The following is a 115,343-nucleotide window of genomic DNA, read 5'->3' as shown; positions in this document are numbered from 1 at the left end:
CGCACCCGGTCCGTTTCGCGCGGCGCCCGGCGAGTTACCGAGCGCCTTCGCGAATCTTGAGCTCATAGCCGGCGACGAAGGCGACGGGCACGCATGGCTGCTCGCGCGACGCTGATGAGGCAGGACTATCTGGCGCTGCCCTGTGGACGGGCCGACCGACGGCGGTGCTCGACGCGGCGCGCGGCGGTGGGGCCTCGGTGCTGGACGGTCGGCTCAACACGAGCGGATTCCGAAGACGCCGATCGTGCGCCACGACCACGACCACGCCGCGCACTCGCGCCACTGGACCGTCGATGCTGCGGGGGAACAGCCACCGCGATCGGCGGCGCCTGGTAAGGCGCAATCTCACCGACCAGCGTCTGCACCGCGGCTGAGGAAGCGGTCACTTGCGCGGGCTTGACCTTGATGCCGGCCTTGCGCAACAAAACCTGCGTCTCCGCCTGCTGCTCGGGCAGCACCACGGTCACCACGTCACCCGCGCTGCCGGCACGCGCCGTCCGGCCCGAACGGTGCAGATACGACTTGTGTTCGCTCGGCGGATCGATGTGCACCACCAGCTCGACGTTGTCGACGTGGACGCCGCGCGCAGCGATATCGGTCGCCACCAAGACCCGCGCGTCCCCGGACGCGAACCTGGCCAGGTTGCGGTCACGCGCCGGCTGGGAAAGGTTGCCGTGCAGATCCACCGCGGGAACGCCCGCGTCGGTGAGTTGCTTGGCCAGCTTGCGCGCCTGATGCTTGGTGCGCAGAAATAGAATCCGCCGACCACTGCCGGACGCCAGCCGGTGCACCAGCTCCTTCTTCGCCTCGGTGCTGGCGACGTGGAAGACGTGGTGGGTCATCGCGGAGACCGGCGAGTTGACCTCGTCGACCGAATGCAGCACCTCGTTGCGCAGGAACCGCTTGACGAGTTTGTCCACCCCGTTGTCCAGTGTCGCGGAGAACAGCAGACGCTGACCGTTAACGGGCGTAGCGGCCAAAATGCGCGTCACACCGGGCAGAAAACCAAGGTCCGCCATGTGATCCGCTTCGTCAATGACGGTGATCGCGACAGCGTCGAGACTGATCAGCCGCTGCTTCATCAGGTCCTCGAGCCGCCCAGGACACGCCACCACGACGTCGGCCCCGGACTGCAGCGCGGCCACCTGGCGGTTTTGCGATACGCCGCCGAAGATCGTCGTCACCTTCAATCCCCGTGCGGCAGCGAGCGGTTCCAGCGTGGCAGTGATCTGGGTCGCCAATTCGCGGGTCGGCGCAAGCACCAAGCCCGAGGGGCGCGACGGACGCCGGTTCTGGCGGGAAATCCTGCTGATCAACGGAATCGAGAAAGCGAGCGTCTTGCCGCTGCCGGTCTTGCCCCGCCCCAGGACGTCGCGCCCGGCCAGCGCGTCGGGCAGTGTCGCAACCTGAATCGGAAACGGCTGGGCAATGCCGACCCTGTTCAACGCACCGACAAGAGTGTCGGATACGCCGAGGTCGGCGAAAGTTGTGTCGGTAGTCACTATTTCGGTGCCTTTCAGGCATCGGCGTGCGCGCATCGCGATACCGCGAAGTCGAGCACGAGATGGCGAGATTGCCGGTGGGCAAAATCGATCGCCGCGAGAAAAGCTCGTGCTGCATGCACGAATCATCTGAACTGGTGGATGACGATGCGTTCCACGACGTTGTCGGCATGGGCGCCGACATTGCTGTTCAGCATACCGTATGCGCGCAGAAATCATGTCGGCGTTACGTCGCGGTCCGGTAATGTAACGCGGATGGAGCGGCGCGTCCTGGAAGCTGTCATCTACGAGCGCGAACCACCGATCGCGCGGATCATCCTCAACCGCGTCGACAAGGCCAATACCAAGGACGCTGTTCTGGTGACCGAGGTCGACGCGTGCCTACGCGAAGCCGACCACGACAAGGAAGTCAAAGTCGTCATTCTCAAGGCCAATGGCAAGGGTTTCTGTGGTGGACACGTCGCCCGTTGGGGGCCGGACGAAAATCCCTATCCCGACTTCGGCAACACGTTCGAAGATCTGTACAAAGGCACCGCGGATCTCTTTCTGTGGCCAACCCTGTACCTGTGGGAGTTTCCGAAGCCGACGATCTCGCAAATCCACGGCTACTGCATGGGCGGCGGGATCTACCTCGGTCTGCTCACCGACTTCTGCGTCGCGTCCCAGGACGCGTATTTCCAAATGCCGCTGGCGCAGAGCCTCGGCGAGCCGGGCGGCCACACGATGATCGAGCCGTGGTTGCTGATGAATTGGCACCGCACCATGGACTGGTTGCTGCTGGCGCCGACGCTGACCGCCGAGCAGGCCCTCGAGTGGGGCCTGCTCAACAAGGTGGTGCCGCGCGAAGACCTCGAAGACACCGTCGAGGAGATGGCCCGCAAGATTGCGCAGATCCCGCTGACGACGCTGATGGCGGTGAAGAACAACGTGAAGCGGGCCTGGGAGCTGATGGGGATGCGGGTGCACCTTCAGGTCAGTCACATCCTGACCAACATGGTGGGCGCCGCGTCCGATGTGCAGGCCCGCCGCGCCGAACTCATGCAGTCCGGCATGAAGCCCCGTGATTTCATCGGGCGCGACGAGCCCCGCGAGCAGACGTGAAAGTCCGCGACACGCCGGGCGTGCGCGGACTTTTACGTCTTTTCGCCAGGTAACCGGCGCCCCGCCGCGTGGCGGGCGGCCACGTAACCGAACACCATCGAACTCGCGATGCTCGCTCCGGCGCCCGGATAGGTTCGGCCCATGACCGTGGCGGTGGTATTGCCGGTCGCGTAGAGACCCTCGATCACCCGATCCTGCTCGCCGAGGACCTGCGCATATTCGTTGGTGATCACCCCACCGCAGGTCCCGACGTCGGCCGGCAGCACCCGCGTCGCGTAGTAGGGCGCCCGGTCCAGTGGGCCGAGCGCGGCGTTGGGCCGGTAACCGGGATCACCCAGGCAGTCGTTGTAGGCCGACTGCCCGCGCCCGAAGTCGGGGTCCAGACCCTTGGCCGCGAACCTGTTGAACCGCTGCACGGTTCGCATTAATTCATCTGCGGGCAGGTCGATCTGGGCGGCGAGTTCACCAACCGTCCCAGCGCGCTTGACGGCGCCACTTTCGATCAGCGCCGGCGGTAGGTGCTGGCGGTTGAGCGGGTTGGTGCCGGCGACATAGCGGCGCACGTACCCGTCGTCGAAGATCATCCAGCACGGCACCGCTTTGTTGGCATACATCGCCTTGCCGACCTCGACGTAGGAGTTCGACTCGTTGCAGAACCGCCGGCCGGTTGAGTCGACGTAGATGGCGCCGGGACGCTGTCGCCCCGAACCGAGCGAGGCGGCGGCCGCTCCGCCGTTGGCAATGAAAACCGAAGGCAACCACCAGGCTTCGTCAAGGAGATCGGTCTTGGCGCCGAGTCGCATCGCGGTCTGCAGCACCTCGCCGGTGTCGCCGGCGTTGGCGATCGACCACTGCCCCTCGTTGGGCTGGTCGCCACTGTACTGCCGACGCATCTCCGCGTTGTGGCCAAAACCGCCGGCGGCCAACAGGACTCCCTTGCGGGCCTCGACATTCACGCTCGTCCCGTCCCGGGTGATGCGCGCGCCGACGACGCGGCCGTCCTCGACGATCAGGTCCGCCATGGCGGCATTGATCCACAACGGAGGCCGGCCGTCACTGAGATCGATGAGCACCTTGAGCATCTGACCGATCAACGAGGCGCCGTTGGTCAGGAGGTGCCGGCGGGCGATCCGCGCTGCCCTGGTCCGGGCGAACACCTTGGCCGCGACCGCGAACGCCCGCGGCGAGCGGTTGTAGTACTGAACCGAACGCAGCTCGTTGGTGAGCACCACGTACCCGTAGTTCTTGGCCAGCGCCGGTTGCACCTTGTCGTGCCATGCCCCGAGCTCGGCGGCATCGAACGGGATTCCCTCGACGGCGCGACCGGATTCGTTGCCGCCCTTGTGGTTCGGATAGTAGTCGCTCCAGCCGGCGCAGCGGATCAGCCGAACCCCCCGCCGCATCAGGAAGTTGATCATCTCGTAGCCCGCGGTGAGAAACATTTCCCGGCGCGCGGGGGAGGACGGTGCACCGATTTCGCCGACCACGTCGGCCAGGTAGGCAAGACCGTCCTCATGTGAGTCGGCGATGCCGTCGGTCCGCATCAGCGGATTGTTCGGCAGCCAGACGATTCCGCCGGAAAGCCCGGTCGAACCGCCGACCAGCGGTTGCTTTTCCACTATCAGCGGTTCCAGCCCGGCGTCCAGCGCCGCCAGGCCGGCCACCATGCCGCCCCCGCCACTACCGGCGATAAGCAGATCGACCGAGTGGTCCCAGTCCGTGCTCATCGCGCTACCCCCGGCACGGTGAGACCGAGGTCGGCGATCGGGACGTCGATGGTGGTGTTGGTCTTCTGGATCGCCGGCACCAGAACGTCATACGGCAGGTCGGCGAGGAAACCGTCGATGACGCGCTCGAAGTTCGAGATCAGCCCCTCGATCTGGCTCGACAGGCGCATGTACTCAAAACCCTTTGAATGCAAGCCCTTCTGCTGCTTGGGCAGATTGGAGAAATCCTGGGCCGGGATCGGCGGCCAGCGCGGGTCGTCGGGGGCCATGGGTTCCGGTGGGGTGGGTCTGCCGGTTGCCTGATCCGGCGGGATGCGGGTGAGCGACCAGATCTCGAACAGGGTTTCCTCTGGGCCCAGCGGCCGGATCCGGTATGACGACGCGCTGCTGTACTGCGGCAACAGGAAATAATGCGGGAAGCAGAACCCGATAGCGTCGACGATGCCGCGGCGCTGCAATTCGTTGAGGTCGGGAATGTCGCAGCCCCTGGCCCGGTGCCAGCGCACCACCGCGTCGTTCAGGGTCGCTTTCCACACCGCCATCGCCTCGGCCGGGTCGGCGGGCAACTCCATGTTCTGCAGGCCTTCGGCGATGCGGAGGTCGTTTTCGTGGGTCATCCCGGCCATGCCCTCGCCGAGCGTCCGCATGAAGTACAGGCTGGTTTGGATCAGTCCCGGCGGCTGGCCGGTGGCCGGTTGTGACGACGGAAGCAACTGCGGGTGGGTCTGAGGAACGTGATAGCCCTCCATGAACGCCGCCGTCGCGAGCTTCCAGTTCACCGGAAGCCGGCACGACTGCCACCACTCGCTCCGCAGTGACTCGACCTTCCAGGCATCGTAGATCGTCGCGAACGGTTCGAAGCAGTCCCGCAAACCCGGTGCGCCGTCGTCGAAATTGATCCACGCGCAGCCGCCCCAGAGTTCGCAGCGCACCGGAACCAGGGCCAGGTCCTGCGGATTCAGATTCGACTCGTCGAACGCATCGGAACGCAGCACGAAAGTGTTGCGTCCGTCGATGCCCCAGCACCAGCCGTGGAACGGGCACACGAAGGTGCGGCGGGACCCGTTGCCCTCCACCAATTTCACGCCGCGGTGCCGGCAGGCGTTGTGATAGGCGCGCACATTCTCGGCGTCCAGTCGCACGACGATGACCGACTGGTCGAGGATCTCGTATTCGACGAAGTCGCCCGGCTTGGGAATCTCCTCGAGACGGCACGCCATCTGCCATACCCGGGGCCAGAACTTCTCGTTCTCCAGCGCGTAGAACTCGGGGTCGTAGTAGCGCTGCTTGGGGATGCGGTCGGCGGTCTGTACCGCCCACGGCACCGGGAGCGGTGTCCAGTTCACCTCGGTACGCATCGGGTTCACCTCGTTCGTTGGCTGTTCACAGGATCCGAGACATCCGTCCCTGCCAGTACTTTTCGCGGATCCGCCGCTTGTAGAGCTTGCCGTTCGGATCGCGGGGCAACTCAGGGTCGAAGTCGACGGTGCGCGGGCATTTATAGGTCGCCAGGTGTGCCCGGCAGTAATCGATGAGCTCGGCTTCCAGGTCGCTGTCACCCACCACGCCGGCCACCGGTTGCACGACGGCCTTGACCTCTTCGCCGAACTCGTCGTTCGGCACGCCGAAGACCGCCGCGTCAACCAGTTTGGGGTGCATGACCAAGAGGTTCTCCACCTCCTGCGGGTAGATGTTCACCCCGCCTGAGACGATCATGAAGGTGGAACGGTCCGTCAGATACAGGTAACCCTCCTGATCGACGCGGCCGACGTCACCGAGGGTGCGCCAACCGCGATCGTTGTACACCGCGGCGGTCTTGGCCGGATCCTTGAAGTACTCGAAGTCGGGACCGCCCTCGAAATAGAGCTCGCCGGATTCACCGACCGGCAGCTCGTTGCCGTCCTCGCCGACTACGTGCACGGCGGTCATCGGGATGCCCACCGAACCCGGGTGCGCCAGCCACTCCTGCGGCCCGATCGTGGTGCCGGCGAAACCCTCAGTGCCGCCGTAGTATTCGTGAATGATCGGCCCGAACCAGTTCATCATCTTGTGCTTGACTGCGACGGGGCAGGGGGCGGCCGCATGGATCACGCACTGCAGACTCGAGACGTCGTACATGTCGCGCACGTGCTCGGGCAGCTTGAGCATGCGCACGAACATGGTCGGCACGAACTGGGCGTGCGTCACCCGATGCGTCTCGATGAGCTGCAGCACCGTCTCGGCGTCGAACCTGGGCATCAGGATCGCTGCGGCGCCAACCCGATTGACCGCCATGGTGTAGTTCACGCCGGCCGCGTGATACATCGGCGCGGGGGACAGGTACACGCTGGACGGGCTCATGCCGTACTTATGGGTCAGGGCCATCTCCAGAACCGCCTGCGCCCACGACCCGTTGCCGTCGCCGGGCAAAGGCCGTCGCACCGCCTTGGGCCTGCCGGTGGTGCCCGAGGAGTACAACATCTCTGAGCCGTCCGAGGGCGGCGGCGGCTCGCCCGCGGCGCCCAGCGCATCCTCGTACGCCTGCCAGCCCGGCCGGTCAGCGCCGACCACGAGGTGAATGTCCACCCGCTGGTTGACATGTCGGACGTGGTCGGCCAGTTCCGGCATCGAACCGTCGACAAGGACAGCGCGAGCGTCCGAATCGTCGATGACGTAGGCGACCTCGTCCGGGGTGAAGTGGGTGTTGACGGCGGTGTAGTACAGACCGGAAAGCTGACAGCCCCAGGTGATTTCGAAGAACTCCGGCCGGTTCGGCAGGATCAGCGCCACACCGTCGCCGCGGCGCAGTCCCGCATCGTGCAACGCCGCGGCGACCTGCCGGCTTCGACCGTAGAGCCGTGCATATGAAATCGCGTCGCCGTCGACGATCAGGGCCGGGGACTCCGGCGCTGTTCTCGCGTGGTCGGCGATGTTCACGGACGAACTCCCGCAGGCCTAGGTGCTGGTCGCACCGTCGGTCGACGCGGCCGCCGCGGCTGCCTGGCGCCGGGCCTGTTCGGACGGTAATACCTTGTCTCGGAACACCGTCTGAATCAGCTCCTGAACGTCCTTGCTGATCGAGGCGAGGGCGACCAGGTCATTGGAGCTCTGCCAATGGACCCGCATGCCCATCAGTTCCCAGGCCCGCTTGAGGTTCGCCTTGGTGGCCAGCAGGGTCGTCATGGGCGCCTGTGCGATATGGCGGGCGATCGCCTCGACGCGGGCGTCAAGCTGGTCACGCGGCACGACTTCGTTGACCAAACCGACTTCCAAAGCCTTCTTGGCGTCGATGACCTCGGCCAAAAACAGGTAGTAGGCGGCGCGCCGCCAGTTCATGAAAACCCACGGCTCGATCGAGCATTCGCCGGACGGCATCCCGAATCCCTGCAGTGGTGGGTAAGAGAAGTAGGCATCCTCCGAGGCAATCACGATGTCGGTGGTCAGCCCGTAGTGCGTGCCGCCGCCCACGCAGTAACCGTGCACCTGCGCGATCGTCGGCTTGGAGAACTCCCACAGGTTCAGCACCGGCTTGACGAACAGATCCGTCTGCGGCTTCCAGGGGGTACCCATCACCTTGGCGCCTTCGACGAATGCCGGGTAGTCGACCGCGTTGTTTCCGATAGCGTGCCCGGAGCAGAAGCCCTTGCCGTTGGCCTTGAGCACCAGCACCTTGATGTCGTAATCGCGGTCCGCGTCCAGCAGTGCGGCGTCGACCTCTTCGGAGAGTTTCTGGTCCTGGGCGTTGGCCTTCTCCGGCCAGTTCAGCGTCACGCGCGCGATGGGGCCTTCCTTCTCGTAGATGATTCTTTCGCGGGTCTCGTTGAGATCCATGGCTCCGCCTTTCCGTTAAGAGGTGATGACGCCGATCTGAGTGCCGATGTCGTAGGTCGTGCCGGTCTGAGCCGTCCACTGCACGGTGCCGGATGCACCGGCTTCGATTTCCTGCTCCACCTTCTCGGTGGCGATGACGTAGATCGGTGTGCCCTCCTCGACGTATTCGCCGCCGTCCACGAGCAATTCGGTCAACTCCGCTTCGGCGACCGCCACCGACACCCGAGGTATCCGAATGATGAAGTCAGCCACCGGCACTCACCCGGTCCGCGGCATCCAGGGTGCGTCGCGCGGCGGCCACGACGCGCGCCGGCGAGGGGAACACCTGAGCCTCCAGCGCCGCCGCGGCCGGGTTGGGCACGAACCTGGCGCCCACCCGCTGCACTGGTGCGACCAACTCGCCGAACAGTTCGGACTGCAAGATCGCGGCGATCTCCGCGCCGGGGCCGGCGAACTGCACCGCGTCGTGCACGATCACCGCCCGGCGGGTGCGACGGACCGATTCGACGACGGTCTCGACGTCCAGGGGCACCAGGGTGCGCAGGTCGACGACCTCTGCACTGACGTCCTGCTCCTGCAAGGTGGCCGCCGCGGCCAGCGCGTCATGCACGGCACGGCCGTAGCTGATGAGTGTCACGTCGGTGCCGGGGCGTTTGATGTCAGCCTGGCCCAACGGAATTGAGAAGCCGGGGTCGACCGGGACGGGTCCCTTCCTGCTCTGCAGGCGAATCGTCTCGACGAACAGGCACGGGTCGGGGTCGAAAATCGCCGACGTCAGTAAGCCCTTGCCGTCGCGCGGGGTGGACGGGACGATCACCTTCATCCCGGGGATGTGCATGAACCACGCCTCGAGGGACTGCGAGTGGGTGGCACCCGTGGCCAGGCCCGCGTACACCTGGGTGCGCACGGTGATCGGCGCCGAGGTCCGCCCGGCGGTCATGAAGCGCAGTTTGGCGGCGTTGTTGATCAGTTGGTCGGCGGCGATGCCGATGAAGTCCATGATCATAATCTCGGCAACCGGCAACAGGCCGTCTATCGCGGCGCCGATGGCCGCGCCGAGAATGGCTGCCTCCGAAATCGGGGTATCCAGCACCCGGTCGTGCCCGTACTTGGTCGAAAGTCCTGCTGTGGGACCAGATGCGCCGGGATCGGCGATGTCCTCACCGAGCAGGAAAACCCGGTCGTCGGCCTCGAGGGCCTGATCCAGCGCGAGGTTCAGGGCCTCGCGCATGGTCATCTCTTTTTCCGTAGCCATCGCCCCCTACCCTGGGAACCCGATCGGAGTCGCGTACACATCCCGCTCGAGTTCGTCGACCGACGGCGAATCGGCGTCAAGCACCGCGCGCAGCGCCGACTCGACGGCCGCTGCCGCCTCAGCGTCGATGCGGTCGAGTTCTTCGAAGCTGCAGATGCCCGCATCGACCAGGTTGTCGCGGAAGCGCGGAACCGGGTCGGCCGCCAGCGCATCGGCGAGCTGATCCTTGGGGATGTAGGGCATCCGGTCACCGAAGTAATGGCCCCGGAAGCGGAACGTGACGCACTCGATGAAGGTCGGCCCGCCGCCGCCGCGCGCGTGGGCCAGCGCCTCCTCGAGTGCGGCGCGCACCGCCAGCGGGTCGTTCCCGTCGACGCGGACTCCGGGCATTCCGTACCCGGCGGCGCGGTCGGCTACCCGCTCGATCTTCATGGTGTCCGAGGTCGGCGTCATTTCGGCGTACTGATTGTTCTGGCACACGAACACCAACGGCAGATCCCACAACGCGGCCATGTTGGCGGCCTCGTGGAAGGAGCCGGTGTTGGTGGCGCCGTCGCCGAAGCTGACGACCGTAACCCGGTCCAGCCCTTTGCGTTTGCCTGCCATCGCCAGACCGACGGCCACCGGGGGACCGGCACCGACGATGCCCGTCGACAGCATCACGCCCTTGTCGGGGTTCGCTATGTGCATGGTGCCGCCCTTGCCGCGGCCGGCGCCGACGGTGCGGCCCATCATCTCGCCGTAGATCTCCTCGAGCGGCACACCCTTGCCGATCAGGTCGTGCAACCCGCGGTACGTCGTCACCAACTGGTCGTCGGGCCGCAGCATCACCCCCATGGCCGCGGCGATGGCCTCCTGGCCACGCGACGGCCAGTACACGCACATGAACTCCCCGGTGGCGATGCCTTTGGACAGCCGGTCGTCGGCGGTCTTCATCAGCACCATCAGTTCGTAGATCCGCCGCTGCCCGGATGAATCCCGCTGCGGCGCAGCCCCGTCGGTTGTCATGCTCCCGACCACGGTTTGACCTTGAGGAAGCCGCCGGCGTCGACCCGCAGCTGTTGGCCGGTGACGTAGCGGGCGGCATCGGAAGCCAGGAACAACACGGCCTCACTGATGTCTTCGGGTTCCACGTAGGGCACCGGCATCGCCTGCACCAACGGGAAGATCGGTTCGGCGTCCTCGCGGGTCGGATTCGGCAGGTCAGGCCGGAACGCGCGGTACATCGGCGCGCTGTGCAGCATGTCGGTGTTGACATTGGTGGGATGCACCGCGTTCATCCGGATGGAGAACGGTGCCAGTGCGCGGGCGAAGTCGTTGACATAGTGCGACGCAGCGATTTTGGCGAACGCGTACCCGGCGCCCCCGGGACCGCCGTCGATGCCGGTGGTGTTCATCGAGGACATGAACGCGGCGTTCGATCCGATGACGATCACCGACGCGCCCGCTTGCAGATGCTTGAGGCTGCTGTGCACGAGATTGAGCACGCCGACCAGATCCACGTCGACGGCATCGGCGAACGCCTGCGGCGGCAGACCGGCGGTCAACGGGCAGATACCGGCGTTGGCCACGACGACGTCGAGGTGGCCGAACTCGGCGACGCCGTCATCGAGCGCGGCGGACAGCGCGGCACGATCGCGGACGTCGACGATCGCGGAAAAGACCCGCTGACCTTCCTTCTCCACCAGGCGCACGGTCTCGTCCAGATCCTCCGGCCGCGCCAGCGGGTACTCGTTGGTCTCGATGTCCGCACACAGGTCCAGGGCGATGATGTCGGCGCCCTCGGCCGCCAGCAACCGGGCGTGCGATCGACCCTGCCCCCGCGCCGCCCCGCTGATCACCGCCACCTTGCCGGCTACCCGGCCCGCTGACCGAGTCACGCTGCGCCCCGCACCTTCAACGATCCGCGTTGTGCCATAAGGCTATTCGCGATTGGACCAATGGTCGGCTCCATAGCATCTCTTTCACGAGCAGCCGCGTCGGACGCCCCCGCGCATGGCTGCAGTCGCGCCATCAATATGGCCTACAGTAGCTAGAATATCTAAAATAGCAAGAAATGACGCGGGCGACCGGAAGGGCGGGCGATGACGGGGATGCTCAGCGGTGTTCGAGTAATCGAGTTGGCGTCCTGGACATACGTTCCGTCGGCCGGAGTGGCCCTCGCGGACTGGGGCGCCGACGTCATCAAGGTCGAAGGTGTCACCTCCGGAGATCCCGCTCGGGCGTTGGTGGTCGGCGGTTTCACCCGCGACGCGGCGCGTGCGGACGCCGACTTCATTCTGGAGCTCAGTAACCGGGGTAAACGCAGCATCGCCATCGACATCAAGACCGACACCGGACGGGAGTTGTTCGGCCGCCTGCTGGCATCGGCGGACGTGTTCTTGACCAATTGGCTGCCCGGCGCATTGCAGCGGGCCCGGCTGACCGTGGACGATCTGCGGTCGTTCAACCCGGACATCATCATCGCCCGGGGCACCGGCCTGGGCGTGCGCGGACCGGACCGCGACCGCGGCGGCTTCGACGCCGCCACCTATCTGGCCCGGGGTGGAGTCGCCTACACGCTGACGCCCTTCGGCACCGAGCACCCCGCGGTTCAGGGTCCCGCATTCGGCGACCTGCAGGGGGGCGCGACGTTGGCCGGCGGGGTGTGTGCCGCGCTGTTCCACCGGGAACGGACCGGCGAGCCCAGCATCGTCGACTCCTCACTGCTGGCTCAGGCGATGTGGGCCATTGCGCCGTCGATCTCGGTGGCCGATCTGTTCGACATCGACGGAATCCCCGGCGCCCCGCCCGGATTGACGATCAATCCCCTGGTGGCCAGGTACAAGACCAAGGACGACAGGTGGATTCAGCTCGTCTTCCTGCAACCCGACAAATTCTGGCCCGGCTTCTGCCGGCGCATGGGCATGGCCGAGCTGGCCGACGACGAGCGGTTCGTGCCGTCGGCCAATCTGATCGCCAACGCCGCCGAAGCAACAGCCATCTTCGCCAATGCCTTTGCGCGCCATGACCTCGCGCATTGGCGGGAGGTGCTGAAGGACGAGCCGGGAGTGTGGGGCGCCCTCGCGACCCCGAAAGAAACCCTGAACGATCCGCAGGTCGAACCCAACGGATACGTGATCACCAATGTCGATGACAAGGGCGAGCAATACCGAACCGTGGCCGCACCCGTGCAATTCGACGAAACCCCGCCCGGCCCAACGCGTGCGCCCGAGCACGGCCAGCACACCGAGGAGATCCTGCTCGAGCTCGGTGTCGACTGGGACGAGATCGCCCAGGCGAAAGACGTGCAAGCGATTCTGTGAACCAACCGGCGCAAATGCGCGGTTGGCCGCCCGGACCGGGATACCCTTTGCCCGAAATTGATGCCGCTGGGCGGTGACTGCGCCAGCGGGTGGCGGGAGGCAAAGTGTCGTATCTCATCGCGGCGCCAGAGTTTCTTTCTGCGGTGGCCTCAGATCTGGCCAGTCTCGGCTCGTCGCTCGGCGCGGCCAACGCGGCCGCCGCGGCCCCCACCACAGCGCTGATCGCCGCCGGCGCTGATGAGGTATCCGCCGCCATTGCAGCGCTGTTCGGTTCGCACGCGCAGACCTACCAGTCGCTGAGCGTTCAGGTGACTGCGTTTCATCGGCAATTCGTCCAAGCCCTCACCTCCGGCGCGGGCAGCTACGCGTTGGCTGAGGCCGCCAACGCAACTCCGTTGGCGGCGCAGTCTGTGGTAGAAGATCTCCTCGCGCTGATCAACGCGCCCACTCAAGTGCTGTTTGGGCGGCCACTGATCGGTGACGGCGCGAACGGCGGCGTCGGACAGAGCGGCGGTGACGGCGGGATCCTGTTCGGCAACGGCGGAAACGGCGGCCCCGGCGGTGCGAATCAGGGCGGTGGCAACGGCGGGAATGCCGGGCTGTTCGGCAACGGTGGAAACGGCGGGCAGGCGGGCAACGCGACGGTGCCCGGAGCCGGTCCCAACGGCGGCGCCGGGGGCAGCGGCGGGTTGCTGTGGGGCAACGGGGGTACCGGCGGCGGCGGCGGAAACGCCTTCGGCGTGCCCGTGGCCGGCCTCGTGGGCTTCTCCGGCGGCAACGGCGGAAACGGCGGCGGGGCCGGCCTGCTGTACGGGTTCGGTGGAGTGGGCGGCGCGGGTGGAACCGGCGGGACGGCGCCCGCGGTCGGCACCCCGATGATCCCGTCGGCTGGCGGCGTCGGGGGCTCCGGCGGCACCGGCGGCGGAGCCGCGGCGTTATTCGGCTACGGCGGCGCAGGAGGTGCCGGCGGGACCGGCGGACTCAGCGATGCGGGCACCTCCAGCGTGGGTGGCTACGGCGGCCAGGGCGCCAACGGCGGGCAGAGCGGCCTGCTGTACGGCGCACCGGGTGTCGGGGGCGCCGGCGGCGCGGGTGGCGCGGGTGTCGGCGGCGTGACGGACGGCAACCCGGGCGGCCACGGCGGCGCGGGTGGCAACGGCGGCCCGATCGGCCTGGTCGGCAACGGTGCCCGCGGCGGCGACGGCGGTATCGGCGGCAACGGCGCCGCGTTCGGTGCCATCGGTGGCAATGGCGGCGTCGGCGGTCTCGGCGGCGACGGCGGACCCGGTGGTCTGCTCTTCGGCAGCGGGGGCGCGGCCGGCAATGGCGCACTCGGCGGCGACGGCGGCGTCGGCAACGTCACCGGTTACGCGGGATCCGGCGGTTTCGGCGGCACCGGCGGGCAGGCTTCGCTGTTCGGCATGGGCGGTCAGGGCGGCAACGGCGGCGGCATCGGCGCCGGCACTACGGCGGCGGCACCGCCCAGCCTGCAACCGGTCGGCGGCATGGGCGGCGCGGGCGGCCGCGGCGGGGTGCTGATCGGGCTGGGCGGCAACGGCGGCAACGGCGGGGCAACCAGTGCCGGCGGTGTGCTGTATGCCAGCGGCGGCAATGGTGGCAACGGCGGCTGGGTGTTCGGGTTCGGCGGCAACGGCGGCAACGGCGGCACCGGGTTGGGCAGCGTCGCCAACGGGGGAGCGGGAGGTAACTCGGCGGTCCTGTTCGGTTTCGGTGGCGCGGGAGGCACCGCGGGTGCCGGGGGCATCGGCACGGGCGGTGCTGGCGGTTCGGGCGGGCTGCTGTTGGGCAACGGCGGAGCCGGCGGCAACGGCGGGCCCGGCGGCGCCGGGACCGGTGGCGCCGGCGGCAATGCGCAGCTGATCGGCAATGGCGGAAACGGCGGTGCCGGCACCGGCGGCGCACCCGGCGGCGCCGGTGGTTCGCGCGGATTGCTGCTCGGCCAGAACGGGGCCACCGGGCCCAGCTGAGCACGAGGGAACAGGGCAAATTGCACAGTGTTCGGTGATCCGGACGGCGAACTGCACAGACTGGTATGCATCCGCGTCGAATGCGCGGCAATCGCGGAATTGTTCAGTAAGGTGACGGCGTGAACGCCGGTCGCGAGTCGGGGCAGGTCAGGCTGGATCTGCCAGGCCGGCTGCAGCGTTACGAGCAGGCCTTCGCCGACCTCGATGCACCGTTCGCGTTCTTGGACCTCGACGCGCTGTGGAGCAACGCCACACAGCTACTTGACCGGGCGGGTGACAAGCCGATCCGGGTCGCGTCGAAATCGTTGCGGTGCAGAGCGATCCAGCGGGAGATCCTTGACTCGAATCGTCGCTTCGACGGACTGATGACCTTCACCCTGGCCGAGACACTGTGGCTGGCCGGACACGGCTTCGACAATCTGCTGTTGGCCTACCCGCCGACTGACCGGGTGGCGCTGCGCGAACTGGGCGAGTTGACTGCCGAGAATCCCGACGGGGCACCGATCGTGATGGTGGACAGCGTCGAACATCTGGACCTGATCGAGAGCGCCACCCACCAACCGGTCCGGCTGTGCCTCGACCTGGACGCCGGCTACTGGCCCGCCGGTGGCCGGCTGAAGATCGGGCCGAAGCGTTCGCCGCTGCACACGCCCGAACAGGCGCGCGCGCTCGCGGTCGAGATCGCCCGGCGCCCGGCTTTGAAGCTGGTCGCGCTCATGTCCTACGAGGGTCATATCGCCGGTTTCGGTGACCGGGTGGCCGGCAAACATGCGCAGAACCTCATCGTCGGGTGGATGCAGCGTCAGTCGATCGCCGAGTTGCGCGAACGTCGCGCCCGGGCGGTCGAACTCGTGCGCGAGGTGGCAGACCTGCAGATCGTCAACGCCGGCGGCACCGGCGACCTGCAACTGGTCGCCCAGGAACCGGCGATGACCGAGGCGACCGCCGGCTCGGGGTTCTACGCGCCGACGCTGTTCGACACCTATTCGTCGTTCACCTTGCAGCCCGCGGCGATTTTCGCGCTGCCGGTGTCGCGCCGGCCCGATGCGCTTACGGTGACCGCCCTCGGTGGTGGTTATCTGGCCAGCGGTGTAGGCGCCAAAGACCGGATGCCAACGCCCTATCTGCCGACCGGCCTGAAGCTCAACCCGATGGAGGGCACCGGCGAGGTGCAGACCCCGTTGACCGGCGCCGCCGCCCGGCGGCTGAAGATCGGTGACAAGGTCTACTTCCGTCATACCAAGGCCGGCGAGCTATGTGAGCGGTTCGACTGCCTGCATTTGGTGCGGGGCTCGGCGATCGTCGGCACCGTGCCCACGTATCGGGGTGAGGGGCGCACCTTCCTGTGATTGCCAACGAACGAAAGCTGATGCGATGAGCGATAACTGGAGCAACTGGGCCGGTGACCAAGTCTGCGCGCCGTCAGCGATCAAGCGGCCGACGTCGGAGGCCGAACTCGTCGAGATCGTTGCCGGCGCCGCGCAGCGGGGCGAACGGGTGCGCGCGGTCGGGACCGGGCACTCGTTCACCGACTGCGCCTGCACCGACGGCGTGATGATCGATATGACGGGCTTGCAGCGCGTCATCGATGTCGACCGGGCCAACGGACTGGCGACGGTCGAAGGTGGGGCCAAGCTGCACTCGCTGTTCGCGGAGCTGGCTCGGCACGGGTTCGGCATCGAGAACCAGGGCGATATCGACAAGCAGTCGATCACCGGGGCCACCGCGACCGCCACGCACGGCACCGGTGCGCGCTTCAAAAACGTCTCGGCGCAGATTGTTTCGGCGCGACTGGTCACCGCCGCCGGCGAGGTGGTGAACGTGTCCGAGGACTCGGACAAGGACGAATACCTGGCCGCCCGGGTCTCCCTCGGTGCGCTGGGGGTGGTCTCCCGGGTCACCTTCAAGGTGGTGCCGCTGTTCACCCTGCACCGCACCGACGAGCGACGTCCATTGATCACCACGCTCGAGCGTCTCGACGCCGACGTGGACGCGAACGACCATTTCGAGTTCTTCGTGTTCCCCTACGGCGACACGGCTTTGGCGCGCACGACCCGTCGCAGCAACGAGGAGCCCCGGCCGGCGCCCGCGTGGAAGAAGCGGCTGGGCGAGGAAGTCGAAAACGCCGGCCTGAACGTCATATGCCGCACCGGCCGGCGATTCCCCGGCGCGGCACCGCAACTGAACCGCCTGATGACCAGCCTGATGTCGCCGTCGACAGTGCAGGATCACGGGTGGAAGGTGTATGCCAGCGCCCGCAACGTCAAGTTCACCGAGATGGAGTACGCGATCCCGCGCCAGCATGCGCGCGAGGCGGTACAACGGATCATCGACCTGGTGCGGCGGCGCAAGCTGCCGATCATGTACCCGCTCGAGGTGCGCTTCAGCGCTCCCGATGACGCGTTCCTGTCAACCGCGCACGCCCGCGACACCTGTTACATCGCGGTACACCAGTTCATCGGTATGGAATACGAGAACTACTTCCGCGCAGTGGAAGAGATCATGAACGAATATGCGGGACGACCGCATTGGGGCAAACGCCACTATCAGACCGCGGCCACCCTGAAGGAGCGTTATCCGGAATGGGCGCGATTCACCGCGGTGCGCGACCGCCTCGACCCCAACCGGGTCTTCCTCAACGACTACACCCGGCGCGTGCTGGGAGACTGATCCGCACAGTCCGGCAGCACGATTCGTCCGGTCTCAACACACTTACAGGTCCATATCGATACGGGCCGCTCTCTGGCGCGGCGGGCCGAAGCCACAAATCATGGCACGGTGCGCACAATGCGGCGCACCCCCAGCGAGATGTCTTCACCCGCAAGATGTTTGTTCCGCTGCGGGCGTATCGGTAGGGGGTAAGAAAGGCATGACTGCAAGCTGGGTCCCTACCCAGATATCCGGCGACCCCAACTCGGGTCGCATTCTCGACACTGCCCGGGGCATCCTGATCGGCCTGCGCCGGTGCCATTCGGCCACCGCATTCGACGAATTGCACGGCGCTGCACAACGTCACCGGGTTCCGGTGTATGCGATGGCCTGGGCACTGGTTCATCTGGCCGGTTCGGGGGCGGAGACCCCCAGTTTCATCGAGGCACAGTCCGCGGCGCGTCACGAGTGGGGCGAACTGCTCGCGGACTCCGCCGTTTGAGTCGCTGAAACCATCGCCGGCCGCGGCAGAGGGAAGTGCCGCGGCCGGCGGTTCAGCGCGTTGCCCACGCCGGTGATTGGGCCGCGGCACGCAGCGCGGCGACGATCTGCTGCTCTTTCTCCAGAAAGCGGTCCGTGGGGGTGGGCACCGAGATCGCGATCACGTTGTCCGCGATGGACCGCCGGGCGATCGCGGCCGCGGAGATTCCCGGCGTGTGCTCGTCCCGGTCAAAAGCGACTCCGCTGGAACGGATCTCGTCGATTTCCCGGCGCAGCGCTCCGGCCTCCTGGCTGCCCAGCCGGGACAGCGCGGCGTCGACGTCTTCCTCGTCGAGCACGGCGAGCGCCGCCTTGCCGTTCGCGGTACCGATGAGGGGGAAGCGCACCCCAACGGCAGAAACCGCGCGCAGCCGGTGTGAGGACTCGATCTGGTCGATGAACCACATCCGCTGACCGCGTAGCACCGACAGGTCGACGGTCTCGTCGGTCTCCGCCGCGACGCGCTCGATGGTCGGCCGGAACACGGCGGCGATGTGCGCGCCGGTGCCGCTGCCGAAGCCCAGCAACCGCTCGCCGAGGGAGAAGCGGCCGTTGGAATCAGCGCTCACCAGGCCGACTTCGACCAGGCTGACCAGCAGTCGCCGCACGGTCGACTTGGCCAGCCCCAGGCGCTCACCGAGATCGACCAGACGCAGCTGTCCGGGCTCGGCGGCGATCTCGTCCAGCGCGGCCGCGGCGCGACGCAGCACCTGAATTCCCTCGTCACGATTCGTCGGTGTTTTCCGTTCCGTTGGGGCCACGTTTCCAATATAGTGTTCCGCATCGCGGTCCGAAAGGGACCGGATAACGAATCAGAGGAGGCGTAGATGACTGATCTGCCGGCGGGGCGGCATTTCTTTCGCAGCGACGACGGCTATGAGGAAGCGCGCCGCGGCACGGTCTGGAACCAGCGTGTTCCCGAGCGCTATCCGGAGGTGATCGTTCGAGCCGCCGATACCGACGACGTCGTCGCCGCCCTCCGCTACGCCAAAGCCAACAAGCTCAAAGTGAGCATCCGATCGGGCGGACACAGCTGGGCGGCAAACCATCTGCGCGACGGCGCCCTGTTGCTCGACATGCACCGCATCGATCACGCCAGGATCGACGCCGAGAAAGGCATCGCGGTGGTCGGCCCTGGGAAGGGCGGCAGCATCCTGATGGGCGAACTCGAAGCGCAGAACCTGTTTTTCCCGGCCGGTCACTGCAAAGGGGTCTGCGTCGGCGGCTACCTGCTGCAGGGCGGGTACGGCTGGAACAGCCGAGTCCAGGGCTTGGCGTGCGAGAACGTCGTCGGCCTCGACGTGGTCACCGCCGACGGCGAGCAGATTCACTGCGACGCCGACAATCACCCCGACTTGTATTGGGCGGCAAGAGGTGCCGGCCCCGGCTTCTTCGCGGTGGTCACCTCCTTCTACCTCAAGCTGTTTCCACGGCCGGGGGCCTGCGGCACCAGCGTGTACGTCTACCCGATCGACTATGCCGACGAGATCTACACCTGGGCCCGCAATGTCAGCGCAGAAGTGGACCGCCGCGTGGAGATGCAGATCGTGGCGGGCCGAAGCGTGCCCAGCATGGGCATCGAAACACCGTCGATCACGTTCGCATCACCGGCTTTCGCCGACTCCGAAAAGGAGGCCGAGGCGGCCCTGGCGATCTTCGGCACGGTCCCGGTACTGGACAAGGCACTGGTCGCGGTTCCCTACATGCCGACCGACATGCCCACCTGGTACACCGCCGTGATGAGCAATTACCTTTCGGACTACCGCTACACCGCCGACAACATGTGGACCTCGGCGTCGGCGGAGGACCTGCTGCCCGGCATCCGCAACATCATCGACACGATCCCGGATCACCCGTCGCACTTCCTGTGGCTGAACTGGGGGCCGTCACCGCAGCGCCCCGATATGGCGTACAGCATCGAAGACGAGGTCTATCTGGCGCTGTACGGGGCGTGGAAAGACCCCGCCGACGATGCCAAGTACGGCGATTGGGCCCGGTCGAACATGGCCGCCATGTCACACCTGGCCACCGGTATCCAACTGGCCGACGAGAACCTCGGCCAGCGCCCGGCGCGGTTCGCCAGCGATGCGGCCATGGCCAAGCTGGACCGGGTTCGCGCCGAATACGACCCCGATGGTCTCTTCAACAGCTGGATGGGAAGACTCTGATGACCACTGACCTCTACCTCGGTTACCGCGGCGACGATGCCGACACGCCATGGGGCAAGTACTTCAAACCCGAGATGGCCGCGCTGCCAAGACATGTCGTGGAGGCACTGGAACACGGCACCCAGGCCGAGCAGACCCTGCTGGCCTACGCCGACGCGGCCCGGGTGGCCGACGAGGGCTACCAGTGGACCGAGAACGGATTCGGGGTTCTTGCCGACGGCGGCTATCAGGTTTCGGTCCGTACGGACATGCCCGGCGTGACACCGCCGATGTGGTCATGGTGGTTCGGTTGGCACGGCAGCGACAGCCGTCGCTACAAGTTGTGGCATCCGCGCGCCCACCTGTCCGCGGCCTGGAAGGACGGGCATGACACCGGCCGGACCGGCGCGCAACGCTACATTGGCCGCTGGTCGATGATCAACGAGTACATCGGCTCGGCAATGCTCAGTGGCGCAATACAATTCGTTGAACCGGTCACCATGGGATTGCCCCCCGACTCCGACGACGCGATCGCCATCTGTGCCCGGCTGGGTTCCGGCGACGCGCCCGTCGACGTCGGATGGTTCATCCATCACGTCCGTTCGACGCCGAGCGGGTCGGAGATGCGGTCGCGGTTCTGGATGGGCGGATCGCACATTGCGGTTCGAAAGGCTCCCGGCGTGGCGTCGAAGGCGGTGCGTCCGATCGCAGCCCGGATGCTCGGCAACGCGGAGTCCAGCGCCCGGAATCTGTTGGTGCACTGCGCCCAGGAGATGAACCACCTGGCCGGGTTCCTGCCGGAGCTGTACGAGAAGTTCGGCAACGAGTAGTCAGCTCAACGGCGTTGCGCGAAGGCCGGAGCGACGAACCGTTGCACCAGCTGACGTTCCACGGCCTCGTTCTCGACCGGCCAGTAGATCAGCGAGAGCACGACCCGCACCACCCACTGGGCGGCCTGCTGGTCGTCGGCGGCCAGCCCGGCGAGTTCGCCGGCGAAGCGGCTCAGTAACGGCGACGCGGTCAGCGCCGTCATGGCGTCGGCGCCACGCACCGAACCGATCATCAATCGGCTAACCGGATCGGAACGAATCCGCCTGAGCGCCAGTGTTATCGCCGTGACAACCCGGTCCGGGCCCATCAGGTTGCCGACCGCAGATCGAACCGCCTCGATGATGTCGGCCGCCGCCCGGGCCAGAACTGCGTCCCGGATCTCGGCCTTGCCGCCCGCGTAGCGATAGATCGTGGCCCGCGAGCAGTGCACCTGGGCCGCCAACCGGTCGATGTCCAGCGCGTCCAGACCCTCGCGTGCCACCAGCTCGACGGCCACGTCGTAGATGCGTTCGGCGGCGCGCGCGCGGCGATCACCACCGACCAGCCAATCGCCCTTGCTCATCCGCACCCTCGAGATCTGTATGGCACTGATTCTCATATCTGAGACGAAAAAGTAGAAGTATCTCAGCATATGCGCACGTCTCGTCGATTGGGTGAGAAATCCGTCGGCTCGTGTTCCCGGTGCTGCGTATCTACTTTCGTTGACTTTTCCCTGACCCGTTGACCTGCGGATTTCCGACACGCAACCTTGAGCCATGACCGTCCTCCACGACCCCGTCGAGTTGTTCGACGACGCGTCCATCCAGGATCCGTATCCGCTCTACGAGCGCATGCGGGGCAGTGGCCCGGTGCACCGGATCGGCGAGTCCGGGTTCTACGTCGTATGCGGCTGGGACGCCGTCAATGAGGCGATCTCGCGAACGGACGACTTCTCGTCCAATTTGACGGCGACGATGCTCTACACCCCGCACGGCACCGTCGTGCCCTTCGAGATGGATGGGCTCGGCGGACCGACCCACGTGCTGGCCACCGCGGACGATCCCAGCCACGCCGTGCACCGCAAGCTGCTGGTGCGTTATCTGGCCGCCAAGCGGATCGCGGTTTTGGAACGCTTCGTCACCCAGACCGCCGAACGGTTGTGGCAAGACGCGCTGCGCGACGGGCGCATCGAGTGGATGGGCGCCGTCGCCGACCGGCTGCCGATGATGGTGGTGGCGGAGCTGATCGGACTGCCCGAGGCGGACGTGGAGCAGTTGGTGCGGTGGGGCTACGCGGCAACCCAACTGCTCGAGGGCCTCGCGGATCAGGAACAGCTTGCCGCCGCGGGGGTTTCGGTGATGGAGCTCAGTAAATACATCAGCGGCCAGTTCGCCCGGGCAGCCGACGACCCGCAGGACAACCTGCTCGGCGAGCTGGCGAGCGCTTGCGCCACCGGTGAACTGGACACCGTCACCGCACAGGTCATGATGATCACGCTGTTCGCCGCAGGGGGTGAATCGACCGCGTCGCTACTCGGCAGTGCCGCCGCGATCCTGGCCGAGCGGGACGACATCGCCGGCCGGCTGCGCGAGCAACCGGCGTTGCTCGGGGCATTCATCGAAGAGACGCTGCGCTTCGAACCACCGTTCCGCGGCCACTATCGACACGTCCTGCGCGACACCACCCTGGCGGGCATGGACCTCGCGGCCGGCTCGCGCCTGGTGCTGCTTTGGGGGGCGGCCAATCGGGATCCGGACCGCTTCGAGGCTCCGGGCGAGTTTCGGCTGGACCGCGCCGGAGGCAGGAACCACCTGAGTTTCGGTAGGGGAGCGCACTTTTGCGTGGGTGCGGCGCTGGCGCGGCTGGAGGCCCGCATCGTGTTGCGGCTGCTGCTGGACCACAGCTCGTCAATCCGGGCCGCCGAGGTGGGGCGCTGGGTGCCCAGCATCCTGGTGCGGCGCCTGGAACGCCTCGAGCTCACCGTCTCCTGAGCCGAAAGCCGTTGCGGCGCCGGTCCTCAGACCGGAGTGGGCGGCAACGCACCCATCGACACGATGAAGGCCTCGACGGCGGTGGCCTGTTCGAAACCTTCCACCTCGACTCGCCACTCGTAGATGCCGGGTTCCAGCGGAATGCCGCCGGGGATGTTGAGGGTCAGCGGCATCCGGACGGCGGTGCCGTGGATGGCTCCCGGGAGGCGGCCCGCCTCCGCGGCCGCTTCGAACAGGATGCGCTGCGGACCCTGCGGCCCCGGCACCGTCACCGATTGACCGTCGGTATCGAGCAACTGGCAGGTGAGCTTGTGCTGCTTGTTGGTCTCGTCCCAATCGATGTCCAGGAACATCACCAAAGCAAAAGGCGGCGTGGGTGTTTGACACTGCCGCCAGCCGAGGCCCAGGGTGTGCACCTTGCCGGACTGCGCATCGGCCTGGGCGGCGTCGGCGAGGAAAAGGCTGACCTTCATGCGGCGGTCAGCGTATCGGTCGACACTGCCGGTTCCACCGCGAGTTGGTGCCCTACGACTGCTGCCGTCACGAGATCCACGTCCTGTTCCGTATGCAATTGCGAGTCGCCGCCGACCTCGACTCTTGGACCGAGTCTGACTCCGTCGGCCCGATAATACTGCGCCGCGCTAGCTGCCAGGAGGCAGCTCACGCGGCCCCTCGGGCGCCCGCAGCTCGCGCGGTCCCTCCCGGCCCGCCAGCTCGCGCCGATCGTCGTGCTGGGACCCGACCGACAGGCCGGCCAGATCCTGCCGCGGCACGTGACCCAGCGACTGCTGATCGGGGTAGTCGCCGACCTGCCGGTAGTCGGCCGGGTGATGCGGTTGCGCGGCATGCCCCCGTGCCGAGTCGATGCGATGGGCGCCGACAGACGTGGCAGCCTCCTCGTGCACCGGTTGCGCAGCCTGTTGCCGGCTACCGCCTTCCGAGCTTTCCGAATCGACCGTCACCTTGCGGGTGCGCTTGAGCGAGAACGCAATCTCCTCGACCTCCTCGAACACCTGCCGCGCGCTGCGCAACGGCTGGGTCGTGTTGTCGATCACGCGCGCGACGAAGGGCGGGACCAGCGGACGGATCCACCGGGCCGCTGCTTTGGTGGCGTCCGGAATCGACGGGATCATCGGGGCGCGTTCCTCACTTTGCCGAGGTTCCTCATAGTGCTCGACGGCAGCGGCGGCCGGCTGGGCGGGAGCGGGCAGGTGCCGGGGCGCCTCGGTGGCCGAACTCCTATCCCGCTCTGCGGCAGGCAATTCGGCCACAGCGCGGCTGGCCGCCTCGGCCTCGGCTGCGATCGGCAAGTACATGTCTTCCTCCTCGGGCTGGGCGGCCGGCTCGAAGCTGCGCTCCGACACGGCGCGCACCGGCGCGTCGAGCGCCTCAACCACTCGACGGCGTTGCTGCTCGCGGTCGATCTCGGCCTGGGCTTCGATGGCAAGGCGGGTCTGGGTGAGTTGGTGCTCGGCCCACATGATTTCGGCGGTTCGGCGGACCTCGGCCCGCTTGATCGCGATTGCGGTGTCGGCTTCCAGTTCGGCACGCTCCCGGTCGGCGCGCGCCGTCTCATGCCGATCGTGGGTGGTCTCGCCCCGCCACCTGCGCAGGATCAGCGGCAGCAGATACAGCAGCGCGAAGAACGCGACCGTCATGACCCGCAACATCAGCGCACCCGGGCTGGCGAGCGTGATTTCGTTCATCGCGACCCACCGCGCGCCCAGGCCGTGTCCGGCATCGGCGACGGCGGCGTGCTGCGCGGCGGCCAGCGCCTGCTCGTCGCGTGACACCGCGGCGTCCAGCTCGGGCGCCTGCCGGTCGCGGGCGACCAGCGCGTTGCCCAGTTCCCGCTGTGCGTCGGCGAGCAGCTCGTTCGCCGTCCGGGTCTCGGGTCCGCGGCCGGGAACACCGGTGATGCGGGTCTGCGGGCAGGCGGGCGACGGGTTGTATTCGCAGCGCGCCACCACCAGGGCAGCGTCCAACTGCACCCGCGCCTGCTCCACCGAGTTGTCCAGCGCGGTGCGGGCCGCCTTTGCCTGCCGCAGCGTGCCCTCGGCCTGGGCGACCGCCGGCCCCGGTTCACCGACGGCGCGTTCGCCCAGCCGGTCCTGGATCGCCCCGGAGAAGATGACCAGGGCGGCGAGCTCGCCGACCAGGACACCGACAGCAACGCCGACTGCAGCACGCCCCGCGGTGCCGGCCGGTCCCGAATCCGGACCGGCCGCGATTCCACGGGTCACCGCACCCACCAGCAGACCAAAAACCAGTGTCAGCCCGATGACTGCCCAGATCGGCACCGAAGTCCCGACCGACGAGTCGACGGCCAGGGCGGCTACCAGCCAGGCCAGCACGGCCCCCAGCACCACCACCGCAGGCGAGATCATCGAGCGCCGCTCAAGCGTTTCGTGCGCGCGCATCAGACTCCAATCACCTCCAATTGCCTTCCAGCGTGGCAGGCCGCCGCCCGACACACCGAATCCAGGCGGCCGCTTGTGGCGTTGTTCACAAAGCCGTTGACGCCCGATCGAACCCTGTTCCAGCCACCATTTTGGGCCTCTATTGAAGCGACGCGAGCGGATCAGCGACCGTTAGCGCGGGCGGCATGAGACGGTATGACTCTATGGAAAATTACGACTTCCTCAGCTACGAAGAGTTCGGCCGCAGATTTTTCGAGGTTGCCGTCACGCCGGACCGGGTCGCCGCGGCGTTGGCCGACATCGCCGGCAGCGAATTCGCTATGGAACCGATTGCCCAGGGGCCCGGCGGGATCGCCAAGGTCAGCGCGAAGGTCAAGATTCAGGAACCCCGGGTGACCCGAAAGCTCGGTGACCTGATCACTTTCGTCATCCACATTCCGCTGTCCATCGACCTGCTGTTGGACCTGCGGCTCGACAAGCAGAGATTCCTGGTCTCCGGCGACATCGCGCTGCGGGCGACCGCCCGCGCGGCCGAGCCGCTGCTCCTGATCGTCGATGTCTCCAAGCCGCGGCCCTCCGACATCACCGTCAACGTGTCTTCGAAATCGATCCGCGGCGAAGTGCTGCGCATTCTGGCGGGCGTGGACGGGGAGATCCGGCGGTTCATCGCCCAGTACGTCAAGGAGGAGATCGACTCACCCCAGTCGCAGGCGGCTCAGGTCATCGACATCGCCACCCAGGTCGACAGCGCCTGGCCCGGGGGCTGAGCAGCCGGCGCTAGATCGTCTGATGCCGTCCGAAGAACTTGTGGTCTTCGCTGTACCCGCCGTAGCCGCTGCCGATTTCTTTGTAATGCGCGACGAACTCGATGCCCTTGATCCACTTCACCTGCTTGAAGCCGTGCTGTAATTCGTTGCGCAGCCGCAGCGGTTTGCCGTGCAGATAGGGCAGCGGCTCACCGTTCATGTCATAAGCGAGCATGCTCATGTGGTGCGTCATTTGCTCGATTGGGTGCGCGTTGTAATAGATGCCGCCGGTTGCGCCCAGCCCCATCGAATAGAAAACCACCCATTTCGCCTCGGGTAATGGTTTGACGATGTCCATGATCGTCTGCATCGACACACCACCCCATTTGGCCACGCCCGACCAGGCCTGAATGCAGAAGTGCTGGGTGATCTGGTCGTGATAGGGCAGTGCCCGCAGATCTTCCAGTGAGAACGCCGTCGGGTTCTCCACCAACCCATACACCCGCAGCCGCCAGTCCACGAAGTCGTTCTTTTCCAGCTCTTTGTATTCAACGGTCTCGGGGAGACGGCCATTGCGCCAGTGATAGGGGGAGATGTCCTTCTCGGTGAATGCGCCGGGCTTGGGGTTCAGCCGTTCGAGCGTCCGCTGGAACGGCCCGACCAGCGCGTAACCCACCCGCTGCACCACCCGCGGATGCTTGATCGTGAACGGGGTCGCGGCAACCCAGCCGATGGCCACGATCACCATCGCGACGCAGAAGACGCCGAAACCGACCCAACTGTTGTCGTCGCGCGCAGCGAACATGTGGTTGAGGTTGCGCAGGGCGTCGGTGGCGAAAACCATTGTGACGTGCGTCAGGATGAAGAACAGGAAGTACACCAGCACCAGGAAATGCAGCGACCGCGCGTGCTGGATGCTCAACCGCTTGCTCAGCCAGTGCACCCGCTGCGACAGCGCCGGTGACATGCCGAGCCCGGTGATGATGGCGGCCGGCGCGGCGATGAACACCGTGGTGAAGTACGCCAGCAACTGCATGTCGTTGTATGCGACCCAGCCGTTGTCAGTCGGCCAGTTCAGCGACAGGTACTGAATCGCCACCGAGGCGGCGTTGGGAAAGACGTCCCAGCTCATCGGGACCAGGTGCCGCCACTGGCCGGTGGCGAACAGCAAGACGTAGAACACCGCGCCATTGACCATCCACAGCACGTCGATGCCGAGATGCCACCAACGGGCCAACCCGATCGAATGACGGAATCCGGGCAGGCCGAACTGCGGCGGCAGGGCGACGGTGTCGGCATTGGCGGTCCACAGCGGATCGTCGGGGACCGGTGGCCCGACCCGCAGCCACTCATCCTTACCGGGAGTGGCGTTGCGGCTGAAGTACAGGCGCGGATGGTCGCACAGGATCTGAATTCCGGAACGGATGATGAACGTCATCATTAACAGGTTGAAAAAGTGCGTCCAGCCGATCCACGCGGGCCGCCCCGGGGGGCTGCTGGAGTGCGGATCGACGCCGGGATAGCGCTCGATGAACGACTGCACGGCGGGCATGTGGTGCAGGCCCTTGCCGATCGCCACGCCGGCGACCAACAGCGCGAAGCCGATCGGAATCAGCCAGAGCAGGTTGAACCACTTGTCGCGGCCCACCCGCAGTCGCGGTGCGGTGGCACGCCGGGTCAGATCGAATCCACCGCCATACGCCTCGACGTCGACGACGTCTTCGGCGGTGTGCACCTCACTGGCGTAGTCCACGCCCAGCTGCCGATCGAGGGTATCGACCTGGTCAGTATCGGTTGCCAGGCCTTTGTCACTGGTTCTGCTCACGCTGAGCAAATTTACACTATGGCGACTGTATAAATAAGAAACTGTGACAGACAGACCTGATCACCGTCGTCGAGGTGTTTACCGGACCGCTACGGCCGGGTATGTAACTGCGACTCTGGATCGACTCCGATCCCCGCGGGAGGAGCAGAACTTGGCACGGGTAGACGTCTCGACGACATCGGAAGTCTCGCCGGAAGCTGCCTGGAAACTCGCGTCCGACCTGAGCCGATTCGGCGAGTGGATGACGATCTTCGCCGGCTGGCGCGGTGAGGTCCCGTCGACCATCGAGAAGGGCACCTGTGTCTCGTCGTGCATCAGGGTCAAGGGTTTCCGCAACGTCGTGCACTGGGAAGTGACGAAGTACGACGAGCCGAACGCGATCGAGTTGAAGGGCCGCGGCCGCGGCGGCATCCGGCTAACCGTGGCCATGTCGGTCAAGGACAGGAGCCCGGGCTCCGACTTCCATCTCACCGCCGACCTGTCCGGCGGCGTGCTGAGCGGTCCGGTCGGCCGGCTGGTGGCCCGGGTGTTGCGCTCCGACGTCGAGAAATCGGTGAAGAACCTCGCCGAGCTGCGCTGACCCCGGTCGTCAGCGTCGGTCACGGTAGCGCAGGTCCCGCTCGACCTGGCGCACGCGCCTGCGTTCCTCCGCGAGCCAGGCCAGGCCACCGCCGAACACCAGCATCCCGATTGACGCCGCGGCTATCCCGGCCCCGGCATGACCCAGCGCGAATGTCACGGCGGACACCACCAACGCCAGGACGGCACCGGCGATGACGACCAGGCCGGGGGTGCGTTCGGCTTTGGTTTCGAACTCTGCGAGATCGTGCGTCGAATCGTTCGTCAAGAACGTCTCCTCTGCTGCATTCACGTGCAGTCGACCGTCCCGATCGGCCGGTTTGGAGCCCTCCTTTCAACTACCCGAATCACGTTCTGAAGAAACGAGTTCGGCGCGGGAGGCGGCTATTGGTGGGGTCGCAGCCGGCGTATCGGGCGGGTCTCGATGGCGTTGATCGTCAGCGCTCGTCCGCTGATTCGCCAACCCGCCTCGGTGTGTTCGTACTCGTCGTCGTACCGCAGGTGCCAGACCGCGTCGACCACCTCGTCGGCACGCTGACTCCAATGGTGCGCAACGCAAGTGATGCGGCCGCGGGCGAACCCGGGCCGCTCCGCCATGTCGTACACCTCGCCGACGACGGCATGCTCGGTGCGCGCGACCTGGCCGACCGCGGCCACGGCCGCGGCGATCGCCGCCCGGCCGTGGTGGGTGCGCACCGGGTGCAGCGCGTTCGGCGGGTCGGGTACGCAGAGCTCGGCTTCGTCGGTGAAAAGCATTGCCACCGAATCGAATTCGCGGTCATCGACGTCGGCCGCGTACCGGTGCACCAAGTCGCTGAGTGCCGCCCGGTGCGCGGGCGGAGCGGGCACGCGGCTCACGCCGGCTCGGGTGTGATCGCGGCGCGCACCGCATGCAGCAGAGTTGCGGCCCGCGGGTCGGTGAAGACGTCTTCGAGAAACATCGGCTCTCCGTCCGGGCCGGCCAGCGGTACCCGCCAGTTCGGGTACTCGTCGGTGGTGCCGGGCTGATTCTGGGTGCGCCGGTCGCCCACCGCGTCGGTCAGCGCCACGCCCAGCAGCCGCGACGGCGTGCGGCCCAGGTAGCGGTGCAGGGCCAGGATTACCCGCTCGGCCTCGTCTTCGGGGTCGGATAAGCCCTCGTCGAGCAAGCCCACCCGCCGCAACTCGGCCAGCCAGCCCTCGCGTTCGGCCGCCGCTGACTGCAGTTCGTCCTCAACCGGGCGGGCCAGCAACCCCAGGGATTCCCGCAGCCGCACATGATCGCCCGCGAGGTAACCCGCCGTCGGCGGCAGGTCGTGGGTGGTGACCGAGGACAGGCAGTACTCGCGCCACCGCTCCGCGGGAAGGGGCGCCGCCGAACCCGAGTCCCGGTCCTGCTCGAACCACAGGATCGAGGTGCCCAGCAGTCCGCGCAGAAGTATGTAGTCGCGCACCCAGGGTTCGACGGTGCCCAGGTCCTCACCGACCACCACCGCGCCGACGCGATGGGCTTCCAGCGCAACAATGCCGATCATCGCCTCGTGGTCGTAGCGAACGTAGGTGCCTTCGGTCGGCGGGGCGCCGCTGGGAATCCACCACAGCCGGAACAAACCGATGATGTGGTCGATGCGGACCCCGCCGGAGTGCCGCAGCACGGCACGGATCAACGCCCGGAACGGCCGGTACTCCAGTTCGTTCAGCCGGTCCGGCCGCCACGGCGGCTGGGACCAGTCCTGGCCGAGCTGGTTGAACTCGTCGGGCGGCGCCCCCGCGGTCACGCCGAGCGCGAGCACGTCCTGCAGCGCCCACGCGTCCGCGCCATTCGGATGCACGCCCACGGCCAGGTCGTGCATGATGCCCAGCGTCATACCGGCGCGGGTGGCCTGCGACTGTGCGGCGGCTAGCTGCTCATCCAGCTGCCACTGCATCCACCGGTGGAAGTCCACCGCGTTGGCGTTCTTGGCGACGAACTCCGCGACACCAGTGGCGTAGGGGTGCCGCAACGATTTCGGCCATCGTCGCCAATTGGCGCCGTGCTTCTCGGCCAATGCGCACCAGGTCGCGAAGTCATCCAGGGCGTGGCCCTCCCGTGCGCGGTAGGCCGCGTAGGCCAATTCCCGGCCCGCCGAGCGCGGTTGGCGGTGAATCATCTTGAGCGCGGCGCGTTTTGCGGCCCAGGCGTTGTCGCGGTCGATGCTGTCGCGTTGGGCGGCACGGTGTTGAACCTCGTCCCGCAGCTGCCGCACCCGGCCGCGCTTGGGCAGCTCGGCGAACTCGGGAATGGCTTCCACGCGCAGGTACATCGGATTCGCGAATCGCCTCGACGTGGGTAGATAAGGTGACGGCTCCATCGGCTTCAGCGGCTCTTGGCTGCCCGAGGGCGCGGCCGCATGCAGCGGGTTGACCAATACATAGTCGGCGCCGTGCGCGGTGGCCGACCAGAGCGCGAGATCCGCAAGGTCGACCAGGTCGCCCACCCCCCAGGAATGCCGCGACCGCACGCTGTACAGCTGGGTCGCCAGACCCCAGGCCCGCCGGGTGGCCAGCTTGTCGGGCAAGCCCAGCCAGTCCGGTGTCACGATGAGCGCGGTGCTGCTCTGGTAGTCGCCGGAGCGCAGGTGGACGCGGTGGTAGCCCAGCGGCAGGTCGGCCGGCAGCACGAAGCTGGCCTCGCCCACCCAACGTCCGTCCAGGTCGAATGGCGGGGTGAAGTTGTCCACCTGCTCCACACCGCCACGTTCGGTCCCGTCCTCGAGCTGCAACCACACCTCGGCCGGGTCACCGTGGGTGACGTGCACCCAGAAACGTGTCTGCCCACCGGAGCGCCCCACGATCGTGGGTGGCAGTGACCGTGCCCAATGGGCGCGGAGGTCGGCGATCAGTGCGGCGTTGCGATCCTGTTCGGAGCCTGCCCGGACACCGAGGGCGCCCAGCACGGCCACCAGAGTGGACTCGGCGACCACCACGTGCCGGCCGCTCCAGTCCTGGTAGCTGGTGGCAACACCGAACCGCCGGGCGAGCTCGACAAGCGATGGCGCAAGCTCAGTCATGCCGCTCATCTTCCGTGCCATGCCGCCCTGCAGCTCAGTGGGGTCTCAGCGGGTGTCTGCGTGAGGTTGATTTAACAGTCTGTTACTTGACGCGCCTTGTCGACGTTTCGCAGCTAACATGCCCAATGAAGATACGACGAATCCGTGGGGGATCCAGGGCTTTCGCCGATAGATGGCGGGGTCTGCGTGAGTGCCTTACGGTAACGATGTGCTTTAGCGCTTACTAGCCATGAGGGCTATATATCAAGACGCTTTGACATATTCAGACGTTATTGACAGACAGAGAACAGACCGAGAGGTGATCAAGCGTGGCCGAACATAGCCGCGGGCAGCGCGGGTCGGGGTACGGCCTTGGGTTGTCGACGCGGACCCAGGTAACCGGGTATCAGTTCCTGGCGCGCCGTACCGCGATGGCGTTGACCCGCTGGCGGGTCCGCATGGAGATCGAGCCCGGTCGCCGTCAGACGCTGGCGGTTGTCGCTTCCGTATCCGCGGCGCTGGTGATCTGCCTGGGAGCATTGTTGTACTCGTTCATCAGCCCGGCCGGCCAGATCAACGACGCACCGATCATCGCCGACCGCGATTCGGGTGCGCTATATGTAAAGGTGGGCGACCGCCTGTACCCGGCGCTGAACCTGGCGTCGGCCCGGCTGATCACCGGTCGGGCGGACAACCCGCACCTGGTGCGCGGCAGCCAGATCGCCAGCATGCCGCACGGGCCGCTGGTCGGTATCCCGGGTGCGCCGACGGAATTCGCGCCGAAGAATCCGCCCGCGTCGTCCTGGCTGGTGTGCGACACCGTCGGCAGCTCTTCGGGCGGTGTCGCGTCGATGAGCGGCGTGACCGTGACCGTGATCGACGGCACCCCGGACATGAGCGGCCACCGCCGGGTTCTGACCGGGTCGGACGCGGTGGTGCTCAGCTACGGCGGTAACGCCTGGGTGATCCGGGAGGGCCGCCGCTCGAAGATCGACGCAACGGACCGTTCGGTGCTGCTGCCGCTGGGATTGACGCCGGAACAGGTGAGCCAGGCGCGGCCGATGAGCCACGCCCTGTACGACGCGCTGCCGGTCGGACCCGAGCTGCTGGTGCCCGAGGTGCCGAACGCGGGTGCGGCGGCCACCTTCCCCGGTGCCCCCGGCCCGGTCGGGACGATTCTCGTCACCCCCCAGATCAGCGGGCCGCAACAGTATTCACTGGTCCTGACCGACGGCGTGCAGACGTTGCCGCCACTGGTGGCCCAGATCCTGCAGAACGCCGGCCGTCCGGGCAACACCAAGCCGGTCACGGTGGAGCCGTCGGCGCTGGCCAGGATGCCGGTGGTCAACCGGCTCGACCTGTCGGCCTACCCCAACGACCCGCTGAACGTGCTCGACATCCGGGAGAACCCGTCCACCTGCTGGTGGTGGGAAAGGACCAACGGCGAGAACCGGGCCCGCGTGCAAGTGGTCTCCGGGCCCAGCATCCCGATCAAGGCGAGCGAGATGAAGCGGGTCGTCAACCTGGTCAAGGCCGACATGACCGGTCGCGAGGCCGACCAGGTCTACTTCGGCCCGAACTACGCGAACTTCGTCGCCGTCACCGGTAACAACCCGGGCGCCCAGACCGCCGAGTCGCTGTGGTGGCTCACCAATGCCGGTGCGCGGTTCGGTGTGGACGACACCAAGGAAGCTCGCGAAGCTCTCGGCCTGACCTTGCAGCCCAGCCTGGCGCCGTGGGTGGCGCTGCGCCTGCTGCCGCAGGGCCCCACGTTGTCCCGCGCGGACGCTCTCGTGGAGCACGACACGCTACCCATGGACATGACCCCTTCTGAGTTGGTGGTACCTAAGTGAAACGCGGTTTTGCACGACCCACACCGGAGAAGCCTCCGGTAATCAAGCCGGAGAACATCGTCCTTCCGACGCCGTTGAGCATTCCGCCGCCGGAGGGCAAGCCCTGGTGGCTGATCGTGGTCGGTGTCGTCGTCATCGGTCTGCTGGGCGGCATGGTCGCCATGACCTTCGCCAGCGGTTCGCACGTGTTCGGCGGCGTCGGCTCGATCTTCCCGATCTTCATGGTCGGCGGCATGATGATGATGATGTTCGGCGGCCGGTTCGGCGGCGGCGGACAGCAGATGAGCCGGCCGAAGCTGGACGCCATGCGGGCCCAGTTCATGCTGATGCTGGACATGCTGCGGGAGACCGCGCAGGAGTCGGCGGACAGCATGGACGCCAACTACCGGTGGTTCCACCCGGCCCCCAACACGCTGTCCGCCGCCGTCGGATCGCAGCGGATGTGGGAGCGCAAGCCCGACGGCAAGGACCTCAATTTCGGGGTCGTCCGCGTCGGCGTCGGAATGACGCGCCCCGAGGTGACTTGGGGTGAGCCGCAGAACATGCCGACCGACATCGAGCTCGAGCCGGTGACGGGCAAGGCGCTGCAGGAGTTCGGCCGCTACCAGAGCGTGGTCTACAACCTGCCGAAGATGATCTCGGTGCTGGTCGAGCCGTGGTACGCCCTGGTGGGCGACCGCGAGCAGGTGCTGGGACTGATGCGGGCCATCATCTGCCAGCTGGCCTTCTCGCACGGCCCGGACCACGTTCGCATGATCGTCGTCAGTTCCGACCTGGACGAGTGGGACTGGGTGAAATGGCTGCCGCACTTCGGCGACTCGCGCCGGACCGACGCCGCGGGCAGCGCGCGGATGGTCTACAGCTCGGTGCGCGAATTCGCCGCCGAGCAGGCCGAGCTGTTCGCCGGCCGCGGCTCGTTCACCCCGCGGCACGCCAGCTCGTCGGCGCAGACGCCGACGCCGCACCACGTGATCATCGCCGACGTCGACGACCCGCAGTGGGAGTATGTGATCAGCGCCGAAGGGGTGGACGGTGTCACCTTCTTCGACCTGACCGGCTCGCCCATGTGGACCGGGGTCCCCGAGCGCAAACTCGAGTTCGACAAGGTCGGCATCATCGAAGCCCTGCCTCGCGACCGCGACACCTGGATGGTGATCGACGACAATGCGTGGTTCTTCGCCCTGACCGACCAGATGAGCACCGCCGAGGCGGAGGAGTTCGCCCAGAAGCTGGCGCAGTGGCGGCTGGCCGAGGCCTACGAAGAGATCGGTCAGCGGGTCGCCCACATCGGCGCCCGCGACATCCTCTCGTACTACGGCATCGACGATCCCGCTGCGATCGACTTCGAGGACCTGTGGGGGAGCCGCACCGACACGATGGGCCGCTCCCGGCTGCGCGTGCCGTTCGGCAATCGTTCCGACAACGGCGAGCTGCTGTTCCTGGACATGAAGTCCCTGGACGAAGGCGGCGACGGCCCGCACGGTGTCATGTCGGGTACCACCGGTTCCGGTAAGTCGACCCTGGTCCGCACGGTGATCGAGTCGCTGATGCTCGGCCACCCGCCGGAGGAACTGCAGTTCGTGCTCGCTGACCTCAAGGGTGGTTCGGCCGTCAAGCCGTTCGCCGGCGTGCCGCACGTGTCACGCATCATCACCGACCTGGAGGAAGACCAGGCGCTGATGGAGCGGTTCCTGGATGCGCTGTGGGGCGAGATCGCGCGACGCAAGGCGATCTGTGACAGCGCCGGCGTCGACGACGCCAAGGAGTACAACTCCGTCCGGGCAAGGATGCGCGCCCGCGGCCAGGACATGGCGCCACTGCCGATGCTGGTGGTCGTCATCGACGAGTTCTACGAGTGGTTCCGGATCATGCCCACCGCCGTCGACGTGCTCGACTCCATCGGCCGTCAGGGACGCGCGTACTGGATCCACCTGATGATGGCTTCGCAGACCATCGAAAGTCGCGCCGAAAAGCTCATGGAGAACATGGGTTACCGGTTGGTGCTGAAAGCCCGCACCGCCGGGGCGGCGCAGGCGGCCGGTGTGCCCAACGCGGTGAACCTGCCGGCGCAGGCCGGCCTGGGTTACTTCCGCAAGAGCCTGGAAGACATCATCCGGTTCCAGGCGGAGTTCCTGTGGCGGGACTACCTGCGCATCTCCTCGATCGACGGTGAGGAAGCGCCGGTGCTGGTGCACAGCATCGACTACGTGCGCCCCCAGTTGTTCACCAACTCGTTCACCCCGCTCGAGGTGAGCGTCGGCGGGCCCAGCGTGGAACCGCCGACGGTGCCCAGCTACACCAACGGTGAAGTCAACGGCGCGGCGGCCGAAGAAGACGAGGAAGAGGAAGCGATCCGGACGCCCAAGGTCGGCACCGTGATCATCGATCAGCTGCGCCGGATCAACTTCGAGCCGTACCGGTTGTGGCAGCCGCCGCTGACCGAGCCGATCGCCATCGACGAGTTGGTCAACCGTTTCCTCGGCCACCCCTGGCACAAGGACTACGGTTCGGCCCGCAACCTGGTGTTCCCGATCGGCATCATCGACCGGCCGTTCAAGCATGACCAGCCGCCATGGACCGTCGACACCTCGGGCCCCGGCTCGAACGTGCTGATCCTGGGCGCCGGCGGTTCGGGCAAGACGACGGCGTTGCAGACACTGATCTGCTCGGCCGCCCTGACCCACACTCCCGAGCAGGTGCAGTTCTACTGCCTGGCGTACAGCAGCACGGCGTTGACCACGATCGCCCGACTGCCGCACGTGGGCGAGGTGGCCGGCCCCACCGATCCGTACGGGGTGCGCCGGACGGTCGCCGAACTGCTGGCGCTGGTGCGAGAGCGCAAGCGCAGCTTCCTCGAGTACGGCATCGCATCGATGGAGATGTTCCGCCGCCGCAAGTTCGGCGACGAAGCCGGACCGGTGCCCAACGACGGATTCGGCGACGTCTACCTCGTCATCGACAACTACCGGGCGCTGGCCGAGGAAAACGAAGTGTTGATCGACCAGGTCAACCTGATCATCAACCAGGGTCCTTCGTTCGGTGTGCACGTGATCGTCACCGCCGACCGCGAATCGGAACTGCGGCCGCCGGTGCGCAGTGGTTTCGGCTCGCGCGTCGAGCTGCGACTGGCCGCGGTGGAGGACGCCAAGCTGGTCCGTTCCCGGTTCGCCAAGGACGTCCCGGTCAAGCCGGGCCGCGGCATGGTGGCCGTGAACTACGTCCGGTTGGACAGCGACCCGCAGGCCGGCCTGCACACCTTGGTGGCGCGGCCGGCACTGAGCAGCACGCCCAACAACGTGTTCGAGAGCGACAGCGTCATCGCAGCGGTCAGCCGGCTCACCACCGCAGCGGCTCCGCCGGTGCGCCGGCTGCCGGCGAAGTTCGGCGTGGAGCAGGTGCGCGAGCTGGCGGCGCGGGACACCCGTCAGGGTGTCGGTGCGGGCGGAATCGCTTGGGCCATATCCGAATTGGACCTGCAGCCGGTGTATCTCAACTTCGCCGAGAACGCACACCTGATGGTGACCGGCCGTCGCGAGTGCGGGCGCACCACGACGCTGGCGACCATCATGTCCGAGATCGGCCGGCTGTATGCGCCGGGCGCCACCAGCGCTCCGCCGCCACCGGCCGGCAAGAAGTCCGCCCAGGTGTGGCTGATCGACCCTCGTCGTCAGCTGTTGACCACGCTGGGGTCCGAATATGTCGAGAGGTTCGCTTACAACCTCGACGGCGTGGTGGCGATGATGGGCGAGCTGGCGGCGGCCTTGGCCGGCCGTGAGCCGCCACCGGGGCTGTCCGCCGAAGAGCTGCTGTCGCGGTCCTGGTGGAGTGGACCGGAGATCTTCCTGATCGTCGACGACATCCAGCAGCTGCCGCCGGGCTTCGATTCGCCGCTGCACAAGGCCGTCCCGTTCGTGAACCGGGCCGCCGACGTCGGGTTGCATGTGCTCGTGACCCGTACCTTCGGTGGCTGGTCCTCGGCGGGCAGCGACCCGATGCTGCGGGCCCTGCACCAGGCCAATGCGCCGTTGCTGGTGATGGATGCCGACCCAGACGAGGGTTTCATCCGCGGCAAGATGAAGGGCGGTCCGCTGCCTCGCGGTCGTGGTCTGCTGATGGCCGAGGACACCGGCGTATTCGTCCAGGTTGCCGCCACCGAGGTGCGCCGGTAGTAATTGCCAATTGCCGCTGCGCTGGGGTTGTCTTATGTGCCCCAGCGCAGCGGTAATGTCTTGAGCGCGAACGATTTAGACGGAAACACGATGTCGGGCGCGTAGTCCGGCGGCAAATCGAAATCGGGAATCTGGCGTAGCCATTCGGCGATTACCACCGTCAGCTCGATGCGTGCCAGGTGCGAACCGAGGCAGCGATGCGGCCCGCCGCCGAATCCCCAGTGCCGGTGCACCTTGCCGTCCATCACCAACTCATCGGTCGACCATTCGTCGCTGCCGTCGCGGTTGACCGCGGCCATACACAACCGCACTTGCGAACCCGGCGGAAGTGTCATCCCGCCGACCTGGACGAACTCGGTGACAATCCGAGGCGCCACCGGCGCCGGCGGCTCCAGCCGAATGACCTCCTCGATGAACACTCTGATCTGCCTTTGGTTTTCGCGGAGCTCTGACCGTAACTGAGGCCTGCGGGCCAGCTCGAACAGGCAGAACCCGATAATCGCCGTCACCGTGTCGAGTCCCGCCAGGATCAGCAGGTGGCTCATACCCAGCAATTCGATGTCGGTGAGGTCACCCTCGCCCGTCATCAACGCCGACAACATATCCGAACCGGGATTTTGCCGACGTTGCTGCACTGCATCTTTGAGGTATTCGAACAGCTCGACCTGTCCGGCTCCCAGCTCGGCGATGGTGAGGAACGGTTTGTCTCCGACGATGGCGTCTTTCCAACCGATCAGACGGTCCCGATCCTGGATCGGCAGTCCGTAGAGGTCCAGGAACACTTGGTAGGGGTACAGCCGCGCGAAATCGGCCATCACCTCGCATTCGCCGCGGGCGGCGAGGGCAGCGATCATCTCGGTGGCGTGGCGCTGCAGCATCGGTTGCGACTTGGCCAGCGCGTACGGGCTGAAATAGGGCTGCAGGATCTTGCGGTAGTGGGTGTGCTGCGGCGGATCGAACGCGAGCGGCAGCACCGGCAGCGGATCACCGGGCGGCTGTAGCACAGTCGAGGAAAAGACCTTCGGATTGCGCAGCGCCGCAAGCACGTCCGCCCGTCGAGTCAGGTAGTAGTAACCGTTCATGAAGACCACGGGCCCCGCATCGCGCAGCGTCTTCCAACCGACGCCCCGGTCCTGGGTGAACGGCAATGCCGAGTAATCCAACCGTGGCAGATGAAATTTGCCCTGGCCCTCGTCAGGGGTGCTCATGCGCTCAAGCTCTTCCCTCTGCTTCAATGCCACTGCCGGATACCGAAGCAGCGCAACCCTACTGGCCCAGCACAATATGGCATGCGGACCGCGGGCTACGCTACGTACCACCCCACCGGCCCGATGCGGCCGGAACGGCGGAAGGAGCACACCGCAAGTGATGGTTCGCGTCGAACGCTCGAAGTGCGTCGGACACGCTCAGTGCTACGCGGTCGATCCACAGCTCTTCCCAATCGACGAGTCAGGCTACTCGATTCTTCAGGCGCGCCAGGTGCGTCCCGAAGATGAACAATTGACCCGAGACGGTGTCGCGTCCTGCCCCGAAATGGCGCTGATTTTGCAGGAAGACTGAATAATCCCTGCCCTGTTCACCATCGTTATACGTTGTGCCAGAACGGATTTCGTCGTCTCTACGCGTTTTCAGCAACCTTTGCAACGTCAAAATTAACGACGGCTGAACAAAGGTTTTCGAGGAATGAATAGTTGGCATCATCGGCGTCCGACCGCCTAGCCAACCCTTAGAGTTCCATATGAACAGCGGTCCAAAGTTGCTCGCTGATGGTATAGGGCCGCTTGTTGCTCCGCGGTAACCGCCCGGGGCGCGTCGGGACGCCCGGCAATGGTTCGGGTCACCGAAGTGAAGGAATCGGAGCAACCAGCGTGCCTGGCTCGCGCGGTATCGGCAGTCGAGACTGCCGCTTGGGGTCGGTTGAGGAGGGGTGGTGTTGGACTTCGGAGCGTTGCCTCCCGAGATAAATTCGGGACGGATATACAGCGGCCCCGGTCCCGGCCCGATGCTTTCCGCCGCTTCGGCGTGGGATGGCGTCGCAAGTGAGATGGATGCTGCGGCAACGGGTTACACCGTGGTGGTCAACGAGCTGACGAACGCACCATGGGTCGGTCCGGCATCGCAGTCGATGCTGTCGGCGGTTTTGCCGTACGTGAGCTGGCTCAGCGCAGCGGCCACTCAGGCCGAGCAAACCGCTATCCAGGCCCGGGCGGCCGCAGCCGCCTACGAAACGGTGTTCGCGATGACCGTGCCGCCGCCGGTGATCGCGGCCAACAGGGTGCTGTTGGGGACGTTGATCGCAACCAACATTCTCGGGCAGAACACCCCGGCGATCGCCGCGACCGAAGCTTCATACCTGGAGATGTGGGCACAGGACGCCGCTGCGATGTACGGGTATGCGGCCTCGTCGGCTACCGCCACGGAGTTGCACCGGTTTGTCTCGCCGCCGAACAGCACTACCCCCGATGCGCTGCCTCAACAGGCCGCCGCGGTCAGTCAGGCCGCTGGCACCCACAGTGGCGACGTCGCTCAGACGATCGCTCACCAGCTGGTCTCCGCCGCGGCGGTACCGCAGGCGCTACAGCAACTCGGGACGGCCCCGGTCGCGGCCAGCCAACCCAATTTCATCTGGAATACGATCCAGGACTTCCTGATGTTCGGGTTGCCCACTCCGGCCAACAACTTCACGGCGATAACCCCGGCCAGTTACACCGCGGTGATCAAGCAGACGCTGCAGGCCTACTTCGCCGTCGGGGTAGGTTCCTTCGGCAGCCAGATCGGACAGCAGCTGTTCAACGGTCTCGGTACCACCGCCGGTGCCAGCGGTGCCTGGTATCCGACACCGCAGTTCGCCGCATTGGGCGTCGGCGGTTGGCATTTCCATTCGGGTCTCGGCCTGTCGGCAAGTGTCGGCTCGGGCAGCAAGGTTGGCGCGCTATCGGTTCCGGCGGCCTGGGGCAACGCACCCGGCTCGGTGGCAGGGGCCGGGGGAGCGGACACGAAGCTGGTAAGCATCAAATTCACCGCTGCAACCGCCGACGCCGGCCCGGCCAACACGGTAAACGCTCCCGGCGTTCCGCTCGGTGCGCGTAGCAGGCAGCGGGGCGCGAACATGGGCATCCGCTACGGCTTCCGATACAGCGTTCTGGCTCGACCACCTTCAGCGGGATGACGCCGTGCCAATACCGCGGTGCGATAAGACGATTCAAGCCAAGGGGCGCAACGATGCGTCATCGACATATCACAAAGGGCGTGACGGTATGGGATCCGTTGCGCTGCAGAGCAATTAGGGAGGAAAGCGGATGTCCTACGTCACTACACATCCCGAGGCGCTGGCGGCGGCTGCTGGCACGTTGCAAGGAATAGGCTCGGCAATGGGTTCGCAGAATGCGGCGGCGGTCGCGCCCACAACGGGTATCGTTCCGGCCGCCGCTGACGAGGTGTCGGTCCTGACCGCGGCGCAGTTCATCGCGCACGCCCAGACGTATCAGGCCGTCAGCGCTCAGGCGCAATCGATCCACGAAATGTTCGTCAACACTTTGAGTGTCAGCTCGGGGTCTTATGCGGCGACCGAGGCGGCCAACGCCGCCGCGGCCAGCTAAGGAGTCAACAGATGCCAGCCGATCTTGCGGCGCTGCCGCCCGAAGTCACCTCGGCGATGATGTACTCGGGTCCTGGGGCGGCATCCTTTATGGCCGCCGCTTCGTCGTGGAATGCGCTTGCCGCCGAACTGACGTCCACGGCCCAGGGCTACGACACGGTGCTGATGCAACTGGCCAGCGAGGAATGGCTAGGCCCCGCTTCGGCGATGATGGCGCAAGCGGCTCAGCCGTACGTGGCGTGGCTGACCGGCACCGCCGGCCTGGCCGAGCATGCCGCCACCCAGGCGCGAGCGGCCGCGGCCGCGTTCGAGGCCGCCTTCGCCGGGGTGGTGCCGCCGCCGCTCGTAGCGGCGAACCGTGCCAGTTTGGCGCAAGCCTTGCAGACAAACATTCTCGGCCTCAACAACAGCGTGATCGCTCAGCTGGAAGCGCAGTACGCCGAGATGTGGGCCCAAAACGCCTCCACCATGCTGAATTACGCGGCGGCCTCGCAGACCGCCAGCAGGTTGACCACCTTCACCGAGGCACCGACGATCGTCAATCCCGCCGGCAGCACCACCCAGGCCGCCGCGGTCGCAGCGGCGCAGGCCGCACCGGCCGCCTCGATCCAGAACAGCGTGCAGGGGTTCCTCAACCAGATCACCAACTCGCTGGGCCAGCTCGCGACGCCGACCGGCACCGCCAACTTGGTGCAGCAGTTGGGGAACGGCAACCCGCTGCTGACCGAGATCTGGTTCCTACTGTCCGGGCAGACGACCCTGCCGAACAACCTCGGAACATTCATGACCGGCTACAACAACTACGCCAGCTTTTTCTACAACACCGAAGGTCTGCCCTACTTCAGCGTCGGAATGGGCAACTCGTTCGTGCAGGTGGCCAAGTCGGCCGGCCTATTGTCAGCCCCGGCTGCCGCGGCGACTCCCTCCGTTCCGATACCGCCGATCAGCGGGGCGGTCGGTGCCGCGGGCGGTCAGGTCGCCGCGGGGTTGGGCAACGGAGCCCACATTGGACACCTCGCCGTCCCAGCATCGTGGCCCGGGGCCAGTGCGGCGGCGCCGTCAGTGCGTCCCGCGGTGCAGATGATCAGCGAGCCAATCGTCGCCGGCGAGCACGCAAGTGGCAGCGGGAATGTCCTGAACGGCATGCCCGTCGTCGGCGCCGGCAACGGTCGCGGGCCCGGCGCCGGTCCCCGCTACGGGTTCAAACCCACCGTCATGCCACGCCCGCTGCCCGCCGGATAACACCTACCAACCAGCTACCGAAGGAGACCGAATTGATCACCCGGATGTTCGTCGCTGCAGTGGCATTGCTCGCTCCGCTGGGGGCAGCGGCCACCGCCCACGCCGACACAAAAGACAACAAATTCATTGCCGTGCTGCAGACCGAGGGCATCAGCGACCACATCTCGCCCAGCCACGCTATCGAGGCGGCCCGGATGGTGTGCACAAGGCTGGACCAGGGCATGACGCCCGCGCAGGTAGCGGCCGACGTGCTGAACAGCAGTTCCATGCCTGCCTACCACTCCGGATATTTCGTGGGCGCCGCCATCGAGATCTACTGCCCGCAATACGCTCCCGAGGAATCGGCGACCTCATGAGGTCGCCGCTCTCCGATAGATGAGCCAGCGCAACTCGATCGGCGACTCCTCGGGTTCCACGTCGAACACGTCTAGGCCCTTTGCCCAACTGGCGAACCACACCGTCGGCGGCCAAGTGCCTTGCGGCAGATGGGCTTTCTCGTAATCGACGACCGGGTCGTCAGCCACGAGCTCAAGCGGCAGGTTCGCGGTCGCGCCTGTCATCTGCTCGTCAGTGAAGATCATCGAGTTGCACTGCTGTCCGAGTTCGAGGGCAGCGTCGTCGGGGACGTAGCCCGGGCGCGGCAGGAATGCATTGACGATCAAATGTCCGCCGGCATCCAAACAGTCGGCGGCGAGCTCGAATACGCCGCGCAGTTCTTCGACGGTGCGGAATTCCGGCAACACCTCGGAGGCCACGATCAGTTGATAGTCGGATCGAACGCCATTCATGGTGTCGAAGGCATCGCTCTCAATCACCTGGACGTCAAGTGATTCCCGCTCAGCTTCCCTACGGATTATCTGAGCGAACTTCGGAGTCATCTCTACCGCGTCCACCGGATGGCCGCGGCGGGCCAGCGCCAGGGCGTTTCGGCCGGTTCCCGCGCCGAGGTCAAGCACGCGGTAGTTGCGTGGATCGAGTGCCTCATCGGCAAGGGCCAGCACCCGCGCATCGGCTTCGGTTCCGAACAGCGACCCTTCCCGGTTGCCGACCCAGGAGTCGTAGTCGTCGGCCACCGCCAGCCACTCGGCCTTGACGCGATAATTGATGCCGATGCCGAAGGGCGCATGGTAGGAGATGACGATCTGGGAGCGCTGTGAGGCGGCGTAGGCCCTGGCCAGTTCCGATTCGAGCATCTGCCTGAGTTGAGCCGCTTCGGCGGGGGTCTGCCGGGCACCGACACTGGCAAAGATGTGGTTACAGATCTCGACGTACTCGTCGATCATGGCCGGCACCGCCGGAACGGTGATATGGCCCCCGGCGACGGATCGGCGGTACAAACGCCGGGCCATCGCGTCGCGCAATGTGGCCGGGTCGAACGAACCGGTCGACGGATCCTCCATCAGACTCCTCTACCTGACCGCATCCACCCGAAGCACCGCCGCGAGTCGATGCGTAGGGGCTCTGTTGCCGGCGGCGCCAGACCGGCTCGACTTCGGCGCGCCGGCACGGACACGTGGCCGCCGACGACATCTAGGAGACGAAAGTAGATCAGCCGCCACCGCCAGGGAATGGCCGGCCCGTGAACAGGGCATGTACACATCGCGCCCGGCCGGCAGGCGGGGCGGACCGTCCGGCCCGTCCGGGCAAGGCAAGGGGGCGGCCCAGAATCTCGCCGGACACGCCTCGTGTCACGGCGCAGATATAGGCACAGATATAGAGGTACCCGGCAAGCTCGCGGCTTCGGTCGCATAATCCCAGGTCGGCGGTCTATGGGTGGTCTACCGCAAGTGCCCGCACGATTTCGGCGAAGGCTGCTCCTGTGAACTGGCTGCGAGTGGCCTCCCAACCCGCCGTGACGCTGTTAATGTGTCGTAACAGCAGGTGAATTCGTATTGCCGTCGAGTGAACAAATGCGAACCGGAGGCATCGAAGGCGACTGTGCACCACACAGTCATCTACTCTCTGTGGCAGAGACTGGACGTTGGGGTGATTAAGGGAGGAAACAGCATGTCATTCGTCACCACACAGCCCGAGGCGCTTGCCGCCGCGGCCGGCAACTTGCAAGGTATCGGCACCACGATGAGTGCACAGAACGCAGCCGCTGCGGCGCCGACCACCGGTGTGGTCCCGGCCGCGGCTGACGAGGTGTCGGCCCTGACCGCGGCTCAGTTCGCCGCGCACGCGCAGATGTACCAAGCCGTCAGCGCCCAGGCCGCCGCGATTCACGAGATGTTCGTGAACACCTTGACCACCAGTTCGGGTTCGTACGCGGCGACCGAAGCCGCCAACGCGGCCGCGGCCGGCTGACGAGCGCCGACAGTTCGAGATCGCACAGACTTGGGACGGAAAGCCACAGACGTGAATTTCTTGGCGCCTTCCCACCTGGCGGTGAGTCCGAGGTTTTCGGCTTGGTCGGGGCCCGTTGCTTCGGATCACCTGCATTCGCCGTCACTCAGACAACGGGGTCTGGGATCGACAACCTTCCGACCGCTACGAAGCCCGGTGGCCACCGGCTGACGGAAAAGGAGGACAGTCCGATTTTCTCCGGTCGGTAGTTGCACCTTGCAGCCGATCGGCCATCGCGTCTTTCAAAGACATCAAGGCATCAAGTAGCAGAAGAAGGAGTTATCACGTGACTACGCGTTTTATGACCGACCCGCACGCCATGCGGGACATGGCGGGCCGCTTCGAGACCCACGCCCAGACCGTTGAGGACGAGGCTCGTCGGATGTGGGCGTCCTCGCAGAACATCGCCGGTGCGGGCTGGAGCGGTATGGCCCAGGCCACCTCGCTGGACACCATGAGCCAGATGAACCAGGCCTTCCGCAACATTGTCAACATGCTGCACGGGGTGCGGGACGGGCTGATCCGCGACGCGAACAACTACGAGCAGCAAGAGCAGGCCTCCCAGCAAATCCTGTCCAGCTAGCCATCCAGCTACTCGCTGCGTACGCTTTTTCACGTTAGGAGAAAACTTCAATGACCATCAATTACCAGTTCGGGGATGTTGACGCACACGGTGCGCTCATCCGCGCCCAGGCCGCCAACTTGGAGGCCGAGCACCAGGCCATCGTTCGCGATGTGCTGGCTGCCGGTGACTTCTGGGGCGGCGCCGGTTCCGTGGCTTGCCAGGAGTTCATCGCCCAGTTGGGCCGCAACTTCCAGGTGATCTACGAGCAGGCCAACCAGCACGGCCAGAAGGTTCAGTCCGCCGGCAGCAACATGGCGCAGACGGACAGCGCCGTCGGCTCCAGCTGGGCCTAACAACCGAAACTGCGGGCGCGGCAGCACACCAAGCAAGACGGTGTGCTGCCGTGCCTTGCAGTTAATTGGATATCGCATGACTGAGGACCACAGAGGGTAGGGATGGATCAACAGAGCACCCGCACCGACATCACCGTCAACGTAGACGGTTTCTGGATGCTTCAGGCATTGCTGGACATTCGGCACGTGGCACCCGAACTTCGGTGCCGGCCTTATGTGTCCACCGACAACAACGACTGGCTCAACGAGCACCCCGGTATGGCGGTGATGCGCGAGCAGGGCATCGTGGTCGGCGACACGGTCAACGAGCATGTGGCAGCCAGGATGAAAGTGCTCGCCGCGCCTGACCTCGAAGTCGTCGCTCTGCTGTCCCGCGGCAAACTGCTCTACGGGGTGGTAGAGGAAGAGAACCAGGTTCCCGGTTCCCGCGACATCCCCGACAACGAGTTCCGCGTCGTCCTGGCCCGGCGTGGCCAGCACTGGGTTTCCGCGGTCCGTGTCGGCAACGACATCACGGTGGACGACGTCACCGTCTCCGACAGCGCCTCCATTGCCGCTCTCGTGATGGACGGCCTCGAATCGATTCACCACGCGGACCCGGCGGCGATCAACGCCGTCAACGTCCCGCTCGAGGAGATGCTCGAGGCCACCAAGTCGTGGCAGGAATCGGGCTTCAACGTTTTTTCTGGTGGCGATCTGCGACGTATGGGCATCAGTGCCTCCACGGTGGCCGCGCTCGGTCAGGCCCTGTCCGACCCCGCCGCCGAGGTTGCCGTGTATGCCCGGCAGTACCGGGACGACGCTAAGGGCCCCAGCGCATCGGTTTTGTCCCTCAAGGACGGGTCCGGCGGGCGCATCGCTCTCTACCAACAGGCCCGCACGGCCGGCTCAGGCGAAGCGTGGCTGGCTATCTGCCCGGCCACTCCGCAACTCGTGCAAGTGGGTGTGAAGACAGTTTTGGACACTTTGCCGTATGGCGAGTGGAAAACACATAGCAGGGTTTAACAGCGCTGTTACGAGACGCGCAGTGCGACAACATTTTTGAACATAAAATGCGAGCTGGATGCCAACACGGCATACTGCTTTGGAGCAAGCTGCCAAAACTGAAAAACCACACGTCAACCACAACTATTGACCGCGAGGCGAGGCAAATGAAATCGGAGTCAGTCCAGCCGCAACTCCAAAAGGGTTACGGCGCCTCGGTGAATACACCGATGCAGCCGCCCGCGTTACCGACACTCATTAGCACGATTGCAAAGGCAGGGGGTGCAGGACGATGACCGCAGTAGCTGATGCGCCACAGACTGACGTTGAGGGCGTTTCGTCGCCCAGGGCCGTTGTCATCGGCATCATGGCCGGCGAGGGTGTGCAGATCGGCGTTCTGCTGGACGCCAACGCCCCGGTCTCGGTGATGACCGACCCGTTGCTCAAGGTGGTCAACAGCCGGCTCCGAGAGCTCGGTGAGACTCCGCTGGAAGCGACCGGGCGGGGCCGGTGGGCGCTGTGCCTGGTGGACGGCTCGCCGCTGCGCGCGACGCAGTCGCTGACCGAGCAGGACGTCTACGACGGTGACCGCCTTTGGATCCGGTTCATTCCGGACGGCGAACACCGCTCGCAGGTCATCGAGCACATCTCGACCGCGGTCTCGGCCAACCTCAGCAAGCGTTTCGCCGCGATCGACCCTGTGGTCGCCGTCCAGGTCGGTGCCTCGATGGTGGCCACCGGCGTGGTACTGGCCTCCGGTGTTCTCGGCTGGTGGCGCTGGCACCACAACTCGTGGTTGACCACGATCTTCACCTCGATCATCGCCGTGCTGGTGCTGGCGGTCAGCATGCTGCTGCTGATGCGCGCGAAGAATGACGCCGACCGCCGTGTCGCCGACATCCTGCTGATGAGCGGGCTGGCGCCGCTCACCGTGGCGGCCGCCGCGGCGCCGCCCGGTCCGGTCGGGTCCCCGAACGCGGTGTTGGGCTTCGGAGTCCTCGCGGTCGCCGCGACGCTGGCACTGAAGTTCACCGGCCGCCGGCTGGCGATCTACACCGCGGTGGTCACCATCACCGCACTGACGACGATCGCCAGCGTGGCCCGCATGGTCGCGGCCACCAGCGCGGTAACCATGCTGGCCTGCCTCCTGCTGACCAGCGTCATCCTCTACCACGCCGCGCCGGCCCTGTCCCGGCGCCTGGCCGGAATCCGGTTGCCGGTGTTCCCGTCGGCGACCAGCCGGTGGGTATTCGAAGCCAGGCCTGACCTGCCGACCACCGTGGTGCGCACGGAGGGCGGTCCGCCGACCCTGGAAGGACCAGCTTCGGTCCGCGACGTGCTGCTGCAGGCCGAGCGGGCCCGTTCCTTCCTGAGCGGTCTGCTGGTGGGACTCGGCGTCCTGGTGGTCATCTGCCTGAGCGCGCTGTGCAACCCGCACGCCAGCGAGCGGTGGCTGCCGCTGATCCTCGCGGGCTTCACCGCCGGCTTCCTGCTGCTGCGCGGCCGCTCCTATGTGGACCGCTGGCAGGCCATCACGCTGGCCGCCACGGGCGTGATCATCATCGCCGCGGTACTGGTGCGCTACGCGTTTGTGCTGGCTTCGCCGCTGGCGGTGTCGGTTTCGGCCGCGATCCTGGTGCTGCTTCCCGCGGCGGGTATGACGGCCGCAGCGGTGGTGCCGAACACGATCTACAGCCCGCTGTTCCGGAAGTTCGTAGAGTGGCTCGAGTACATCTGCTTGATCCCGATCTTCCCGCTGGCATTGTGGTTGATGAACGTCTATGCAGCCATTCGATACCGTTAGCAGCCGATCGTGGCGCGGTCGCGCGACCAGCGCGACCGTCGCCGCGATGCTGCTGACAGTTGGTGCACTGGCCGGTATGCCACCGGCGCACGCGATCACGCCTCCGGCGATCGACCCGGGGGCGTTGCCGCCTGACAGCCCCCCGGGGCCCATCGCGCCGACCAAGCAAAACTCCTACTGCACCGAAGTAGGGGTCATGCCGGGTACGGACTTCAAGGTCCCACCCAAGTACATGGAGATGCTCAACCTCAACGAGGCGTGGCAATTCGGGCGCGGCGAGGGGATCAAGGTCGCCATCATCGACACCGGCGTGACGCCACACCCGCGGTTGCCGCGACTGATCCCCGGCGGCGACTACGTGATGGCCGGCGGTGACGGGCTGTCGGACTGCGACGCCCACGGCACCCTGGTCGCCTCGATGATCGGCGCCGCGCCCGCCAACGGGGCCGCGCCCCCGCCGGCGTCGCCGCGCCGGCCGGTCACCGTGCCGACGACCGAGAAGCCGCCGCCACCGCAGACCGTGACGTTGTCACCGGTGCCCGGCCCAACCATCACGGTGATTCCGGCGCCACCGCCCCCGAGCGAGGGCGCCGGGCCCGGCCCGGCACCGGGTCCGGGTCTGCCGCAGGGGCCCGGCCAGGCTCCGTCCGGCAACCGCGGCGGCGGCACAGTGACGATTCCGGGTTACTCGGGCGGCGCCCGGGTGCAACCCGTCGACCACCCGCGCCCGCTGGCACCGACGCCGTCGACATCGCCGACGCCGTCAACCTCGGCTACATCGTCGGCGCCGTCGTCGTCGGCCCCGGCGACCTCGTCGTCATCGCCGGCGCCCGCGCCTCCCACCGCGGCGCCACTGCCGGCCCCGCCCGGACCAGGACCGGATGCCTTCAGTGGGGTGGCTCCCGATGTCGAGCTGATCTCGATCCGGCAGTCGAGCCAGGCCTTCGGCCTCAAGGACGCCTACACCGGCGACGAAGATCCGCAGACGGCCGCCAAGATCGATAATGTGCAGACCATGGCGCGCGCGATCGTGCATGCTGCCAACATGGGCGCGTCGATCATCAACATCTCCGACGTGACCTGTATGAGTGCTCGCAACGTCATCGACCAACGCGCCCTGGGCGCCGCGGTGCACTATGCCGCGGTCGACAAGAACGCGCTGATCGTGGCCGCGGCCGGTGACAACAGCAAGAAGGACTGCAAGCAGAACCCAATCTTCGACCCGTTGTCGCCCAACGACCCGCGGGTGTGGAATTCGGTCACCACCGTGGTCACGCCGTCGTGGTTCAGCGACTACGTGCTGACGGTCGGGGCGGTCGACACCAACGGTCAGCCGCTGTCGCAGATGAGCATCGCCGGGCCCTGGGTGTCGTTGTCGGCACCGGGAACCGACGTCATGGGACTCTCGCCCCGCGACGACGGCCTGATCAACGCGATCGACGGTCCGGACAACACATTGCTGGTTCCGGCCGGGACCAGCTTCTCCGCGGCGATCGTTTCGGGCGTGGCCGCGCTGGTGCGCGCCAAGTTCCCCGACTTGTCGGCTTATCAGGTCATGCAACGCCTGATCCACACCGCCAGGCCGCCCGCGAGGGGGGTGGACAACCAGGTCGGATACGGTGTGGTTGACCCGGTAGCCGCATTGACCTGGGATGTCCCGAAGGGACCGCCCGAGGCACCCAAGCAACTTTCGGCGCCGCTGTCGCTGCCGAAGGCGCCCGCACCGCGCAATATGACGCCGGTGTGGGTGGCTACCGGGGGCCTGACTGCGGCACTATTGATAGGCGGAGCAGTGTTCGGTACAGCAACTTTGATGCGACGATCGCGGAAACAGCAATGAAGGCACAGCGGAAGCTCGGATTGGCATTGTCATGGCCGCGTTTGACCGCGGTGTTTCTGGCTGACGTGCTGATCTTGGTGCTCGCCAGCCACGCTCCCGACTCGTGGCAGGGCGAGAACCGGATCGCATGGTGGGTCGGCGTCGGTATCGCCGTCCTGGTGACGCTGCTGTCGCTGGTCACCTATCACGGCATCACGGTCACCAGCGGCGTCGCCAACTGGCTATGGGATTGGTCCGCCGACCCGGGTACCGCCCTGGGCGCCGGATGCACGCCGGCCGTCGACTACAAGCGACGCTTCGGGCGCGACACGGTCGGGGTCCGGGAATACCGCGGCCAGCTAGTGACGGTCGTCGAGGTGGGCGGCGGCGAGGCCGACCCGTCCGGCCGGCACCGGCACCGCACCGGGTCGGCCCCGATACTGCCGGTTGCGGCGGTCGCAGACGGGTTGCGCCAGTTCGACATTCACCTCGACGCCATCGACATCGTGTCGGTGCAGGTACGCGGCGGGGCGGCGGCCGCAAAGGCTTCGGCCTCGCTGGAGGAGTGGGGGCCGGAAGAGTGGGGGATGGTCGGGGATCAGCCCGGCAGCAACCGCCGGCGGACCTGGCTGGTGTTGCGGATGAATCCGCTGCGCAACGTGGGGGCCGTGGTGTGCCGCGATTCGCTGGCCTCGACAATGGTGGCGGCCACCGAGCGGTTGGTCCAGGATCTCGACGGGCAGAGCTGCGCCGCCCGTCCGTTGACGGCCGATGAGCTCGCCGAGGTGGACAGCGCGGTGCTTGCCGACCTGGAGCCGACCTGGAGCCGGCCGGGGTGGCGCCACCTCAAGCACTTCAACGGATTCGTCACCAGCTTCTGGGTGACGCCGACGGACATCGACTCGGCGACGCTGGCCGACGTGTGGCTGTCGGACGCCCCCGAAGTGGGCGCGACCGTGCTCACTTTGCGCCTGGCTACCCACGACGGACGGCCGCGGCTGTCGGCGTGGGTGCGCTACCACAGCGAATCCAGGCTGCCCAGGCAACTTTCCGCCGGGCTCAACCGGCTCACCGGGCGCCAGCTGGCCGCGGTGCGCGCCAGTCTGCCCGCCCCGTCCACCCGTTCGCCATTGGTCGTGCCGGGCCGCGACTTACGAGACCACGACGAGCTGGAATTCCCAGTGGGTCCTGAACCGGAGCACGCCATCAGCGCAGCAACACAATGACGCGCACGCAGTCGACCGCCGAAGATGCCAGAAACGCCATGGTGGCCGGGCTTCTGGCATCCGGGATTTCCGTCAACGGGCTGCAGCCCAGCCACAATCCGCAGGTCGCGGCGCAGATGTTCACCACCGCCACCACGCTGGATCCCGGTATGTGCGACGCCTGGCTGGCGCGGATACTCGCCGGTGACCAAAGTCTCGAGGTGCTCGCCGGCGCGTGGGCGGCGGTACGGACCTTCGGGTGGGAGACCCGTCGCCTCGGCGTGACGGACTTGCAGTTCCGGCCGGAGGTTTCCGACGGACTGTTCCTGCGACTGGCGGTGACCAGCGTGGACTCACTGGCCTGCGCCTACGCGGCGGTGCTCGCGGAGAACAAGCGGTACAAAGAGGCCGCGGACCTGCTCGACGCGACCGAACCCCGGCACCCGTTCGATTCGGAACTGGTCAGCTACGTGCGGGGGGTGCTCTACTTCCGCACCAAGCGGTGGCCCGACGTGCTGGCCCAGTTCCCCGAAGCCACGCCATGGCGTCACCCTGAACTCAAGGCGGCGGGCGCGGCAATGGCCACTACGGCGCTGGCCTCCCTCGGGGTGTTCGAGGAAGCATTCCGGCGGGGGCAGGAAGCCATCGAAGGCGACCGCGTGCCCGGCGCGGCGAACATCGCCCTGTACACCCAGGGCATGTGCCTGCGCCACGTGGGCCGTGAAGAGGAGGCCGTCGAACTACTGCGCCGGGTGTATTCCCGCGACGCGAAGTTCACCCCCGCCCGCGAAGCACTGGACAACCCCAACTTCCGGTTGGTGCTGACCGACCCGGAAACCATTGAGGCGCGCACGGATCCGTGGGACCCGGACAGTGCACCGACCCGGGCGCAGGCCGAAGCCGCCCGGCACGCCGAAGAGGCCGCGAAGTACCTGGCCGAGGGTGATGCCGAGCTCAACGCGATGCTCGGCATGGAGCAGGCCAAGAAGGAAATCAAGCTCATCAAGTCGACGACGAAGGTGAACCTCGCGCGCGCCAAGATGGGGCTGCCGGTTCCGGTGACGTCGCGGCACACCCTGCTGCTGGGCCCACCGGGGACCGGAAAGACTTCGGTGGCAAGAGCTTTCACCAAGCAGCTGTGCGGCTTGACGGTGCTGCGCAAGCCGCTGGTGGTGGAGACCAGTCGTACCAAGTTGCTGGGCCGCTACATGGCCGACGCGGAAAAGAACTGCGAAGAGATGCTCGAAGGAGCGCTCGGCGGTGCGGTGTTCTTCGACGAGATGCACACGCTGCACGAGAAGGGATACTCGCAGGGCGACCCGTACGGCAACGCCATCATCAACACGCTGCTGCTCTACATGGAGAACCATCGCGACGAGCTCGTGGTGTTCGGCGCCGGTTACGCCAAGGCGATGGAAAAGATGCTCGAGGTGAACCAGGGCCTGCGGCGGCGGTTTTCGACCGTCATCGAGTTCTTCAGTTACACACCGGAGGAACTCGTCGCGTTGACGGTCCTGATGGGCCGGGAGAACGAGGACGTCATCACCGAGCACGAGGCTGCCATCCTGTTGCCGTCCTACACCAAGTTCTACTCCGACGAGACTTACTCCGAGGACGGAGATCTGATTCGCGGGATCGACATGCTGGGCAACGCCGGCTTCGTCCGCAACGTGGTGGAGAAGGCGCGTGACCACCGCAGCTTCCGGCTCGACGACGAAGACCTGGACGCGGTGCTCAACAGCGATTCCATGGAATTCAGCGAAGCGCAGATGCGCCGATTCCGTGAGCTGACCCGCGAAGATCTCGCCGAGGGGCTCAGCGCCGCCGTCGCGGAGAAGAAGACCAAATAGCGTCCCCAAGCGCCCGGCAAAACGCCCGCGCGGCACGAACTATCTGTTCTGCCTAACACCACTCCGCTACCGCTTCGGCCCGATACGCTGTGTGCAACTCGGGCCAGAACGAGCAGAATGCGATCACGGTGGCGCTCCCGTGTGCCCCGACGGCGACGGGAGGTGGGGCCCCACTGAGCCGATCAACAGCGACTGTACGAATTCGATGACCATTCCTTTCCGATCCGGTCACGGCGCTTTCCCGTCGTCGGAATCGGCTGGCGCACATATCCGACGCGCGGCATCCACGCTTTCGGAAGCACCCCGACACCACCACAGCGGCCAAGGCCCGTAGCTGGGTCGGACCATCCGTTAGGAGAGTCCGATGCCTTCCGCTCAATATCATTGCGTCAGAAAGTTGTTCACCTCGCATCCCGACTCCGCGGGCGGGCGGTGATTGCGGTGGATTTCGGCGCGCTACCCCCTGAAGTCAACTCACTGCGCATGTACACCGGGCCCGGTTCGGCACCCTTGCTGGCCGCGGTTGCCGCCTGGGACCGCCTGGCCGCCGAGCTCCATGCGACGGCAGCCGGGTATGACACGGTGATCTCCGTGCTGACCGGTGACGGCTGGCTGGGGCCGGCATCGGAGTCGATGCTGTCCGCGATCACCCCGTATCTGACCTGGATGAGCCTCACCGGGGTGAAGGCCGAGGAGGCCGCCGGCCAGGCGGCGGCAGCGGCGGCTGCCTATGACGCCGCGTATGCGATGACGGTGCCCCCGACGGCCGTCGCCGCAAACCGCGCGCAGTTGCAGATGCTTGTCGCAACCAACCTGCTCGGCCAGAACACACCCGCGATCGCGGCGAACGAGGCCGCCTATGGCGAGATGTGGGCCCAGGACGCGGCGGCGATGTACGGCTACGCCACCAGCTCGGCGGTGGCCTCGACGCTGACACCGTTCACCCCGCCGGCCCAGGTCACCGACCCGGCCGGCCAGGCGGCTCAGGCGGGGGCGGTCACCCAAGCAGCCGGCAGCGCTACGGGCACCGTGGCCCAGTCGCAGCTTTCGCAGCTCATGTCTTCGGTCCCGTCCACCCTGCAGGGGCTGGCCGCGCCAGCGGCAACGGCCGAAGCTTTCCCGGGCGCCGACCTGCTTGCCAACATCCTCAATTTCCTGGACGGCAACGACGGTAATCCGTACGGGATCTTCCTGAATTCCACCCTGGTCAACGGGTTCGTCTCGGCCGGGTATACCAGCCCCGCCATCGTGGCCCCCGCGGTCTTTGCGGGTCTGGCCGATATCAATGCGGTTGCCCTGGGAGCGGAGGAAGGAGCCGGGGTGCCGCCGATGGGCTCTGGCTCAGGCAACCCATCCTGGATACCGGCGGAGTCGCCGGCCAATCCGACCAACCTTCCCCCGTTGATGGATGTGGCCGAGGCCTCCTTCGCCACGGGCAGCGGCGGCGTGACGGCAGGCATCAACCAGTCGGCGGTGGTCGGTCGGTTGTCCGTGCCGCAGACCTGGACCGCGGCCACCTCGGTGGTCAACCATGCCGGCGCGGCTACCGCCGGTGGTGGGTGGACCAGTACCGCCGTCGCGCCGGCGGCCGCCTCCGGCGTGCCCGGTTTCCCCGGCATGCCCGCTCCGGGCATGTACGGCCACAGCTTCGGCAACCCGCCGCGCTATGGCTTCCGTCCGACGATCATGGGGCGCCCACCGGCTGCGGGCTGACAGGAGGGAGAACCACCGTCGGTTAAGGAGGTGCTGGTATTGGATTACGGAGCACTCCCACCTGAAGTCAACTCGCTGCGCATGTACACCGGTCCCGGTGCGGCGCCGATGCTGGCCGCGATGACGGCCTGGGACGCCATTGCCGCGGAAATGCGTTTGACCGCAACGGCTTACGAGTCGGTGATAGCGACCCTGATCGGTGACGGGTGGCTGGGCCCGGCGTCGGCGGCGATGGCCGCAGCGGTGGCGCCGTACGTCATGTGGCTCAGCGTCACCGGCTCGCAGGCCGAGCAGACCGCCGGTCAGGCTGCGGCTGCGGCGGCGGCCTTCGAGGCCGCGTTCGCCATGACGGTGCCCCCACCCGTAGTGGCCGCCAACCGGGCCCGGTTGCTGGCACTGATCGCCACGAATTTCCTCGGCATCAACACCCCTGCCATCGCCGCGACCGAAGCCGAATACGCGGAGATGTGGGCGCAGGATGCCACCGCGATGTATGCCTATGCCGTCAGCGCCGCCGACGCCGCAGCGTTGACGCCCTTCACCGAACCCGAACCGATCACCGACCCGTCCGGGTCCGCCGGGCAGGCCGCGGCGGTGGCCCACGCCACCGGGTCCGGACTCACTCAGAGCGAACTACCGCAACTGATGTCCGCGGTGCCGGCAAGCTTGCAACAACTCGCTTCGCCTGCGGAGTCATCGCCCTTCGATTCGCTGCCGCAGACGGGGCTGCTCGCCGACATTTTGAACTTCCTGGACGGCAACGACGGCAACCCCTACGGGATATTCCTGAACTCCGATCTGTTGAACGGGTTCGTGGCAGCCCAGTACGTGTCGCCGGCGGTGATCAGTCCCGCCGTCACCGACTCGATCGCCGACGTCGAGGCGGTGGCCGAGGGCGGATCCGGGGCCGCTGCGCCCGCCGCCGCCGATGCGGCGTCCGTCAGCGCCGGGCTGACCGGCGCACAATCGGGTGCCGGGGGAGTGAGCGCCGGAGCCCACCAGGCCACCCTGGTGGGGCGGTTGTCGGTGCCGCCGAGTTGGACCACCGTCGTCGAGGCCGCCGGTCGCGGTGGCATCGCGATGACCGGGACCGGTTCGACCCCGACCGGGGCGGCGCCTGCTGCGGCGGGGACGCCGGGACTGCCCGGCATGCCCGCCGCCAACGCGTACGCGCGGAGTTGGGGCAACGGCCCGCGCTACGGCTTCAAACTGACCATCATGCCCCGTCCGGTCGCGGCCGGATAATTGCGCCGATAAATTCGTGCGCGACCCCGCGAAAAAACATCTCACATTTGTTTTTGGTCCGCGCCGACTTTCGTCAGCGTGCCGAGTTGACTCTTACCGACTTCAGTGCCACGATGGCCTTTGCATGCACCTCGCTAGGTGAGGCGTCTGCACGGACACAGGCCACTGACCTCGAACGTCGAAAGACGCCCAGGGTCAGGACAGCTCTTCCCGGCTTAAGGGTTGAGCCCAAGTGGCTTCCGGTACCCGCCGGATACGCCGTGTGGTGCCAAAGCTCTGTCGAGAGAGGTGCTGGCCCAGCGGTTTTGCCGCTGTTGCCTCATCTCTGTGTCGCGTGCGCATGGCATCCCCGTGTGCCCTGGCCCGAAGGAGGTGAGAGCGGAGTGAGTCCCGGCGATAGTTCCTATCTGAGATCGACGACCATTTCGTTTCGATCCGACCCGGGCGCTGTATTCGCAAGCTGAATCGGCTCTGGCGTTAATCACCGTCTGCTCGTAATTCTGTCGCAGACGCGCGTAATTGCTGTGCGCAAATTTGCCGCATGAATTCGCGATGCCGGCTGCCCGAAATCGGATTTGGCATTAGTGGGGGAGGCCACCGATGACCGCTGTGCTGGATTTTGCAGCCTTGCCACCGGAGATCAATTCCGCGCGCATGTACACCGGAGCGGGCTCCGGCCCGATGTTGGCTGCGGCTTCGGCCTGGAAGGGGCTGGCCACGGAGCTGCGCGCGTCGGCCCTGTCATACGGGGCGGTGCTCTCGGCGCTGACGGGGGAAGAATGGTTCGGTCCGGCTTCCACCGCGATGGCCGCGGCGGCCGCTCCTTACGTTGCGTGGATGAGCGCGACGGCCACCGCGACTGAGGAGACGGCGGCGCAAGCCGAGGCCGCCGCCGCCGCGTATGAAGCGGCATTCGCCGCAACCGTGCCGCCACCGCTGATCGCGGCGAATCGCGCTCAGTTGGCGACGCTGGTCGCCACGAACATCCTGGGCCAGAACACCCCGGCGATCGCGGCGACGGAAGCGCAGTACGCCGAGATGTGGGCACAGGACGCCGCCGCCATGTACGGATATGCGGCCTCGTCGGCCGCGGCGACGGAGTTGAGCCCCTTCGTCGAGCCGATGCAGACGACCAGTCCCGGCGGACCGGCCGCTCAAGCCGCCGCGGTCAGCCAGGCCGGCGCCGCGGCCGCCGGCCAGCAGAGCGCATTGTCGCAATTGATATCAGCCGTGCCGGGGGCACTTCAGGCCCTGGCCGGAACCAATGGCACCACCGGAGCGGGCGGGTTGGAGGGATTCCTCAACGCCTGGGGGCCGAACGCAAACATCTGGAACACCATCACTTCCACCGGGGCATTCACACCGGGCGCCACCGTGGGAACCCTGTCTAGCCTGTTGGGCACGTCGGCCACCTCGGAAGTGGCGGGCGCGGCGGGCGCGGCTCAGAACGTCGCCGCGCCCGGACCGATAGCGGCCCTGGGTCAGGTGGACGCCGTCGGTGGCGGATTGCGCGGATTGGTCGCCGCCGGCACCGGCAATTCCGGCATCGTCGGCAAGCTCTCGGTGCCGCCGGCCTGGACGGCCGCCGCCCCGCTGAACGGCCCACTGCATTCCGTACTCGGTGGCACGCCGATGGTGGCGCCGCCAGCAGCGGGACCGGCCGGCGTGCCGGGCGTCCCATTGGGCAGCGTCGCGAGCCAGCCATTCGGTCGCGCGGTCCCGCAGTACGGGTTCAAACCAACCTTCGTTACCCGACCACCCGCCGCAGGGTAGGCCGCTGAGCTGCGGGAATACGGTTCTCAGCGAACCTCCAGCAACGTGGCAGGCAGGTAACAGCGCTTCGGGCATACCGTTTCCTAACCTTTTGCCTATGTTTGTTTCTTAACGGTACGAGAACTCGCCGTGACGCTCAGTGCGACCGGGGCGGCATCGGCGGTGTCCGGGCAACAGGCACAGCCACCAACTCCTGACCGCCCGGGCACATGCGAGGAGGGATGGGGTCCGCATATCTGCAGTGATTCGACACAATGGTGCCTTCCGCGGTCTCGATGAGAGCCCGGCGTTGCCGTAATCGGCATGATTAACGCTCACATTTGTTGAGTTTCACATTCGTCTAATTTGGACGTTTATTCAGCACGCTTTGAATTAGCGAAGTCAGATTTACTATAGCCGGGGTAGTCCCTGCTTTATATGGCCTGGCCTGCGCGTTTGCCAGAAATATCATTTCTTCGCGCCTGATATCACGCGCTCAAGTGAGAAAGTGAGAGTTCTTGTTCACCTCGCGATTACACGGCAGAAACGAGACGAAAATAGATTCAATGGAAAGTGTTAACCAATATACGGAAATGAACGGATCCGTGGGGGGCAACTTCACCGCAGGGGCAGCGCTGCCGTCTGAGGCCGGCCGGAATAAGGGGTAATACGCATGGATTACGGGGCGCTACCGCCTGAGATCAACTCGGGGCGCATGTACACCGGCCCGGGCGCCGGCCCGATGTTGACAGCCGCCGTGGCATGGGACGCGCTGGCTGCCGAAATGCATTCCACTGCAGCGGCTTACGCTTCCACCCTGGAGGGGTTGACGTCTGGGTCCTGGCACGGACCCACGGCGATTGCAATGTCGGCTGCGGTCGCACCGTTCGTGTCGTGGATCTCGGCCACCGCCACCCGCGCCGACCAGACGGCCGCGCAAGCCAAGATCGCCGCGGCGGCCTACGAAACCGCCTTTGCCGCAACGGTTCCCCCGCCTGTAATTGCGGCGAACCGGGCGCAGTTGATGGCGCTGATCGCCACGAATTTCCTCGGCCAGAACACGCCGGCTATCGCGGCGACCGAGGCACTGTATGCGGAGATGTGGGCCCAGGATGCCGCCGCGATGTATGCATACGCCGGATCATCGGCAACAGCAACGCAATTGACGCCCTTCACCGAACCTCCCCAGACCACCAACGACGCCGGTGCGGCCGCGCAGGCTGCCGCGGTGTCACAGGCCACCGGTGCAGCCACCGGTGGGGATGTCACCACACAGTTGGGTCAGCTGGTCAGCTCACTGCCGAATGCGCTGCAAGGCCTTGCGTCGACGATTGCGGCGTCACCGACCACCGGGTCGACGTCGTTCCTGCCCGGACTCGCGCTGCCGCAGATCGGTTCGCTGACGCTGCCGCCGGGATTGATGACGGACCTGACGAACTTCAACTCGATCTTCAGCGTTCTTACCGGCCCGTTCTCCGCGCAGGGCTTCACCTCCATCCCAGGTGGGCCGTTCCTGTCATTTGGCCAGGTCTACGCCTACGGCCAGAACGGTCAAGGTCTGCAGGCCTTCTTGACTCCGGCCACACCCATCTCCGGGACGCTGGCGCCGATCGCGCAATCGCTCGCTCCACACCTGAGCAGCGCGACGTCGGTCAGCGGCGCAGCCTCGGGTGCCATGGGCCGCGCGGCCCTGGTCGGAGGTCTGTCTGTGCCGCAAGGCTGGACCACCGCCGCCCCCGCTATCCGCACGGTTGCCCAGACCCTGTCCGCCAATCTGGCGGCGGCAGCGGCTCCGACCGCATCGCTGGGCGAGACCGGCGTTTTCGGCCAGATGGCCCTGTCCAGCCTGGCCGGACGGGCCCTGGGAGCGACAGTGGCGACCTCCGGTGGCAGTGGCGGCGCCGTGGCAAGTTCACTCGGTGGTGTCGTCGCTGAGGCCGACCCCGCCGCGGCCATGATCTTTGTGCTACCCGCACTCGAGGACGAGTGACGGTCATGCGGGTGACGACGAAATTTCACTTCGCACAAGCCATTCAATGCGCACTCCGGGTAGGGGGTAGGTAGAGATGTTTTACGCAGCGTTTCCACCGGAGGTCAATTCGGGTCGGATGTACACCGGCCCGGGAGCAGGCCCATTGCTCGACGCCGCCGCGGCCTGGAATGGCCTGGCGACCGAATTGCAGTCCACCGCAGCGTCATACGGTTCGGTGATCGCGAGCCTGACGAGTGGGCCGTGGGTGGGTCCGTCCTCACTGGCGATGGCGGCGGCCGCGACGCCCTACGTGACGTGGATGAGCGCCACTGCCGCGCAGGCCGCCCAGGCCGCGACACAGGCTACCGCGGCGGCGGCGGCATACGAGGCCGCCTTCGCCGGACACGTGCCGCCAGTCGAGATCGCGGCCAATCGAACGCAATTGGCATCACTGGTGGCAACCAACCTGTTCGGCCAGAACACCGCGGCGATCGCCGCCACCGAGGCCCAGTACAGCGAGATGTGGGCCCAGGATGCGGTGGCGATGGACAGCTATGCCGGTTCTGCGGCGGCGGCAAGTCAGGTGACGCCCTTCGCCGAGCCGCCGCAAATCGTCAACAGCGGCGGACTGGCCAACCAGGCGCTGGCGGCCAGTCAATCCGCCGGCACCGCGGCCGGTAACGCCGTTCAATCGATCCTGGCGGCGGGCAACCCGGTGTCGGAAATGTTGCAGGTGCTCGCCAACTTGAGCAGCGACTACACCGCCACCATTACCGGAATGCTGAACGGTCTGTTCGGGCCGGCCGGGGCGTCGACCTTCACGGCGCTCTACTCGGCAGTCAAAGTCCCACTTGGTTTTACAACCCAGTTCAATGACATCGGGTTGTTGATCAACTTCCCGGTATCCCAGGTGCTCAAGTTCGGGATCAAACCCGGGTCGATCCTTGGTGAGCTTCCCAAAGATGCGCTGGGCGGCGGGCTGCTGGCCCCGAACTGGGGCCGCGGCTGGCTGACCGGGGCCGGGTCGGCGAGCACCTCGGCAAACTTCGGTCGGGGCATGTTGGTCGGATCTCTTACCGTTCCGCCGAGTTGGACCGCCAACACTCCGGCCATCCAGACTGTCGCGGCGGCCTTGTCGGCAGCCGGGCCGGAGGCGGTGCCGGCGGCCGAACTCGGCGCGGGCAGCCTGCTGAGCTCGATGTCACTGGCAGGCATGGCCGGAAGTGCCCTGGGCGCAGGGGCGCCCGGTGCCCTGGCCGGCACCGGCGTGCGGGGCCGTCTCACTCCGGTCAAGGACCTCAAAGACCTCAAGTCGCCCGAGAAGCTCAAGCGGCTGGTCGCGCAGATCTCTGAGAAGCCGGAAAGCGTTCAGCACCACACCGTCGACCAAGAGGGTCTGGACAGCCTGCTCGAACAGCTGGCGAAGAAACCCGGTATCCACGCGGTACACCTGGCGAAGGGCGAGAAGGCCAGGGTCGTGCCGCCGGACGCGCAACTGGGTTTGTAACCCAAAGACCTTGCAGCAGAGCACGAAAGGAGTGTCATGAAACTGCTACTCATGCTGATCGGCGCCGCCGCCGTGATCGGTCTCGCCGCGCCCGCTTACGCCGACCCCGACGACGGACCGGGCGGCGACGACCCGGGTTTCCTCGCAGCCCTGCATGGCGCCGACATCGGTTACAGCAACCCGGCTGCGGCCATCGGCTCGGCCCACGCGGTGTGCACGTGCTTGAGCAACGGCGAGTCCGGTCTGGAACTGGTCAACGACGTAAAGACGCACAACCCGTCGTTCAATATGGACGCCGCAGCGCAGTTCGCGGTCATAGCGGCGAAATATTTCTGCCCGCAACACCTTTCCAAGAGCTGACGTTAGCGGGCGTCAATTAGCGGTCCGGCCGGTGTGCCCGACCGTTTTGTAACGGTGCGGTAAAGCGGTCCTCACACTTTGCTGTAGTGGCGTGTGCCAGCACCGGTTCTGGGTGCTTTTAGACGTTTTATTCGCGTGCCCCCTTCTCGGCCTATTTCATTTCTGGCTAAGCAGTCATCGACCCGAGTAATCAACAGGCAACATCGCCGTGGTAAAGGACACCGGATCATTCAGTTCCGGCAAAAGTCCTGATCAAGGGATGTCGATCTGCCCCTCCGGCTCCGCCAAGCGAATTTTGCGGAGCGCCATTGGGATACCTGGTGAGTTTCATATGAGCTCCGTCAGCAATGCGGACGGATGTGTAAACCGGTGATTACGATGGCGCCCACAAGGGGACCGGAGGGGAGTAGATGGACTTCGGGGCGTTACCTCCAGAGATCAACTCTGGACGGATGTATATGGGGGCTGGCTCCGGACCCATGCTCGCCGCTGCGGCGGCGTGGGACGCCTTGGCAGCGGAACTGCATTCCAGTGCGGCGTCCTACGGCTCGACGGTGCAGGGTTTGACGGTCGGGTCGTGGCACGGGCCGGCCGCGATGGCGATGGCCACCGCGGCAACGCCGTATGTCGCCTGGCTGACCAACACCGCTACGCAGGCCGAACAGGCCGCAATGCAGGCCAAAGCGGCGGCTGCGGCTTATGAGACGGCGTTTGCGGGCACCGTTCCGCCACCTGCGGTCGCGGCCAACCGCGTTCTGCTGCTGGCCCTGATCGCGACCAACATCTTCGGCCAGAACACCCCCGCCATCGCCGCCACCGAGGCGGAGTACGCCGAGATGTGGGCCCAGGACGCCGCGGCGATGTACGGCTACGCCGCCTCCTCGGCGGCGGCCACGGAACTGACGCCGTTCACCGAACCGCCTCAGACCACCGACCCGACGGGTGTGGCCAGACAAACCGCGGCGGTCAGCGAGGCCGTTGGCGCCGCCGAAATGCAGTCGGGCCTGTCCCAGCTGATGACCGCGATTCCTAACGCGTTGCAGACGGTCGGCCCGGCTGCGGCGGCCGCGCCGGCCGCGTCCACCCCGGTCGGCTCGGTGATCGAGGCCATCGCGCCGTACGCCATCGGGATTCGTCCCTTCTTCGCCGCCATCACCGGCGCCTACAGTCCCATCGTCGGGTTCGTGCTGTTCGGGGGCTGGTGGCTGTTCGCCCTGCAGATCTTGGGGCTTTCGCAGAACGCGCCGGGGGTCGCCTCGCTGCTGAGCACCGGCGGCAAGCCTGCGGCCGGGCTGTCGCCGCTGCGGGGCGGGTATGTCGGAGCCGTGGCGCCGAGCAGCGGCGTCGCCGCATCCTTGGGGCACTCGACCCTGGTCGGGTCGCTGTCGGTGCCACAGGGCTGGGTGACCGCCGCTCCGGTGATGAGGACTATGGCGTCGATGCTGCCCGGGGTGAGCGCCGGCGCTGTCCCGGCGGTCCCCGCGGCGGCCGAGGGCGGCTTGTTCGGCGAGATGGCGATGGCGAGCCTGGCCGGACGCGCGCTGGCCGGCGCCAGCATCCGCACCACCAGCAGCGGGGCGGCCGCCACCAGTGGTGGCGCCGCCGCTGCCGACGAAGCAGCCACCACGGCGACCATCATCGTGATACCGGCGGACTGACCGATGACGTCAGCACAGGGAAGGCGCGGCCGATGAGTTTCGCGGTACGACCGCCGGAGATCATCTCCTGGCAGATCTATACCGGACCGGGCGCGGCGCCGATGATCGCGGCGGCCACGGCCTGGGACGCGTTGGCCACCGAACTGCAGTCGACCGCGGCCTCGTATGGCCTGGTCGTCGACGGATTGGCCAACGAATCGTGGACCGGCCCATCAGCAGCGGCGATGGCCGCGGCCGCCGCCCCGTACGTGTCCTGGATGGCCGCGACCGCGGCGCAGGCCAAGGCAGCTGCCGACCAGGCGAAGGCGGCGGTGAGTGCCTATGAGGCGGTTTTCGCCGCCGTCGTACCGCCGGCGGAGATCGCGATCAACCGAAGCCAGCTGGCCTTGCTGGTGGCAACCAACATTTTCGGGCAGAACACCGCTGCGATCGCCGCCCTCGAGGCCCAGTACGCGGAAATGTGGGCCCAGGACACGTCGGCGATGTTCACCTACACGAGCGCATCGGCGGCCGCCGCCCGGCTGACGCCGTACACAGACCCACCGCAGATCGCGGACCCGGCCGGCCTCGCCGGTCAGCAGGCAGCGCTCGGACAGGCCAGCGCCCTGGCCGCCGGCACGGCCGCGGCAACGGCCGCGCCGACCGCGGCGCCGATCTTCCCGTTCGACATCGTCCTGCAGGTCTTCGAGGCGCTCGGCAGCGGCGGCACCGCCTACATGCAAGCCATGGGCCAGCTCCTCAATGCCCTGACCGGAACCCCTCTGGCCGCCCCGACGTGGGAGAACACCTTCGGGATCTTCGCCGACATCGGCCGGTTCAGCACCGTGGCGAACGACACCATGAGCATCCCCAACCTCGCCATGACCGAGTTCAAGCTCTTCTGGAAGCCCCCACTCGAGGAGATCCCGAAATCAGCGTTGGGGGCGGGGCTGGGAATGGCGCCATCGGCCGGCTTGACCAGCGCGGGATCGGCGACTTCGGCAAGCGTCGGCGCGGCCAATGTGGTGGGCAAGCTCTCGGTGCCGCCGAGCTGGGCCTCGGCGACGCCGGCGATCCGGATGGCCTCCGGCGCGCTGTCCGCCACCAGTCTGTCCGCCGCCCCTTCAGCGGCCATCCCGAGCAACCTGGTCAACGAGATGGCGTTGGGCGCCGCGACCGGCGGTGCGCTCGGCGCCGTCGGCCCCCAGGTGCTCAGCGGCAGTGGCGCCCGCGCCCGCGCCAACGGCGGAAAAGGACCGGTCGAGCCGGTCAAGCTGGACAGCGTCATCGCGAAGCTGCAAAAAGAACCCGATTCGGTCAAGCACTGGAACGTGGACAAGGAAGGCCTGGACGCGCTGCTCGACAAGTTGTCCAAGGAACCGGGCATTCACGCGGTGCACGTATCGAACAAGGACAAGCACAAGGTGACTTTGCCCGACGCGCAACTGGGCGGGAAATGAGACTGCGGTCAGCTCTGCTTGCCGTCGCCGCGCTGGTCGCTTTCGCGGCACCCGCGCAGGCGGATCCCACCGGCGATGACGCGGCGTTCCTCGCCGCGCTGGCCAATGCCGGCATCTCGGTCCCTAATCCGGCGCAAGCCATCGCCTCCGCCCAGGCGGTGTGCGGATTGATGCGCAACGGTGAGACCGGCCTGCAGGTGCTGACCGACGTGAAGAAGCAAAACCCCGCGCTGACGCTGGACGGCGCTGCCCTGTTCACCGCCATCGCGTCGAACAGCTATTGCCCCGAGCATCTGGGACAACCCGAGGGCGGATACTTCTAGCGGAATCCCTGGTTCGCCTGGGCTCCACCTGGTGTTCACCCGGATCTGATTGGCTGCCGTAGCCGTTCCGCCGATGAGAGGGTCGAAGAGAGGGGGAAGCCCGGTGCAGTCACTGACCGTCGCCGATTTCGCGCTCCGGTTGGGCGTTGGCGTAGGTTGTGGCGCGCTGATCGGGATCGAGCGGCAATGGCGGGCGCGGATGGCCGGCCTGCGCACCAACGCGCTGGTGGCCACCGGTGCCACCCTGTTCGTTCTCTACGCCGCCGCCACCGAAGACAGCAGCCCCACCCGGGTCGCCTCCTACGTCGTGTCGGGCATCGGATTCCTCGGCGGCGGGGTAATCCTGCGCGAAGGCTTCAACGTCCGCGGCCTCAACACCGCCGCCACGTTGTGGTGCTCCGCCGCGGTCGGGGTGCTCGCCGCGTCCGGGCACCTGGTGTTCACGCTGATCGGCACCGCGACCGTCGTCGCCATCCATCTGCTGGGCCGCCCACTGGGCCGGTTCATCGACCACGACAACTCCGGCGACGAGGACGAGAGCCTGGACCCCTACCAGGTGCAGGTGATCTGCCGGCCCAAGTCCGCCAAGTACGCCCGCGCCCAGATTGTGCAACACACCCGCAGCAACGACATCATCCTGCGCGGTATCCACACCGGGCACACCGAGGACAACGTCGCGCTCACCGCCCACGTGCTGATCGACGGGCATTCGCCGGCTCGGCTGGAACGCCTGGTGGCCGAATTGTCGTTGCAACCGGGGATTTACGCCGTGCACTGGTACGCCGGCGAGCCGAGCAGCCCGATCCTGCCCGCCGCTCCGGCCGATTAGGGTCGCGCCTGCAACTCCGGCGCGGCCGCGGCCAGCAGGTCCTCGCGACTGCCCGAGAACGGCGGGTATATCCGCCGGGTGTTGATCGTCTGCTTGGTCGCCTTGGCTTGAGCGCCTTGGGTCACCACCACCCGATCCCACCCTTCGGTGTAGACCGCGCCCGCCGGGCCGAGATCGAGAACCGTTACATACCAAGGGATTCGAAGAGCCAGCAGCGGCTCCGAAAACAATTCGCTGATCACATTGTAACCCGCATACCGGCCCATCGGTCGCCCGTGCTGGCACGACATGACCGACACGTGCTCGTCGTCCATGCGGGCCGCGGCCACATCCCCGGCGGCGAACACCAACGGCACTCCGATCACTCGCAGGTAGTCGTCGACCGCAACCCGGCCCCATCTGTCGCGAGCAACCGGTAGTTGCTCGGTCAGCACGTTGGCCCGCATGCCGGCACACCACACCAGCGTGGCGGCCCCGAGTTGCTCGCCCGAGGACAGCGACACCCATTCGTGGCTCACCGCCGTCACACTCACTCCGGTTCTGACTTCAATGCCGTTGTCCGCCAATGCCTTTTCGATCACCGGCCGCGCCGAGGCACCCATGTCCGAGCCGACCAGTCGGTTGTGGTCGACGAGCACCACCCGGGGTGCGAGGCCGAGTTCGCGCAGCCGGGTCGGGAGCTCACTGGCGGCTTCGATCCCTGTCAGCCCCGCCCCGACCACGACAACGGTGGCCGCCGCGCCGCTCGGTGGTCCCTCGGCCAGCCGCCGGAGGTGCTGCTGCAACCGCATTGCGCCGTCGTAGGTGTCGACGTCGAAACCGAACTCCCGCAGCCCCGGCAGGTCCGGTTTGCACACGCTGCTGCCGGCCGCCAGCACCAGCCGGTCGTACCCGAAACTCTGCCCGGTCGACGTGGTGAGGGTGCGGGCCTCGACATCGATACCCACCACGTCGGCGCTGACATGCCGGACACCGACGGGATCGAGCACATCGGCGAGTGGGATCCGGCACTCGCTCAGATCGGCCTCGTAGTTTCGGACCCGGATGTCGTGGAACGGTTTTGGGCTCAGCACCGTGATCTCGACCTCTGCCGCAACGGCGAGCTCGTCGACCCGGCGCGCGGCACCCAACGCGGCCCACAGCCCCGCGAACCCCGAGCCGATCACCACCACGCGCTTCACCCGGACAGCACCTGGCGGATCTGCTCCAGCGTCACCTTGGCCTTGTGGCCGGGCAGCAACATCCAGGTGTGCATGCCGCCTTCGAGCTCGTACCACCCGATCTCGACGCCTTCGTCCGTCGCGCGCTTGTGGAAGGCGCGGGCGTCGGGGTTGAGCACGTCGTGGGTGCCGGTGAACACCGTCAACCGCGGCAATCCGTCCAGCGGTCCCATGCACGGGCTGAGCAGTGGAGTATCGAGCGGATCGCCGCCGGCGTAGCGCAAACCGGCGGCGCGCAGATCGTCGAGGTTGAGGAACGGGTCTTTCTTGGCCACCGTCCGCACGTCGGGATCCGGCAACCCGAGATGCATCCACGGCGAAAGCAGCACCGCGTCCGTCGGCTGCGGCAAGCCGGCGTCGCGCACCGCGTGGCACAGCGCGAAAGCCATCCCGCCACCCGCCGAATCTCCCATGAAGGCAAGGGAATTAGGGTCACGCTCGTCGAGGAGGCGGCGGTACAGCTGGAGCAGGAAGGGGAACACCTCGCGGTAGGTGTGCTCGGGCGCGATCGGATAGATCGGCACCGTGATAGTGCGGTGCAGCAGGGTCGCCAGTTTCGCGATGGCCGGCCAATGAAAATGCGGCAGCAGATCCAGCACGTACGCGCCGCCGTGCAGATAGACCAGGTGGCCGGACAAGTCGGCCCGCGGCACGTGGCGGGGAGTCACCTGATAGACCGGCCGGCCGTTGACGTCCTCCCGGACGACATCGATCTTCTTCAGCAGGTGCTTGGACGGGCGCCCACAGTAAGGCGGGCGGGGATTGGCCTCCCAACTCGCCAGCTTCGCAGGTGGGAACAACCGATTGCGGACGCCGGAGGCGCGCAGCAGCCGCTGCGTCACGTGGGGCCGGTGCACCGGGCGTTTCATTGGTCTCACCAGGTTAGGCTGTGTGCTGTGAGCAGTGTGTCAGGCTTCTTCTCGGCGCTGCCGGCCCAGATGCGGGATCCGGTGTTCTTTGCCATCCCCTTCTTCCTTTTCTTGTTGACCCTGGAGTGGACGGCTGCCCGCAAGCTGGAGAAGTTCGATGCCGCCGCGGCGACCGACGATTCGGCTACGCCCCAGCCGTCATCGGGTGCGTACCTCACCCGCGATTCCATGGCGAGCATTTCGATGGGTCTGGTCTCGATTGCCACCACGGCCGCTTGGAAGGCCCTTGCGTTGTTCGGGTATGCCGCAATCTATGCCTACCTGGCTCCGTGGCACCTCCCTGCGACCAAGTGGTACACCTGGGTCGTCGCGATCCTCGGTGTAGACCTGCTCTACTACACCTACCACCGCGTCGCCCACCGTATCCGGCTCATCTGGGCTACCCACCAGGCTCATCACTCAAGCCAGTACTTCAATTTCGCCACCGCGCTGCGCCAGAAGTGGAACAACAGCGGGGAGATCCTGATGTGGATCCCGTTGCCGCTGTTGGGACTTCCCCCATGGCTGGTGTTCTTCAGCTGGTCGCTGAATCTGATCTATCAGTTCTGGGTGCACACCGAGCGCATCGACAAGTTGCCACGGTGGTTCGAGTTCATCTTCAACACCCCGTCGCATCACCGCGTCCACCACGGCAGGGACCAGCTGTACCTGGACAAGAACTACGGCGGCATCTTCATCCTCTGGGACCGGATGTTCGGCAGCTTCCAGAAGGAACTGTTCCGGCCGCACTACGGGCTGACCAAGCAGGTCGACACGTTCAACATCTGGAAACTGCAGACCCACGAGTACCTGGCCATCGCCCGGGATTGGCGCTCCGCGCGCCGGTTCCGCGACCGGCTCGGCTACGTTTTCGGCCCGCCGGGCTGGGCGCCGCGCACGTCCGACCAGGTCGACGGCACCACCCCGCTGGTCACGTCTCGGTAACGCTTCGGCAGCCGGCGGCGAAAGCTCTAATGTCGAAGTGATAACGCCGTAACCGACGGGAGCCACCGTGAGCCGCCTGGCACTGCGCACTTTTCTTGCACCTGCACTACTCGCGGCGTCGGCGTTGGGCCTGACGCCGGCGACCGGTCACGCCGACCCGGTGGCCGTCTACCCCGGGATGGAGATCCACCAGGACAACCATGTCTGCACGCTGGGCTTCGTCGACACCCGCTCGCGCGTCGCGGTGACGGCAGGGCACTGCCGCGGTAGTGGGCTGGTTTATGACAAGGACAACAACGTCATCGGGCGCATGACCACCTTCCGGGACAACACACCCACCGGGTCGACCGTGGCGACCGACCAGGTCATCGCCGACTACGAGGCAATCGCCCTGGCCGAAGGCGTCGCCGCGAGCGACATCCTGCCGGGCGGACGCGCGCTGCGCGCCGGCGGCGGTGCGCCCACGGCCGGGCAGCCGGTGTGCCACTTCGGCATCACCACGGGCGAGACCTGCGGCACGATCGAGAGCGTCAACAACGGCTGGTTCACGATGACCAACGGCGTTCAGACGTCGCAGGGCGACTCCGGGGGACCGGTGTTCTCGCCGTCGAGCGGTCAACTCGTCGGGATCTTCAACAGTGTCTGGGGGACGCTGCCGGCCGCCGTGTCCTGGCAGGCCACCTCGCAGCAGATGCGCGAGGACGGGGGAGTGAACCCCAGCTAGGCGGCCCCCAGCGCAAACACCGGTATCCGGTCGGACGCGGCCCGCAGTTCGTCGTCGCCGGACTCCGGTGTCAGTTCGCCGACGAACCCCTTGACCTGCCAGTACCACCGAGCCAGGTAAAGCCGCAGGATCTCGGGCTTGGCGTCGTCGCCGACCTCGTGGATGGTGGCGTGCCGGCGCCGCCAGCGGGGGCCGGTGTCGACGACGCCCGCCGCGCGAACGTTGCGCACCCACTGGGTATTGCCGCGCGGTGAGACGACGTAGTCCACGCCGTCCACGGTCAGCAGGTTGATGACCACGCTGCGTTGTTTCCCGCTGGTGCGTCCGCGGACCCGCAACGCGCTGGTGCCGGCGATGCTGATCCCGGACTCGGCGAGCCAGCGGACGACGGTGTTGGCCGCCCGCATGGCCCGGTTCGGTTCCTGATAGTGCGTGGTCATGCCGCCTCCCGTGGAGATTAAGAGAGCACCGCTCTCGCTTGCCAATACCGTGTCACAACCGTGACCTAAAAGCAAGAGCGGTGATCTCTGAACTGCAAGACTCCACCGTGTGGGCAAACGCCAGGAATCGCGGGAGCAGATCGAAGCGAAGATCGTCGAACTCGGGCGCCGCCACCTCGTGGATCACGGCGCGGCCGGGCTGTCGCTGCGCGCGATAGCGCGGGACCTGGGCATGGTCTCGTCGGCCGTCTACCGCTACGTGGCCAGTCGTGACGAGTTGTTGACGCTGCTGCTCGTCGACGCCTATTCCGACCTGGCCGACGCGGTGCAGCGCGCCCGCGACAATGCCGCCACGGATTCGTGGAGCGAAGACGTTCTGACCATCACGCACGCTGTGCGGGAGTGGGCGGTGGCGCACCCGGCCGGGTGGGCGCTGCTCTACGGCAGTCCGGTTCCTGGGTACCACGCTCCCGCGGAACGCACCGTCGGCGTTGGCACCCGCGTGGTCGCGGATTTGTTCGACGCTCTGGCGGCGGGGATCACCACCGGGGAGATCATGCTGACCAGCGACGCGGCGCCCCAACCAATGGCGTCGGATTTCGAGCGAATTCGGCACGATTTCGGTTTCCCCGGTGACGACCGGGTGATGGCTAAGTGCTTCCTGCTCTGGGCGGGTGTGCTGGGCGCGATCAGCCTCGAGGTGTTTGGGCAGTACGGCGCGGACACTTTGACCGACCCGCGCAGCGTCTTCGATACCCAGGTGCGTTTGCTGATCGGCATGCTCGAGTCGAATTAGAACGTGTTCACCCGCTCGGTACGGCCCGGACTGCGGCCGCCATGGCAAATTTTCAGACGGCCCTTTCTGCCCGCCGCCGCACTGGGATATCCTGCGAGGCGATGAACCTGCTCGTTCAATCACCCATCCAGATTGCGTGGGTGACAACGGACCTCGAGGCCACCGAAACCGCTCTCACCGGGCTTTTAGGCGTCCGCAAGTGGATACGGATGCCGGAGGTGCATTTCGCGCCCGATAGCTGCACCTATCGCGGACGGCCCGCGGATTTCGTCGCCGGTGTCTCGCTGAGCTATCTCGGCGACATGCAGCTGGAGCTGCTCGCGCCGGTTCGCGGGGAGAACATCTATAGTGACTTTCTCCGCGACCACGGACCGGGTTTGCACCACATCTGCGTGGAGGCCGAAAGCCCGGACCGGTTCGATGCCGCGGTTGCCGATGCCGCCGCCCACGGTGCGAATGTGGTGCAAGAAGGCACCATGCCCGGCGGGCTGCGATTCGCCTACGTCGCGGCGCCGCAGTCGGGTGTGCCGTTTCTCGAGATCGCCTATTTGTCACCCGAGATCAAAGCGTTTTACGACTACATCAAACAGGAGCAGCGGTGAGCACCGACATCCCAGCGACAGTCCAGGCCGACACGGTGGAGTCCTGGTCGGATGAAGTCGACGTGCTGGTGATCGGTTTCGGGATCGCCGGTGGATGCGCTGCGGTTTCGGCTGCGGCGGCCGGTGCCCGGGTCCTGGTGGCCGAACGTGCCGCCGCGGCGGGGGGCACCACCTCGATGGCTGGCGGCCACTTCTACTTGGGCGGCGGGACGGCGGTGCAGGCGGCGACCGGTCATCCCGATTCACCCGACGAGATGTTCAAGTACCTGGTCGCGGTGTCCCGTGAGCCCGAACTCGACAAGATCCGTGCGTACTGCGACGGCAGCGTTGAGCATTTCAATTGGCTTGAGGCCCTTGGCTTTCAGTTTGAGCGCAGCTTCTACCCGGGCAAAGTGGTGGTCCCTCCGGGCACCGAGGGCCTGAGCTATACCGGCAATGAGAAGGTGTGGCCCTACTGTGAGCAGGCCGTGCCGGCGCCCCGCGGTCATTCCGTGCCGGTGCCCGGCGAATTGGGCGGCGCCGCAATGGTGGTCGACCTGCTGGTGAAGCGCGCCGCCGAGCTCGGTGTGGAAATTCGCTACGAGACCGGGGCGACGAACCTGATCGTGGCGGACGGCGCCGTGGTCGGCGTCGCGTGGAAGCACTTCGGTGAGACCGGCGCGATCAAGGCCAAATCGGTGATCATCGCCGCGGGCGGGTTCGCGATGAATCCCGACATGGTGTCCGAGCACACGCCCGCGTTGGGCCAGCCGCGGCGCACCAAACACCACGGCCTGGTAGCGCCCTACATCCTGGGCAACCCGAACGACGACGGGCTGGGCATCCGGATGGGCATCTCGGCCGGCGGGGCCACCAAGAACATGAACGAATTGTTCATCACCGCGGCCGCCTATCCGCCGGAGATTCTCTTGACCGGGGTGATCGTCAACAAGGACGGCAAGCGGTTCGTCGCCGAAGACTCCTATCATTCCCGGACCTCGGCCTTCGTGCTCGAACAGCCGGAGCAGACGGCCTATCTGATCGTCGACGAAGAGCACATGCAGATGCCCGAGATGCCGCTGATCAAGTTTCTCGATGGGTACGAGACCATCGTTGAATTGGAAGCCGCGCTGGGCATTCCGGCCGGGAACGTCGCCGCCACGCTGGACCGCTACAACGAGTATGCCGTCAAGGGCGAGGATCCGGACTTCCATAAGCAGCCGGAATATGTTGCCCCGCAAAACAAAGGACCGTGGGCGGTGTTCGATCTGTCGCTCGGCCGGGCGATGTACTCCGGATTCACCATCGGCGGCTTGGCGGTGTCAGTGGACGGCGAAGTGCTGCGCGAGGACGGTTCGGTGGTGCCGGGCCTGTACGCCGCCGGGGCGTGCGCATCCAACATCGCCCAGGACGGCAAGGGGTACGCCAGCGGGACGCAGCTGGGCGAGGGGTCGTTCTTCGGGCGCCGCGCCGGAACGCACGCGGCCGCGGCCGCGGGCGGGTAGGCGCGGAAAAACCAGCACAGCGCCGGAACGCACGCGGCCGCGGCGGCGGGCGAGTAGGCGCGGAAAAACCAGCACAGCGCCGGAACGCACGCGGCCGCGGCCGCGGGGGGGTAGGCGCGGAAAAACCAGCACAGCGCCGGAACGCACGCGGCCGCGGCCGCGGGGGGGTAGGCGCGGAAAAACAAGCACAGCGCCGGAACGCACGCGGCCGCGGCCGCGGGCGGGTAGGCGCGGAAACAATTAGCTGTCTTTCACCAGACGCGGACGCGGTCCTCTGGTTTGAGGAACAGCGAGTCTCCAGGCTGCACGTTGAACGCGGTATACCACTCGTCCATGTTGCGAACGATCCCATTCACCCGGAACTTCGCCGGGCTGTGCACGTCGGTCAGCAGTTGGTTGCGCTCGGTTTCGGGCCGGCAGATCTCTTTCCAGCTCGCCGCGAAAGCGAGGAAGAACCGCTGGTCTCCGCTGAGGCCATCGATGACAGGCGCTTCTTTGCCGCCGAGAGAGAGCTTGTAGGCGTCATAAGCGATGCGCAATCCCGCGAGATCGGCGATGTTCTCCCCGAGTGTCACCGCTCCATTGATGCGATTGCCCGGTAACGGCTCGTAACCGTTGAACTGGGCGACAAGCTTGTCCGCCTCGCGGGTGTAGCGGTCGGCGTCGGTCGGTGTCCACCAATCGCGCTGTAGCCCGGTGCCGTCGCTCTTGCGGCCCTGGTCGTCGAATGCGTGGCTCATCTCATGACCGATGGTGGCCCCGATCGCGCCGTAGTTCACCGCGGGATCGGCTGCGGGATCGAAGTTCGGCGGTTGCAGGATCGCCGCGGGAAAGACGATGTCGTTCAGTCGCGGAGAGTAGTAGGCGTTGTTGGTCTGCGGCGTCATGCTCCACTCGCCGCGGTCGATGGGCTTGCCCAACTTGCTGCGGTCGTCGTTCCATGACCACATCGCCAGGGCGTCGTCGTTGGCGACCAGTTCGCCCGCCGCGATCTTGACCGTCGCATACGACTTCCATTTGTCGGGGTAACCGATCTTGGCCACCAGCGCGGCGAGCTTGGCCTGAGCTTCTTTCTTCGTCTCAGGTGTCATCCAGCTGGCGGCGTCGATGCGCTTGCTGTATGCGGCGCGCAAATTCTCGACAAGTGCCCGCGCCTTGTCCCGGGTCTGCTGACTGAAGTGGGCGTCGACATACAACTGTCCGACCGGGTCGCCGAGCCCGTTACTTACCCGAGACACCCCGCGCTCCGCCCGTGGCGCGCGCTCCTTGGCACCGCCCAGCGTTCGCCCGTAGAAGTCGAACAGCTCATCGGCGAACGGGGTCGAAAGATCGCCGCCGTAGGCGGAGAGCACTTGGTAACGCATGTACGCCTTCCACGAGTCCAGCGGCTCGTTCGCGAAAAGCGCTGCGGTGCGGCTCAATACGTTGGGCATGCCGACCTGGAAGTCGGTCTCCGCCGGCAACTTCAGCTCGTCGAATATCTCATGCAACGGTGCGCCCTGTCCAAGTTGCTCGACTGCGGCTCGCGGCATGATGTTGTTCGTCTTGACGACGTCGCGCTCCTCCTCCCGCGGCACCTGCACCTCTGCCAGCTTGGTTTCCAGAGCCAGCAATTGTTCGGCCTGGTGCTGCGAATCCGCAAAACCCGCGAGACCGAGCAACCGGGCGGCATGCGCGACGAATTTGGTGCGTAGCTCCACGGATTCGGGATCGGTTTCGACGTAGTAGTCGCGCTCACCGAGCGAGAGACCACCCTGCCAGATGACCGGCAAGTAGCGCGTCGGGTTGTTCGGGTCCATGGCCACCGACACCGGGAATGGGTCGCTTACCCGAGTCCTGCCGTTGAACGACACCAGAACCGCATTGAGGCCCGCCCTGTCGTTGGCAGCGTCGACCGACGCCAGCAGCGGCCGCACGGGCTCGGCGCCTTTCCTGTTCAACCGCGCCTCGTCCATGTAGGACGCGAACAGGTCGCCAATTTGCTGCGAGATGTCGCCCTCGGGTGCGTGTTTGGCGGCAGCACTCTCGACTATGGCCTTCAGGTCTGCGTTGAGCTGGTTCTGGATGTCGAGATTGACACCCGCGCACACCTTGTCGGCCGGGATCTTCGCGTTCTTCACCCACGTGCCGACGGCGTATGCGAAAAAATCGTTACCGGGCCGGACCGACGTGTCCATCGCGGTCAGGTCGACGCCCCAAGCGCCAATTTTGGGTTTCGCGCTGGGTTCGGCCGAGCGGCCACAACCGACGAGCACCAGAGCAGTAGCCAGTAGCACTGCCACCGCACGAACGAATACGCACACCGCAGACCTCCAGTCGCCGGGCCAAGGGCAGCTTAGCTGTGCGCGCCGACTGCGACGTGCTGAGCGCGGTGCGCCCGGATCGCGTCGTGCGCTAAACCGATGCCGGTTGCTGCTCCACCGGACCCAGGCGCCATTGACCCCCGCCGAGCAGTTCGAGCTGGTGGTCGTGATGTTGTTCGACCGTGGGCCGGTGACTGACGCTGACCACAACGCAATCCGGAAGTTCGCTGCGCACAAGCTGATACAGGGCGTACTCCAGCCCGGGGTCAAGTGCCGAGGTGGACTCGTCCAGGAATACCGCCTTCGGTTTGGTGAGCAGTATGCGCGCGAAGGCCACCCGCTGCTGTTCGCCCGGCGAAAGCACCTTAGCCCAGTCCTGCTCTTCATCCAGGTGCGCGATGTGCGGCGCGAGGGCCACCCTCGTCATCACCTCGTGCACCTCGGCATCGGTGACGTCGTCCGTCGAGTTCGGGTAACACACCACTGCGCGCAGCGTCCCCAGCGGGACATAGGGCAACTGCGACAGGAACATTGTCTCGTTCTCGCCACCCGGACGGCGCAGGGTTCCTGAGGCATAGGGCCACAATTCGGCCAGGCTACGCAGCAAAGTCGTCTTGCCCGCACCCGATTGCCCGGTGATGACCAGCGACTGACCGGCTTCGAGCCGAACGTCGAGCGGGTCGATCAACCGGTCGCCGTCCGGCTTGCGCACCTCTACGTTTTCAATCTCGACCGACCCGTCCTGGGTGGATGTGGTCAGCACCGCCGGCAGCGCGCGTCCGCGGTCGTTGGCATCGACCAGGCCGTGCAAGCGGATGATCGCGGCGCGCAGATAAGCGAAGGCGTCATATTGATTGCGGAAGAACGACAGCGAGTCTGAAATGCGGCCGAATGCGGCGGCCGTCTGGGTTACGTCGCCGAACTTGATTTGGCCGACAAACAATCGTGGGGCCTGGATAAGCCACGGTAATGGAACGATCACCTGCGACATCGACCAGTTCCAGCCATTGAAGATGATGGAACGGCGAACGAAGGTGCGGTAGTTGTCGATGATCGGAGTGAAGCGCCGCCATAGTTGTGCCCGTTCGGCGCGCTCGCCGCGATAAAACCCCACCGCCTCCGCGGCGTCGCGCAATCGCACCAACGCGTAGCGGAAGGCGGCGTTGAGTTTCTCGTTGTTGAAGCTGAGCCAGATCAATGGACGGCCTAAACGGAAGGCGACCACCGACGCGATCGACACGAAAATCAGCACGGCCCAGAACATTGCGCGTGGCAAGACATAACCGAACACATCCAGCGGTCCGGACAGGTTCCACAGGATTGCAGCGAACGAGATCACCGACGCGACCGCATTGACCGCCCCGAACAACAACGTTTGGGTGGTCCCATTGGCAGGCGTGTTGGGAGTGCCCTCGGTATTGGCAGCGGTGAAAATGTCGATGTCCTGCTGGATCCGCTGGTCGGGGTTGTCGATCGTGTGGTCGATAAACAGGTCGCGGTAGTAAGCCCGGCCGTCCAGCCAGTCATCGGTGAGGTGGCCGGTCAGCCATATGCGCCACGAAATGACGAACCGCTGCAGCAGGTAAATGTCAACCAGATAGCGCACGATGAAAATCAGGGCTAATACGCTGAAAATTCCCATCGAAACGTAAAACCCGTGCACCCCAGATTGTTTGATGACGGCATCGTGTTCGGCCATGCCCTCGACGGCTGTCTGGACCGAGGTGTACATGTCGTTGCTGAAAAAGCTGAACAACACATCCAAGCGCACGGACATCAGGACGGACAGCAGCAGCACGCTCAGCATCAACCACACCCGCACGCTGTTGCGTCCGACGAAATACCCGCGGGTTATCCGCCAGAACTGGCGGCCCCAAGGGGTGAAGAATCTCATCAGGGCCAGCGCAACCAGCAGACAAACGGCGCTGATCGCCCACGCTATGGCGAGCCAGCGCACCGAATCCGGAAGAGCTTGTGACCAATCGATTTTCGGTGTGAAAGGCTTCGGGCCCAAGGTCGTCGTCTCCTCACAGGCGGCTGCTGCGCATCGAAATACTTCGGCGAAGGTACCTGAACCAGGTGGTTAGGCTGCCCCTATGAGCACCGAAGCAGCCCCCACCCAGACCATGCACGCGGGCCGGCTCGTCGCCCGCCGGCTCAAGGCCAGCGGTATCGACACGGTATTCACGCTGTCCGGCGGCCACTTGTTCTCGATCTACGACGGCTGCCGCGACGAGGATGTCCGGCTGATCGACACCCGCCACGAGCAGACCGCGGCCTTCGCCGCCGAAGGCTGGTCGAAGGTCACCAGGGTGCCGGGCGTGGCCGCGCTCACCGCGGGCCCAGGCGTCACCAACGGGATGAGCGCGATGGCCGCAGCCCAGCAGAACCAATCGCCGTTGGTTGTGCTCGGTGGCCGCGCCCCGGCCGCGCGCTGGGGGATGGGCTCGCTGCAGGAGATCGACCACGTGCCGTTCGTGGCGCCGCTTACGCGTTTCGCCGCCACTGCCCAGTCCGCCGAGGACGCCGGTCTGCTCGTCGACCAAGCACTGCAGGCCGCGGTCGGCGCACCGTCGGGAGTCGGGTTCGTCGACTTTCCGATGGATCACGTGTTCTCGGTGTCCGACGACGACGGCCGGCCCGGCGCGCTCGCCACTCTGCCCGCCGTGCCCGGCGCGGATGCCAACGCGCTGGACCGGGTGGCCGACCTGCTGGCCAAGGCCCAGCGGCCAGTGATCATGGCCGGCACCAACGTTTGGTGGGGGCGGGGGGAGACGGCCCTGCTGCGGCTCGCCGAACAGTTGCGGATACCCGTGCTGATGAACGGGATGGCTCGCGGCGCGGTGCCCGCCGATCACCCGCTGGCATTCTCCCGGGCGCGCTCGAAGGCGTTGGGCGGTGCCGATGTCGCGCTGATCGTCGGCGTGCCCATGGATTTCCGCCTCGGCTTCGGTGGGGTGTTCGGTGCGCAGACACAGCTCGTGGTGGCCGATCGGGCGCGGCCCGAACGCAACCATCCGCGCCCGGTCGCCGCCGAGCTCTACGGCGACCTGTCCGCGACGCTGTCCGTGCTCGCCGGTTCGGGCTCAGCAAACCACTCAGCGGACCACCAGGCCTGGATCGACGAGTTGCGCGCGGTCGAGGACGGCGCCCGTGATCAAGAGAAGGCCGAGCTCGCCGAGGATCGGATCCCGCTGCATCCGATGCGTGTCTACGCCGAACTCGCCCCACTGCTGGACCGGGACGCGATCGTCGTCATTGACGCCGGAGACTTCGGTTCTTACGCCGGACGCGTCATCGACAGCTATCAGCCGGGCTGCTGGCTGGACAGCGGGCCGTTCGGTTGCCTGGGTTCGGGGCCCGGTTACGCCCTGGCGGCCAAGCTGGCGCGGCCCGAGCGACAGGTGGTGCTCCTGCAGGGCGACGGCGCATTCGGGTTCAGTGGGATGGAGTGGGACACCCTCGTACGCCACAACGTGCCGGTGGTGTCGGTGGTGGGCAACAACGGCATCTGGGGCCTGGAAAAGCACCCGATGGAGGCGTTGTACGGCTATTCAGTGGTGGCCGAACTGCGCCCCGGCACCCGCTACGACGAGGTGGTGCGAGCCCTGGGCGGGCACGGTGAGCTGGTCTCGGCGCCGGCCGAGCTGCGCCCAGCCCTGGAACGCGCCTTCGCCAGTGGTCTCCCGGCCGTCGTGAACGTCCTGACCGATCCGAGCGTGGCCTACCCGCGCCGATCGAACCTGGCCTGACGGCACCCTTTCGGGTCGCGAGCGCGCGTGAAATGCCAGCTGCGGCGGCGTGTCGGTGGCCCGACACGCACGCTCGCCCCGCTGTCGTGTTCGCGTACCGTGGGGCTGTGCCAAAGACCACCCGCTCTCAGCCCGGCCGGCTGAGCAGCCGATTCTGGCGGCTGCTCGGGGCCACCACCGAAAAGAACCGCAGCCGCTCGATGGGCGACGTGACCGCGGCCGAGGAGTACGAGAAGGAAGCCGCCGACCTCAGCGACGAGAAGCTGCGCAAGGCGTCCGGGCTGCTCAACCTCGACGACCTGGCGGACTCCGCCGATATTCCGCAGTTCCTGGCGATCGCCAGGGAAGCCGCCGAGCGGGCGACCGGGCTGCGCCCGTTCGACGTGCAGTTGCTGGGCGCGTTGCGCATGCTGGCGGGCGACGTGATCGAGATGGCCACCGGTGAGGGCAAGACGCTGGCCGGGGCGATTGCCGCCGCGGGCTACGCGCTGGCCGGCCGGCACGTGCACGTAGTGACCATCAACGACTACCTGGCCCGCCGCGACGCGGAATGGATGGGCCCGCTGCTCGAGGCGATGGGGCTGACGGTCGGCTGGATCACCGCCGAATCGTCCAGGGACGACCGCAAATCGGCTTACGACTGCGACGTCACCTACGCATCTGTCAACGAGATCGGGTTCGACGTGCTGCGCGACCAGCTGGTGACCGACGTCGAAGACCTGGTCTCACCCAACCCGGACGTCGCACTGATCGACGAGGCCGACTCGGTGCTGGTCGACGAGGCACTGGTGCCGCTGGTCTTGGCCGGCACCACCCACCGCGAGACGCCGCGGCTGGAGATCATCAAGCTGGTCGGCAACCTGACCGCGGAAAAGGACTACGACACCGACGCCGACAGCCGCAATGTCCACCTGACCGAAGCGGGCGCGCGCAAGGTGGAGAAGGCGCTCGGCGGCATCGACCTCTACTCCGAAGAACATGTCGGCACCACGCTGACCGAGGTCAACGTGGCTTTGCACGCGCACGTGCTGCTGCAGCGCGACGTGCACTACATCGTGCGTGACGACGCGGTGCACCTGATCAACTCCTCGCGCGGGCGCATCGCCCAGTTGCAGCGCTGGCCCGACGGTTTGCAAGCGGCTGTGGAAGCCAAGGAGGGCATCGAGACCACCGAGACCGGTGAGGTGCTCGACACCATCACGGTGCAGGCGCTGATCAACCGCTACTCCACGGTGTGCGGCATGACCGGCACGGCGCTGGCCGCCGGCGAACAGCTGCGCCAGTTCTACAAGCTGGGCGTGTCGCCCATCCCGCCGAACACCCCCAACATCCGGGAAGACGAGCCCGACCGGGTGTACATCACCGCGGCCGCCAAGAACGACGCGATCGTCGACCACATCGCCGAGGTGCACGAGACCGGCCAGCCGGTGCTCGTCGGTACCCGTGACGTCGCGGAATCCGAGGACCTGCACGAGCGCCTGGTCCGGCGCAACGTCCCGGCCGTGCTGCTGAACGCGAAGAACGACGCAGAAGAGGCGCAGGTGATCGCCGAGGCCGGCACCTACGGCTCGGTCACGGTGTCCACGCAGATGGCCGGTCGCGGCACCGACATCCGGCTGGGCGGTTCCGACGAGTCCGACCACGACCGGGTCGCCGAACTGGGCGGACTGCACGTGGTCGGCACCGGCCGGCACAACACCGAGCGGCTGGACAATCAGCTGCGCGGCCGGGCCGGACGTCAGGGCGACCCGGGGTCCTCGGTGTTCTTCTCGAGTTGGGAAGACGAGGTGGTGGCGGCCAACCTGGACAGCAACAAGCTGCCCACCGAAACCGACGAGGACGGCCGCATCCTGAGCCCCAAGGCCAGCGGCCTGCTCGACCATGCGCAGCGGGTCGCGGAGGGCCGGTTGCTGGATGTGCACGCCAACACCTGGCGCTACAACCAGCTGATCGCCCAGCAGCGCGCGATCATCGTGGAGCGGCGAAACACGTTGCTGCGCACCCCGACCGCCCGCGAAGAGCTCGAGGACTTGGCGCCGAAGCGGTACAAGGAGCTGGCCGAGGACGTCAGCGAGGAGCGGCTGGAGAAGATCTGCCGGCTGATCATGCTGTACCACCTGGACCGGGGCTGGGCCGATCACCTGGCCTATCTGGCCGACATCCGCGAGAGCATTCACTTACGCGCGTTGGGCCGGCAGAACCCGCTGGACGAATTCCACCGGATGGCGGTGGACGCGTTCGCATCGCTGGCCGCCGACGCTATCGAAGCTGCCCAGCAGACCTTCGAGACGGCGAACATCCTCGAGGACGAGCCGGGGCTGGATCTTTCCAAGCTGGCGCGGCCGACGTCGACGTGGACCTACATGGTCAACGACAACCCGCTGTCCGACGACACGCTGTCCACCTTGAGCCTGCCCGGCGTCTTCCGCTGACGTCATTCGCCCGACGCCTCAGTCCGCCGTGCGGACCGCATCGTCGCCGGACACCGCCTGACTGCCCGGCTCCTCCTCAGTCCGCCGTGCGGACCGCATCGTCGCCGGGCTAAGGTCACGGCTCATGGAGCCAGTGCTCGCGCAGAATCGGGTGCTGACGGTGCCCAATGTGCTGAGTGTTCTCCGCCTGGCACTCATCCCGGTCTTCGTGTACCTGATGCTCGGCACCCACGCCTATGGCTGGGCCGTGGGGATCCTGATGTTCAGCGGCGTCTCGGACTGGGCGGACGGCAAGATCGCCCGACTACTCGACCAGTCGTCACGGCTGGGCATGCTGCTCGACCCGGCAGTCGACCGGCTCTACATGGTCACCGTGCCGATCGTGTTCGCGATCAGTGGGATCGCCCCCTGGTGGTTCGTGCTGACGCTGCTGGCCCGCGACGCGATCCTGGCCGGGACGCTGCCGTTGTTGTGGAGCCGCGGCCTGTCGGCGCTGCCGGTGTCCTATGTGGGCAAGGCGGCGACCTTCGCCCTGATGTCCGGCTTCCCGCTGGTGCTGCTGGGCCGGTGGGACGCATTGTGGAGCCGCGTCGTGGGGGCCTGCGGGTGGGCGTTTCTGGGCTGGGGCCTTTACATGTACCTGTGGGCCTTCGTGCTCTACCTGGTGCAGATGGTCCTGGTGATGCGCCAACTGCCCAAGGTCAACCGAAAGTCCTCGCCCCCGAAAGCGGGGGACCATGGCTGACCGGGACCGCCTGCTCGGCGGGTACGACCCCAACGCCGGTTACCGCGCCCATGCTCCGCGGCCGCAACACATTCCGGTGCCGTCGCTACTGCGCGCCCTGCTGTCCGAGCATCTCGACCCCGGCTATGCCGCGGCGACCGCCGAACGGGAGCGCCGGGCGGAACCCGAAACCGCCCGGACCCGCGCCTTTGGCTGGATGTGGCAGGCGCTGGCGGCGGCCCTGGTCGCCACCGTGTTCGCCGCCGCTGTCGCGCAGGCCCGCTCGGTCGCGCCGGGAGTGCGGACCGCACAACAGGTCCTGGCGACCAATGTCCGTTCAACGCAGTCCGCGGCCGGTCGGCTGGCCAAGCAGCGCAGCGCGTTGGCGGCCAAGGTCGATGAGGTGCAGCGCGTCGCCCTGGCCGACGATGCCGAGGGGCAACGCCTGCTGAGCCGACTCGACGCGCTCAGCTTGGCGGCGGCCAGCACCGCGGTGACGGGCCCGGGCCTGACCGTCACCGTGACCGACCCGGGTGCCAGCCCGAATCTCTCCGACGCGTCCAAGCAACGAGTGACCGGCAGCCGGCAGATCATCCTGGACCGCGACCTGCAGCTCGTCGTCAATTCCCTGTGGGCCAGTGGGGCGGAAGCCATTTCGGTCGACGGCGCCCGCATCGGCCCCAACGTCACCATCCGGCAGGCCGGCGGCGCCATCCTGGTCGACAACAACCCGACCACGAGCCCGTACGTCATCCTCGCGATTGGTCCCGCGCAGAGGATGCGGGATAGCTTCGAGCGGAGTCCTGGGTTGCGGCGGCTGCGACTGCTGGAGGTCTCCTACAGCGTCGGCGTCAGCGTCAACGTCGGCGAAAAGCTGGCGCTGCCCGCCGGATCAACCCGGGAGGTCAAGTTCGCCAACGAGATTGGGCCCAAGTGACATGATTGGAATCGCGGCGCTTGCCATCGGCATCGTGCTGGGATTGATTTTTCACCCCAGCGTCCCGGAGGTGATACAGCCGTATCTGCCGATCGCGGTGGTCGCGGCGCTCGACGCGGTGTTCGGCGGTCTGCGGGCCTACCTGGAGCGCATCTTCGACCCCAAGGTGTTCGTGGTCTCGTTCGTCTTCAACGTCCTGGTGGCCGCACTGATCGTCTACGTCGGCGACCAATTGGGCGTCGGCACCCAGTTGTCCACCGCGATCATCGTCGTGCTGGGAATCCGGATCTTCGGCAATGCGGCCGCGCTGCGGCGCCGACTGTTCGGAGCGTGACCCGTGAGCCAGGAGCCACCGAACCCCGCCCGGCACGGCCGGCACGAACTGCCGCCGGACCGCTCGCAGCCCAAGACCGAGGCAGCGGCCGGACGCGGCCGGTCCCGGTTGGCTTTCGGGACCCTGGCCGTGCTGTTGTGCCTGGTGCTGGGGGTCGCGATCGTCACCCAGGTCCGCCAGAACGATTCCGGCGACTCCCTGGAGACCGCTCGCCCCGCCGACCTGCTGGTGCTGTTGGACTCGTTGCGGCAACGAGAGGCGACGCTCAGCACCGAGGTCGCCGATCTGCAGAACACCCTCAATACGTTGCAGGCCTCGGGCAATACCGACCAGGCCGCCATCGAGAACGCGCAAGCCAGGCTGGCGGCGCTTTCCATCCTGGTCGGCGCCGTCGGAGCCAGCGGCCCGGGAATCACGGTGAAGATCGACGACCCGGGTCCGGGGATCTCGGCGGAGGTGATGCTCGATGTGATCAACGAGCTGCGCGCGGCCGGTGCCGAGGCCATCCAGATCAACGACGCACACCAGTCGGTGCGGGTCGGGGTCGACACCTGGGTCACCGGTTCGGCCGGTTCCCTGACCATCGACACCAAGGGGTTCTCGCCGCCGTATTCGGTTCTGGCCATTGGGGATCCGCCCACCCTCGCGGCGGCGATGAACATTCCGGGCGGGGCGGACGACAGCGTCAAACGGGTCGGCGGGCGGATGTCGGTGCAGCAGGCCGATCGAGTCGAGGTGACCACCTTGCGACAACCAAAACCGCACCAATACGCTCAGCCCGGCAAGTGAACCACCTAGCGAAACCGACCAGAACAGGATCACCGTGAGCGATATCCCGTCCGATCTGCACTACACCGCCGAACACGAGTGGGTTCGCCGCAGCGCAGAAGACACCGTGCGGGTCGGCATCACCGATTTCGCGCAATCGGCCCTCGGTGACGTCGTCTTCGTGCAATTGCCCGACGTGGGCACCGAGCTCTCGGCCGGCGAGTCTTTCGGCGAGGTGGAGTCGACGAAATCGGTGTCGGATCTGTACGCCCCGGTGTCGGGCAAAGTGTCTGCGGTGAACGGCGATCTGGACGGCAGTCCCCAATTGCTGAACTCCGATCCCTACGGCGCCGGCTGGCTGCTGGAAATCCAGGTCGATGGCTCCGAGGTCAGCGCACTGGACTCCGCGATCGCGGAACTTCTCGACGCCGAGGCCTACCGCGGCACATTGACGGAATGACGATTGCTAAGGTCCCGAAAGCGTTTCGGAACAGAACGCACCGCAGCGTGGGGGATCTAGAAGAAGCCGGGGTGTGGGGCTTACGATCCTGGGCAGTGGTCGGCATATTCCGGACCGGGACGCGGTACGGTCGAGATATCAAATACTTGACGCGTTAGACAGCAGTAAAAGGCAGTACAGACGGTAAATCCGAGGAGAAAGCCGGCCGACCGGCCCGGTCAGACAACGCCACAGCGGCCAGTGAGGAGCAGCGGGTGACGGACAAGGACGACGACCAGAACGAAGTCACTGTGGAGACGACCTCCGTCTTCCGCGCCGACTTTCTCAATGAACTGGACGCGCCCGCTCAGGCGGGTCCCGAGAGCTCGGTATCCGGGGTGGAAGGTCTCCCGGCCGGCTCGGCGTTGCTGGTCGTCAAACGCGGACCCAATGCCGGTTCTCGCTTCCTGCTGGACCAGGCCATCACATCGGCCGGTCGGCACCCCGACAGCGACATCTTCCTCGACGACGTCACCGTGAGTCGCCGGCACGCTGAATTCCGTTTGGAAAGCGGTGAGTTCAACGTTGTCGACGTCGGCAGCCTGAACGGCACGTACGTCAACCGCGAGCCGGTGGACTCGGCGGTGCTGGCCAACGGTGACGAGGTCCAGATCGGCAAGTTCCGCCTGGTCTTTTTGACCGGCCCCAAGGGCGACGACGACGGGGGATCCGGGGGCCAGTGACCGCACCCGATAGTCCCGGCCTGGCGGGGATGTCGATCGGTGCGGTACTGGATCTGCTGCGACCGGACTTTCCCGACGTCACCATCTCCAAGATCCGCTTCCTGGAGGCGGAGGGGCTGGTCACGCCGCAACGTGCGGCGTCGGGCTATCGGAGGTTCACCGCGTACGACTGCGCGCGGCTGCGTTTCATTCTGACCGCTCAGCGCGATCATTACCTACCGCTGAAGGTGATTCGGGCACAGTTGGACGCCCACCCGGACGGCGAGTTGCCCGCCATCGGATCGCCTTACGGCGTACCGCGATTGGTTTCCGTGGACGGTGCTGGAGCAGAGGCCGCCGCCGACCCGGGTGCGGTGGCACCCACCCAGGTCCGGCTCAGCCGCGAAGATCTGCTGAACCGCTCGGGCGTGGACGACGCGTTGCTGACCGCGCTGGTGAAGGCGGGCGTGATCACCACTGGGCCGGGCGGTTTCTTCGACGAACACGCGGTGGTCATCCTCCAATGTGCGCGGGCGCTGGCCGATTACGGCGTCGAGCCGCGGCATCTGCGAGCTTTTCGTTCTGCGGCCGATCGCCAGTCGGACCTGATCGCCCAGATCGCCGGGCCGCTGGTCAAGGCGGATAAGGCCGGTGCGCGCGATCGGGCTGACGACTTGGCCCGCGAGGTCGCGGCACTGGCAATTACTTTGCACACCTCGCTGATCAAGTCCGCCGTTCGCGACGTTCTGCACCGCTGAGGACTAGACTTCGTTCGAAGCTGGCGTTCGGCGAAGTGAGTCAAAGCGGCACATGCGGAGGGCAGACACAGATGGGTGAAGTTCGTGTTGTCGGCATTCGCGTGGAGCAGCCGCAGAACCAGCCGGTGCTGCTGCTGCGCGAGGCCAATGGTGACCGCTACCTGCCGATCTGGATCGGGCAGTCGGAGGCCGCCGCGATCGCGCTCGAGCAGCAAGGCGTCGAGCCGCCGCGGCCGTTGACCCATGACCTGATCAGGGATCTGATTGCTGCACTTGGTCATTCACTCAAAGAGGTCCGTATCGTCGACCTGCAGGAAGGCACGTTCTACGCGGATCTGATCTTCGATCGCGACATCAAGGTGTCGGCCCGCCCGTCGGACTCGGTGGCGATCGCGCTGCGGGTGGGTGTGCCCATCTACGTCGAGGAGGCGGTGCTGGCCCAGGCCGGCCTGCTGATCCCGGACGAGGGCGATGAAGAGGCCAGCAGCGCGGTGCGTGAGGACGAGGTGGAGAAGTTCAAGGAGTTCCTCGACAGCGTCTCACCCGACGACTTCAAGGCAACCTAGCCCGCGAGGTTTTGCCGCGCGGTTTCCCGCGAGCAGGGACGGGACGTACCCGCTGTAGGTAACAGATGCGTCTCATATCACACAACGGATTGTCGACACGCCTGGCGGATATCACCGCCACATCCCGAAGGCGGCCATACTTTGATGACGAGTCGATGATCGACCCAGAGCACGACAGCCACCGAACAGCGTATGCTCTCAAGCACTCGGGCCTGAGCTAACGTGGCTGTCGGGGGCAGCCAAATGCCGCAGCTACTGACAAAAGCGCTATCGGCGAGAGGAAGCACCGTGAGCGAGCAGCCACGCCAAGAACAGCTTGATCTTGCCGAACACGCGTCCGCCACCGGCGGACAGAGCCCGGCGGCGGTCAGCGAACCCGTACAGCCGGGACTGTTCCCCGACGACTCGGTGCCCGACGAATTGGTGGGTTACCGCGGGCCGAGCGCCTGCCAGATCGCCGGCATCACCTACCGTCAGCTCGACTACTGGGCCCGCACCTCGCTGGTAGTGCCCTCCATTCGCAGCGCGGCCGGCTCCGGCAGCCAGCGGTTGTACTCGTTCAAGGACATCCTGGTTCTCAAGATCGTCAAGCGACTGCTCGACACCGGAATCTCGCTGCACAACATCCGTGTCGCGGTCGACCACCTCCGCCAGCGCGGGGTGCAGGACCTGGCCAACATCACCCTGTTCTCCGACGGAACCAGCGTGTACGAATGCACCTCCGCCGAAGAGGTCGTCGACCTCCTTCAAGGCGGCCAGGGGGTGTTCGGCATCGCGGTGTCCGGGGCCATGCGGGAGCTGACCGGCGTCATCGCCGACTTCCCGGGCGAGCGCGCCGACGGCGGCGAGTCGATCGCGGCCCCCGAAGACGAGCTGGCCTCGCGTCGGAAGCACCGCGACCGCAAGATCGGCTGAGCCGGCGCCGGAGTAAACTGGACCCGCATCGCACTCGCGCGGGAGAGTTCTGTAGCGGCCAGCTACGGACGCCGAAGGAGCAATACCTCTCCGTCAACCTCTCAGGCACCCGGACCGCGCCGGACAACGATGCCTCTGGAAAGTGGTGACGACCCACTGTGGTCGCCGCCCGCCGATGGGGAAAGGCGCCTCAGCGCGCCGAATCTCTCAGGCGCCTGACACGCAGGTGAGGACAGAGGGGGAGGACCGCTGATCCGCTAGTCCTCTGCCGCGTCAGGAGTTTCACCGTGACCACTCAGCCCGCGTTCGCCGACCGACACATCGGGCCGGACAGCCAGGCCATCGCGACCATGCTCGCCGTCATCGGGGTCGACTCCCTCGACGACCTCGCCGCCAAGGCCGTCCCTTCCGGCATCCTGGACAAGCTGACCGCCGGCGCCGCACCTGGTCTGGACGGCCTCCCGCCGGCGGCCGGTGAAGCCGAGGCCCTGGCCGAGTTGCGCGCCCTGGCCGACAGCAACACCGTCGCAGTCTCCATGATCGGGCAGGGCTACTACGACACGCTCACCCCGCCGGTGCTGCTACGCAACATCATGGAGAACCCGGCCTGGTACACGGCCTACACCCCATATCAGCCCGAGATCAGCCAGGGCCGGCTGGAAGCGCTGCTGAATTTCCAGACCATGGTCACCGACCTGACCGGCCTGGAGATCGCCAACGCGTCGATGCTCGACGAGGGCACCGCCGCCGCCGAGGCCATGGCGCTGATGCACCGCGCCTACCGCGGGCCCGCCAACCGGTTGGCGGTCGACGTCGACGTATTCGGCCAGACCGCCGCGATCCTGGCCACCCGGGCCAGGCCGCTGGGCATTGAGATCGTCACCGCCGACCTGCGCGACGGGCTGCCCGAGGGAGACTTCTTCGGGGTCATCGCCCAACTGCCGGGGGCCAGCGGCCGGATCACCGACTGGACCGCGCTGGTGGAGCAGGCCCACGACCGCCGCGCGCTGGTGGCCATCGGTGCGGACCTGCTGGCGCTGACCCTCATCACACCGCCCGGCGAGATCGGCGCGGATGTCGCGTTCGGCACCACCCAACGGTTCGGCGTCCCGATGGGCTTCGGCGGACCACACGCCGGGTATCTGGCGGTGCACGCCAAGCACGCCCGGCAGCTGCCCGGGCGACTCGTGGGAGTGTCGGTGGACAGTGACGGCACCCCCGCCTACCGGTTGGCGCTGCAGACCCGCGAACAACACATCCGCCGCGACAAGGCCACCAGCAATATCTGTACCGCCCAGGTGTTGCTGGCGGTGATGGCCGCCATGTACGCCAGCTACCACGGCGCCGACGGGCTGTCCGGCATCGCGCGCCGCATCCACGCCCACGCCGACGCCATCGCCGGCGCCCTGGGCGAAGCGCTGGTGCACGACCGGTACTTCGACACGGTGCTGGCCCGGGTCCCCGGCCGTGCCGACGAGGTGGTCGCCGCGGCGAAGGCCGACGGGGTGAACCTGTGGCGCGTCGACGCCGACCACGTGTCGGTTTCCTGCGACGAAGCAACCACCGACGCGCACGTGGCGACCGTGCTGGCCGCCTTCGGCGTCGCCGCCGCGCCCGCCAGCACCGACATCGCAACGCGCACGTCGGAATTCCTCACCCACCCGGCGTTCAACCAGTACCGCACCGAAACGTCGATGATGCGTTACTTGCGGACCCTGGCCGACAAGGACATCGCGCTGGACCGCAGCATGATCCCGCTGGGCTCGTGCACCATGAAGCTCAACGCCGCCGCCGAGATGGAGTCGATCACCTGGCCGGAGTTCGGGCGTCAGCACCCGTTCGCGCCGGCCTCGGACACCCCGGGTCTACGACGGCTGATCAGCGACCTGGAGAACTGGCTGGTCGCGATCACCGGCTACGACGCGGTCTCGTTGCAGCCCAACGCGGGCTCGCAGGGGGAGTACGCGGGCCTGCTGGCCATCCACGACTACCACGCCAGCCGTGGTGAACCGCATCGCGACATCTGCCTGATCCCGTCCAGCGCGCACGGCACCAACGCGGCGTCGGCCGCGCTGGCCGGGATGCGGGTGGTCGTGGTGAGCTGCCTGGAGAACGGCGACGTCGACCTGGCCGACCTGCGTGCCAAGGTCAGCGAGCACGCCGACCGGCTGTCCGCGCTGATGATCACCTACCCGTCCACCCACGGCGTCTACGAGCACGACATCGCCGAGATCTGCGCGGCTGTGCACGACGCCGGCGGTCAGGTCTACGTCGACGGCGCCAACCTCAACGCGCTGGTCGGCTTGGCCCGGCCGGGTAAGTTCGGCGGCGACGTCAGCCACCTGAACCTGCACAAGACGTTCTGCATCCCGCACGGCGGCGGTGGTCCGGGCGTCGGGCCGGTGGCGGTGCGCGCGCACCTGGCCCAGTTCCTGCCGGGCCACCCGTACGCGCCGGAGCTTCCCGGCGGGCATCCGGTGTCGGCGGCGCCGTACGGGTCCGCGTCGATCCTGCCGATCAGCTGGGCGTACATCCGCATGATGGGCGGCGACGGCCTGCGGGCGGCGTCACTGACCGCGATCGCGTCGGCCAACTACATCGCGCGGCGACTCGACGAGTACTTCCCGGTGCTCTACACCGGCGAGAACGGCATGGTCGCCCACGAATGCATCCTGGATCTGCGCGGCATCACCAAGGCGACCGGCGTGACCGTCGACGATGTGGCGAAACGATTGGCGGACTACGGCTTCCACGCTCCGACGATGAGCTTCCCGGTGGCCGGCACGCTGATGGTGGAGCCGACCGAAAGCGAGAGCCTGGCCGAGGTGGACGCCTTCTGCGAGGCCATGATCGGGATCCGCGCCGAGATCGACCGCGTCGGGTCCGGGCAGTGGCCGGCGGACGACAACCCGCTGCGCGGGGCGCCGCACACCGCCGAGTGCCTGCTCACGTCGGAGTGGGAGCACCCCTACACCCGGGCGGAGGCCGCCTACCCGCTGGGGAAGGCGTTCCGTCCGAAGGTGTGGCCGCCGGTGCGGCGCATCGACGGCGCCTATGGCGACCGCAACCTGATCTGCTCGTGCCCGCCGGTCGAGGCGTTCGCGTAACGGCCCTCAGCCGAAGCGGTCGATGATGGCTTGGGCGATGCGCTCGGGCGCGTCCTCCTGAATGAAGTGCTTGGCGGTGGGCAGTTCGACCACCACCAGGTCGCGAAATGTCGCGCGCAGCCGGGGGATCGCCGGTCCGGGCCGGAACGCGACGTCGCGCATGCCCCAGACCACCAACGCGGGTTTGCCGCCGAGCAACGCGGGCACCTCGCGGGCCAGCCGTTCCAGCAGCGGACGCGCCGCCAGCAGCTCCTTGGGCAGCACCGCCACACCCACCCGGGCCGCGGGGTCGGGCTGCACCCGGCGGTAATGGTCCAGCACCACTTGCTTCGGCAGGATCTCGGTGCCGGCCGGAATGAGCCGCTCCACGAAGAAGTTTCGCTGCAGGATCGCCCACTGCATGACCCGGCTGGACATCACCTTGCTGAACATCCTGGTGCTGAATTCCTCGGTCGGCCAGAACCAGGTATTGCCCAGGACGACGCCGCGCACCCGGTCGGCGCGCTCGACCGCGACCGCCAGGCCGATCGGGCCACCCCAGTCCTGGCCCATGGTGACGTAGCCGTCCAGACCGAGGTGGTCGACGAATTCGCCGAGCACCTCAGCATGTTCGGCGACGGTGTACCCAAAGCCCGCCGGCCGCTCCGAGAGGCCGAAGCCCAGATAGTCCACTGCGATGCAGCGGAAGCGGTGCCGCAGTGCCACGACGATGTCGCGGTAAAGGAAGCTCCACGTCGGGTTGCCGTGGCAGAACAGGATCGGCGGGCCCTCGCCCTCGTCGATGTAATGCACCCGGCCCCGCGAGCTGTCGAACCACCGCGACTCGAATGGATAGAGCTGCGGGTCGGGCGTGAATTGCGGGCTCATCGCCTAGCTCAGGAAGGTGTTCACCGCGGTGGTGAGGTCGGGAGTCGCCGACGTGGGCAGGTTCTGGTAGCTGCCGCCGCTGAGCCGGGCGACGGCTTCCCAGGTCGCCCGGTCCGGATCGCCGCCGAAGTTGATGACGTTGACCGCGATCGGCTTGGCCGGGTCGGCCGCAGTCCTGATGAACTCCTGCAGTCCCGGTCCGTCCAGCGTCTGGTCGGTGTGCGGCCCGGCGGTGATGACCAGGATCGAGTTGTTCTGGCCGGCACGGTAATTGGCCAACATTTCCTGGTAGATCATCCGCAGCGTGGTGAACGACACGGCCCCGCCGCCGGACGAATACTGCTTGTCCAGCGCGGTCCGCAACGCCGCCGAGCGCGGCTGGCCGTTGACCTGGTCGGCCAGCGGCCCGATCGGCACTTCCGCCCGGCCCTCGTGTCCGTCGAATGTCCACAGCCCGACGGCGGCGCTGGGTGGCAACGCCTTGATCCGGCCGTCCAGCGCCGCAATGACGTTGGCGAGCCGCGTCTTACCGCCGCCGTCGTCGTTGGGCAGCGACTGGTCAAGCATGATCGTTGCGGCCACGCCGGTCGACGGCGCCGCCAGGGTATCGGCCAGCATCACGCGGGTGGCCTCGTCGCCGACCGACAAGGTGGCTGGCAGGGCCGGAAAGCTGGTGACCGAGCTGCTCGGCGGCTTGACCCCCTCGGCCCGGAACCCGGCCTTGGCCAGCCGCTCGAGTTGCTCCGGCTTGTGCATGTAGCGGGAGAAGGCGCTGGCGGCCGTGGTCTGTTCCCGCGACAACCAGGAACCGCTGAGCAGCACCGTCGGGTAGTCGGCCACCGCGGCAGGCCCGGGCGGCTGCCAGGAAGCCAGTTTGCCCTTGGCGTCAGAGGTCGACTCGCCGCGCTGGAACACCTGCTGTTCGGTGGTGACGACCGCGTGCACCGGCGCGGCCGCTGGGTCTCCCGGCTTGAGCAGCGCGTTCATCGCGTCGGTCAGCGAGTCGTCGGAGAGCTTGGGCTGCCCGCTCATCAGGGTGCGCACGGCGCCGACGCCGGCGGTCGGCGGAGAGCCGCCGGGTGCCGACGCTGCAGCGATCGCCTCACCGGCCAGGAAGGAGGCGTCGCCGTTGCCGGTCTCCGGCACGGCCAGCCGCAGCGAGCCCCACGCGGGGGCGTTCAGCCCGGCCATCGAGTTCGGATTCGACTGCAGACCGGGTAGCGCCGCCCAGTTTTGCTTCGACAGCACCTGCGCGAACTCCGGCCGGATCGCAAGCACCACCGGCGACGTCACGAGCGAACGGCTGTCACTGATCGTCTTCTGGCCGCTCGCGCTGGACAGCCGGGCCGCCGAGATCGAGCTGCCGGGGATCCACAGACCTGGTTGGTTGCCGAGTTCGGCCGGCCACTTGCCGATGAAACCACCGATGACGGCGTCGGAGTTGGCGGGCTTGACCGTGACCTCGACGCAGCGGTCACCGACGGGTCCGGCTGACGCGTTGTAGCTGTCGGCGAACTGCTTGACCTGGTCGGCGATCGTCGGGTCGGCCAGCACCGCGACCGCGTCCTTGCCGCCCACGCAGCGCGCAGCGGCCGTGTGTGAACGGTGCGACAGCGCGTCACCGAAGAAGCGCCACACGATAACGCCGGCCACCACCACAACGACGGCTACCAGCGCAACGATCACCCCGATGCTGACCCCACGGCGGCCGCCGGCGCTGCGGTGCCCGCCCAGCCTTTCGCCGAGCCCCCGGTGCCCACCGCGAAACAGCGGGGGCGGGGGGGTTGGCGGCGCCTCCGCGGTGGGCGGCTCGAATTCCGACGGCCGCTGCCCGAAGTCGGGGTACTCGTCCTCGGGGGCCTCGAGGCCGGCGTCTAGGTACTCGTCATCGTGGGTGTCGTGACCCTCGGGACCGTCGGGGCCCTCGGGGCCATGACTGGGAGCGTCGAGGCGCCCTTGCTCGGGCTCCCGGAAGTGCCCGAAGTCCTCCGGGTAATCCGCGTCCTCGAACTCACGGGAAGGATCAGCGACCGGTTCCGGTTCGAAATCGGGGGCCGATTCTTCCGGGTCGGGTTTGCTGTGCCTACCCACTCGCGCGTGCCTTAAATTCCCGTCGGCGGCGGTGCAGGATCGGCTCGGTGTACCCGTTGGGCTGCTGGCCGCCTTCCAGGATCAGGTCTTGGGCGGCCAGGAAGGCGATGCTGTCGTCGAAGTTGGGCGCCATCGGCCGGTAGGCGCGGTCGCCCTCGTTCTGCTTGTCCACCAGCGGGGCCATCCGCTCCAGGCTGGCCCGCACGTCCTCGCTCGTGATAACCCCGTGCCGCAGCCAATTGGCCAGCAACTGGCTGGAGATGCGCAGCGTGGCGCGGTCCTCCATCAGCGCGGTGTTGTGGATGTCTGGCACCTTGGAGCAGCCGACGCCCTGTTCGACCCAGCGCACCACGTAGCCGAGGATGGACTGGCAATTGTTGTCGACCTCCTCGCGGACCTCCTCGGGGGCCCAGGCCAGTTCCTTGGCCAGCGGGATGGTCAGCAGTTCGTCGATGGTGGTGCGCTTCTTGCCCTGCAACTCCTCCTGCACGGCGCCGACGTCCACCTGGTGGTAGTGCATGGCGTGCAAGGTCGCCGCCGTCGGGGACGGCACCCACGCGGTGGTGGCGCCGGCCTTCGGCTGGCCGATCTTCTGCTCGACCATGTCGGCCATCAACTCGGTCATGGCCCACATGCCCTTGCCGATCTGGGCCTTGCCCTTGAAGCCGGCGGCCAGTCCCGTGTCGACGTTGGCGTCCTCGTAGGCCTTGATCCACGCGGTGCTCTTCATGGCGCCCTTGCGGATCATCGGGCCGGCTTCCATCGAGGTGTGGATCTCGTCGCCGGTGCGGTCGAGGAAGCCGGTGTTGATGAACACCACCCGGTCGGCGGCGGCCTTGATACACGCCTTCAGGTTGACCGTGGTGCGGCGCTCCTCGTCCATGATGCCGACCTTCAGCGTGGCCTGCGGCAGTCCGAGCACATCCTCGACGCGGCTGAACAGCTCACAAGTGAACGCGACCTCTTCGGGCCCGTGCATCTTAGGCTTGACGATGTACACCGAGCCGGTACGGCTGTTGACCAACGGGCCACTCTCGTCACTGGCCTTGAGCCCGTGAATCGCGGCCAGGCCGGTGAACAACGCGTCCTGAATGCCCTCCGGCACTTCTGTTTCTTCGCCGTTGGCCTCGGTTCTCACGATCGCGTCGTTGGTCATCAGGTGGCCGACGTTGCGGACGAACAGCAAGCTGCGCCCGGGCAGAGTCAGCTCGCCGCCGTCGGGCGTGTTGTAGGTGCGGTCCTCGTTGAGACGGCGGGTGAAGGTCTTGCCGCCCTTGGCGACGTCCTCGGCCAGGTCACCCTTGTTCAGGCCCAGCCAATTGCGGTATCCGAGCACCTTGTCGTCCGCGTCGACCGCGGTGACGGAGTCCTCGAAGTCCATGATCGTGGTGATCGCCGACTCGAGCACCACGTCCTTGATGCCGGCGGCGTCGGTCTTGCCGATCGGCGAGTCGGGGTCGATCAGGATCTCGATGTGCAGGCCGTGGTTGACCAGCAGCACCGACCAGTCGGGGGAGCCCAGCTCGCCCCGGTACCCGACGAACTTCTCGGGGCTGGCCAGGGTGGTGGAGTCGCCGTCGAGGGCGATCTGCAGCCGACCGTCCTCGATGCTCAGGCCGGTCACGTCCGCCCAGGATCCCGAAGCCAGCGGGACCGCCCCGTCCAGGAACTCACGGGCGTAGGCGATGACCTTGTCACCACGCACCTTGTTGTAGCTGTCGCCCTTCTCGGCGCCGTCGTCTTCGGGGATGACGTCGGTGCCGTACAGGGCGTCGTACAGCGAGCCCCACCGCGCGTTGGCGGCGTTCAGCGCGAACCGGGCATTGAGCACGGGCACCACCAGCTGCGGGCCGGCGGTACTGGTGATCTCGTCGTCGACGCCTGAGGTGGTGATGGTGAAGTCTTCCGGCTCGGGCAGCAGGTAGCCGATGTCGGTGAGGAACTGGCGGTAGGCGTCCGGGTCCAGCGGCTCCAGCACCCGGTGCCGGTGCCACTTGTCGATCTGGGCCTGCAACTCGTCGCGCTTGGCCAGCAGCTCCTGGTTGCGCGGGGTGAGGTCGGTGACCACCTTGTCGACACCGGCCCAAAAGCTGTCCGGGTCGATACCGGTGCCGGGCAGGGCCTCGTTGTTCACGAAGTCGTACAGCACCTGGGCGACGCGCAGATTGCCTTGGGCTACCCGATCAGTCATTGTTCTCCTCCGTAATGGCCTTTCCGGCCCCTCAACTAACCCGGGACAAGGCCCGACTAGCTACCATCACCCTACCGAGCAACAGCCTGACGAGCGTAGCCCGACCGGCACACAACGCCAGGTCACGGCACGCTGGCAGGCTCGCCCGCAGCCACGCGACGGGCGTCCTTGCAATCGCTTTTCGGCAACGCGGGCACGAGAAATTTCGTTCCCTGCATCAGCTCACTGATACCCGCGGCCGCTCAGATCATACGGTCAATCGCCGGCACCATCGTCGCGCATGCTGCCGACGAGGTCCTCGACCAGATCCTCCAGCGCCACCACAGCAACGATCTCGCCTTGAACGGTGCCGTTGTCGGCGGTCACCAGCGCCAGGTGGCTGTTGCTGCGGCGCATCCGGGACAGGGCGTCGGGCAATCCGAGCGACTCCGGTACCCGCGGCAGGGCACGCACCAGGGATAGGTCGATCACCGTTTCCGGATCGTCGCCGAGTGCCAGCACGTCCTTGATGTGGAGGTATCCCAGGAAATTACCGTCGCGGTCCACCACCGGGAAGCGGGAATAGCCGGTCTGGGCCAAGGCCTCTTCCACGGCTCCGATGGTCGGCCCGGAACCCGGTGCCGCAACCGAGACGGCGTGCACCCGGGCCAACGGCACCGCGACATCCCCGACCACCCGGGTACGGACCCGCAGCGCACGGGTCAGGCGGATCTGCTCCTCGTTGTCGAGCAAACCTTCCGAGGAGGATTGGGCGATCATCTCCGACAGCTCGGCGGAGGACACCGTGATGTCGAGCTCGTCCTTGGGCTCGACGCCAACCGCACGCAGGACCCCGTTGGCGCATTTGTTGTAAAAGGCGATGATGGGCCGCGCCGCCTGCACGTAGGGCAGATACGCCGGGACCAGCAGCATCGCGGTGCGCTCCGGGCCGGCCAGCGCGATGTTCTTCGGCACCATCTCGCCGAGCAGCACGTGCAGGATCACCACCACGGCCAGCGCGATCGCGAACGCCAGCGTGTGCAGCAGCGCGGGATGCATCCCGGTCAGCCCCAGCAGCGACTGCAGCAGCCCGGCGACGGCCGGCTCGGCGATGCGGCCGAGCAGCAGCGAGGCGACGGTGACACCCAGTTGCGCGCCGGCCAGCATCGCGGGCAGCTGTTCACCCGCACGGATGACCGTGACTGCTCTGGTCCGGCCCTGCTCAGCCAGCGCCTCTAGCCGGTCCCGGCGCGCCGAGATCATGGCGAACTCCGCGCCGACAAAGAACGCGTTCAGGGCGATCAGCAGGACCGCCAGCAGGATCGCCACCACCGGGTTCATCGCTCGGCCCCATCGGCGGCGGTGTCCGAGGGTTCGACGGGACTGGCCCACTCGGACAGCTCGAGCAGGTCGAGTCGGCGGCCGTCCAGCTGCACCACCTTGGCCCGCCATCGCGTCGCCTCGTCGGGCAACCCGTCGCGGTCCAGCGCGGGCAGGTCCACCGTCTCACCGGGTTCCGGGATATGACCGAGCTCGCGCAACACCAAGCCGCCAATGGTCTCGTACGGCCCTTCCGGGGCCCGGTAGCCGATCGCGGTCTCCACCTCGTCGATGCGCAGCAGGCCCGACACCCGCCATCCGTTCTCGGACGCCACCACGTCCGGTGTCGCGTCGTCGTGCTCGTCGCGGACGTCGCCCACGATCTCTTCGATCAGGTCCTCGACGGTCACCATGCCGGCGGTGCCGCCGTACTCGTCGACCACCATCGCGGTCTGCAGCGAGTTAGCCCGGATCTGGGCCATCACGGCGTCGCCGTCCAGCGTCGACGGCACCACCGCGATCGGCTTGGCGATCGTCGTCAGCAGGGTTTTCGCCCGGTCGGCCCGTGGCACCGCATACACCTGCTTGACGTGCACGATCCCGACAGTCTCGTCGAGGTCACCACGCACCACCGGGAAGCGGGAGAAGCCGGTCGCGGCGACGGCGGCGATCAGGTCGCTGATCGTGTCGTCGGTCTGCAGGGCAACGATTTTCGAGCGGGGCGTCATCAACTCCTCGGCGGTCAGCGAGCCGAACTGCAGCGAGCGGTGCATCAGCGACGCGGTGACGTCGTCCAGCGCCCCGCGGCGCGCCGAGCGTCGTACCAGCGAGACGAGTTCCTGCGGGGTGCGCGCGGACCGCAGCTCCTCGGCGGGCTCGATGCCGAGCCGGCGCACAATCCAGTTCGCGGCGCCGTTCGTCATCCGGATCGCCGGGGTGAACAGCACGGAGAAGAACCACTGGGGCAGCACGACGGCGCGGGCGGTCCGCAGCGGCCGGGCCACGGCGAGGTACTTGGGCACCAGTTCGCCGAACACCATGGACACCGATGTCACGACCGCCAACGCGGCGAAACCCGTGATCGCGTCGGCCAACCGGTCGGGCGTGCCAATTCGGTCCAGCAAGCCGTGGGGCAGGTTGGCCACCAGTGGATCGATCAGGTAGCCGGTAGCCAGCGTCGTGATGGAGATCCCCAGCTGTGCACCCGACAACTGAAACGAGAGCCGGCGGTGGGCCCGCTGGATGAACCTGTCCCGGCTGGCGCCGCCGCGCGCGTTGGCGTCCACGGTGCTGCGGTCCAGCGCCGTCAGGGAGAACTCAGCCGCAACGAACACCGCGGTGCCGAAGATCAAGGCCAGGATGGCCAGCACGCTCACCACGGTGCCGGAGGGATTCATGTGCCTTTCACCAGCCGGTGGGCAACGGGTGCCCTTCGGCGAAGCCCGCCGCCGACTGCACGCCGACGATCGCCCGCTCGTGCAACTCTTCCAGGTTCGCCGCGCCCACATAGGTGCAAGTGCTGCGCACGCCCGCGGTGATGTGGTCGATCAAGTCCTCGACGCCGCCGCGGTCGGGGTCCAGCCCCATCCGCGATGTCGAGATCCCTTCCTCGAACAACGCCTTGCGGGCCCGGTCGAACGGGCTGTCCGCTCCGCTGCGCGCGACCACCGCGCGCTTGGAAGCCATGCCGTAGCTCTCTTTGTACGGCCGATCCTCCCGGTCCCGCATCAGGTCACCGGGGGATTCGTAGGTGCCGGCGAACCAGGACCCGATCATCACGTTGGACGCGCCGGCTGCCAGCGCCAGCGCCACGTCGCGGGGATGGCGGACCCCGCCGTCGGCCCACACGTGTCCGCCCAGTTCCCTTGCCGCGGAGGCACATTCGAGGACCGCGGAGAACTGCGGCCGGCCGACGCCGGTCATCATCCGGGTGGTGCACATCGCGCCGGGACCCACGCCTACCTTGACGGCGCTCGCGCCGGCTTCCAGCAGGTCCCGCGTCCCCGCCGCCGAGACGACGTTGCCGGCCACCAGCGGCACGCCGAGGCCCAGGGAGGCGACCGTCTTGATCGCTTCGATGGTCTTGAGCTGGTGTCCGTGCGCGGTGTCGATGACCAGCACGTCCACGCCCAACTCGGCGAGTGCCTGGGCGCGTGCGCCGACGTCGCCGTTGATGCCCACCGCCGCGCCGACCCGCAGGCGGCCCTTGGCGTCGACGGCCGGGCTGTACAGGCCGGCGCGCAGGGCCCCGGTGCGCGTCAGCACTCCTGCCAGCGACCCGTCCGCGCTGGTCACCACCGCGACGTCGATCGGGGCGTGTTCGAGCAGGTCGAAGATCTTGCGCGGTTCGGTGCCGACCGGGGCGGTGACGAAGTCGGTGGCGGCGATGTCGCGGACCCGGGTGAAGCGGTCCACGCCTACGCAAGCCGACTCGCGCACCAAGCCGATCGGGCGTCCCTCGAAGACGACCACCGCGACGCCGTGCGCCCGCTTATGAATTAACGCCGTGGCGTCCGACACCGAGTCGTCGGGCGCCAGCGTGACCGGGGTGTCCAGCACGAGATCTCGGCTCTTCACGAACTCCACCGTCTGCTGGACGGCCGGGATGGGCAGATCCTGCGGCAGGATCACCACGCCGCCGCGCCGCGCCACCGTCTCGGCCATCCGGCGGCCGGCCACCGCGGTCATGTTGGCGACGACCACCGGGATGGTGGTCCCCGAACCGTCGACGGTGGACAGGTCCACGTCGAACCGCGACGCGACGTCGGACCGGTTCGGCACGATGAACACGTCGTTGTAGGTCAGGTCGAATCCCGGGCGGTGCCCGTCCAGAAATTTCATCTAGTACAACTCGCTAAGCAGGTACTTCGCTCCGGTCTCCGCTCCACAGCGTGTGGAACTTCTTGCTCGGGTCCTCGTCGGTGCGCCCATAGGTGTGCGCGCCGAAGAAGTCCCGCAGGCCTTGGGTCAGGGCGGCCGGCAGGCGCTCGGTGCGCAGCGCGTCGTAGTAAGACAGCGCCGACGAGAACCCCGGAATGGGGATACCCAACTGCGTGGCGGTCACCACCACCCGGCGCCAGCCGTCGATGGCGGCCTCGATTGCGCTGCGGAAATAGGGCGCAACAATGAGCGTGGCCAGGTCCGGGTCGTCGTCGTAGGCCTCTTTGATCCGGTTGAGGAACTTGGCCCGGATGATGCAGCCCCCGCGCCAGATGGTGGCCAGATCGCCGGGGGTGATGCCCCAGTCGTATTCGGCACTGCCGGCCTGGATCTGGTTGAAGCCCTGCGCGTAGGCGATGATCTTGGACGCGTACAGGGCCTGACGGACATCCTCGACGAATTGCTGGGCGTCGCCGGGCTTGGATCCGAGCTCGCCCGAGGCCAGCCCGGTGGTGGCCTTGCGCTGAGCCACCGAGCCCGACAACGCCCGCGCGAACACCGCCTCCGCGATACCGGTCACCGGCACGCCGAGATCCAGCGCCGACTTCACCGTCCAGCGGCCGGTGCCCTTCTGCTCGGCCTCGTCCAGGATGATGTCGACGAGCGGCTTGCCCGTCTTCGCGTCGTTCTGCCGCAGCACCTGAGCCGTGATCTCGACCAGGAAGCTGTCCAGGTCGCCCTTGTTCCACTCGTCGAAGACGTCGGCGATCTCCCCGGCCGTCTTGCCGAGTCCGTCGCGCAGCAGCTGATAGGCCTCGCCGATGAGCTGCATGTCGGAGTACTCGATGCCGTTGTGCACCATCTTCACGAAGTGTCCGGCGCCGTCGGGGCCGATGTGGGTACAGCACGGCACCCCGTCGACGTGCGCGGAGATCTCCTCGAGCAGCGGCCCGAGCGAGGTGTAGGACTCCGCGGGCCCGCCGGGCATGATCGACGGCCCGTTCAGGGCGCCTTCTTCGCCGCCGGAGATCCCGGCGCCGACGAAGTGCAGCCCGCGCTCACGTATCGCCTTCTCCCGGCGGATGGTGTCGGTGTAGAGGGCGTTGCCGCCATCGATGATGATGTCGCCTTCTTCCATGGCGTCGGCGAGCTCGTTGATGACGGCATCGGTGGGGTCACCGGCCTTGACCATGATGATGACCCGACGCGGCTTTTCCAGGGCCGCAAGGAATTCGGGGATCGTTTCACTGCGCACGAAGTTGCCCTCGGAACCGTGCTCTTTCAACAGCGCGTCGGTCTTGGCCACCGAGCGATTGTGCAGCGCCACGGTGTAGCCGTGCCGGGCGAAGTTTCGGGCCAGGTTGGAGCCCATGACGGCCAGACCGGTGACGCCGATCTGGGCTGTCGCAGTCTTCGAATCCGACGAACTCATCTGTTGCCTTTCGATCGGGCCTTCGTTGGATGGACACACTGTGGCACAGCGGACTTCTGGCGGTCCAAAGGGTTTGGCTTGGCGTCAGGCGGAGACCAACCGGTGCAGCTCCGTCAGCCACGGTACGGCCAGCGCGATGGTCGGCACCACCAGCACCGCCGCCGCGGCCAGGTAGACCACCGCGGACAGCAGCGGGCTGTTGCCGCTGCCGTTGAGCCGTCGTACGCGCAGCACGGTGCTGGCGCCGCCGGCAGCCAGGGCACCCGAGGGCGCGCGGCCGGCAGCACACGCGACCAGCGCCCGGGCCAGGGGAGCGCGCCCGGTGGCCCGGACGGCGGCGTCGTCTGCCAGTAGCTCCACCAGCAGCTGCACGGCGCCCAGCGCGTTGGCGCTGCGTACCAGCCGAGGGAACGCGGCGTAGAGGGCGGTGAACGCTTCCAGGACGAGGTCGTGCCGGGCGCGCAGGTGAGCCCGCTCGTGAGACAGGATCGCCGCCACTTCGTTGTCGCCCAGCGTGTTCAGGGTCCCTTCGCTGACCACGACCCGGCTGCGCACGCCGGGCAGGCAGTAGGCGAGAGGCTGCTCGACGTGCAGGATGCGCAGATCGCGGTGCACCGAACACGGCTGGCCCAGGGCGGCATCGTGGTCGACCCCGACCAAGTCGACGACCATGCGGTGGCGCGCCCGGCGCCGCCGGGTGGCGATGGCCACCCGCGCCGCGGCGACCGCCAGCCGCGCACCGACCAACAGGGTCAGAGCGAAGACGGCTATGTAGGCCGACCACAGCGGCCAGCCGAGGCGACCTTCGGCGTCCAGGATTCCCGCCGTCGGCCGACCGTCCGGGCCGGGCATCAGCAACCGGCTGGCAATCGCTAACCCGGCACTGAACGTGGACAGCACGGCGGCCAGGGCGACGGCCTGCCAGAGCACCATCGCGGCCCGTGGAGCGCGCTGCGGCCAAGAGGCGCGGGCCAACAACGCCGGTGTCGGGCCAGCCAGCAGCACCGCAAGGATGGTGAAGGCCAGCGCAGACACGCTGTGATTCTCCCTTAGTCGTCGGCCGGAGGTCCAGCAGATGTCGAATTGCGGTGATTTGCTTCGAGTTCGGTGAGTGCGCGGCGCAGTGCGGCGGCCTCGTCAGCATTAACCCGCTCGACGAAGTGCACCAGCGCGGCCTGCCTGCTGCCGGAGTCCTCGGCCTGGGCCAGGGCGTCCACCATCAGACCTGCTACCAGTTCATCGCGTCCATGCACCGGCGCGTAGCGGTGGGCGCGGTCGTCCCGGAGCTGGGAGACCAGGTTCTTCTTGGCCAGCCGCTGCAGCACGGTCATGACAGTGGTGTAGGCGAGATCGCGTCGTGCCGACAACGCTTCGTGGACCTGGCGAACAGTCTGGGGTTCCGGCATGGACCAGAGGTGGTCCATCACGGCGCGTTCCAAATCCCCCAGCCGCGTCAGCTTGGCCATAGTTCATCTCCTGAGCGTTGATGACAGCTTACTCCGATTACTACCGAGTGTCGTATCTAGCGCCGTGTTGGTTCCCGCACACCACAACACTACGCAATCAATGCTTGCGAAATTAGGGCAGCCTTGCCTATGCTGATGACGGTCGAGCGAAAGAAAGGGCCGCGGAGAGTCCTGAGGGCTGCAGTGACCCCCGGCCTACTCGATCGGCGAGCCCCGTGCCACGCGCACGGGGCTCGCCCGTTTTTCCGGGCCGCATAACCCATGGTGTAGACACAAGGACGTGTCATCAGGGCCCGATTCGGATTTCGTTGCCGCGTTCGACAGCGAGCTCGGTTTGCAGTTCACCGAACTCACTCCGGACAGCGCCCGCGCGCAGCTGGAGGTGAAGCCCAAGCTGCTGCAACCGATGGGCCTGGTACACGGCGGGGTTTACTGCTCGATGATCGAAAGCATGGCCAGCGTGGCCGCGTACACCTGGCTGAACGCCAACGGCGGTGGCGGAAACGTGGTCGGCGTCAACAACAACACCGACTTCTTACGCGCCATCAAGTCCGGCACCGTGTATGGCAAGGCCGAACCCGTGCACCGTGGTCGCCGTCAGCAGCTGTGGCTGGTGACCATCACGGCCGACGACGACCGGATCGTGGCGCGTGGTCAGGTGCGGCTACAGAACCTCGAGCCGTAGAGCTAGCTAGCTCTTCGCGCGATAGCTTCGGCGCCTTGCGCCTCGGCAGCCAGTTCCGCCAGCTGTTCCAGCCGCGTTCGCGCGAACGCCTGCTGATCGGTGATGGTCAGCTGACCGCGCCGCGTGCTCAAGAACGTCACCGTCCACGACAGCAGCGTGGTGATCTTGGTCTTGAAGCCGATCAGGTACACCAGGTGCAACACCAGCCAGATCAGCCAGGCGATGAAGCCGCTGAACTCCAGGGGACCGATCTTGGCCACCGCGGAGAACCGCGAGACCGTTGCCATCGAGCCCTTGTCGAAGTACTGGAACGGCTCCCGCTCGGCCGGGTCCGCGCCGGCGAGTTCCGACTTGATGTTGTTGGCAACGTATTTCGCGCCCTGGATGGCGCCCTGCGCCACGCCGGGCACACCCTCGACGGCGGCCATGTCGCCGATCACGAAGACGTTGGGGTGTCCCGGTATCGACAGGTCCGGCAGTACCTTGACCCGGCCCGCGCGGTCGAGTTCCACCTCGGACTGCTCGGCGAGGTCGCGGCCCAGTCGGCTGGCCTGTACGCCGGCGGACCAAACCTTGCAGGCCGATTCGATGCGCCGTTCGGTGCCGTCGGCGTCCTTGACGGTGATGCCGTTGCGGTCCACGTCGGTGACCATGGCACCCAGCTGGATCTCCACGCCCAGCTTCTCCAACCGTGCCCGCGCCCGGTCGCCGAGCTTTTCGCCGAACGGAGGGAGTACCGCGGGTGCGGCATCGAGCAGGATGACCCTCGCCCGGGTCGAATCGATGTGGCGGAAGGCGCCCTTCAGTGTGTACTCAGCCAATTCCGCGATCTGGCCGGCCATTTCGACGCCGGTGGGGCCGGCGCCGACGACGGTGAAGGTCAGCAGTTTCGCCCGGCGTTCCGGGTCGCTGGACCGTTCGGCCTGCTCGAACGCGCTCAGGATGCGACCGCGCAACTCCAGCGCGTCGTCGATGGACTTCATACCGGGCGCGAACTCGGCGAAGTGATCGTTGCCGAAGTACGACTGCCCGGCGCCGGCGGCGATGATCAGGCTGTCGTAGGGCGTCTCGTAGGTGTGGCCGAGCAACTCCGAAACGACGACCTTGCGGGGCAGGTCGATGTGCGTGACATTGCCCAGCAGGACCTGAACGTTGCGCTGCTTACGCAGCACCACGCGGGTCGGGGGAGCGATCTCGCCCTCGGAGATGATGCCGGTGGCCACCTGGTACAGCAAAGGCTGGAAGAGGTGATGGGTGGTGCGCGCGATCAACTTGATGTCGACGTCGGCGCGCTTGAGTTTCTTTGCCGCGTTGAGTCCGCCGAACCCTGATCCAATGATGACGACCCGGTGGCGATGACGCGGTTCACCTGTGGGTTCCTGCTGGGGACTCATGTTCCGCTGCTCCTGACCGGGGCTCCTCGACGGGCGACTGACGTTAGCTATTACCCCTTCTAAGGTTAGTCAACCTATCGGCACAAACCCAGCCACGAGCCTGTGTAATGAGCCACACCTAGCGAAGTGGTCGAAAAGTGGACGCCCGCGGCTATAGACCGAAGACCGGGCGCAACGCTTCGGCGACCTTGGTGATGACGCCTGGGATGTGGCTGGTCGGGATGTTGACGATGGCTCCCTGCACTCCCGCGTCGATCACCTTGGCCTGCACCTGCTCGGCGATCTGCGCTGGGCCGCCGATCGCCATGCGCCCGCTCATGCTCGGCGGAAGTTGGTTGGGGTCGGCGTTCTCGTCGAACACGACGGTCAGCATCAGACTCGTTTCCAGAGTCGAGGGGTCCCGACCGACTTCCGCGCAGCGGGTCTTGATCGCGTCGACCTTGCGGGGCAGCTCGTCGAACGCCGCCACGATGTTGAGGTGGTCAGCGTAGCGGGCCGCCAGCGCGAACGTCTTCTTCTCGCCGCCACCGCCGATCAGGATCGGAATCCGGTCGCGGAAGCGCGGTTCGGCCGTGGCCGATTCGGTGGTGTACCACTTACCGGAGAAGGTGGGACGCTCGCCCTTGATCATCGGGTCGATGATCTGCAGCGCCTCGTCCAGGCGATGGAACCTGTCGGTGAAAGTGCCGAACTCGAAGCCGAACTGGCGGTGTTCCAGTTCGTACCAGCCCGCCCCGATGCCCAGGATTGCCCGGCCCGCGCTGACCACGTCCAGGGTGGTGATGACCTTGGCCAACAATGTGGGGTTGCGGTAGGTGTTGCCGGTCACCAGGGTTCCTAGCTGCAGGCGCTCGGTGGCGGTGGCCAGCGCACCCAAGGCGGTGTAGGCCTCCAGCATCGGCTGGTCCGGTGTGCCCAGCATCGGCAGTTGGTAGAAGTGGTCCATCACGAAAAGCGAGTCGTAGCCCGCTGATTCGGCTTCGCGCGCCTGATCGATGACGGTGGAGAAAAGATTCTCTACACCTGTCCCGTAAGAGAAGTTGGGGATCTGAAAACCGAGCCGAATCGCCACGGTGTCTACCGTAGCCCCCGGCTACCGCAGCGGATCAGGCGAACTGAGCAAGCGCCCCGTGGCTGACGTGCAGCGTCTGGCCGGTGATGTGGCGCGCCGCCGGAGTGGTGAGGAACAGCGCCAGCCGCGCAATCTCGTCCGCGACCGGCGCCGGTGTGCGCGACAACCCCTCGTAGCCCGGCTGGACGCTGCGGCCGCACGCAACCGCGTTGACCGTGATGCCCCGGGTGCCGTAGATCTCCGCCTGCCCGCTGACCCAGCTGGAAAGGGCGGCTTTGATCGAGGCGTCGACACTTCCGGTTGCCGGGTTCTCGGCCAGCACGCTGATGATGTTGCCGCCGGAGCGCAGGTGATCACCGACGCACTGGACCGTGAGCACAGCCGAGAGCAGCGTCGTGTCTAGCGCCCGTCGCCATGCGGTGGCGGTGTCGGCCAACGAATAGGTGCGAGGGTCGCCGGCCTCCCACGTCGGTGCCGGGATGTTGACGATGGTGTCGAGGTGGTGCGGGAACAGGCTCCGCGCTTCCTCGAGGCTGCCGGGATCGGTGAAGTCGCAGACGATCGCGTCCACATCGAGTTCCTTGGCAACGACCTCGAGGTCACTGCCGCGCGCGCCCACCAGGGTGACCTTGTGGCCGTCGTCGCGGAAACGCTCGGCTACCGTGCGCCCCAGATCGGTATGTCCGCCGGTAACCACAACCTCCACTGCCATGACCTCCTCGTGCGATGGCATCGAACTCCGCCCATGTTACTGGACAGTAGCTATTCGGCGAAACCGCCAGCGCATCGACGCGCGGACGAATTTCGTAACTATTCGGCTGTGGTGGTCCCAGGGTTAGGTTTGACCAATGCATCGCATCGGACTGGTCGCGATAGTGCTGCTCGCGAGCTTGACTTCATGCACCGCCGGCGCGCAGCAGAATTCGATCGTGGTGTTCGCGGCCGCGTCGCTGAAGCAGGTGTTCACCCAGTTGGGGGACCGATTCAAGAGCGATAATCCCGGGGCCGGCGTCCAATTCAATTTCGCCGGTTCCTCGGAGTTGGCGACGCAGTTGACCCAGGGGGCCACCGCTGACGTGTTCGCGTCGGCCGACACCGCGCAGATGGACAGGGTCGCCGCGGCCGGCCTGGTGGCAGACGGTCCGACGACGTTCGCCAGCAACACGCTGACCATCGTCACCGCGCCGGGCAATCCCAAGCACCTGCAATCCTTCGCCGACCTGGCCAGACCGGGATTGAGTGTGGTCATCTGCCAGCAACCGGTGCCGTGCGGATCGGCGACCCGGCGCATCGAGGAGGCGACCGGCACCCAACTGCATCCCGTCAGCGAGGAACCCAGCGTCACCGACGCCCTCAACAAGGTCACCACCGGACAGGCCGACGCCGCACTCGTGTACGTGACCGATGCCGCGAACGCAGGAGCCCAGGTGGCGACCGTCACGTTCCCCGAAGCCGCGAGCGCGGTGAACTCCTATCCGATCGCGGTGTTAAAGAAGGCGCCGCAATCCGCGCTGGCCCGGAAGTTCGTGGCCACGGTGACGGGCGCGACGGGCCGACAGCTCCTGGACCAGGCCGGCTTCGCCCGCCCCTGACGACGCCAGTGCCCTCGCTCACCAATCTGCCGCGCTGGGTGTACGTCCCGGCCGCCATCGGGACGGTGTTCATCGGGCTGCCGCTGGTGGCGACGGCCGCCAAGGTCGATTGGCCACACTTCTGGTCGTTGATCAGCAGTGACTCTTCAGCGACGGCGCTGTTGCTGAGCCTGAAGACGGCCGCGGCGAGCACCGCCGTATGTGTGGTGCTGGGCGTGCCCATGGCGTTGGTGCTGGCCCGCAGCCAACTGCGAGTGGTGCGTCTGGTGCGCCCTTTGATCCTGTTGCCGCTGGTGCTGCCTCCGGTCGTCGGCGGCATCGCGCTGCTCTACGCCTTCGGCCGGTTGGGTTTGGTCGGGCGGTATTTGGAGACCGCCGGCCTCAGCGTGGCGTTCAGCACCACGGCCGTGGTGATGGCGCAGACCTTTGTCTCGCTGCCCTTTCTGGTGATTTCGCTGGAGGGCGCGGCGCGCAGCGCCGGTGGCGACTACGAGGTGGTGGCGGCGACGTTGGGAGCGCGGCCGACAACGGTGTGGGGGCGGGTGACGCTGCCGCTGCTGCTCCCGGGCCTGTTGTCCGGCGCGGTGTTGGCGTTCGCGCGGGCGCTGGGGGAGTTCGGCGCTACGTTGACGTTTGCCGGTTCGCTGCAGGGCGTGACCCGCACCCTGCCACTGGAGATCTACCTGCAACGCGTCGATGACCCCAATGCCGCTGTGGCACTGTCACTTCTGCTGGTAGCAGTGGCGGCGCTGGTGGTGCTGGGGCTGGGCTCACGGCGCCTGACCGGACCCGACGCGCGGTAGCCGGCGATGAGCGAACTACAGCTGCGCGCGGTGGTCACCGCTCGGAATCTGGACCTGGAGTTCACGGTCTCTTCCGGCGAGGTGGTAGCGGTGCTGGGACCCAATGGCGCCGGCAAGTCGACCGCGCTGCACGTGATCGCCGGGTTGCTCCGGCCCGATGCGGGTCGAGTGCGGTTGGGGGACCGGGTGTTGACCGACACCGCTGCGCGGGTAGAGGTCGCCACCCACCGTCGCCGGGTCGGTCTGCTGCTGCAGGACCCATTGCTTTTTCCACATCTGACGGTTCTCGGCAATGTCGCTTTCGGAGCCGCTTTCGGGCCGAACAGCAGGCGCGGGCGGCTGCGTTCCCATCGGGAGTCGGCGCTGCGCTGGCTGCGCGCGGTAGACGCCGAACAGCTCGCGGACCGCAAGCCGCGGCAACTGTCGGGCGGTCAAGCCCAGCGCGTCGCGATTGCGCGGGCGCTGGCCGCGGAACCCGAAATTCTGCTGCTCGACGAGCCTCTCAGCGGACTCGACGTCTCCGCGGCCGCGTCGATTCGCGCTCTGCTGCGCGGCGTGGTCACCGACAGCGGGTGCGCGGTCATCCTGGTCACCCATGATCTGCTGGACGTGCTCACTCTGGCCGATCGGGTGCTGGTGCTGGAGTCCGGGAAGATCGCCGAGATGGGGCCGACGGCCGCGGTGCTCAGTGCACCGCGAAGCCGTTTCGGCGCCCGGATCGCGGGTGTGAACTTGGTCAGTGGATCGATCGACGACGGCGCCCTGTACACCGGCTCCGGCCAGAAGTGGCACGGCATCGCGGATTCGGCGGAGCTGCGCGACGGCGACGCCGCGGTTGCGGTGTTCACCCCGGCAAGCGTCGCCGTCTACGACACGCCGCCCCACGGCAGCCCGCGCAACACCGTCGAAGTGACCGTCGCCGAGTTGGACACCCGCGGAAATGCGGTCCTGGTGCGCGCCGCGGACCAGCCCGACGGGGGGCCGGGGCTGGCGGCCAGCATCACCGTGGACGCCGCCGCGGAATTGCAGCTCACGGTCGGAACCCGGGTGTGGTTCAGCGTCAAAGCCACCGAGGTAGCTCTGCACCCGGCCTTTCGCCGGTCCACGAACTGGGGAGACACCGGGTAGTCTTTCCTTGCTTCGCAGCGGCAACACGGTAGGTTCGTGCCCATGCATCAGGTGGACCCGAACCCGTCACGCCGCAAAGGATTACTGGCATCGCTGGCCATGGCGGCCGCGACCAGTGCCAGCGTCGTCACAATCGCCTTGCCGGCTACCTCGAGCGCCGACCCGGAGCCGGTGCCTCCGCCGTCACCGACGGTCGCGCCGCCGTCGTCGCCTGCCGCGTCACCAACACCTGCGCCGGGAGCATCACCGAGCACGCCCGCAACCCCGCCGCCCGGGGCCAGCCCCACCCCGAACGCGCAGCCCGGTGACCCCAATGCGGTGCCGCCACCAGCGGATCCGAACGCGCCACCCCCGCCGGACCCGAACGCCGGACGAATCACCAATGCCGTCGGCGGATTCAGCTTCGTCCTTCCTCCCGGCTGGGTGGAATCGGACGCCTCGCACCTCGATTACGGTTCGGCGCTGCTGAGCAAGGCCGCCGGTGAGGCGCCGATGCCCGGGCAGCCGCAACCGGTGGCCAACGACACCCGCATCGTGCTGGGCCGGCTGGACCAGAAGCTCTACGCCAGCGCAGAGGCCACCAACCCCAAAGCGGCCGTCCGGCTCGGCTCGGACATGGGTGAGTTCTTCATGCCGTACCCCGGCACCCGGGTCAACCAGGAGACCGTGCCCCTCAACGCCAATGGCGACTCTGGCAGCGCGTCGTATTACGAAGTGAAGTTCAGTGACGCCACCAAGCCAGTGGGCCAGATTTGGACGGGCGTGGTCGGGAACCCGGCCGGGGCCACTGGCGGACCGCCGCAGCGCTGGTTCGTGGTGTGGCTGGGCACGTCGAATAATCCGGTCGACAAGAACGCCGCGAAGGCGCTGGCCGAGTCGATCCGGCCCTGGACCCCTCCCGCCGCCCCGCCGCCGGAAGGGGTTCCCGGCGCACCGGCGCCCGCCCCGGGCGCGCCCGCCCCGGCTGCGCCCGCACCCGTTGCACCCGCACCCGTTGCGCCCGCGGCCCCAGTTGCGCCCGCGCCGGACGCGGGTTCGCCAGCGCCCGCTCCGGCTCCGGCTCAGGCGCCCGCGCCCGCGCCGGCTCCGGCCCAAGCACCGGCCGCCGGGGCACCGGCGGCAACCGAACAGCGGAGCCAGCCGGCCTGACCTCGGCGGGCGCCACAAATCGACGCTTGAATCGTTATCCGGAAGGCGTATACCGAAGTCACAACCCAGCAATGGAGCTGGGGTGGCGATAGGAGACCCTGATAATGGACATCGTTGCGGCTACCGAATTCCTTGCTCGCTCGTCGACCCTGACCAGCGTGGGCTGGATCGGCTACATCATCATCGGCGCGCTGGCCGGCTGGATCGCCGGCAAGATCGTCAAAGGCGGCGGCTCGGGCATCCTGATGAACATCGTGATCGGTGTGGTCGGCGCGTTGATCGGTGGCTTTCTGCTCAGTTTCGCCTTCGACACGGCGTCGGGCGGCTGGTGGTTCACCTTCTTCACCGCGATCCTGGGCTCGGTGATCCTGCTGTGGCTCGTCGGGCTGGTTCAGCGGCGCGGTTAGGACCGGGCGCCTTGGCGGCATGATCCTTCGCGGCATGATGGGGTGATGGCGTCACCGACCGTCCGGACGATGACCGCATGGCAGGTGCGCGCACCCGGGCCGATGCGGACTCAGCCGCTTGAACGCGTCAGCACCGCGGTCCCGCAACCCGCACCGACCGAGCTCTTGGTCGCCGTGCTGGCGTGCGGGGTGTGCCGCACCGACCTGCACGTCACCGAGGGCGACCTGCCGGTGCACCGCGACCGGGTAACCCCCGGCCACGAGGTGGTGGGGGAGGTGGTCGAGGTCGGCTCCTCCGCCGGCGACGCCTTCAAGGTGGGCGACCGAGTGGGCATCGCCTGGCTGCGTCACACCTGCGGGACGTGCAAATACTGCCGCCGGGGCGACGAGAACCTGTGTCCGCAGTCCCGTTACACGGGGTGGGACGCCGACGGCGGCTACGCCGAGTTCGCCACGGTCCCAGCCGATTTCGCCCATCACCTGCCGGCGGGTTACAGCGACACCGAGTTGGCGCCGCTGTTGTGTGCCGGGATCATCGGCTACCGCTCCCTGTTGCGAGCCGAGGTGCCGCCCGGAGGCCGGCTGGGGCTCTACGGATTCGGGGGCAGTGCGCACATCACCGCCCAGGTCGCATTGGCGCAGGGCGCCGAAGTGCACGTCATGACTCGAGGCGCCGCGGCGCGTGAGCTGGCTCTGACGCTGGGCGCCACGTCGGCGCAAGGCGCCGCAGACCCACCCCCGGTACCACTGGACGCGGCGATTTTATTTGCGCCGGTGGGAGAGCTGGTGCTGCCCGCGCTCGAGGCGCTCGACCGGGGCGGAACACTCGCGGTGGCCGGAATCCATCTGAGCGACATCCCGTCGCTCAACTATCAACGGCATCTGTTCCAGGAGCGCCAAATTCGTTCCGTCACGTCGAACACGCGAGCCGATGCACGCGGCTTCCTCGACTTCGCCGCTCAGCATCACATCGACGTCACCACGCCGGAATACCCGTTGGGAGATGCCGATCGGGCGTTGACCGATCTCAGCTCGGGCCGGATAGCCGGGGCCGCGGTACTTCTCGTGTAGGTCAGCTGGACAGGTGCCAGACCAGCGCCGCGGCCAGGGCGCCCACGCCGTTCAACGACCAGTGCAGCGCGATCGGAGCGATCAGACTTCCGCTGCGCCTGCGCAGCCAACTGAACACGAAGCCGGCCGCGCCGGTGGCCAGGACCGCGAGCGTCACACCGGCCACCATGCCGAAGACGCCGCCGCCGAATAGCCGGGTGAAGCCGACGTTATTGCTGGTCAGGCCCAGCGAGGTGGCGATGTGCCACAATCCGAAGAGCAGCGATCCGGCCAGCGCGACGCCACGGAACCCCCAGGCCCGATGCAACGTGCCGTGCAGCACGCCGCGAAAGACCAGTTCCTCGGGAATGACGGTCTGCAACGGGATGATGACCATCGAGGCAATGACCGCACCGGAGATCGTGGCGTAGTGGTTGTTCAGGAACATCGGCCGGGTGATCGGCAGCAGCACCCCGACCGCGATCACCGACACCACCAGCGCCACCGCGGCCAGCGCGTAGCCCATCCCCGATCTCCAGTGCTCGCGGCCCAGACCGAGTTCAGCCCAGTCCAATCCGCGCCAGCGAAGTAGCAGGACCAGCCCGACGGCGGCCGCCGGGACGGTCGCGATGCTCGCCCAAGCCGTCGTGAAGTGCGCGATCAGATTGGTCACCACCAGGACCGCGACTACCACGACGATGTCGACGTGGATACGAAACCTGTCCGGTTGCACCGGCGCAGCACAGCCCGGGTCCAGGATTTGGTGACGCATTGGGGCGATTCTACCGGCGTCGCGGGGGGCGCTCCCTAGCTTTCCCGCACCGCAAGCCGGCGGCGGACGTAGCTTTTGTACTCGTCGGAGAGGGCGTCGGCGGCCAGGAGCCGGGGCAGCAGCTCGGGTTCTGACATCTTGGCGCGGAAGACCATGCCGATCGTCACGTCGTGGTCGGGCCGGTCGACAACGGTGATCTCGTCGCCGGCCTGAACGGTTCCCGGTTCGAGCACCCGGAGATAGGCGCCCGGTTTACCGGCCTGGGTGAAGGTCTTCATCCAGTGGCTCAGCTCGAGGAACGCCGAGAAGGTCCCGCACGGCGTTCTGGGTGCGGAAACCTCCAGCAGCAACCCGTCGGTGCCGACCCGCCAGCGCTCACCGATCCTGGCCCCGGTGACGTCGACGCCCGAGGTGGTCAGGTTCTCGCCGAACATCCCGTGGCTGAGGGCGCGATCGAGCTTCCCCTCCCACTCGTCGAGGTCTTCCCGGGCGTAGACGTAGACGGCCTGATCGTCGCCGCCGTGGTATTTGCTGTTGCCGATCGTATCGCCGACGAGCCCGCTGCCCAGGCCGCCGCGCTTGGGGCCGGGTGCCCGGACCAGGACCGGCTCGGTGACGGCAACCTTGTCGATGCCGGTGACTTTCTTCATGGCGCGCGGGTCGGGGTTGGGACGACCGCCAGCTACGTTGACCGACAACACTTTCGCCACCCGGACAGCGTAGCGAGGTTCTTATCGGCAGCAGCTGCCACGGCCCATCATCGCCGGACCGCCTTGTCAGCATCGATTGTCAGTGGCGCGGGGTAGTATCGAACGTATGTTCGAGTCGAAGTCCGAGGCGTCGGCTGAGGAGCAGTTGGCGCGGTTTAACCGGTATATGGACGAGGTGATCGACCATCGGGAGGGGTTGACAGCCAAGACCGCGGAGTCCGCGGGGTGGATCGCGCGCATTCACGGCGCTGAGCGGGTGCAGAACCAGGCCGCCGCGCTGGAATTCGTTGCGGTCGGGCAGTTGTTCGGTTACCGGTTGTCGCGCAGTGCCGAGACCGAGGATTGGGCCATGGACACCATGGAGGCCGTCGCCGCCGAGGTCGCCGCGAGCTTGAAGATCAGCCATGGGCTGGGGTTGGCCAAGGTGCGTTACGCGCGCGCGATGCGTGAGCGTCTGCCGCAGGTCGCTGAGGTATTCATCGCCGGCGATATCGGTTTTTCGGCGTTCGCCACGATCGTCTCGCGCACCGATTTGATCATTGATCCGCAGGCGTTGACCTCCGTCGATACGCGCATCGCGGCCAGCGTGACCCGCTGGCCCTCATTGACCCCGGCGCGACTAGCCAAGAAAGTCGACACCATCGTGGCCGCGGCCGATCTGGATGCGGTACGCCGCCGCAAAAAGAACCACAAAGACCGCGAGGTGTACATCGGCGAAGACTGCGAAGGCACCTCCGAAATCCATGGCAGCCTGGCCAGCCCGGATGCCCGCGCCTTGGACGCCAAACTCTGCGCCCTGGCGGCCACGGTGTGCCCGCATGACCCGCGCACCCGCGATCAACGCCGCGCGGATGCCTTGGGCGCGTTGGCCGCCGGCGCCACCCGGCTGGGCTGTCGCTGCGGGCGCACTGATTGCACCGCCGCGCAGCGCAAGCCCGCCGCCCCGGTCACCATCCACGTCATCGCCGAACAGGCCACCCTGGAGGGCAACGCGACCACCCCGGCCAGCCAGATCAGCGCCGATGGCCTCATCACCGCCGACCTGCTCGCCGAACTGGCCCTGACCGCCACCCTGGTGCCCCTGATCCACCCCGGCGATTCCCCACCTGAACCGCGCTACCGGCCCTCAGCAGCTCTGGCCGATTTCGTGCGCGCCCGCGACATAACGTGTCGATGGCCCGGCTGCGACGTCGCAGCCACCCACTGCGACATTGACCACACCATCCCCTACGCGCAGGGCGGACCAACCCACGCCGGCAACTTGAAATGCTTCTGCCGCCGCCATCACTTGATCAAAACCTTCTGGGGCTGGAACGAAACCCAACTCCCCAACGGCAACCTGATCCTGACCTCGCCCGCCGGCGACACCCACCTCACCATCCCCGGCAGCGCCCTGCTGTTCCCCAGCCTGTGCCGACCCGTGGGCGCGGTGTTGGGCGCGGGTGCGGCGGCGTCGGGGCATCATGGCGGTGCGTTCGGCGCAGTAATCC

General features: G+C 66.9%; 100 protein-coding genes, 1 pseudogene and 3 riboswitches (1 of these 104 running past the window's edge). Of the genes and pseudogenes, 63 read left to right on the top strand and 38 right to left on the bottom strand.

From position 1 onward, the window contains the following. A protein-coding gene (locus A5645_RS07450) for a class I SAM-dependent methyltransferase (RefSeq protein WP_065129061.1) crosses the window boundary here: on the top strand, nucleotides 1–115 show its final stretch. 425 nt of this gene lie to the left of the window's left edge; the window shows 115 of its 540 coding nt (coding positions 426–540); the start codon falls outside the window, past its left edge; it ends in the stop codon at nucleotides 113–115. A 10-nt stretch (nucleotides 116–125) separates the two neighbouring features. Here A5645_RS07450 and A5645_RS07445 read toward each other — a convergent pair whose 3' ends face one another. After that, nucleotides 126–1,502, bottom strand: a complete 1,377-nt coding sequence (locus A5645_RS07445) for a DEAD/DEAH box helicase (RefSeq protein ID WP_065129060.1) — start codon at nucleotides 1,500–1,502, stop codon at nucleotides 126–128. A gap of 255 nt (nucleotides 1,503–1,757) precedes the next feature. Here A5645_RS07445 and A5645_RS07435 point away from each other — a divergent pair, with 255 nt between their 5' ends. After that, the gene (locus A5645_RS07435) at nucleotides 1,758–2,603 is read left to right on the top strand and encodes an enoyl-CoA hydratase-related protein (RefSeq protein WP_065129058.1); all 846 of its coding nucleotides are present in this window, start codon (nucleotides 1,758–1,760) and stop codon (nucleotides 2,601–2,603) included. Nucleotides 2,604–2,635: 32 nt separating this feature from the next. Here the strand turns inward: A5645_RS07435 and A5645_RS07430 are convergent, their stop codons facing one another. From A5645_RS07430 to A5645_RS07395, 8 genes are read right to left on the bottom strand one after another with little or no spacing between them, the layout of a single operon-like run. Further along, nucleotides 2,636–4,330: an FAD-binding protein gene (locus A5645_RS07430; protein ID WP_065037455.1), complete on the bottom strand. Its 1,695-nt coding sequence runs from the start codon at nucleotides 4,328–4,330 to the stop codon at nucleotides 2,636–2,638. Next, a complete protein-coding gene (locus A5645_RS07425) occupies nucleotides 4,327–5,688 on the bottom strand; it encodes an aromatic ring-hydroxylating oxygenase subunit alpha (protein WP_065037460.1) in 1,362 nt (453 codons plus the stop codon). The genes A5645_RS07430 and A5645_RS07425 overlap by 4 nt, the downstream gene beginning before the upstream one ends. Nucleotides 5,689–5,713: 25 nt before the next feature. Further along, a complete protein-coding gene (locus A5645_RS07420) occupies nucleotides 5,714–7,246 on the bottom strand; it encodes an acyl-CoA synthetase (RefSeq protein WP_065129057.1) in 1,533 nt (510 codons plus the stop codon). Nucleotides 7,247–7,264: 18 nt separating this feature from the next. Next, entirely contained in the window at nucleotides 7,265–8,140 is an 876-nt protein-coding gene (locus A5645_RS07415; protein WP_065037457.1) for an enoyl-CoA hydratase-related protein, read from the bottom strand. A gap of 15 nt (nucleotides 8,141–8,155) precedes the next feature. Beyond that, nucleotides 8,156–8,392, bottom strand: coding sequence for a lipoyl domain-containing protein (locus A5645_RS07410; protein WP_065037461.1), 237 nt, complete (start codon nucleotides 8,390–8,392; stop codon nucleotides 8,156–8,158). Further along, on the bottom strand, nucleotides 8,385–9,395 hold the full coding sequence (locus A5645_RS07405; protein WP_065129056.1) for an alpha-ketoacid dehydrogenase subunit beta: 1,011 nt from the start codon (nucleotides 9,393–9,395) through the stop codon (nucleotides 8,385–8,387). Before A5645_RS07405 ends, A5645_RS07410 begins: the two co-directional genes overlap by 8 nt. A 6-nt stretch (nucleotides 9,396–9,401) precedes the next feature. After that, nucleotides 9,402–10,403, bottom strand: coding sequence for a thiamine pyrophosphate-dependent dehydrogenase E1 component subunit alpha (locus tag A5645_RS07400; protein WP_065129071.1), 1,002 nt, complete (start codon nucleotides 10,401–10,403; stop codon nucleotides 9,402–9,404). After that, nucleotides 10,400–11,242, bottom strand: coding sequence for a mycofactocin-coupled SDR family oxidoreductase (locus A5645_RS07395; protein ID WP_065037462.1), 843 nt, complete (start codon nucleotides 11,240–11,242; stop codon nucleotides 10,400–10,402). The genes A5645_RS07400 and A5645_RS07395 overlap by 4 nt, the downstream gene beginning before the upstream one ends. 237 nt (nucleotides 11,243–11,479) lie before the next feature. Here A5645_RS07395 and A5645_RS07390 point away from each other — a divergent pair, with 237 nt between their 5' ends. From A5645_RS07390 to A5645_RS07370, 5 genes are all read left to right on the top strand, one after another. Beyond that, entirely contained in the window at nucleotides 11,480–12,700 is a 1,221-nt protein-coding gene (locus A5645_RS07390) for a CaiB/BaiF CoA transferase family protein (protein ID WP_065037459.1), read from the top strand. Nucleotides 12,701–12,804: 104 nt separating this feature from the next. Next, the gene (locus A5645_RS07385) at nucleotides 12,805–14,688 is read left to right on the top strand and encodes a PE family protein (protein ID WP_065129070.1); all 1,884 of its coding nucleotides are present in this window, start codon (nucleotides 12,805–12,807) and stop codon (nucleotides 14,686–14,688) included. A gap of 119 nt (nucleotides 14,689–14,807) precedes the next feature. Next, nucleotides 14,808–16,037, top strand: a complete 1,230-nt coding sequence (locus A5645_RS07380; RefSeq protein ID WP_065129055.1) for an amino acid deaminase/aldolase — start codon at nucleotides 14,808–14,810, stop codon at nucleotides 16,035–16,037. Between the two features lie 25 nt (nucleotides 16,038–16,062). After that, nucleotides 16,063–17,358, top strand: a complete 1,296-nt coding sequence (locus A5645_RS07375; protein ID WP_065129054.1) for a D-arabinono-1,4-lactone oxidase — start codon at nucleotides 16,063–16,065, stop codon at nucleotides 17,356–17,358. Between the two features lie 199 nt (nucleotides 17,359–17,557). Then, nucleotides 17,558–17,839, top strand: coding sequence for an ANTAR domain-containing protein (locus tag A5645_RS07370; protein ID WP_065034148.1), 282 nt, complete (start codon nucleotides 17,558–17,560; stop codon nucleotides 17,837–17,839). 52 nt (nucleotides 17,840–17,891) lie between these two features. Here A5645_RS07370 and A5645_RS07365 read toward each other — a convergent pair whose 3' ends face one another. Next, nucleotides 17,892–18,638, bottom strand: coding sequence for an IclR family transcriptional regulator (locus A5645_RS07365; RefSeq protein WP_065129053.1), 747 nt, complete (start codon nucleotides 18,636–18,638; stop codon nucleotides 17,892–17,894). 66 nt (nucleotides 18,639–18,704) lie between these two features. Between A5645_RS07365 and A5645_RS07360 the strand changes: the two genes are divergently transcribed. Beyond that, entirely contained in the window at nucleotides 18,705–20,045 is a 1,341-nt protein-coding gene (locus tag A5645_RS07360) for an FAD-binding oxidoreductase (protein WP_065129052.1), read from the top strand. Beyond that, nucleotides 20,045–20,854, top strand: a complete 810-nt coding sequence (locus tag A5645_RS07355; protein ID WP_065129051.1) for a DAPG hydrolase family protein — start codon at nucleotides 20,045–20,047, stop codon at nucleotides 20,852–20,854. Before A5645_RS07360 ends, A5645_RS07355 begins: the two co-directional genes overlap by 1 nt. A gap of 5 nt (nucleotides 20,855–20,859) precedes the next feature. On the opposite strand, the gene A5645_RS07350 is transcribed toward A5645_RS07355, so the two are convergent. Beyond that, nucleotides 20,860–21,417, bottom strand: a complete 558-nt coding sequence (locus A5645_RS07350) for a TetR/AcrR family transcriptional regulator (protein ID WP_065129050.1) — start codon at nucleotides 21,415–21,417, stop codon at nucleotides 20,860–20,862. A 193-nt stretch (nucleotides 21,418–21,610) separates the two neighbouring features. On the opposite strand from A5645_RS07350, the gene A5645_RS07345 reads away from it, so the two are divergent. After that, nucleotides 21,611–22,825, top strand: a complete 1,215-nt coding sequence (locus A5645_RS07345; RefSeq protein WP_065034153.1) for a cytochrome P450 — start codon at nucleotides 21,611–21,613, stop codon at nucleotides 22,823–22,825. 26 nt (nucleotides 22,826–22,851) lie between these two features. Here A5645_RS07345 and A5645_RS07340 read toward each other — a convergent pair whose 3' ends face one another. Both A5645_RS07340 and A5645_RS07335 read right to left on the bottom strand, forming a co-directional pair. Next, nucleotides 22,852–23,298: a DUF6941 family protein gene (locus tag A5645_RS07340; protein WP_036360357.1), complete on the bottom strand. Its 447-nt coding sequence runs from the start codon at nucleotides 23,296–23,298 to the stop codon at nucleotides 22,852–22,854. Between the two features lie 168 nt (nucleotides 23,299–23,466). Beyond that, nucleotides 23,467–25,245 carry a DUF4407 domain-containing protein gene (locus tag A5645_RS07335; protein WP_081288209.1) on the bottom strand — a complete coding sequence of 593 codons (1,779 nt, stop codon included), beginning with the start codon at nucleotides 25,243–25,245 and terminating at the stop codon, nucleotides 23,467–23,469. 203 nt (nucleotides 25,246–25,448) lie between these two features. On the opposite strand from A5645_RS07335, the gene A5645_RS07330 reads away from it, so the two are divergent. Further along, nucleotides 25,449–26,012: a hypothetical protein gene (locus A5645_RS07330; protein ID WP_036360355.1), complete on the top strand. Its 564-nt coding sequence runs from the start codon at nucleotides 25,449–25,451 to the stop codon at nucleotides 26,010–26,012. Nucleotides 26,013–26,022: 10 nt separating this feature from the next. Here A5645_RS07330 and A5645_RS07325 read toward each other — a convergent pair whose 3' ends face one another. Next, nucleotides 26,023–27,750, bottom strand: coding sequence for a molybdopterin-dependent oxidoreductase (locus tag A5645_RS07325; protein WP_065129068.1), 1,728 nt, complete (start codon nucleotides 27,748–27,750; stop codon nucleotides 26,023–26,025). A gap of 217 nt (nucleotides 27,751–27,967) precedes the next feature. Here A5645_RS07325 and A5645_RS07320 point away from each other — a divergent pair, with 217 nt between their 5' ends. Continuing rightward, nucleotides 27,968–28,396: a type II toxin-antitoxin system Rv0910 family toxin gene (locus A5645_RS07320; RefSeq protein ID WP_065034154.1), complete on the top strand. Its 429-nt coding sequence runs from the start codon at nucleotides 27,968–27,970 to the stop codon at nucleotides 28,394–28,396. Nucleotides 28,397–28,405: 9 nt separating this feature from the next. Here A5645_RS07320 and A5645_RS07315 read toward each other — a convergent pair whose 3' ends face one another. The 3 genes from A5645_RS07315 to malQ all read right to left on the bottom strand — a co-directional run bounded on the left by A5645_RS07315 (nucleotide 28,406) and on the right by malQ (nucleotide 31,424). Then, nucleotides 28,406–28,663 carry a hypothetical protein gene (locus A5645_RS07315; protein WP_065129067.1) on the bottom strand — a complete coding sequence of 86 codons (258 nt, stop codon included), beginning with the start codon at nucleotides 28,661–28,663 and terminating at the stop codon, nucleotides 28,406–28,408. A 116-nt stretch (nucleotides 28,664–28,779) separates the two neighbouring features. After that, nucleotides 28,780–29,244, bottom strand: coding sequence for a nuclear transport factor 2 family protein (locus A5645_RS07310; protein WP_065129066.1), 465 nt, complete (start codon nucleotides 29,242–29,244; stop codon nucleotides 28,780–28,782). A 5-nt stretch (nucleotides 29,245–29,249) separates the two neighbouring features. After that, the gene (malQ, locus tag A5645_RS07305) at nucleotides 29,250–31,424 is read right to left on the bottom strand and encodes a 4-alpha-glucanotransferase (RefSeq protein ID WP_065129065.1); all 2,175 of its coding nucleotides are present in this window, start codon (nucleotides 31,422–31,424) and stop codon (nucleotides 29,250–29,252) included. Nucleotides 31,425–31,732: 308 nt separating this feature from the next. Between malQ and eccB the strand changes: the two genes are divergently transcribed. Beyond that, a complete protein-coding gene (gene eccB, locus A5645_RS07300; RefSeq protein ID WP_065034156.1) occupies nucleotides 31,733–33,256 on the top strand; it encodes a type VII secretion protein EccB in 1,524 nt (507 codons plus the stop codon). Next, the gene (eccCa, locus tag A5645_RS07295; protein ID WP_065034157.1) at nucleotides 33,253–37,425 is read left to right on the top strand and encodes a type VII secretion protein EccCa; all 4,173 of its coding nucleotides are present in this window, start codon (nucleotides 33,253–33,255) and stop codon (nucleotides 37,423–37,425) included. The genes eccB and eccCa overlap by 4 nt, the downstream gene beginning before the upstream one ends. A gap of 32 nt (nucleotides 37,426–37,457) precedes the next feature. Here eccCa and A5645_RS07290 read toward each other — a convergent pair whose 3' ends face one another. After that, nucleotides 37,458–38,633 (bottom strand): cytochrome P450, encoded by a 1,176-nt coding sequence (locus A5645_RS07290; protein WP_065129049.1) that lies wholly within the window; start codon nucleotides 38,631–38,633, stop codon nucleotides 37,458–37,460. A gap of 160 nt (nucleotides 38,634–38,793) precedes the next feature. On the opposite strand from A5645_RS07290, the gene A5645_RS07285 reads away from it, so the two are divergent. The 5 genes from A5645_RS07285 (at nucleotide 38,794) to A5645_RS07265 (ending at nucleotide 42,621) form a co-directional block, all read left to right on the top strand. After that, the gene (locus A5645_RS07285; protein WP_414467375.1) at nucleotides 38,794–38,985 is read left to right on the top strand and encodes a ferredoxin; all 192 of its coding nucleotides are present in this window, start codon (nucleotides 38,794–38,796) and stop codon (nucleotides 38,983–38,985) included. A 370-nt stretch (nucleotides 38,986–39,355) separates the two neighbouring features. Beyond that, a complete protein-coding gene (locus A5645_RS07280; protein WP_065034170.1) occupies nucleotides 39,356–40,594 on the top strand; it encodes a PPE family protein in 1,239 nt (412 codons plus the stop codon). Nucleotides 40,595–40,724: 130 nt separating this feature from the next. After that, entirely contained in the window at nucleotides 40,725–41,024 is a 300-nt protein-coding gene (locus A5645_RS07275) for a PE family protein (RefSeq protein WP_065034160.1), read from the top strand. A gap of 11 nt (nucleotides 41,025–41,035) precedes the next feature. Then, nucleotides 41,036–42,265 (top strand): PPE family protein, encoded by a 1,230-nt coding sequence (locus A5645_RS07270; protein ID WP_065129048.1) that lies wholly within the window; start codon nucleotides 41,036–41,038, stop codon nucleotides 42,263–42,265. A 32-nt stretch (nucleotides 42,266–42,297) separates the two neighbouring features. Continuing rightward, entirely contained in the window at nucleotides 42,298–42,621 is a 324-nt protein-coding gene (locus A5645_RS07265) for a DUF732 domain-containing protein (RefSeq protein WP_065034162.1), read from the top strand. Here A5645_RS07265 and A5645_RS07260 read toward each other — a convergent pair. After that, the gene (locus A5645_RS07260; protein WP_065034163.1) at nucleotides 42,616–43,665 is read right to left on the bottom strand and encodes a class I SAM-dependent methyltransferase; all 1,050 of its coding nucleotides are present in this window, start codon (nucleotides 43,663–43,665) and stop codon (nucleotides 42,616–42,618) included. The genes A5645_RS07265 and A5645_RS07260 overlap by 6 nt on opposite strands. 607 nt (nucleotides 43,666–44,272) lie before the next feature. Between A5645_RS07260 and A5645_RS07255 the strand changes: the two genes are divergently transcribed. The 19 genes and pseudogenes from A5645_RS07255 (at nucleotide 44,273) to A5645_RS07170 (ending at nucleotide 65,989) form a co-directional block, all read left to right on the top strand. Next, the gene (locus A5645_RS07255) at nucleotides 44,273–44,572 is read left to right on the top strand and encodes a type VII secretion system ESX-5 target PE19 (RefSeq protein WP_036361188.1); all 300 of its coding nucleotides are present in this window, start codon (nucleotides 44,273–44,275) and stop codon (nucleotides 44,570–44,572) included. A 325-nt stretch (nucleotides 44,573–44,897) separates the two neighbouring features. After that, nucleotides 44,898–45,194 carry a WXG100 family type VII secretion target gene (locus A5645_RS07250; RefSeq protein ID WP_065034164.1) on the top strand — a complete coding sequence of 99 codons (297 nt, stop codon included), beginning with the start codon at nucleotides 44,898–44,900 and terminating at the stop codon, nucleotides 45,192–45,194. Between the two features lie 50 nt (nucleotides 45,195–45,244). Then, on the top strand, nucleotides 45,245–45,529 hold the full coding sequence (locus tag A5645_RS07245) for a WXG100 family type VII secretion target (RefSeq protein ID WP_036360337.1): 285 nt from the start codon (nucleotides 45,245–45,247) through the stop codon (nucleotides 45,527–45,529). A 102-nt stretch (nucleotides 45,530–45,631) separates the two neighbouring features. Continuing rightward, nucleotides 45,632–46,534, top strand: coding sequence for an ESX secretion-associated protein EspG (locus A5645_RS07240; protein WP_065036570.1), 903 nt, complete (start codon nucleotides 45,632–45,634; stop codon nucleotides 46,532–46,534). 271 nt (nucleotides 46,535–46,805) lie between these two features. Beyond that, nucleotides 46,806–48,317 carry a type VII secretion integral membrane protein EccD gene (gene eccD / locus A5645_RS07235; protein WP_065036569.1) on the top strand — a complete coding sequence of 504 codons (1,512 nt, stop codon included), beginning with the start codon at nucleotides 46,806–46,808 and terminating at the stop codon, nucleotides 48,315–48,317. Then, nucleotides 48,295–50,157: a type VII secretion-associated serine protease mycosin gene (gene mycP, locus A5645_RS07230; RefSeq protein ID WP_065129046.1), complete on the top strand. Its 1,863-nt coding sequence runs from the start codon at nucleotides 48,295–48,297 to the stop codon at nucleotides 50,155–50,157. Before eccD ends, mycP begins: the two co-directional genes overlap by 23 nt. Continuing rightward, nucleotides 50,154–51,362 carry a type VII secretion protein EccE gene (gene eccE / locus A5645_RS07225; protein WP_065129045.1) on the top strand — a complete coding sequence of 403 codons (1,209 nt, stop codon included), beginning with the start codon at nucleotides 50,154–50,156 and terminating at the stop codon, nucleotides 51,360–51,362. The genes mycP and eccE overlap by 4 nt, the downstream gene beginning before the upstream one ends. Beyond that, entirely contained in the window at nucleotides 51,359–53,191 is a 1,833-nt protein-coding gene (gene eccA / locus A5645_RS07220; RefSeq protein WP_065036566.1) for a type VII secretion AAA-ATPase EccA, read from the top strand. The genes eccE and eccA overlap by 4 nt, the downstream gene beginning before the upstream one ends. Before the next feature lie 441 nt (nucleotides 53,192–53,632). Further along, the gene (locus A5645_RS07215; protein WP_081288211.1) at nucleotides 53,633–54,904 is read left to right on the top strand and encodes a PPE family protein; all 1,272 of its coding nucleotides are present in this window, start codon (nucleotides 53,633–53,635) and stop codon (nucleotides 54,902–54,904) included. 39 nt (nucleotides 54,905–54,943) lie between these two features. Then, nucleotides 54,944–56,149 (top strand): PPE family protein, encoded by a 1,206-nt coding sequence (locus A5645_RS07210; RefSeq protein ID WP_065129063.1) that lies wholly within the window; start codon nucleotides 54,944–54,946, stop codon nucleotides 56,147–56,149. A gap of 123 nt (nucleotides 56,150–56,272) precedes the next feature. Continuing rightward, nucleotides 56,273–56,444: riboswitch (M-box (ykoK) riboswitch) on the top strand. A gap of 305 nt (nucleotides 56,445–56,749) precedes the next feature. Continuing rightward, the gene (locus tag A5645_RS07205) at nucleotides 56,750–57,922 is read left to right on the top strand and encodes a PPE family protein (RefSeq protein WP_065129044.1); all 1,173 of its coding nucleotides are present in this window, start codon (nucleotides 56,750–56,752) and stop codon (nucleotides 57,920–57,922) included. A gap of 652 nt (nucleotides 57,923–58,574) precedes the next feature. After that, nucleotides 58,575–59,009, top strand: a pseudogene (locus A5645_RS29410) (PPE family protein); the annotation flags it as partial. Nucleotides 59,010–59,321: 312 nt separating this feature from the next. Further along, nucleotides 59,322–59,891 (top strand): PE/PPE C-terminal domain-containing protein, encoded by a 570-nt coding sequence (locus tag A5645_RS29405; RefSeq protein WP_414467418.1) that lies wholly within the window; start codon nucleotides 59,322–59,324, stop codon nucleotides 59,889–59,891. 76 nt (nucleotides 59,892–59,967) lie between these two features. Then, the gene (locus A5645_RS07195; protein ID WP_065129042.1) at nucleotides 59,968–61,380 is read left to right on the top strand and encodes a PPE family protein; all 1,413 of its coding nucleotides are present in this window, start codon (nucleotides 59,968–59,970) and stop codon (nucleotides 61,378–61,380) included. A gap of 36 nt (nucleotides 61,381–61,416) precedes the next feature. Beyond that, complete coding sequence (locus A5645_RS07190) at nucleotides 61,417–61,740, top strand: DUF732 domain-containing protein (RefSeq protein WP_065129041.1); 324 nt, start codon at nucleotides 61,417–61,419, stop codon at nucleotides 61,738–61,740. Nucleotides 61,741–62,150: 410 nt separating this feature from the next. Then, nucleotides 62,151–63,398 (top strand): PPE family protein, encoded by a 1,248-nt coding sequence (locus A5645_RS07185; protein WP_065129040.1) that lies wholly within the window; start codon nucleotides 62,151–62,153, stop codon nucleotides 63,396–63,398. Between the two features lie 32 nt (nucleotides 63,399–63,430). Further along, nucleotides 63,431–64,837, top strand: a complete 1,407-nt coding sequence (locus A5645_RS07180; RefSeq protein ID WP_065129039.1) for a PPE family protein — start codon at nucleotides 63,431–63,433, stop codon at nucleotides 64,835–64,837. Then, nucleotides 64,834–65,160 carry a DUF732 domain-containing protein gene (locus tag A5645_RS07175; RefSeq protein ID WP_065129038.1) on the top strand — a complete coding sequence of 109 codons (327 nt, stop codon included), beginning with the start codon at nucleotides 64,834–64,836 and terminating at the stop codon, nucleotides 65,158–65,160. The genes A5645_RS07180 and A5645_RS07175 overlap by 4 nt, the downstream gene beginning before the upstream one ends. Before the next feature lie 103 nt (nucleotides 65,161–65,263). Further along, the gene (locus A5645_RS07170; RefSeq protein WP_065129037.1) at nucleotides 65,264–65,989 is read left to right on the top strand and encodes an MgtC/SapB family protein; all 726 of its coding nucleotides are present in this window, start codon (nucleotides 65,264–65,266) and stop codon (nucleotides 65,987–65,989) included. Here A5645_RS07170 and A5645_RS07165 read toward each other — a convergent pair. Both A5645_RS07165 and A5645_RS26925 read right to left on the bottom strand, forming a co-directional pair. Further along, nucleotides 65,986–67,170, bottom strand: a complete 1,185-nt coding sequence (locus A5645_RS07165) for an NAD(P)/FAD-dependent oxidoreductase (RefSeq protein ID WP_065129036.1) — start codon at nucleotides 67,168–67,170, stop codon at nucleotides 65,986–65,988. The two genes, A5645_RS07170 and A5645_RS07165, sit on opposite strands and share 4 nt — an antisense overlap. Continuing rightward, nucleotides 67,167–68,078 carry an alpha/beta hydrolase fold domain-containing protein gene (locus A5645_RS26925; RefSeq protein WP_081288207.1) on the bottom strand — a complete coding sequence of 304 codons (912 nt, stop codon included), beginning with the start codon at nucleotides 68,076–68,078 and terminating at the stop codon, nucleotides 67,167–67,169. Before A5645_RS26925 ends, A5645_RS07165 begins: the two co-directional genes overlap by 4 nt. 27 nt (nucleotides 68,079–68,105) lie before the next feature. Here A5645_RS26925 and A5645_RS07155 point away from each other — a divergent pair, with 27 nt between their 5' ends. Together A5645_RS07155 and A5645_RS07150 are read left to right on the top strand one after the other, a co-directional pair. Further along, on the top strand, nucleotides 68,106–69,062 hold the full coding sequence (locus tag A5645_RS07155) for a sterol desaturase family protein (protein ID WP_065129035.1): 957 nt from the start codon (nucleotides 68,106–68,108) through the stop codon (nucleotides 69,060–69,062). Between the two features lie 67 nt (nucleotides 69,063–69,129). Then, nucleotides 69,130–69,786 (top strand): Rv1815 family serine proteinase, encoded by a 657-nt coding sequence (locus tag A5645_RS07150; protein WP_065129034.1) that lies wholly within the window; start codon nucleotides 69,130–69,132, stop codon nucleotides 69,784–69,786. Here the strand turns inward: A5645_RS07150 and A5645_RS07145 are convergent. Further along, nucleotides 69,783–70,226, bottom strand: coding sequence for a nitroreductase/quinone reductase family protein (locus A5645_RS07145; protein WP_065129033.1), 444 nt, complete (start codon nucleotides 70,224–70,226; stop codon nucleotides 69,783–69,785). The two genes, A5645_RS07150 and A5645_RS07145, sit on opposite strands and share 4 nt — an antisense overlap. A 109-nt stretch (nucleotides 70,227–70,335) precedes the next feature. Between A5645_RS07145 and A5645_RS07140 the strand changes: the two genes are divergently transcribed. The 3 genes from A5645_RS07140 to A5645_RS07130 all read left to right on the top strand — a co-directional run bounded on the left by A5645_RS07140 (nucleotide 70,336) and on the right by A5645_RS07130 (nucleotide 73,108). After that, complete coding sequence (locus tag A5645_RS07140; RefSeq protein ID WP_065129032.1) at nucleotides 70,336–71,022, top strand: TetR/AcrR family transcriptional regulator; 687 nt, start codon at nucleotides 70,336–70,338, stop codon at nucleotides 71,020–71,022. Between the two features lie 101 nt (nucleotides 71,023–71,123). Next, nucleotides 71,124–71,624 (top strand): VOC family protein, encoded by a 501-nt coding sequence (locus A5645_RS07135; RefSeq protein WP_065129031.1) that lies wholly within the window; start codon nucleotides 71,124–71,126, stop codon nucleotides 71,622–71,624. Further along, on the top strand, nucleotides 71,621–73,108 hold the full coding sequence (locus A5645_RS07130) for an FAD-binding protein (protein ID WP_065129030.1): 1,488 nt from the start codon (nucleotides 71,621–71,623) through the stop codon (nucleotides 73,106–73,108). The genes A5645_RS07135 and A5645_RS07130 overlap by 4 nt, the downstream gene beginning before the upstream one ends. A 251-nt stretch (nucleotides 73,109–73,359) precedes the next feature. Here the strand turns inward: A5645_RS07130 and A5645_RS07125 are convergent, their stop codons facing one another. Next, the gene (locus tag A5645_RS07125; RefSeq protein ID WP_155767887.1) at nucleotides 73,360–75,390 is read right to left on the bottom strand and encodes a M13 family metallopeptidase; all 2,031 of its coding nucleotides are present in this window, start codon (nucleotides 75,388–75,390) and stop codon (nucleotides 73,360–73,362) included. A 112-nt stretch (nucleotides 75,391–75,502) separates the two neighbouring features. Continuing rightward, nucleotides 75,503–77,425 (bottom strand): vitamin B12 ABC transporter pemease/ATP-binding protein BacA, encoded by a 1,923-nt coding sequence (gene bacA / locus A5645_RS07120; protein ID WP_065129028.1) that lies wholly within the window; start codon nucleotides 77,423–77,425, stop codon nucleotides 75,503–75,505. 82 nt (nucleotides 77,426–77,507) lie between these two features. Between bacA and A5645_RS07115 the strand changes: the two genes are divergently transcribed. The 12 genes from A5645_RS07115 (at nucleotide 77,508) to gcvP (ending at nucleotide 90,865) form a co-directional block, all read left to right on the top strand. Beyond that, nucleotides 77,508–79,163, top strand: coding sequence for an acetolactate synthase (locus A5645_RS07115; RefSeq protein ID WP_065129027.1), 1,656 nt, complete (start codon nucleotides 77,508–77,510; stop codon nucleotides 79,161–79,163). Between the two features lie 107 nt (nucleotides 79,164–79,270). Next, a complete protein-coding gene (gene secA2 / locus A5645_RS07110; RefSeq protein ID WP_065034751.1) occupies nucleotides 79,271–81,595 on the top strand; it encodes an accessory Sec system translocase SecA2 in 2,325 nt (774 codons plus the stop codon). A gap of 124 nt (nucleotides 81,596–81,719) precedes the next feature. Then, nucleotides 81,720–82,340 (top strand): CDP-alcohol phosphatidyltransferase family protein, encoded by a 621-nt coding sequence (locus A5645_RS07105; protein ID WP_065129026.1) that lies wholly within the window; start codon nucleotides 81,720–81,722, stop codon nucleotides 82,338–82,340. Continuing rightward, the gene (locus A5645_RS07100) at nucleotides 82,333–83,256 is read left to right on the top strand and encodes a DUF881 domain-containing protein (RefSeq protein ID WP_065034731.1); all 924 of its coding nucleotides are present in this window, start codon (nucleotides 82,333–82,335) and stop codon (nucleotides 83,254–83,256) included. Before A5645_RS07105 ends, A5645_RS07100 begins: the two co-directional genes overlap by 8 nt. 1 nt (nucleotide 83,257) lies before the next feature. Further along, entirely contained in the window at nucleotides 83,258–83,590 is a 333-nt protein-coding gene (locus tag A5645_RS07095) for a small basic family protein (protein WP_036360283.1), read from the top strand. A 3-nt stretch (nucleotides 83,591–83,593) separates the two neighbouring features. Further along, nucleotides 83,594–84,379: a DUF881 domain-containing protein gene (locus A5645_RS07090; RefSeq protein WP_065129025.1), complete on the top strand. Its 786-nt coding sequence runs from the start codon at nucleotides 83,594–83,596 to the stop codon at nucleotides 84,377–84,379. Nucleotides 84,380–84,413: 34 nt separating this feature from the next. Next, the gene (gene gcvH, locus A5645_RS07085) at nucleotides 84,414–84,818 is read left to right on the top strand and encodes a glycine cleavage system protein GcvH (RefSeq protein ID WP_065034733.1); all 405 of its coding nucleotides are present in this window, start codon (nucleotides 84,414–84,416) and stop codon (nucleotides 84,816–84,818) included. 254 nt (nucleotides 84,819–85,072) lie between these two features. After that, nucleotides 85,073–85,540 (top strand): glycogen accumulation regulator GarA, encoded by a 468-nt coding sequence (garA, locus tag A5645_RS07080; protein WP_036360277.1) that lies wholly within the window; start codon nucleotides 85,073–85,075, stop codon nucleotides 85,538–85,540. Then, the gene (gene ftsR, locus A5645_RS07075) at nucleotides 85,537–86,277 is read left to right on the top strand and encodes a transcriptional regulator FtsR (protein ID WP_065034734.1); all 741 of its coding nucleotides are present in this window, start codon (nucleotides 85,537–85,539) and stop codon (nucleotides 86,275–86,277) included. Before garA ends, ftsR begins: the two co-directional genes overlap by 4 nt. Before the next feature lie 71 nt (nucleotides 86,278–86,348). Continuing rightward, nucleotides 86,349–86,843 (top strand): bifunctional nuclease family protein, encoded by a 495-nt coding sequence (locus A5645_RS07070; protein WP_036360273.1) that lies wholly within the window; start codon nucleotides 86,349–86,351, stop codon nucleotides 86,841–86,843. A 288-nt stretch (nucleotides 86,844–87,131) separates the two neighbouring features. Continuing rightward, nucleotides 87,132–87,758 (top strand): MerR family transcriptional regulator, encoded by a 627-nt coding sequence (locus A5645_RS07065; protein WP_036360271.1) that lies wholly within the window; start codon nucleotides 87,132–87,134, stop codon nucleotides 87,756–87,758. Nucleotides 87,759–87,787: 29 nt separating this feature from the next. After that, nucleotides 87,788–87,885, top strand: a riboswitch (glycine riboswitch). Continuing rightward, nucleotides 87,886–88,004, top strand: a riboswitch (glycine riboswitch). Nucleotides 88,005–88,045: 41 nt separating this feature from the next. Further along, entirely contained in the window at nucleotides 88,046–90,865 is a 2,820-nt protein-coding gene (gene gcvP, locus A5645_RS07060) for an aminomethyl-transferring glycine dehydrogenase (RefSeq protein WP_065129024.1), read from the top strand. A gap of 6 nt (nucleotides 90,866–90,871) precedes the next feature. On the opposite strand, the gene A5645_RS07055 is transcribed toward gcvP, so the two are convergent. The 9 genes from A5645_RS07055 to A5645_RS07015 all read right to left on the bottom strand — a co-directional run bounded on the left by A5645_RS07055 (nucleotide 90,872) and on the right by A5645_RS07015 (nucleotide 103,091). After that, complete coding sequence (locus A5645_RS07055) at nucleotides 90,872–91,732, bottom strand: haloalkane dehalogenase (RefSeq protein WP_065129023.1); 861 nt, start codon at nucleotides 91,730–91,732, stop codon at nucleotides 90,872–90,874. Nucleotides 91,733–91,735: 3 nt separating this feature from the next. Further along, nucleotides 91,736–93,823: a substrate-binding domain-containing protein gene (locus tag A5645_RS07050; RefSeq protein WP_065129022.1), complete on the bottom strand. Its 2,088-nt coding sequence runs from the start codon at nucleotides 93,821–93,823 to the stop codon at nucleotides 91,736–91,738. Continuing rightward, entirely contained in the window at nucleotides 93,816–96,014 is a 2,199-nt protein-coding gene (locus A5645_RS07045; RefSeq protein ID WP_065034738.1) for a malate synthase G, read from the bottom strand. The genes A5645_RS07050 and A5645_RS07045 overlap by 8 nt, the downstream gene beginning before the upstream one ends. A 255-nt stretch (nucleotides 96,015–96,269) precedes the next feature. Further along, complete coding sequence (locus tag A5645_RS07040) at nucleotides 96,270–97,334, bottom strand: hemolysin family protein (RefSeq protein WP_065034739.1); 1,065 nt, start codon at nucleotides 97,332–97,334, stop codon at nucleotides 96,270–96,272. Then, on the bottom strand, nucleotides 97,331–98,710 hold the full coding sequence (locus A5645_RS07035; protein ID WP_065129021.1) for a hemolysin family protein: 1,380 nt from the start codon (nucleotides 98,708–98,710) through the stop codon (nucleotides 97,331–97,333). The genes A5645_RS07040 and A5645_RS07035 overlap by 4 nt, the downstream gene beginning before the upstream one ends. Nucleotides 98,711–98,717: 7 nt before the next feature. After that, complete coding sequence (locus A5645_RS07030; RefSeq protein WP_065129020.1) at nucleotides 98,718–100,154, bottom strand: GuaB1 family IMP dehydrogenase-related protein; 1,437 nt, start codon at nucleotides 100,152–100,154, stop codon at nucleotides 98,718–98,720. A gap of 13 nt (nucleotides 100,155–100,167) precedes the next feature. Continuing rightward, nucleotides 100,168–101,625, bottom strand: a complete 1,458-nt coding sequence (gnd, locus tag A5645_RS07025) for an NADP-dependent phosphogluconate dehydrogenase (RefSeq protein WP_065129019.1) — start codon at nucleotides 101,623–101,625, stop codon at nucleotides 100,168–100,170. An 84-nt stretch (nucleotides 101,626–101,709) separates the two neighbouring features. Further along, entirely contained in the window at nucleotides 101,710–102,660 is a 951-nt protein-coding gene (locus A5645_RS07020) for a M56 family metallopeptidase (protein ID WP_065034743.1), read from the bottom strand. 14 nt (nucleotides 102,661–102,674) lie between these two features. After that, nucleotides 102,675–103,091: a BlaI/MecI/CopY family transcriptional regulator gene (locus A5645_RS07015; protein WP_065129018.1), complete on the bottom strand. Its 417-nt coding sequence runs from the start codon at nucleotides 103,089–103,091 to the stop codon at nucleotides 102,675–102,677. A gap of 280 nt (nucleotides 103,092–103,371) precedes the next feature. On the opposite strand from A5645_RS07015, the gene A5645_RS07010 reads away from it, so the two are divergent. After that, nucleotides 103,372–103,776, top strand: a complete 405-nt coding sequence (locus A5645_RS07010; RefSeq protein ID WP_065129017.1) for a PaaI family thioesterase — start codon at nucleotides 103,372–103,374, stop codon at nucleotides 103,774–103,776. 2 nt (nucleotides 103,777–103,778) lie between these two features. Here A5645_RS07010 and A5645_RS07005 read toward each other — a convergent pair whose 3' ends face one another. The 3 genes from A5645_RS07005 to A5645_RS06995 form a co-directional block, all read right to left on the bottom strand. After that, nucleotides 103,779–105,170 (bottom strand): NAD(P)/FAD-dependent oxidoreductase, encoded by a 1,392-nt coding sequence (locus A5645_RS07005; RefSeq protein ID WP_065034746.1) that lies wholly within the window; start codon nucleotides 105,168–105,170, stop codon nucleotides 103,779–103,781. Nucleotides 105,171–105,321: 151 nt separating this feature from the next. Further along, nucleotides 105,322–106,242 carry an LLM class F420-dependent oxidoreductase gene (locus A5645_RS07000; RefSeq protein ID WP_065129016.1) on the bottom strand — a complete coding sequence of 307 codons (921 nt, stop codon included), beginning with the start codon at nucleotides 106,240–106,242 and terminating at the stop codon, nucleotides 105,322–105,324. A 34-nt stretch (nucleotides 106,243–106,276) separates the two neighbouring features. Beyond that, complete coding sequence (locus tag A5645_RS06995; protein ID WP_065129015.1) at nucleotides 106,277–106,954, bottom strand: SDR family oxidoreductase; 678 nt, start codon at nucleotides 106,952–106,954, stop codon at nucleotides 106,277–106,279. A 136-nt stretch (nucleotides 106,955–107,090) separates the two neighbouring features. On the opposite strand from A5645_RS06995, the gene modA reads away from it, so the two are divergent. From modA to A5645_RS06965, 6 genes are all read left to right on the top strand, one after another. Then, nucleotides 107,091–107,834, top strand: a complete 744-nt coding sequence (gene modA, locus A5645_RS06990) for a molybdate ABC transporter substrate-binding protein (RefSeq protein ID WP_065129014.1) — start codon at nucleotides 107,091–107,093, stop codon at nucleotides 107,832–107,834. A gap of 8 nt (nucleotides 107,835–107,842) precedes the next feature. After that, nucleotides 107,843–108,637 carry an ABC transporter permease gene (locus A5645_RS06985; RefSeq protein ID WP_172830485.1) on the top strand — a complete coding sequence of 265 codons (795 nt, stop codon included), beginning with the start codon at nucleotides 107,843–107,845 and terminating at the stop codon, nucleotides 108,635–108,637. Nucleotides 108,638–108,643: 6 nt separating this feature from the next. Beyond that, a complete protein-coding gene (locus A5645_RS06980) occupies nucleotides 108,644–109,765 on the top strand; it encodes a sulfate/molybdate ABC transporter ATP-binding protein (RefSeq protein ID WP_065129013.1) in 1,122 nt (373 codons plus the stop codon). A 42-nt stretch (nucleotides 109,766–109,807) separates the two neighbouring features. Further along, complete coding sequence (locus A5645_RS06975; protein WP_065129012.1) at nucleotides 109,808–110,914, top strand: alanine and proline-rich secreted protein Apa; 1,107 nt, start codon at nucleotides 109,808–109,810, stop codon at nucleotides 110,912–110,914. 104 nt (nucleotides 110,915–111,018) lie between these two features. Continuing rightward, nucleotides 111,019–111,321 (top strand): GlsB/YeaQ/YmgE family stress response membrane protein, encoded by a 303-nt coding sequence (locus A5645_RS06970; RefSeq protein WP_065036923.1) that lies wholly within the window; start codon nucleotides 111,019–111,021, stop codon nucleotides 111,319–111,321. Nucleotides 111,322–111,366: 45 nt separating this feature from the next. Next, nucleotides 111,367–112,392 carry a zinc-binding alcohol dehydrogenase family protein gene (locus A5645_RS06965; RefSeq protein WP_065036924.1) on the top strand — a complete coding sequence of 342 codons (1,026 nt, stop codon included), beginning with the start codon at nucleotides 111,367–111,369 and terminating at the stop codon, nucleotides 112,390–112,392. A gap of 1 nt (nucleotide 112,393) precedes the next feature. On the opposite strand, the gene A5645_RS06960 is transcribed toward A5645_RS06965, so the two are convergent. Both A5645_RS06960 and A5645_RS06955 read right to left on the bottom strand, forming a co-directional pair. Then, the gene (locus A5645_RS06960; protein ID WP_065129011.1) at nucleotides 112,394–113,143 is read right to left on the bottom strand and encodes a CPBP family intramembrane glutamic endopeptidase; all 750 of its coding nucleotides are present in this window, start codon (nucleotides 113,141–113,143) and stop codon (nucleotides 112,394–112,396) included. A gap of 35 nt (nucleotides 113,144–113,178) precedes the next feature. Beyond that, on the bottom strand, nucleotides 113,179–113,844 hold the full coding sequence (locus tag A5645_RS06955) for an MOSC domain-containing protein (protein ID WP_253866867.1): 666 nt from the start codon (nucleotides 113,842–113,844) through the stop codon (nucleotides 113,179–113,181). A gap of 175 nt (nucleotides 113,845–114,019) precedes the next feature. Between A5645_RS06955 and A5645_RS06950 the strand changes: the two genes are divergently transcribed. Continuing rightward, nucleotides 114,020–115,343 (top strand): HNH endonuclease signature motif containing protein (locus tag A5645_RS06950; protein WP_253866866.1); only part of this gene is annotated, 1,324 nt, incomplete at its 3' end.

The organism is Mycobacterium asiaticum, from assembly GCF_001673635.1.
GTDB lineage: Bacteria > Actinomycetota > Actinomycetes > Mycobacteriales > Mycobacteriaceae > Mycobacterium > Mycobacterium asiaticum_C.
Note: the sequence above shows the minus strand (reverse complement) of the source record. Positions and strands in the feature narration are given on the sequence as shown.

Bases quoted from the DNA above. Each gene is read 5' to 3' on its own strand.
- A5645_RS07435 (WP_065129058.1), top strand. From the start codon at position 1,758: ATGGAGCGGCGCGTCCTGGAAGCTGTCATCTACGAGCGCGAACCACCG.
- A5645_RS07430 (WP_065037455.1), bottom strand. From the start codon at position 4,330: ATGAGCACGGACTGGGACCACTCGGTCGATCTGCTTATCGCCGGTAGT.
- A5645_RS07425 (WP_065037460.1), bottom strand. From the start codon at position 5,688: ATGCGTACCGAGGTGAACTGGACACCGCTCCCGGTGCCGTGGGCGGTA.
- A5645_RS07415 (WP_065037457.1), bottom strand. From the start codon at position 8,140: ATGGATCTCAACGAGACCCGCGAAAGAATCATCTACGAGAAGGAAGGC.
- A5645_RS07405 (WP_065129056.1), bottom strand. From the start codon at position 9,395: ATGGCTACGGAAAAAGAGATGACCATGCGCGAGGCCCTGAACCTCGCG.
- A5645_RS07400 (WP_065129071.1), bottom strand. From the start codon at position 10,403: ATGACAACCGACGGGGCTGCGCCGCAGCGGGATTCATCCGGGCAGCGG.
- A5645_RS07390 (WP_065037459.1), top strand. From the start codon at position 11,480: ATGACGGGGATGCTCAGCGGTGTTCGAGTAATCGAGTTGGCGTCCTGG.
- A5645_RS07375 (WP_065129054.1), top strand. From the start codon at position 16,063: ATGAGCGATAACTGGAGCAACTGGGCCGGTGACCAAGTCTGCGCGCCG.
- A5645_RS07370 (WP_065034148.1), top strand. From the start codon at position 17,558: ATGACTGCAAGCTGGGTCCCTACCCAGATATCCGGCGACCCCAACTCG.
- A5645_RS07360 (WP_065129052.1), top strand. From the start codon at position 18,705: ATGACTGATCTGCCGGCGGGGCGGCATTTCTTTCGCAGCGACGACGGC.
- A5645_RS07355 (WP_065129051.1), top strand. From the start codon at position 20,045: ATGACCACTGACCTCTACCTCGGTTACCGCGGCGACGATGCCGACACG.
- A5645_RS07350 (WP_065129050.1), bottom strand. From the start codon at position 21,417: ATGAGCAAGGGCGATTGGCTGGTCGGTGGTGATCGCCGCGCGCGCGCC.
- A5645_RS07345 (WP_065034153.1), top strand. From the start codon at position 21,611: ATGACCGTCCTCCACGACCCCGTCGAGTTGTTCGACGACGCGTCCATC.
- A5645_RS07340 (WP_036360357.1), bottom strand. From the start codon at position 23,298: ATGAAGGTCAGCCTTTTCCTCGCCGACGCCGCCCAGGCCGATGCGCAG.
- A5645_RS07335 (WP_081288209.1), bottom strand. From the start codon at position 25,245: ATGCGCGCGCACGAAACGCTTGAGCGGCGCTCGATGATCTCGCCTGCG.
- A5645_RS07330 (WP_036360355.1), top strand. From the start codon at position 25,449: ATGGAAAATTACGACTTCCTCAGCTACGAAGAGTTCGGCCGCAGATTT.
- malQ (WP_065129065.1), bottom strand. From the start codon at position 31,424: ATGACTGAGCTTGCGCCATCGCTTGTCGAGCTCGCCCGGCGGTTCGGT.
- A5645_RS07290 (WP_065129049.1), bottom strand. From the start codon at position 38,633: ATGAGCACCCCTGACGAGGGCCAGGGCAAATTTCATCTGCCACGGTTG.
- A5645_RS07285 (WP_414467375.1), top strand. From the start codon at position 38,794: ATGGTTCGCGTCGAACGCTCGAAGTGCGTCGGACACGCTCAGTGCTAC.
- A5645_RS07275 (WP_065034160.1), top strand. From the start codon at position 40,725: ATGTCCTACGTCACTACACATCCCGAGGCGCTGGCGGCGGCTGCTGGC.
- A5645_RS07270 (WP_065129048.1), top strand. From the start codon at position 41,036: ATGCCAGCCGATCTTGCGGCGCTGCCGCCCGAAGTCACCTCGGCGATG.
- A5645_RS07260 (WP_065034163.1), bottom strand. From the start codon at position 43,665: ATGGAGGATCCGTCGACCGGTTCGTTCGACCCGGCCACATTGCGCGAC.
- A5645_RS07255 (WP_036361188.1), top strand. From the start codon at position 44,273: ATGTCATTCGTCACCACACAGCCCGAGGCGCTTGCCGCCGCGGCCGGC.
- A5645_RS07245 (WP_036360337.1), top strand. From the start codon at position 45,245: ATGACCATCAATTACCAGTTCGGGGATGTTGACGCACACGGTGCGCTC.
- A5645_RS07240 (WP_065036570.1), top strand. From the start codon at position 45,632: ATGGATCAACAGAGCACCCGCACCGACATCACCGTCAACGTAGACGGT.
- eccD (WP_065036569.1), top strand. From the start codon at position 46,806: ATGACCGCAGTAGCTGATGCGCCACAGACTGACGTTGAGGGCGTTTCG.
- mycP (WP_065129046.1), top strand. From the start codon at position 48,295: ATGCAGCCATTCGATACCGTTAGCAGCCGATCGTGGCGCGGTCGCGCG.
- eccE (WP_065129045.1), top strand. From the start codon at position 50,154: ATGAAGGCACAGCGGAAGCTCGGATTGGCATTGTCATGGCCGCGTTTG.
- eccA (WP_065036566.1), top strand. From the start codon at position 51,359: ATGACGCGCACGCAGTCGACCGCCGAAGATGCCAGAAACGCCATGGTG.
- A5645_RS07205 (WP_065129044.1), top strand. From the start codon at position 56,750: ATGACCGCTGTGCTGGATTTTGCAGCCTTGCCACCGGAGATCAATTCC.
- A5645_RS29405 (WP_414467418.1), top strand. From the start codon at position 59,322: ATGACGGACCTGACGAACTTCAACTCGATCTTCAGCGTTCTTACCGGC.
- A5645_RS07195 (WP_065129042.1), top strand. From the start codon at position 59,968: ATGTTTTACGCAGCGTTTCCACCGGAGGTCAATTCGGGTCGGATGTAC.
- A5645_RS07190 (WP_065129041.1), top strand. From the start codon at position 61,417: ATGAAACTGCTACTCATGCTGATCGGCGCCGCCGCCGTGATCGGTCTC.
- A5645_RS07185 (WP_065129040.1), top strand. From the start codon at position 62,151: ATGGACTTCGGGGCGTTACCTCCAGAGATCAACTCTGGACGGATGTAT.
- A5645_RS07180 (WP_065129039.1), top strand. From the start codon at position 63,431: ATGAGTTTCGCGGTACGACCGCCGGAGATCATCTCCTGGCAGATCTAT.
- A5645_RS07175 (WP_065129038.1), top strand. From the start codon at position 64,834: ATGAGACTGCGGTCAGCTCTGCTTGCCGTCGCCGCGCTGGTCGCTTTC.
- A5645_RS26925 (WP_081288207.1), bottom strand. From the start codon at position 68,078: ATGAAACGCCCGGTGCACCGGCCCCACGTGACGCAGCGGCTGCTGCGC.
- A5645_RS07145 (WP_065129033.1), bottom strand. From the start codon at position 70,226: ATGACCACGCACTATCAGGAACCGAACCGGGCCATGCGGGCGGCCAAC.
- A5645_RS07135 (WP_065129031.1), top strand. From the start codon at position 71,124: ATGAACCTGCTCGTTCAATCACCCATCCAGATTGCGTGGGTGACAACG.
- A5645_RS07115 (WP_065129027.1), top strand. From the start codon at position 77,508: ATGAGCACCGAAGCAGCCCCCACCCAGACCATGCACGCGGGCCGGCTC.
- A5645_RS07105 (WP_065129026.1), top strand. From the start codon at position 81,720: ATGGAGCCAGTGCTCGCGCAGAATCGGGTGCTGACGGTGCCCAATGTG.
- A5645_RS07100 (WP_065034731.1), top strand. From the start codon at position 82,333: ATGGCTGACCGGGACCGCCTGCTCGGCGGGTACGACCCCAACGCCGGT.
- A5645_RS07095 (WP_036360283.1), top strand. From the start codon at position 83,258: ATGATTGGAATCGCGGCGCTTGCCATCGGCATCGTGCTGGGATTGATT.
- A5645_RS07070 (WP_036360273.1), top strand. From the start codon at position 86,349: ATGGGTGAAGTTCGTGTTGTCGGCATTCGCGTGGAGCAGCCGCAGAAC.
- A5645_RS07055 (WP_065129023.1), bottom strand. From the start codon at position 91,732: ATGAGCCCGCAATTCACGCCCGACCCGCAGCTCTATCCATTCGAGTCG.
- A5645_RS07045 (WP_065034738.1), bottom strand. From the start codon at position 96,014: ATGACTGATCGGGTAGCCCAAGGCAATCTGCGCGTCGCCCAGGTGCTG.
- A5645_RS07040 (WP_065034739.1), bottom strand. From the start codon at position 97,334: ATGAACCCGGTGGTGGCGATCCTGCTGGCGGTCCTGCTGATCGCCCTG.
- A5645_RS07035 (WP_065129021.1), bottom strand. From the start codon at position 98,710: ATGAATCCCTCCGGCACCGTGGTGAGCGTGCTGGCCATCCTGGCCTTG.
- A5645_RS07030 (WP_065129020.1), bottom strand. From the start codon at position 100,154: ATGAAATTTCTGGACGGGCACCGCCCGGGATTCGACCTGACCTACAAC.
- gnd (WP_065129019.1), bottom strand. From the start codon at position 101,625: ATGAGTTCGTCGGATTCGAAGACTGCGACAGCCCAGATCGGCGTCACC.
- A5645_RS07015 (WP_065129018.1), bottom strand. From the start codon at position 103,091: ATGGCCAAGCTGACGCGGCTGGGGGATTTGGAACGCGCCGTGATGGAC.
- A5645_RS07005 (WP_065034746.1), bottom strand. From the start codon at position 105,170: ATGAGTCCCCAGCAGGAACCCACAGGTGAACCGCGTCATCGCCACCGG.
- A5645_RS06995 (WP_065129015.1), bottom strand. From the start codon at position 106,954: ATGGCAGTGGAGGTTGTGGTTACCGGCGGACATACCGATCTGGGGCGC.
- modA (WP_065129014.1), top strand. From the start codon at position 107,091: ATGCATCGCATCGGACTGGTCGCGATAGTGCTGCTCGCGAGCTTGACT.
- A5645_RS06980 (WP_065129013.1), top strand. From the start codon at position 108,644: ATGAGCGAACTACAGCTGCGCGCGGTGGTCACCGCTCGGAATCTGGAC.
- A5645_RS06975 (WP_065129012.1), top strand. From the start codon at position 109,808: ATGCATCAGGTGGACCCGAACCCGTCACGCCGCAAAGGATTACTGGCA.
- A5645_RS06970 (WP_065036923.1), top strand. From the start codon at position 111,019: ATGGACATCGTTGCGGCTACCGAATTCCTTGCTCGCTCGTCGACCCTG.
- A5645_RS06965 (WP_065036924.1), top strand. From the start codon at position 111,367: ATGGCGTCACCGACCGTCCGGACGATGACCGCATGGCAGGTGCGCGCA.
- A5645_RS06960 (WP_065129011.1), bottom strand. From the start codon at position 113,143: ATGCGTCACCAAATCCTGGACCCGGGCTGTGCTGCGCCGGTGCAACCG.